At 62.0% G+C, this 111,917-nt stretch carries 103 protein-coding genes and 4 pseudogenes (1 of these 107 running past the window's edge); 48 read left to right on the top strand and 59 right to left on the bottom strand.

Features of this window, described 5'->3' with window-relative positions:
• The 4 genes from repA (at position 1) to RlegSU303_RS28995 (ending at position 4,872) form a co-directional block, all read left to right on the top strand.
• Complete coding sequence (repA, locus tag RlegSU303_RS28980) at positions 1-1,197, top strand: plasmid partitioning protein RepA (RefSeq protein WP_026158356.1); 1,197 nt, start codon at positions 1-3, stop codon at positions 1,195-1,197.
• Positions 1,194-2,189: a plasmid partitioning protein RepB gene (repB, locus tag RlegSU303_RS28985; protein ID WP_131621334.1), complete on the top strand. Its 996-nt coding sequence runs from the start codon at positions 1,194-1,196 to the stop codon at positions 2,187-2,189. Before repA ends, repB begins: the two co-directional genes overlap by 4 nt.
• A 154-nt stretch (positions 2,190-2,343) precedes the next feature.
• Positions 2,344-3,558, top strand: a complete 1,215-nt coding sequence (gene repC / locus RlegSU303_RS28990) for a plasmid replication protein RepC (protein ID WP_017957775.1) — start codon at positions 2,344-2,346, stop codon at positions 3,556-3,558.
• A 180-nt stretch (positions 3,559-3,738) separates the two neighbouring features.
• The gene (locus RlegSU303_RS28995; RefSeq protein ID WP_017957776.1) at positions 3,739-4,872 is read left to right on the top strand and encodes an RHE_PE00001 family protein; all 1,134 of its coding nucleotides are present in this window, start codon (positions 3,739-3,741) and stop codon (positions 4,870-4,872) included.
• A gap of 120 nt (positions 4,873-4,992) precedes the next feature.
• Here the strand turns inward: RlegSU303_RS28995 and RlegSU303_RS29000 are convergent, their stop codons facing one another.
• Genes RlegSU303_RS29000 through RlegSU303_RS29010 form a run of 3 tightly spaced genes read right to left on the bottom strand, consistent with a single transcriptional unit; the run spans position 4,993 to position 7,017 of the window.
• The gene (locus RlegSU303_RS29000; protein ID WP_017957777.1) at positions 4,993-5,703 is read right to left on the bottom strand and encodes a Bax inhibitor-1/YccA family protein; all 711 of its coding nucleotides are present in this window, start codon (positions 5,701-5,703) and stop codon (positions 4,993-4,995) included.
• A gap of 20 nt (positions 5,704-5,723) precedes the next feature.
• Positions 5,724-6,491, bottom strand: coding sequence for an anti-sigma factor family protein (locus tag RlegSU303_RS29005; RefSeq protein WP_017957778.1), 768 nt, complete (start codon positions 6,489-6,491; stop codon positions 5,724-5,726).
• Positions 6,478-7,017 (bottom strand): sigma-70 family RNA polymerase sigma factor, encoded by a 540-nt coding sequence (locus RlegSU303_RS29010; RefSeq protein ID WP_017957779.1) that lies wholly within the window; start codon positions 7,015-7,017, stop codon positions 6,478-6,480. Before RlegSU303_RS29010 ends, RlegSU303_RS29005 begins: the two co-directional genes overlap by 14 nt.
• Positions 7,018-7,203: 186 nt before the next feature.
• Between RlegSU303_RS29010 and RlegSU303_RS29015 the strand changes: the two genes are divergently transcribed.
• The gene (locus RlegSU303_RS29015; RefSeq protein ID WP_017957780.1) at positions 7,204-7,512 is read left to right on the top strand and encodes a hypothetical protein; all 309 of its coding nucleotides are present in this window, start codon (positions 7,204-7,206) and stop codon (positions 7,510-7,512) included.
• 35 nt (positions 7,513-7,547) lie between these two features.
• Here RlegSU303_RS29015 and cueR read toward each other — a convergent pair whose 3' ends face one another.
• From cueR to RlegSU303_RS29040, 5 genes are all read right to left on the bottom strand, one after another.
• On the bottom strand, positions 7,548-7,937 hold the full coding sequence (cueR, locus tag RlegSU303_RS29020) for a Cu(I)-responsive transcriptional regulator (RefSeq protein ID WP_026158357.1): 390 nt from the start codon (positions 7,935-7,937) through the stop codon (positions 7,548-7,550).
• A gap of 9 nt (positions 7,938-7,946) precedes the next feature.
• Positions 7,947-10,472 (bottom strand): heavy metal translocating P-type ATPase, encoded by a 2,526-nt coding sequence (locus RlegSU303_RS29025; RefSeq protein WP_231283943.1) that lies wholly within the window; start codon positions 10,470-10,472, stop codon positions 7,947-7,949.
• Positions 10,473-10,578: 106 nt separating this feature from the next.
• Complete coding sequence (gene treY / locus RlegSU303_RS29030) at positions 10,579-13,188, bottom strand: malto-oligosyltrehalose synthase (protein WP_131621344.1); 2,610 nt, start codon at positions 13,186-13,188, stop codon at positions 10,579-10,581.
• Positions 13,189-13,290: 102 nt separating this feature from the next.
• A complete protein-coding gene (gene pbpC, locus RlegSU303_RS29035) occupies positions 13,291-15,369 on the bottom strand; it encodes a penicillin-binding protein 1C (RefSeq protein WP_131621346.1) in 2,079 nt (692 codons plus the stop codon).
• Positions 15,366-20,834, bottom strand: coding sequence for an alpha-2-macroglobulin family protein (locus RlegSU303_RS29040; RefSeq protein ID WP_131621348.1), 5,469 nt, complete (start codon positions 20,832-20,834; stop codon positions 15,366-15,368). Before RlegSU303_RS29040 ends, pbpC begins: the two co-directional genes overlap by 4 nt.
• Before the next feature lie 199 nt (positions 20,835-21,033).
• Between RlegSU303_RS29040 and msrA the strand changes: the two genes are divergently transcribed.
• Together msrA and RlegSU303_RS29050 are read left to right on the top strand one after the other, a co-directional pair.
• Positions 21,034-21,738, top strand: coding sequence for a peptide-methionine (S)-S-oxide reductase MsrA (msrA, locus tag RlegSU303_RS29045; protein WP_017957786.1), 705 nt, complete (start codon positions 21,034-21,036; stop codon positions 21,736-21,738).
• Positions 21,739-21,968: 230 nt separating this feature from the next.
• Entirely contained in the window at positions 21,969-22,409 is a 441-nt protein-coding gene (locus RlegSU303_RS29050) for a response regulator (protein WP_026158358.1), read from the top strand.
• A 28-nt stretch (positions 22,410-22,437) separates the two neighbouring features.
• Here RlegSU303_RS29050 and RlegSU303_RS29055 read toward each other — a convergent pair whose 3' ends face one another.
• Positions 22,438-23,178 (bottom strand): TetR/AcrR family transcriptional regulator, encoded by a 741-nt coding sequence (locus RlegSU303_RS29055; RefSeq protein ID WP_017957788.1) that lies wholly within the window; start codon positions 23,176-23,178, stop codon positions 22,438-22,440.
• Between the two features lie 271 nt (positions 23,179-23,449).
• Here RlegSU303_RS29055 and RlegSU303_RS29060 point away from each other — a divergent pair, with 271 nt between their 5' ends.
• Positions 23,450-24,649, top strand: a complete 1,200-nt coding sequence (locus tag RlegSU303_RS29060) for a multidrug effflux MFS transporter (RefSeq protein WP_017957789.1) — start codon at positions 23,450-23,452, stop codon at positions 24,647-24,649.
• 134 nt (positions 24,650-24,783) lie between these two features.
• Positions 24,784-26,076 (top strand): MFS transporter, encoded by a 1,293-nt coding sequence (locus RlegSU303_RS29065; RefSeq protein WP_017957790.1) that lies wholly within the window; start codon positions 24,784-24,786, stop codon positions 26,074-26,076.
• A 29-nt stretch (positions 26,077-26,105) separates the two neighbouring features.
• On the opposite strand, the gene RlegSU303_RS29070 is transcribed toward RlegSU303_RS29065, so the two are convergent.
• From RlegSU303_RS29070 to RlegSU303_RS29090, 5 genes are all read right to left on the bottom strand, one after another.
• The gene (locus RlegSU303_RS29070) at positions 26,106-27,143 is read right to left on the bottom strand and encodes a LacI family DNA-binding transcriptional regulator (protein WP_017957791.1); all 1,038 of its coding nucleotides are present in this window, start codon (positions 27,141-27,143) and stop codon (positions 26,106-26,108) included.
• A 130-nt stretch (positions 27,144-27,273) separates the two neighbouring features.
• Positions 27,274-28,314, bottom strand: a complete 1,041-nt coding sequence (locus RlegSU303_RS29075) for a LacI family DNA-binding transcriptional regulator (protein ID WP_017957792.1) — start codon at positions 28,312-28,314, stop codon at positions 27,274-27,276.
• A 206-nt stretch (positions 28,315-28,520) separates the two neighbouring features.
• A complete protein-coding gene (locus tag RlegSU303_RS29080; protein ID WP_017957793.1) occupies positions 28,521-28,817 on the bottom strand; it encodes a hypothetical protein in 297 nt (98 codons plus the stop codon).
• Positions 28,818-28,922: 105 nt separating this feature from the next.
• A complete protein-coding gene (locus tag RlegSU303_RS29085; RefSeq protein ID WP_020485927.1) occupies positions 28,923-30,821 on the bottom strand; it encodes an ABC transporter ATP-binding protein in 1,899 nt (632 codons plus the stop codon).
• A gap of 227 nt (positions 30,822-31,048) precedes the next feature.
• Positions 31,049-33,010 (bottom strand): ABC transporter ATP-binding protein, encoded by a 1,962-nt coding sequence (locus RlegSU303_RS29090; protein WP_222402069.1) that lies wholly within the window; start codon positions 33,008-33,010, stop codon positions 31,049-31,051.
• A 122-nt stretch (positions 33,011-33,132) separates the two neighbouring features.
• Here RlegSU303_RS29090 and RlegSU303_RS29095 point away from each other — a divergent pair, with 122 nt between their 5' ends.
• The 3 genes from RlegSU303_RS29095 to RlegSU303_RS29105 all read left to right on the top strand — a co-directional run bounded on the left by RlegSU303_RS29095 (position 33,133) and on the right by RlegSU303_RS29105 (position 37,508).
• The gene (locus RlegSU303_RS29095; protein WP_017957796.1) at positions 33,133-33,750 is read left to right on the top strand and encodes a flavodoxin family protein; all 618 of its coding nucleotides are present in this window, start codon (positions 33,133-33,135) and stop codon (positions 33,748-33,750) included.
• A gap of 350 nt (positions 33,751-34,100) precedes the next feature.
• A complete protein-coding gene (locus RlegSU303_RS29100) occupies positions 34,101-35,507 on the top strand; it encodes an FAD/NAD(P)-binding protein (protein WP_017957797.1) in 1,407 nt (468 codons plus the stop codon).
• A gap of 72 nt (positions 35,508-35,579) precedes the next feature.
• Positions 35,580-37,508 (top strand): hybrid sensor histidine kinase/response regulator, encoded by a 1,929-nt coding sequence (locus RlegSU303_RS29105; RefSeq protein WP_017957798.1) that lies wholly within the window; start codon positions 35,580-35,582, stop codon positions 37,506-37,508.
• Positions 37,509-37,524: 16 nt separating this feature from the next.
• On the opposite strand, the gene RlegSU303_RS29110 is transcribed toward RlegSU303_RS29105, so the two are convergent.
• Genes RlegSU303_RS29110 through cyoA form a run of 5 tightly spaced genes read right to left on the bottom strand, consistent with a single transcriptional unit; the run spans position 37,525 to position 42,537 of the window.
• Positions 37,525-38,304: an SURF1 family protein gene (locus RlegSU303_RS29110; RefSeq protein WP_017957799.1), complete on the bottom strand. Its 780-nt coding sequence runs from the start codon at positions 38,302-38,304 to the stop codon at positions 37,525-37,527.
• Positions 38,301-38,702: a cytochrome o ubiquinol oxidase subunit IV gene (cyoD, locus tag RlegSU303_RS29115; protein WP_017957800.1), complete on the bottom strand. Its 402-nt coding sequence runs from the start codon at positions 38,700-38,702 to the stop codon at positions 38,301-38,303. Before cyoD ends, RlegSU303_RS29110 begins: the two co-directional genes overlap by 4 nt.
• Positions 38,699-39,319 carry a cytochrome o ubiquinol oxidase subunit III gene (gene cyoC / locus RlegSU303_RS29120; protein ID WP_026158359.1) on the bottom strand — a complete coding sequence of 207 codons (621 nt, stop codon included), beginning with the start codon at positions 39,317-39,319 and terminating at the stop codon, positions 38,699-38,701. The genes cyoD and cyoC overlap by 4 nt, the downstream gene beginning before the upstream one ends.
• A 5-nt stretch (positions 39,320-39,324) precedes the next feature.
• On the bottom strand, positions 39,325-41,328 hold the full coding sequence (gene cyoB, locus RlegSU303_RS29125; protein WP_017957802.1) for a cytochrome o ubiquinol oxidase subunit I: 2,004 nt from the start codon (positions 41,326-41,328) through the stop codon (positions 39,325-39,327).
• A gap of 42 nt (positions 41,329-41,370) precedes the next feature.
• On the bottom strand, positions 41,371-42,537 hold the full coding sequence (gene cyoA, locus RlegSU303_RS29130; protein ID WP_017957803.1) for a ubiquinol oxidase subunit II: 1,167 nt from the start codon (positions 42,535-42,537) through the stop codon (positions 41,371-41,373).
• Between the two features lie 380 nt (positions 42,538-42,917).
• Between cyoA and RlegSU303_RS29135 the strand changes: the two genes are divergently transcribed.
• Both RlegSU303_RS29135 and RlegSU303_RS29140 read left to right on the top strand, forming a co-directional pair.
• On the top strand, positions 42,918-44,249 hold the full coding sequence (locus tag RlegSU303_RS29135) for an MFS transporter (protein ID WP_017957805.1): 1,332 nt from the start codon (positions 42,918-42,920) through the stop codon (positions 44,247-44,249).
• Between the two features lie 38 nt (positions 44,250-44,287).
• Positions 44,288-44,482 (top strand): annotated as a pseudogene (locus tag RlegSU303_RS29140) (hypothetical protein); the annotation flags it as partial.
• Between the two features lie 35 nt (positions 44,483-44,517).
• Here RlegSU303_RS29140 and RlegSU303_RS29145 read toward each other — a convergent pair.
• From RlegSU303_RS29145 to RlegSU303_RS29190, 10 genes are all read right to left on the bottom strand, one after another.
• On the bottom strand, positions 44,518-44,985 hold the full coding sequence (locus RlegSU303_RS29145; RefSeq protein ID WP_017957806.1) for a cyclic nucleotide-binding domain-containing protein: 468 nt from the start codon (positions 44,983-44,985) through the stop codon (positions 44,518-44,520).
• A 101-nt stretch (positions 44,986-45,086) separates the two neighbouring features.
• The gene (locus RlegSU303_RS29150) at positions 45,087-47,801 is read right to left on the bottom strand and encodes an ABC transporter transmembrane domain-containing protein (protein WP_017957807.1); all 2,715 of its coding nucleotides are present in this window, start codon (positions 47,799-47,801) and stop codon (positions 45,087-45,089) included.
• Between the two features lie 182 nt (positions 47,802-47,983).
• Positions 47,984-49,129, bottom strand: a complete 1,146-nt coding sequence (locus RlegSU303_RS29155) for a glycosyltransferase family protein (protein WP_017957808.1) — start codon at positions 49,127-49,129, stop codon at positions 47,984-47,986.
• A complete protein-coding gene (locus RlegSU303_RS29160; RefSeq protein ID WP_131719806.1) occupies positions 49,126-50,373 on the bottom strand; it encodes a glycosyltransferase in 1,248 nt (415 codons plus the stop codon). Before RlegSU303_RS29160 ends, RlegSU303_RS29155 begins: the two co-directional genes overlap by 4 nt.
• Positions 50,374-50,382: 9 nt before the next feature.
• Complete coding sequence (locus RlegSU303_RS29165; RefSeq protein WP_017957810.1) at positions 50,383-51,591, bottom strand: glycosyltransferase family protein; 1,209 nt, start codon at positions 51,589-51,591, stop codon at positions 50,383-50,385.
• A 96-nt stretch (positions 51,592-51,687) separates the two neighbouring features.
• Entirely contained in the window at positions 51,688-52,860 is a 1,173-nt protein-coding gene (locus tag RlegSU303_RS29170; protein ID WP_017957811.1) for an ABC transporter permease, read from the bottom strand.
• Positions 52,860-53,858 carry an ABC transporter permease gene (locus RlegSU303_RS29175; RefSeq protein WP_017957812.1) on the bottom strand — a complete coding sequence of 333 codons (999 nt, stop codon included), beginning with the start codon at positions 53,856-53,858 and terminating at the stop codon, positions 52,860-52,862. Before RlegSU303_RS29175 ends, RlegSU303_RS29170 begins: the two co-directional genes overlap by 1 nt.
• Before the next feature lie 3 nt (positions 53,859-53,861).
• Positions 53,862-55,769 carry an ABC transporter substrate-binding protein gene (locus tag RlegSU303_RS29180; protein ID WP_017957813.1) on the bottom strand — a complete coding sequence of 636 codons (1,908 nt, stop codon included), beginning with the start codon at positions 55,767-55,769 and terminating at the stop codon, positions 53,862-53,864.
• Positions 55,769-57,658: an ABC transporter ATP-binding protein gene (locus tag RlegSU303_RS29185; RefSeq protein WP_017957814.1), complete on the bottom strand. Its 1,890-nt coding sequence runs from the start codon at positions 57,656-57,658 to the stop codon at positions 55,769-55,771. Before RlegSU303_RS29185 ends, RlegSU303_RS29180 begins: the two co-directional genes overlap by 1 nt.
• Positions 57,659-57,812: 154 nt before the next feature.
• On the bottom strand, positions 57,813-59,156 hold the full coding sequence (locus RlegSU303_RS29190) for an adenylate/guanylate cyclase domain-containing protein (RefSeq protein WP_026158362.1): 1,344 nt from the start codon (positions 59,154-59,156) through the stop codon (positions 57,813-57,815).
• A gap of 442 nt (positions 59,157-59,598) precedes the next feature.
• Here RlegSU303_RS29190 and RlegSU303_RS29195 point away from each other — a divergent pair, with 442 nt between their 5' ends.
• The 3 genes from RlegSU303_RS29195 (at position 59,599) to RlegSU303_RS29205 (ending at position 61,597) form a co-directional block, all read left to right on the top strand.
• Positions 59,599-60,936 (top strand): nucleotide sugar dehydrogenase, encoded by a 1,338-nt coding sequence (locus RlegSU303_RS29195; protein WP_017957816.1) that lies wholly within the window; start codon positions 59,599-59,601, stop codon positions 60,934-60,936.
• A gap of 135 nt (positions 60,937-61,071) precedes the next feature.
• Positions 61,072-61,323, top strand: a complete 252-nt coding sequence (locus RlegSU303_RS29200; protein WP_017957817.1) for a type II toxin-antitoxin system Phd/YefM family antitoxin — start codon at positions 61,072-61,074, stop codon at positions 61,321-61,323.
• 1 nt (position 61,324) lies between these two features.
• Positions 61,325-61,597, top strand: coding sequence for a Txe/YoeB family addiction module toxin (locus RlegSU303_RS29205; RefSeq protein ID WP_231283944.1), 273 nt, complete (start codon positions 61,325-61,327; stop codon positions 61,595-61,597).
• Positions 61,598-61,651: 54 nt separating this feature from the next.
• On the opposite strand, the gene RlegSU303_RS29210 is transcribed toward RlegSU303_RS29205, so the two are convergent.
• Positions 61,652-62,878, bottom strand: a complete 1,227-nt coding sequence (locus RlegSU303_RS29210; protein WP_026158363.1) for a DUF3095 domain-containing protein — start codon at positions 62,876-62,878, stop codon at positions 61,652-61,654.
• Between the two features lie 73 nt (positions 62,879-62,951).
• On the opposite strand from RlegSU303_RS29210, the gene RlegSU303_RS29215 reads away from it, so the two are divergent.
• Entirely contained in the window at positions 62,952-63,431 is a 480-nt protein-coding gene (locus RlegSU303_RS29215) for a class I SAM-dependent methyltransferase (protein ID WP_017957820.1), read from the top strand.
• A 75-nt stretch (positions 63,432-63,506) separates the two neighbouring features.
• On the opposite strand, the gene RlegSU303_RS29220 is transcribed toward RlegSU303_RS29215, so the two are convergent.
• Both RlegSU303_RS29220 and RlegSU303_RS29225 read right to left on the bottom strand, forming a co-directional pair.
• Positions 63,507-65,297 carry an ABC transporter ATP-binding protein gene (locus tag RlegSU303_RS29220; RefSeq protein WP_017957821.1) on the bottom strand — a complete coding sequence of 597 codons (1,791 nt, stop codon included), beginning with the start codon at positions 65,295-65,297 and terminating at the stop codon, positions 63,507-63,509.
• 344 nt (positions 65,298-65,641) lie between these two features.
• Positions 65,642-66,097: an Rrf2 family transcriptional regulator gene (locus RlegSU303_RS29225; RefSeq protein ID WP_017957822.1), complete on the bottom strand. Its 456-nt coding sequence runs from the start codon at positions 66,095-66,097 to the stop codon at positions 65,642-65,644.
• Between the two features lie 131 nt (positions 66,098-66,228).
• On the opposite strand from RlegSU303_RS29225, the gene RlegSU303_RS29230 reads away from it, so the two are divergent.
• Entirely contained in the window at positions 66,229-67,134 is a 906-nt protein-coding gene (locus tag RlegSU303_RS29230; protein ID WP_231283945.1) for an NAD(P)/FAD-dependent oxidoreductase, read from the top strand.
• A 304-nt stretch (positions 67,135-67,438) separates the two neighbouring features.
• Here RlegSU303_RS29230 and RlegSU303_RS29235 read toward each other — a convergent pair whose 3' ends face one another.
• Entirely contained in the window at positions 67,439-68,371 is a 933-nt protein-coding gene (locus tag RlegSU303_RS29235; protein WP_231283946.1) for a LysR family transcriptional regulator, read from the bottom strand.
• 83 nt (positions 68,372-68,454) lie between these two features.
• Here RlegSU303_RS29235 and RlegSU303_RS29240 point away from each other — a divergent pair, with 83 nt between their 5' ends.
• Complete coding sequence (locus RlegSU303_RS29240) at positions 68,455-69,342, top strand: NmrA family NAD(P)-binding protein (RefSeq protein WP_179039553.1); 888 nt, start codon at positions 68,455-68,457, stop codon at positions 69,340-69,342.
• A gap of 19 nt (positions 69,343-69,361) precedes the next feature.
• Here RlegSU303_RS29240 and RlegSU303_RS29245 read toward each other — a convergent pair whose 3' ends face one another.
• Positions 69,362-70,240 carry an FkbM family methyltransferase gene (locus tag RlegSU303_RS29245; RefSeq protein WP_231283947.1) on the bottom strand — a complete coding sequence of 293 codons (879 nt, stop codon included), beginning with the start codon at positions 70,238-70,240 and terminating at the stop codon, positions 69,362-69,364.
• On the bottom strand, positions 70,240-71,958 hold the full coding sequence (locus RlegSU303_RS29250) for an adenylate/guanylate cyclase domain-containing protein (protein WP_131719813.1): 1,719 nt from the start codon (positions 71,956-71,958) through the stop codon (positions 70,240-70,242). Before RlegSU303_RS29250 ends, RlegSU303_RS29245 begins: the two co-directional genes overlap by 1 nt.
• A gap of 179 nt (positions 71,959-72,137) precedes the next feature.
• Here RlegSU303_RS29250 and RlegSU303_RS29255 point away from each other — a divergent pair, with 179 nt between their 5' ends.
• Together RlegSU303_RS29255 and RlegSU303_RS29260 are read left to right on the top strand one after the other, a co-directional pair.
• On the top strand, positions 72,138-73,229 hold the full coding sequence (locus tag RlegSU303_RS29255) for a glycosyltransferase family 4 protein (RefSeq protein ID WP_131719814.1): 1,092 nt from the start codon (positions 72,138-72,140) through the stop codon (positions 73,227-73,229).
• Entirely contained in the window at positions 73,226-74,011 is a 786-nt protein-coding gene (locus RlegSU303_RS29260) for a polysaccharide deacetylase family protein (protein WP_131719815.1), read from the top strand. Before RlegSU303_RS29255 ends, RlegSU303_RS29260 begins: the two co-directional genes overlap by 4 nt.
• Here RlegSU303_RS29260 and RlegSU303_RS29265 read toward each other — a convergent pair.
• The 3 genes from RlegSU303_RS29265 to RlegSU303_RS29275 form a co-directional block, all read right to left on the bottom strand.
• Positions 73,968-74,843, bottom strand: a complete 876-nt coding sequence (locus tag RlegSU303_RS29265) for an alpha/beta fold hydrolase (RefSeq protein ID WP_131719816.1) — start codon at positions 74,841-74,843, stop codon at positions 73,968-73,970. The genes RlegSU303_RS29260 and RlegSU303_RS29265 overlap by 44 nt on opposite strands.
• 23 nt (positions 74,844-74,866) lie before the next feature.
• Entirely contained in the window at positions 74,867-75,241 is a 375-nt protein-coding gene (locus RlegSU303_RS29270) for a GFA family protein (RefSeq protein ID WP_131621368.1), read from the bottom strand.
• A gap of 155 nt (positions 75,242-75,396) precedes the next feature.
• Positions 75,397-76,227, bottom strand: a complete 831-nt coding sequence (locus RlegSU303_RS29275; RefSeq protein ID WP_131621370.1) for an MBL fold metallo-hydrolase — start codon at positions 76,225-76,227, stop codon at positions 75,397-75,399.
• 506 nt (positions 76,228-76,733) lie between these two features.
• On the opposite strand from RlegSU303_RS29275, the gene RlegSU303_RS29280 reads away from it, so the two are divergent.
• Both RlegSU303_RS29280 and RlegSU303_RS29285 read left to right on the top strand, forming a co-directional pair.
• Positions 76,734-77,402: a GntR family transcriptional regulator gene (locus RlegSU303_RS29280; RefSeq protein ID WP_003548443.1), complete on the top strand. Its 669-nt coding sequence runs from the start codon at positions 76,734-76,736 to the stop codon at positions 77,400-77,402.
• Between the two features lie 75 nt (positions 77,403-77,477).
• Positions 77,478-78,152 (top strand): GntR family transcriptional regulator, encoded by a 675-nt coding sequence (locus RlegSU303_RS29285; RefSeq protein WP_131719817.1) that lies wholly within the window; start codon positions 77,478-77,480, stop codon positions 78,150-78,152.
• An 8-nt stretch (positions 78,153-78,160) separates the two neighbouring features.
• Here RlegSU303_RS29285 and RlegSU303_RS29290 read toward each other — a convergent pair whose 3' ends face one another.
• The gene (locus tag RlegSU303_RS29290; protein WP_131719818.1) at positions 78,161-80,056 is read right to left on the bottom strand and encodes a bifunctional sugar phosphate isomerase/epimerase/4-hydroxyphenylpyruvate dioxygenase family protein; all 1,896 of its coding nucleotides are present in this window, start codon (positions 80,054-80,056) and stop codon (positions 78,161-78,163) included.
• A 247-nt stretch (positions 80,057-80,303) separates the two neighbouring features.
• On the opposite strand from RlegSU303_RS29290, the gene RlegSU303_RS29295 reads away from it, so the two are divergent.
• The 7 genes from RlegSU303_RS29295 (at position 80,304) to RlegSU303_RS29325 (ending at position 85,923) form a co-directional block, all read left to right on the top strand.
• Positions 80,304-81,134, top strand: a complete 831-nt coding sequence (locus RlegSU303_RS29295; protein WP_062940503.1) for a transporter substrate-binding domain-containing protein — start codon at positions 80,304-80,306, stop codon at positions 81,132-81,134.
• Positions 81,135-81,363: 229 nt separating this feature from the next.
• Positions 81,364-81,807 (top strand): type II 3-dehydroquinate dehydratase, encoded by a 444-nt coding sequence (locus tag RlegSU303_RS29300; protein ID WP_131719819.1) that lies wholly within the window; start codon positions 81,364-81,366, stop codon positions 81,805-81,807.
• Between the two features lie 31 nt (positions 81,808-81,838).
• Entirely contained in the window at positions 81,839-82,507 is a 669-nt protein-coding gene (locus tag RlegSU303_RS29305) for an amino acid ABC transporter permease (RefSeq protein ID WP_017957839.1), read from the top strand.
• A 10-nt stretch (positions 82,508-82,517) separates the two neighbouring features.
• Complete coding sequence (locus RlegSU303_RS29310; protein ID WP_017957840.1) at positions 82,518-83,159, top strand: amino acid ABC transporter permease; 642 nt, start codon at positions 82,518-82,520, stop codon at positions 83,157-83,159.
• A 53-nt stretch (positions 83,160-83,212) separates the two neighbouring features.
• A complete protein-coding gene (locus tag RlegSU303_RS29315) occupies positions 83,213-83,977 on the top strand; it encodes an amino acid ABC transporter ATP-binding protein (RefSeq protein WP_017957841.1) in 765 nt (254 codons plus the stop codon).
• 43 nt (positions 83,978-84,020) lie between these two features.
• Positions 84,021-85,088, top strand: coding sequence for a Gfo/Idh/MocA family protein (locus RlegSU303_RS29320; RefSeq protein WP_131719820.1), 1,068 nt, complete (start codon positions 84,021-84,023; stop codon positions 85,086-85,088).
• A gap of 4 nt (positions 85,089-85,092) precedes the next feature.
• Positions 85,093-85,923 (top strand): shikimate dehydrogenase family protein, encoded by an 831-nt coding sequence (locus RlegSU303_RS29325; RefSeq protein ID WP_017957843.1) that lies wholly within the window; start codon positions 85,093-85,095, stop codon positions 85,921-85,923.
• A gap of 58 nt (positions 85,924-85,981) precedes the next feature.
• On the opposite strand, the gene RlegSU303_RS29330 is transcribed toward RlegSU303_RS29325, so the two are convergent.
• On the bottom strand, positions 85,982-86,749 hold the full coding sequence (locus RlegSU303_RS29330; RefSeq protein WP_033183766.1) for an SDR family oxidoreductase: 768 nt from the start codon (positions 86,747-86,749) through the stop codon (positions 85,982-85,984).
• A gap of 87 nt (positions 86,750-86,836) precedes the next feature.
• Between RlegSU303_RS29330 and RlegSU303_RS29335 the strand changes: the two genes are divergently transcribed.
• Positions 86,837-87,202 (top strand): type II toxin-antitoxin system RelE/ParE family toxin, encoded by a 366-nt coding sequence (locus RlegSU303_RS29335; protein WP_017991871.1) that lies wholly within the window; start codon positions 86,837-86,839, stop codon positions 87,200-87,202.
• Positions 87,186-87,509 (top strand): helix-turn-helix domain-containing protein, encoded by a 324-nt coding sequence (locus RlegSU303_RS29340; protein ID WP_017957845.1) that lies wholly within the window; start codon positions 87,186-87,188, stop codon positions 87,507-87,509. Before RlegSU303_RS29335 ends, RlegSU303_RS29340 begins: the two co-directional genes overlap by 17 nt.
• Before the next feature lie 28 nt (positions 87,510-87,537).
• Here RlegSU303_RS29340 and RlegSU303_RS29345 read toward each other — a convergent pair whose 3' ends face one another.
• The 5 genes from RlegSU303_RS29345 to pcaD all read right to left on the bottom strand — a co-directional run bounded on the left by RlegSU303_RS29345 (position 87,538) and on the right by pcaD (position 91,342).
• Positions 87,538-88,584 carry a 3-carboxy-cis,cis-muconate cycloisomerase gene (locus tag RlegSU303_RS29345; RefSeq protein WP_017957846.1) on the bottom strand — a complete coding sequence of 349 codons (1,047 nt, stop codon included), beginning with the start codon at positions 88,582-88,584 and terminating at the stop codon, positions 87,538-87,540.
• Between the two features lie 173 nt (positions 88,585-88,757).
• On the bottom strand, positions 88,758-89,369 hold the full coding sequence (gene pcaG, locus RlegSU303_RS29350) for a protocatechuate 3,4-dioxygenase subunit alpha (RefSeq protein ID WP_231283948.1): 612 nt from the start codon (positions 89,367-89,369) through the stop codon (positions 88,758-88,760).
• A 2-nt stretch (positions 89,370-89,371) separates the two neighbouring features.
• Positions 89,372-90,121: a protocatechuate 3,4-dioxygenase subunit beta gene (pcaH, locus tag RlegSU303_RS29355; RefSeq protein WP_094088482.1), complete on the bottom strand. Its 750-nt coding sequence runs from the start codon at positions 90,119-90,121 to the stop codon at positions 89,372-89,374.
• Between the two features lie 10 nt (positions 90,122-90,131).
• Positions 90,132-90,536: a 4-carboxymuconolactone decarboxylase gene (pcaC, locus tag RlegSU303_RS29360; RefSeq protein ID WP_017957849.1), complete on the bottom strand. Its 405-nt coding sequence runs from the start codon at positions 90,534-90,536 to the stop codon at positions 90,132-90,134.
• Complete coding sequence (gene pcaD / locus RlegSU303_RS29365; protein WP_017957850.1) at positions 90,533-91,342, bottom strand: 3-oxoadipate enol-lactonase; 810 nt, start codon at positions 91,340-91,342, stop codon at positions 90,533-90,535. The genes pcaC and pcaD overlap by 4 nt, the downstream gene beginning before the upstream one ends.
• Positions 91,343-91,433: 91 nt before the next feature.
• Here pcaD and pcaQ point away from each other — a divergent pair, with 91 nt between their 5' ends.
• From pcaQ to RlegSU303_RS29380, 3 genes are read left to right on the top strand one after another with little or no spacing between them, the layout of a single operon-like run.
• Positions 91,434-92,354 (top strand): pca operon transcription factor PcaQ, encoded by a 921-nt coding sequence (gene pcaQ / locus RlegSU303_RS29370; RefSeq protein ID WP_131719825.1) that lies wholly within the window; start codon positions 91,434-91,436, stop codon positions 92,352-92,354.
• Between the two features lie 57 nt (positions 92,355-92,411).
• Positions 92,412-92,933 carry an MbcA/ParS/Xre antitoxin family protein gene (locus tag RlegSU303_RS29375; protein WP_168276379.1) on the top strand — a complete coding sequence of 174 codons (522 nt, stop codon included), beginning with the start codon at positions 92,412-92,414 and terminating at the stop codon, positions 92,931-92,933.
• Positions 92,930-93,601: an RES family NAD+ phosphorylase gene (locus tag RlegSU303_RS29380; protein ID WP_168276378.1), complete on the top strand. Its 672-nt coding sequence runs from the start codon at positions 92,930-92,932 to the stop codon at positions 93,599-93,601. The genes RlegSU303_RS29375 and RlegSU303_RS29380 overlap by 4 nt, the downstream gene beginning before the upstream one ends.
• 27 nt (positions 93,602-93,628) lie before the next feature.
• On the opposite strand, the gene RlegSU303_RS29385 is transcribed toward RlegSU303_RS29380, so the two are convergent.
• Positions 93,629-94,270 carry an alpha/beta hydrolase family protein gene (locus RlegSU303_RS29385; protein ID WP_231283949.1) on the bottom strand — a complete coding sequence of 214 codons (642 nt, stop codon included), beginning with the start codon at positions 94,268-94,270 and terminating at the stop codon, positions 93,629-93,631.
• A gap of 70 nt (positions 94,271-94,340) precedes the next feature.
• On the opposite strand from RlegSU303_RS29385, the gene RlegSU303_RS29390 reads away from it, so the two are divergent.
• The 7 genes and pseudogenes from RlegSU303_RS29390 to RlegSU303_RS29420 all read left to right on the top strand — a co-directional run bounded on the left by RlegSU303_RS29390 (position 94,341) and on the right by RlegSU303_RS29420 (position 99,283).
• Positions 94,341-94,523: a hypothetical protein gene (locus RlegSU303_RS29390; protein ID WP_018071481.1), complete on the top strand. Its 183-nt coding sequence runs from the start codon at positions 94,341-94,343 to the stop codon at positions 94,521-94,523.
• A gap of 419 nt (positions 94,524-94,942) precedes the next feature.
• A pseudogene (locus RlegSU303_RS29395) lies at positions 94,943-95,223 on the top strand (invasion associated locus B family protein); the annotation flags it as partial.
• Positions 95,224-95,261: 38 nt separating this feature from the next.
• Positions 95,262-95,675 (top strand): hypothetical protein, encoded by a 414-nt coding sequence (locus RlegSU303_RS29400; RefSeq protein WP_231283950.1) that lies wholly within the window; start codon positions 95,262-95,264, stop codon positions 95,673-95,675.
• 602 nt (positions 95,676-96,277) lie between these two features.
• Entirely contained in the window at positions 96,278-96,562 is a 285-nt protein-coding gene (locus tag RlegSU303_RS29405) for a helix-turn-helix transcriptional regulator (RefSeq protein ID WP_165504573.1), read from the top strand.
• Entirely contained in the window at positions 96,552-97,874 is a 1,323-nt protein-coding gene (locus RlegSU303_RS29410) for a type II toxin-antitoxin system HipA family toxin (RefSeq protein WP_231283951.1), read from the top strand. Before RlegSU303_RS29405 ends, RlegSU303_RS29410 begins: the two co-directional genes overlap by 11 nt.
• A 196-nt stretch (positions 97,875-98,070) precedes the next feature.
• On the top strand, positions 98,071-98,385 hold the full coding sequence (locus RlegSU303_RS29415) for an EamA family transporter (protein ID WP_131621405.1): 315 nt from the start codon (positions 98,071-98,073) through the stop codon (positions 98,383-98,385).
• Between the two features lie 148 nt (positions 98,386-98,533).
• On the top strand, positions 98,534-99,283 hold the full coding sequence (locus tag RlegSU303_RS29420; RefSeq protein ID WP_168276375.1) for a sulfite exporter TauE/SafE family protein: 750 nt from the start codon (positions 98,534-98,536) through the stop codon (positions 99,281-99,283).
• A 30-nt stretch (positions 99,284-99,313) separates the two neighbouring features.
• Here RlegSU303_RS29420 and RlegSU303_RS29425 read toward each other — a convergent pair whose 3' ends face one another.
• The gene (locus tag RlegSU303_RS29425; RefSeq protein WP_168276255.1) at positions 99,314-99,790 is read right to left on the bottom strand and encodes a hypothetical protein; all 477 of its coding nucleotides are present in this window, start codon (positions 99,788-99,790) and stop codon (positions 99,314-99,316) included.
• Positions 99,791-99,843: 53 nt separating this feature from the next.
• Here RlegSU303_RS29425 and RlegSU303_RS29430 point away from each other — a divergent pair, with 53 nt between their 5' ends.
• Positions 99,844-100,107 (top strand): DUF982 domain-containing protein, encoded by a 264-nt coding sequence (locus tag RlegSU303_RS29430; RefSeq protein ID WP_168276374.1) that lies wholly within the window; start codon positions 99,844-99,846, stop codon positions 100,105-100,107.
• Here the strand turns inward: RlegSU303_RS29430 and RlegSU303_RS29435 are convergent.
• From RlegSU303_RS29435 to RlegSU303_RS29445, 3 genes are all read right to left on the bottom strand, one after another.
• Positions 100,101-100,268, bottom strand: coding sequence for a hypothetical protein (locus RlegSU303_RS29435; protein ID WP_205930758.1), 168 nt, complete (start codon positions 100,266-100,268; stop codon positions 100,101-100,103). The genes RlegSU303_RS29430 and RlegSU303_RS29435 overlap by 7 nt on opposite strands.
• Before the next feature lie 200 nt (positions 100,269-100,468).
• On the bottom strand, positions 100,469-100,783 hold the full coding sequence (locus tag RlegSU303_RS29440) for a hypothetical protein (protein WP_168276408.1): 315 nt from the start codon (positions 100,781-100,783) through the stop codon (positions 100,469-100,471).
• Positions 100,784-100,863: 80 nt separating this feature from the next.
• Complete coding sequence (locus RlegSU303_RS29445; protein WP_003548617.1) at positions 100,864-101,064, bottom strand: hypothetical protein; 201 nt, start codon at positions 101,062-101,064, stop codon at positions 100,864-100,866.
• A gap of 134 nt (positions 101,065-101,198) precedes the next feature.
• On the opposite strand from RlegSU303_RS29445, the pseudogene RlegSU303_RS29450 reads away from it, so the two are divergent.
• Positions 101,199-101,362: pseudogene (locus tag RlegSU303_RS29450) on the top strand (non-homologous end-joining DNA ligase); the annotation flags it as partial.
• Between the two features lie 51 nt (positions 101,363-101,413).
• Here RlegSU303_RS29450 and RlegSU303_RS29455 read toward each other — a convergent pair.
• The 3 genes from RlegSU303_RS29455 to RlegSU303_RS29465 all read right to left on the bottom strand — a co-directional run bounded on the left by RlegSU303_RS29455 (position 101,414) and on the right by RlegSU303_RS29465 (position 102,553).
• A complete protein-coding gene (locus tag RlegSU303_RS29455) occupies positions 101,414-101,704 on the bottom strand; it encodes a CopG family transcriptional regulator (RefSeq protein ID WP_168276373.1) in 291 nt (96 codons plus the stop codon).
• A gap of 145 nt (positions 101,705-101,849) precedes the next feature.
• A complete protein-coding gene (locus RlegSU303_RS29460; protein WP_131640727.1) occupies positions 101,850-102,122 on the bottom strand; it encodes a hypothetical protein in 273 nt (90 codons plus the stop codon).
• On the bottom strand, positions 102,122-102,553 hold the full coding sequence (locus RlegSU303_RS29465; RefSeq protein WP_231283952.1) for a hypothetical protein: 432 nt from the start codon (positions 102,551-102,553) through the stop codon (positions 102,122-102,124). The genes RlegSU303_RS29460 and RlegSU303_RS29465 overlap by 1 nt, the downstream gene beginning before the upstream one ends.
• A 224-nt stretch (positions 102,554-102,777) precedes the next feature.
• Between RlegSU303_RS29465 and RlegSU303_RS34605 the strand changes: the two are divergent.
• Both RlegSU303_RS34605 and RlegSU303_RS29470 read left to right on the top strand, forming a co-directional pair.
• A pseudogene (locus RlegSU303_RS34605) lies at positions 102,778-102,873 on the top strand (nucleotidyl transferase AbiEii/AbiGii toxin family protein); the annotation flags it as partial.
• Between the two features lie 131 nt (positions 102,874-103,004).
• Positions 103,005-103,706, top strand: a complete 702-nt coding sequence (locus RlegSU303_RS29470; protein ID WP_231283953.1) for a DUF899 family protein — start codon at positions 103,005-103,007, stop codon at positions 103,704-103,706.
• Between the two features lie 21 nt (positions 103,707-103,727).
• Here RlegSU303_RS29470 and RlegSU303_RS29475 read toward each other — a convergent pair whose 3' ends face one another.
• The 6 genes from RlegSU303_RS29475 to hutI form a co-directional block, all read right to left on the bottom strand.
• A complete protein-coding gene (locus RlegSU303_RS29475) occupies positions 103,728-104,357 on the bottom strand; it encodes a J domain-containing protein (RefSeq protein ID WP_168276370.1) in 630 nt (209 codons plus the stop codon).
• Positions 104,358-104,532: 175 nt separating this feature from the next.
• The gene (locus tag RlegSU303_RS29480; protein WP_222410022.1) at positions 104,533-105,108 is read right to left on the bottom strand and encodes a HutD/Ves family protein; all 576 of its coding nucleotides are present in this window, start codon (positions 105,106-105,108) and stop codon (positions 104,533-104,535) included.
• Positions 105,109-105,113: 5 nt separating this feature from the next.
• Positions 105,114-106,787, bottom strand: a complete 1,674-nt coding sequence (gene hutU / locus RlegSU303_RS29485) for a urocanate hydratase (RefSeq protein WP_131719833.1) — start codon at positions 106,785-106,787, stop codon at positions 105,114-105,116.
• Between the two features lie 22 nt (positions 106,788-106,809).
• The gene (hutG, locus tag RlegSU303_RS29490) at positions 106,810-107,616 is read right to left on the bottom strand and encodes an N-formylglutamate deformylase (protein WP_222359620.1); all 807 of its coding nucleotides are present in this window, start codon (positions 107,614-107,616) and stop codon (positions 106,810-106,812) included.
• 121 nt (positions 107,617-107,737) lie between these two features.
• A complete protein-coding gene (hutH, locus tag RlegSU303_RS29495; RefSeq protein WP_222407055.1) occupies positions 107,738-109,273 on the bottom strand; it encodes a histidine ammonia-lyase in 1,536 nt (511 codons plus the stop codon).
• Positions 109,270-110,532 carry an imidazolonepropionase gene (gene hutI / locus RlegSU303_RS29500; protein WP_168276368.1) on the bottom strand — a complete coding sequence of 421 codons (1,263 nt, stop codon included), beginning with the start codon at positions 110,530-110,532 and terminating at the stop codon, positions 109,270-109,272. Before hutI ends, hutH begins: the two co-directional genes overlap by 4 nt.
• A gap of 122 nt (positions 110,533-110,654) precedes the next feature.
• Between hutI and RlegSU303_RS29505 the strand changes: the two genes are divergently transcribed.
• A protein-coding gene (locus RlegSU303_RS29505) for a formimidoylglutamate deiminase (protein ID WP_231283954.1) crosses the window boundary here: on the top strand, positions 110,655-111,917 show its 5' portion. It continues 84 nt past the right edge of the window; 1,263 of the gene's 1,347 nt are visible here — the first part of the coding sequence; its start codon is at positions 110,655-110,657; its stop codon lies beyond the right edge, outside the window.

Below are 111,917 nucleotides of genomic sequence, written 5' to 3' on the forward strand. Positions count from 1 at the left end.
TTGGACAACATTAGCGTATCGACGACAGATGTACGGATCGAGCGGCATGCGAACCAGCTTTCGCGGCAACTGAAGCTCCTCCGCGACAAGTTGTTTCCGCCGCTCTCGCAAAAGACGCTACGAACATTCTCCTCCGGCGAGGCGGCCCAGATGATCGGCGTCTCGGACGGCTATCTTCGCCAGCTTTCACTGGATGGCAAGGGACCGCAGCCGGATCTTGCCCAGAATGGTCGGCGTTCCTACACACTCGGCCAGATCAACGAATTGCGCCAGTATATGGCGAAGCTCAAGCCGAAGGACGCGCTTTCCTATCAGCCGTGGCGTCGCCCTGGCGAAAAGCTGCAGACGGTTGCCGTCACCAATTTCAAAGGCGGCTCGGCCAAAACAACGACGACGCTCTATCTGGCGCAGTATCTGGCGCTGGCGGGCTACCGGGTGCTTGCGATCGATCTCGATCCGCAGGCTTCGCTCTCCTCCATGCTCGGCGTTCAGCCCGAATTCGATCTTTCCGAGGGCGATACGCTCTATGGCGCAATTCGCTATGATGAGGGCCGCAAGCCGCTGAAAGAGATCGTCCGCAAGACCTATTTCGATGGGCTGGATCTGGTGCCAGGCAATCTCGAACTGATGGAGTTCGAGCATGAGACGCCACGAGCACTGAACGACCGGCAGCGACCCGGCGAGCTGTTCTTCCGTCGCGTTGGCGTCGCCATTGCCGAGGTCGAGGCCGATTACGACATCGTGGTGATCGACTGCCCGCCGCAGCTTGGCTATCTGACGCTTGGCGCCGTCTGCGCGGCAACATCGCTGCTCATCACCATCCATCCGCAAATGGTCGACGTCGCTTCCATGTCGCAGTTCCTGCTGATGACTTCGGATCTGCTTTCTGTCGTGCGCAAGGCCGGCGGCGATCTGCAGCATGACTTCATCAAATATGTCGTCACGCGTCACGAACCCTTCGATGCGCCGCAGTCGCAGATCGTCGCGCTGCTGCGCGGCCTCTTCAGTGATGATGTGTTGACGGCGACCATTCTCAAATCGACGGCGATCGCCGATGTCGGCCTGACCAAGCAGACGCTCTACGAGATCGAGAAGGGGCAGGTGCGCCGCTCGACCTATGACCGGGCGCTGGAATCGGTCAATGCCGCCAATAGCGAGGTTCTCGCCGGTATTCACAAAGCCTGGGGTCGAGCATGAGCAGACGGGATCGCCTGAAAGGTCTTTTCGACGATACGGCCCAGGAGTTGGCCGCGGCCAACTACGAGGAACCGTCTTCGCGCGGATCGGCCGGGCCGGTTCGGACGATGGCGCTGACGCTTGGCCGCATGGAGGAAGAGAGCAGGGCAATGCAGGAGGCTTTGCTCTCCGGTGAACGCATCGTCGAGCTTGATCCCGATCTGATTGATTCCTCCTTCGTCCGTGACCGCCTTGCCGACCAGCCCCTCGATATCGAAGACGAGCTGGTGCATTCGATCGCCGAGAACGGCCAGGAAGTGCCGATCCTCGTTCGCCGCCATCCCAATGATGAGGATCGCTACCAGATCGCCTATGGCCATCGCCGTCTGCAGGCTGTCAAGCTGCTCGGGCTCAAGGTGCAGGCGATCGTCCGCAAGCTCGACGATACCGATGTCGTCATCGCGCAGGGCATCGAGAATTCGGCGCGCCGGAACCTTTCTTATATCGAGCGCGCGGTCTTTGCCCTCAATCTCGAGCTCAAGGGTTTTGAGCGTCCCGTTATCATGAAAGCGCTGTCGACGGACAAGACGGAGCTATCGAAGCTGATATCCGTCGCAAAAGCCATCCCCGCCGAAATCGTCAGCTCGGTCGGAGCCGCGCCTGGCATCGGGCGACGCAGGTGGATGGCGCTTGCCCAGGACTGGAATGGGATGACGGCCGCCCGGCTTGCCAAGCTCATTGCCTCGGGAAGTTTCCTGGCGGAAGAGAGCGACCGCCGTTTCGAGCTTTTGGTTGCTGAGCTCGCCAGGAAAGAGGCGAAACCCGAAACCACGGAATATGACTGGAAGCCGAAGAGCGGCGGCAAGATTGCCGGCCGAATCAAAAGCGCCGGCAATTCCTTCACGATCGCGTTGAAGACCGGCGATGCGCCGGATTTCGGCGCTTACATTTCACGCCGTCTCGATGAGCTTTACGAAGCCTATCGGGCCGGCAAATTGCAAGCAGGAGAGTAGACCGCAAAAGAAAAAAGCCTCCGAACGTTGCCGCCGCGGAAGCCTTTCTCATATCTGGACAATCTGAGAATCGCACTTCCTCGAATCACTGTCAAGCGTCTTCGGCATCCTTTTGGGTGGTAGGTTTCTTTTGCCTTGAAAAAAGGTGAGGGACATGGAGCCTCAATATATATCGACGCCCTTTGGGCGGCGATCGATGACACGTGGCATGCTGGCAAGCCAGGAGAGCGCCAGCAAGGTCGATCCGGACGCATCGGTCGACAAGTGGAAGATATTTCGTGCGCTCTGCGAAGCAAAGGACATGGTCGGCGTATCCGACCGTGCCCTGGCTGTTCTCAACGCGCTATTGACCTTCTACCCGAAGAACGAGATTGCCGAGGCCAACGGCTTCGTCGTCTTTCCCTCAAACGAGCAGCTGTCGCTGCGCACGCATGGCATGGCCGGCACGACGTTGCGGCGGAACCTGGCGATGCTGGTGGAAGCCGGCCTGATCATCCGCCGGGATAGCCCGAACGGCAAACGTTTTGCCCGCCGCAACGGCGAGGGCGGGCTTGGTGAAGCCTTTGGCTTCAGCCTGGCGCCGCTTCTGGTGCGCGCCCACGAGATCGAGGCGCAGGCGGCTCAGGTGATGGCCGCCAAGCTCGAATGGAAGCGCCTGAGGGAGCGCCTGACACTTTGCCGGCGTGACATCACCAAGCTCATCGAGATCGCGCTGGAAGAGGAAATTGCCGGCGAATGGATCGAGATGCAAAAGCATTTCAATCTGCTTTCCGCAAGCCTGCCGCGCCGCCCGTCGGCTGCCGAGATGGAAAGCCTGCTGGCTGATCTCGAAGCTTTCCGGGAATTGATCGTCAAGACGCTGGAATCGAAGTCGAAAACAGAAAAATCAGACGCCAATGATAACCAAAACGGTCGGCACATACATAATTCAAACCCACACCCTATATCTGAACTTGAACCAAGCTTCGAAACGAAGCAGGACGCAAAGCCGGAGGAAGAACCGCAGCCGTGGCGGGAGCCGCCGAAATCCTTCCCCCTTGCCATGGTGCTGCAGGCCTGCCCGGAGATCATCGCTTACGGCCCGGGCGGCGGCATCGGCAGCTGGCGCGATCTGATGGCCGCGGCCGTCATCGTCCGTTCCACTCTTGGCGTCAGCCCCAGCGCCTATCAGCTGGCCTGCGATGTCATGGGGCCGGAAAACGCCGCCACGGTGATCGCCTGCATTCTGGAAAGGGGCGGACAAATCAACTCGGCCGGCGGCTACCTGCGTGACCTGACGCGGCGGGCGGAGCGCGGCGAGTTCTCGCTCGGACCGATGCTGATGGCGCTGATGCGGGCAAATGGTCCGGCGGCGAGGAAAACCGGATGAGCGGCTATGAAAAAGTTTCGCGCCAGCTGCGACGGCTGGAAGCATATGCGGCCGGTCGATCAACCATCTTAACGGCTTCCATTTCCGCAGTTTTGTTGAAATACGCTGTTAACCATGTCATACATGGCGGAAGGAAACACGTGTTTTGCTTCCATTTGTGAAAAACGGTAAAGCTTAACAATGCGCTACGATATCGACGGCACGATGCTTCAAACCCTGCTTCCAGCCCTTGCCGCGGCGGAGGATGCGGTGGCGCGGCTGGACGAGCGGGTGTTGCGCTCGCCGGTCGGCGAGGGATTTGCCGAACGCAGCCATTTCTTCGATGCCGCCGGCGCGCTGTGGGTGGCCGGCGAACTCGTGCATGTCGAGGATCTCGTTTTGCATGATGCGCATATGGATAGCCGCGCTCCCACCCACGAACTGACGATCGCCCATTCCGTGCTGCGGGCACGTCGGCGCATCTGGACAGGCGAACCCTCCTGGGCACTCGGCGTCTCGGGTCTTGCGACGCTGACTGCAACCGGCGGGGAAGGGGAGGGGAAGGTGCCGGACGCGAAGAGCCCCGCAGTTCCGGCCGAGACCGACGAGGAAGGCGAGGATGAGAGCGGCCCGCTCGCTGCCGAGATGGCGGAGATCGATGCGCTTCTTGCCCGCTCGCAGAAGCTGCTCGATATCCATACGGGGAAAACGCCGGCAAGCGAGACGGCTGCCCTTACCCCGGCAAGGCGCAACGAAGATCCTCTCGGCTTGCTCGGTGACGACGAGTGGGACGAGGAACAGCGGCTAGCGGAGTGGCGAAGCGTCCAGCCATTGGCCGATACCTTGCCGCCGGTTCTCGGCGCCATCATCCTCTTCGAAGCCTGGGAAAGGATCGAGCCGTTGCGGCGTCAGCACTGGCTCGGCGGCCTTCTGGTCGCAAGCCATCTACGCGCCCGCGGCAAGGTCGCCTCGCATCTGTTTTCTTTTTACGGCGGGCTGAAGCTGGTGCGCCATGAGCGTCGTCGAGCACGCGATCGCGTCACGCGGCTGCAAGCCTTTCTGGAGGCGATGCATCTGGGCGCTGTGGCCGGCCTCAAGGAAATCGACCGCTTGACCTTGGCGCGCACGCAGATGGAGCTGCGCTTTCGCGGCCGCCGTTCGAACAGCAGCCTGCCGGAGCTTGCCGATTTCATCCTGTCGCGGCCAATGGTCTCGGCGGCGATGATTGCCCGTCATCTGCGCATCACGCCGCGCGGTGCGCTAAACCTCGTCAACGACATCGGCATTCGTGAAATCACCGGCCGGGGGCGCTACCGCGCCTGGGGCATCATTTGAAACGAAAACGGCCGGGCGTTGGCCCGGCCGTTTCCTTTGGGTGAGCACCCAGTCCGCCATCCTGTCACAGACTGCAGACCAGGCGCTCTTGCGCTTCCTTTGCCCCCAGAAGCGCAGTCCCTATTCCCGCTCGCCGGTGAAGTTGAGCAGAAGCTGGAAGATGTTGACGAAGTTCAGATAGAGCGAGAGCGCACCGAAGACGGCAAGCTTCTGGTTCGATTCCTGATCGTAGTTTTCCGAATACTGTTCCTTGATGTTCTGCGTGTCATAGGCGGTGAGGCCGACGAAGACGACGATGCCGATCACCGAGATCGCAAATTGCAGTGCGCTCGAACCCAGGAAGATGTTGACGACTGAGGCGATGATGACGCCGAAGAGGCCCATTATCAGGAACGAGCCCATGCGCGACAGGTCACGCTTGGTCGCATAGCCGTAGAGGCTGGTGGCGCCGAACATCGTCGCGGTGATGAAGAAGGTCCGCGCGATGCTCATCCCGGTGAAGACCAGGAAGACGGAAGCGAGCGACAGGCCCATCACGGCGCAGAAGGCCCAGAAGGTGATCTGAGCGGTGCCGGCTGACATCGTCTGGATCTTGAACGAGAAGAAGAAGACGAAGGCGAGCGGCGCGAGCATCACCACCCACTTCAGCGGCGAGCCGAAGATCGGGACATAAAGTGCCGGCGTCGAGCCAACGACAAAGGCCACCAGGCCCGTGATGACGAGGCCGAGAGCCATATAGTTGTAGACGCGCAGCATGTGCTGGCGCAGGCCCTCGTCGAAGAGGGCTTGGGAGCCGGCGACGGCGCCGTAGCGGGAATTGATCGGGTTCATGCTGATCTCCTCGGTTTGAATTAATAGAGCGAGCGGGCGAGCCGTTCGGCCGCCTGGTCGAGATTGAGACCGCTATCGTCGGCGATCAGCGCATAAGCGACCTCGCCGATCTGCCAATAGGCGGCTTCCGCTTTTTCCAGCGTGAGATGACTGACCGGCTTGACCTCGAAAGCGCCCGGACGGACGGCGAAAAGCGACAGTTGCTTTCCATCCGCTTGTTCGATCGCCATCTCGACGCTGGGACCGAATTCGGACGGGAAGATCTGCACGTCGGCGACCTTCCAATCCCTGGGCAGTTCGGGCATCACAATCGCCGTGGCGGCGCGAATATCGTCGGCGCTATAGGTGGCCGGCGTCTGCGGAGGCATCGATTGGCGCAGCGCCGCGGTCTGATAGGCGCGGACGGCATCCTCGACATAGGCGGGTGCTGGAACCGATGCCACCACCTCGGTCGCCGAGAAGGCGCCGAAGGAATTGTGCGCCACCCAGCCGGCGGCGATCAGAATGCCGACGGCGGCAACGCGCTGCAAGGAATGGAAGATGCGGCCATAGGAAAGGCCACGTTCCAGCCGGCGGGCGGCATCGCGGGTCTCGGGCCGGCCGAAGGCACTTTCGCCGGCAAGCGCCAGGCGCAGTTCGCCCTTCATGCTGAGGTCGGCCATGACCTTAGCGGCAATCGCCGGATGGTCGGAAAGATAGGATTCCACCTGGATGCGACGGGCGACATCGAGCTCGCCATCCACATAGGCGTCGAGATCGGCATCGATGATCGGATCAACTGCTTTCATTGCCGTTCCCTCCGATTAATCTCAGATGCGAAACCCGCGGCGTCTTCTCCTCGAATTCGCGCAGTTGAGCGCGGGCGCGGGAGATGCGCGACATCAGCGTCCCCACTGGAATGCCAAGCGCCTCGGCGGCCTCCTGGTAGGAAAGGTCTTCGATCGCGACGAGCTGCAGCGCCTCGCGCTGTTCCTCCGGCAGGTCGAAGAAGGCGTCGCGCACCTGCTGCAGGCGTACGGCGTGTTCCTGGCCGGCCGGCAGCGACTGCTCGGCTTCGACAGCCGCCTCGTCGTGGCGGCGCGTCAACGACCGGTTCTGGCGAAGACGATCGATATGGGCATTGTGCAGGATGGAGAGCAGCCAGGTGCGCAGGTTGCCGCCGCTGCGGAAGCTTTTCCGCTTCTCGAAGGCGCGCACCAGCGCATCATGCACCAGATCCTCCGCCTCGTCCGAATTGCGCACCAGCGAGCGAGCGTAGCGCCGCAGCGCTGCAAGCTGTCCAATGACATCAAAGGGGCGATCTTTGCGTTCCATGATTGAGTATACGGAAATCCGGTGGATTTTATTCCCGGCGGGCGTAAAAAAATCATGCGGGGCCGAAACCGTCGTCGGATCATCTCAAATATCCCTCTCCAGCGGACGGGCGCCTTAAATCCGCGATTGTTTATGACAATTACATGACAGATCATGGCGCCGCTGATTTGGAGGGGAATAGAAAGAATGAAGGAAAAGAAGCGGGTCTACGAAGCTCTCGTGGACGGCGCCATGGAAGGGCTGACCGATCAGGCGCTCTACGATTTCGTCAAGGCGCGTTGTCCGAAGGCCACCAGCAGGAAGATCGTCCGGGCCTCGCTTCTCGCCCTGACCGATTCTCACCTGAAGGACCGCAATATTCTCGACGTGATCTATGCGCTCGCGATCAAGCATCGGTTGGATGACGGCGTACTGGACGACGGCGAAGACGAGGGCCCCGACGAGCAGCCTCAATCCTCGCAGGCGGCCAACCAGAACATTCCTCAGCTTTCCTGATGCAGATCATCTGAAACGCGACGCCTGCTCTCCGGTCAGCTGCCGTCCGAAAGCTCTTCGAGGATCGGACAGTCCGGCCTGTCGTTGCCGTGGCAGGCATGCACGAGATGCTCGAGCGTGCGGCGCAGTTCCGTCAGTTCGCGGATCTTGCGGTCGATCTCGGCAAGCTTGGTTTCAGCAATATCCTTGACGTCGGCGCTCGCCCGGTCCTTGTCCTCGTAGAGCGCCAGCAATTGACGGCATTCCTCGACGGAAAAGCCGAGGCCGCGCGAGCGCTGTAGGAATCGCAGCTTGTGGATGTCGGTCGCGGCATAGTCGCGATAGCCGTTTCCGCCCCTTTCGGGGCGGATGAGGCCGATGTCCTCGTAGTAGCGGATGGTCTTGGAAGGCAGGCCGGACCGTTCCGATGCTTCGCCGATATTCATCGTCATCACCTATAGTTTTGCAAAGCGCAGTCTCAGCGCATTTGATATCACCGAGACGGAGGACAGGCTCATCGCCGCCGCCGCGATCATCGGCGACAGCAGCAGCCCGAAGATCGGATAGAGCATGCCGGCCGCGACCGGTACGCCGAGCGCGTTGTAGCCGAAGGCGAAGCCGAGGTTCTGGCGGATGTTTCGCATCGTCGCCTCCGCCAGCCGCCGCGCCCTGACGATGCCGTTCAAATCGCCCTTTACCAATGTGATGCCGGCGCTTTCCATCGCGACGTCGGCGCCGGTACCCATGGCGATGCCGACATCGGCGGCGGCAAGCGCCGGCGCGTCGTTGACGCCGTCACCGGCCATGGCGATGATGGCGCCCTTGGTACGCAACTCGTCGATCAGCGCCTTCTTGCCTTCTGGAAGCACGTCGGCGCGCACCTCGTCGATGCCGAGGCTTTTTGCCACCGCACGCGCCGTCCGCTCGTTGTCGCCTGTCGCCATGATGATCTTCAACCCGCTGTCGTGCAGCGCCTTGATGGCGGCTGCTGTCGTCGGCTTGATTCGGTCGGCGACGGCGACAAGACCGGCAAGCGCACCGTCGAACACCACGAACATCACTGTCTTGCCGTCACCGCGCAGCGCTTCGGTCTGCTCGGCGAGTACCGCCGGATCAATGCCGAGATCGGTAAGCATCGCCGCATTGCCAAGCGCCACCGACGTGCCGTCGGCAAGGCCCTGAACGCCCTTACCGGTCTTTGCCTCGAAGCCGCTGACCTCGACGAAGGTGACGCCACGCTCCTCGGCACCGGAAACGATCGCTTCGGCCAGCGGATGTTCGGAGCCGCGCTCCAGGCTTGCCGCCAGCGACAGCAGCCTGTTTTCGCTAACCCCGCCGAAGGCGACGATATCGGTAAGCTTCGGCTTGCCTTCAGTCAGCGTGCCGGTCTTGTCGACGATCAGCGTGTCGACCTTTGAAAAACGCTCCAGCGCTTCGGCGTCCTTGATCAGCACGCCTTCCTGCGCGCCGCGCCCGGTCGCGATCATGATCGACATCGGCGTTGCAAGGCCGAGTGCACAGGGGCAGGCGATGATGAGAACGGCAACGGCGGCAAGCAGCCCATTGGCCATGCTCGGCTCCGGGCCGATCGCGGCCCAGACGATGAAGGCAAGGATGGCGACGGCAACCACCGCCGGCACGAAGACGGCCGAGACCCGGTCAACCGCACCCTGGATCGGCGCCCGCGAGCGTTGCGCCTTGGCGACCATGTCGACGATACGCGACAGCACCGTGTCTGCGCCGACCTTCTCGGCGGCCATGACGAATGTGCCGTTCTTGTTGATCGTGCCGCCGGTCAGCGGGTCGCCCTTCGACTTCTCCAGAGGCAGGGGCTCACCAGTGATCATCGATTCATCGACGGTCGACTGGCCTTCGAGGACGGAGCCGTCCACCGGCACCCGCTCGCCGGGGCGCACGCGGAGGCGATCACCAGGCTGGATCTGGTCCAACGGCACGTCGTTCTCGCTGCCCTCGGCATCGATGCGCCGCGCCGTCTTCGGCGCAAGGTCGAGCAAAGCACGGATTGCCGAGCCGGTACGTTCGCGCGCTTTCAGTTCCAGCACCTGGCCGACGAAAACGAGCGCGACGATGACGGCTGCCGCCTCGAAATAGACCGGTACGGCATCGCCATGGCCTCGGAAGCTCATCGGGAAGATGCCGGGCGCGAGCGTGGCGACGACGCTGTAGACATAGGCGGTGCCGACGCCGAGACCGATCAGTGTCCACATATTCGGGCTGCGGTTGGCAAGCGACGCCAATGCGCGGCGGAAGAAGGGCAGGGCCGCCCAGAGCACCACCGGCGTTGCCAGTAAGAGTTCGATGATGGTCGCCTGCGGCTCGCCGATCGCGTCCCGCAGCGGCAGGCCGAGCATCGGCCCCATGCCGAGCGCCAACAAAGGTATGGCAAGAATGGCGCTCACCCAGAGTCGCCTGATGAAATCGACGAGTTCCGGGTTCGGGCCTTCGTCCTCAGGCGGAATGCCCATCGGCTCCAGCGCCATGCCGCATTTCGGGCAGTCGCCGGGACGATCACTGACGACCTCCGGATGCATCGGGCAGGTATAAAGCGTACCCTTGGGTGCCGGCTGTGCCGCTGGGCGGTTGCCGTTGCGATAGGCTTCTGGGTCGGCTTCGAACTTCGCTTGGCAGGCGGCCGAGCAGAAATAGAATTTCTCGCCGTCGACTTTCAGAAAGTGTTTCGCCGTCGAGCGATCGACGGTCATGCCGCAGACGGGGTCCTTCGCGCTCAGGTAATCCTGCGGCGCAGCCGCAAACTTTGTCCGGCAGCCTTCGGAGCAGAAATGATAGGTGCGGCCGTCATAATCGAGCGAGGGCTTGCCGACCCGGGGGTCGACCGTCATGCCGCAGACAGGATCGCGGATCATGGCGCTTGCAGCCTGCTCCTGTTCATGGCCGCAATGGCAATGATCGTCGCCATCGGCATGACTGTGATGGTGATCGTGTTCGTGCTTGATATGCATGACTATCTCCTGTGCCCGGAGGGGCATTTGGATAGGCTTATGAACCTTCCAGCGACTGGAAGGTCAAGCACTATTTTCATGGACGAGATTTTACGGCGGCTGATCCTCAGATCGGGGTGATCAGCCCGACCGGCTGGCTCCCGAGCAGAGCGGCGACTGAAATGCTGCCCCCGGGCTCGATTGTCTTTCCGGTCACCAGATCGGCCTTCAGACCATGAAGCGGGGAGGGGACGGCAACCGCCGTATCCTCCCAGAATTCCGCACCGGCAAAGAGCACGCCTGGATCGAGCCAGCCGAACATCAGCCGCGGCACCGCGATGATGGCGCAATCATCCTTATGCACCCGGGCAAAGGCAAGCACATGGTCGCGCCGGTTGCCCGTCACCTTCAGCGGCAGATAGTCGCCTCCAGCAAAGAGGTCTGCCTGCCGCTGGCGCAGCTGCAGGCCGATCCCGACGAGGCGCTGCTTCAACGCCGCCGCCTGCAGTTTGGCGATCGGCCCGGATTCGGCCAACCAGGCCGTCAGCGGCTGATGGTCGACCGGCCGGCGGTTGTCGGGATCGACGAGGCTGAAATCAAAGCCCTCCGCACCCTGGTAAATATCGGGAATGCCGGGGGCAGTCAGCTTGAGCAGCGTCTGCGACAGGCTGTTGAGGTAACCCGCCGCGATGAAAGGCTGCAGTACCCTTTCGAAATCCTCGAGAAAGACGTCATTGTCAGGCGAAACCAGTGCCGCAGCATAGGTGGTGACCGCTTCCTCGTAAGCGGCATCCTGTTCTGTCCAGCCGCTGCGCAGTTTCGCCTCGCGCACGGCCTTGACCGCATAATCGGTGAAGCGTGCGCGGAGTTCTTCCGTCTGTCCTCGGTCGAAATCCTCCGGCCAGATGCCGGCCAGGGCCTGATAGAGCATCCATTCGACATTCGGCTCCGGCGCTGCGCCCTCCGGCAGATCCTTCAGCCACGGCCGGTTCATGTCGCGCCAACGCTCGACCGCCTGGGCAAAAACATCCGCGCCCTCGCTCAACGCATAAAGCCTTGCGCGCGCATCCTCGCCGCGTTTGGTGTCGTGGGTGGCGCTTGCCGAAAGCCCATGCGGCTGCAGCCGCGCCCGTTCGGCCATGCGGCGGTGGAATTCCTCCGGGCCGCCAGGCGCCTTGCCCGGTTCGCCGCCGACTTCGTTTGCGGCAAGCAGCCTGTTATAGCGGTAGAACAGCGTATCTTCCGTCGCCTTCGCCATCACCGGCCCGCTCAATTGCTGGAAGCGGATACGGAAGTCATGGGCCGCGTCACCTTCGACCTTGCCTTCGAGAAGCTTCAGCACATGGTCGCATGCACGCCGATCGTCGAGCTGCGCCATGGCTTGCGACGCGGTTGCCGCAAGCACCGCTGAATCCTGCCAGGAAAGCGGTCCGCCGTCGCCATAGGTGCGGTAGACGGGAAAGGCGATCAGCAACTCGCTGAGCGCGGTGGCGATCTCGCCTCTCTTCACCTCGGGAAAGATGCCTGCTGCGATCGACACCAGCCTGTCGGTCTCGCCGGCGAAATTGCGTTCGATCATCAGTCGCTTGGCAATTCGCCGACCCTCCTCGAGATCGCCCGTCTCACCGGCGACGCCGCGATAGGCATCGTCTAATATGCGCAGACCGGCGCCGTCGATGAACAACTCGCCCAGCGCGGCGATGAATTCATATCCCGTGGTGCCGGCGACCGGCCAGCTCTCCGGCAGGACCTCGCCGGTTCCCAGGATCTTTTCCACGACGATATAGGTGTCCGGTCCGGCAGCCTCCCGCAGCCTGTCGAGATAGGCCGTGGGTTCGGCGAGCCCGTCGACATGATCGATACGCAGGCCCTGCACCTTGCCATGGCGCACCAGTTCGATCACCAGCCGGTGCATGTCCTCGAACACGGGGGGATCTTCAACGCGGATGCCGACCAGTCCGGTCACCTCGAAAAAGCGGCGATAGCTCAGATGTCGTGCCGCCTCCTTCCAGTGAGTCAGCCGCCAATGCTGTGCCTCATGCAGGCTTCTGACGAAATCGCGATCGGCCGAGACCTCTTCGAGTTTTTGCCGGAGCACGGCCCGATCGCCGCCTTCGAAGAGAATGTCACGCATCGCGCGGTTGAAATTCTCGCCCGAGGTGACCGCTCCAGCCTCCGCCATTCGCGTTGCTACCGGATCGTCGAGCCGGTTTGCGATCGCTCCGTAACTCCCGGGGTTGAGTGGCAACAGCGTCTCGAAATAACCGAAGGCGAAGTTACCGTGCGTTTCGTCGAGCGTGATGCGCAGTTCGCCGTCGGCCAGTGCTCCCTCGAAGTCCTGGCCGAGCTGCGGCAGGGTCAGCGGCTCGCTCCAGTCGATGTCGAAGTGGTTGAAATAGGCGCTTTGCCGGCCAAATGTCAGCACGTCGCGCCACCAGCCGTTTTCCGGCGAGGCCGCCATGTGGTTCGGGACGATGTCGACGACCAGCCCCATGCCTGCCGAGGCCAGGCGTTCCGTCAACCGTTCGAATCCTGCCCGGCCGCCGAGCGCCGGGTCGATCTCGTTGGCGTCGGTGACGTCATAGCCATGGGTCGAGCCGCTGACGGCGGTGAAGATCGGCGAGGCGTAGAGGTGGCTGATGCCGAGCGTCTTGAGGTAGGGGACGAGGTCGCAGGCGCGATCGAAGGTCATGCCGTTGCGGAATTGTATCCGGTAGGTCGCTGTCGGAAGTGTCATGGGGCCGTCTGACGTTGGAAGGAGATTGTCCCCAACGGTTGCAGCGCGGCTTTTGTTCCTTACCGCGAGGGGTGTCTTTTCAGACGCGCAAAGAACGATGCTTCAGTCGATGAAAACGCCGACGCTTGCGGCGCGTCCGGCCGAGTCGATGACGGTGAGTTTCGAGTAGCCGCCGCCATCGGGCAGCCATTGCTGGGTGCGCCGGCGGGAGAGGTCGGGCAGCGGCTTGCCGTTGGCAAGCCAGCGGAACGGCGCGCGGCCGCCCTGAAGCTTCAGCATTAGGGGTGACGGGTTGCCTTGCCCAGCGCCAAGATCGACATGCGCGCCTTCGGGCGGATAGATGATCTGCGGTGCGGCCTCGCGGCCGGAGGCGAGCAGGCCGCTGGCATTGAGGGCGAAACGCCGCTGACTGATCGGCAGCTCGGACTGGGCGATGCGTACGGCGCCCGCAGGCGGGCGTGGCAGCGGCGTCGTCGCGATGCCTGATTTGGCGAAACCTTCAAACAGGATGGGTGCTGCGGTACCATAACCGGTCAAGCCCGGCACGGCGCTATTGTCGGGCCGTCCGACCCAGACGCCGAGCACATAGCGCCCATCATAGCCGACTGACCAGGCATCGCGGTAGCCGTAGCTCGTGCCGGTCTTGTAGGCGATGCCGCGCTGCGGCGCGCCGGCAGGCGGAATGACGCCGGAGAGAATATCGGCGACGTTCCAGACTGCGACCGGTTCCAGCAGCGGTTCACCGTCGAGCTTGGCCGGTTCGCCGGTGACGCCATCGCCTAGCCTAACCGGCTGACCGCGGTTGGCGAGCGCCGTATAGAGCTGCACCAGATCCTTCAGGGTTATGCCGACGCCGCCAAGCCCGATCGCAAGCCCCGGCGCCTCGTTCGGCGGCAGGACCGGGTGTACTTCGGCGCGGCGGAAGCGCACCATCAGCCGTGACGGCCCGACGGCATCGAGCAGCTTGACGGCCGGCACGTTCAGCGAAAGCTGCAGCGCCTCGCGCACGGTGACGTCGCCCTGATAGCTCATGTCGAAATTGCGCGGCCGGTAGCCGAAGAAATCGGCGGGCCGGTCTTCGATGATCGTCTCCTGGGACACCAGGCCCTGCTCGAAGGCCAGCCCATAGATGAAGGGCTTCAGGGTCGAGCCCGGCGAGCGATTGACGCGCGTCATGTCGATCCAGCCGGAGCGGCTGGCATCGAAATAATCGGCCGAGCCGACCTCGCCGACGATCGCGCCGGTTTGCGCATCGGCCATTATCATGGCGAGCGAAAGCTTCGGCCCGAGCTTCATGGCCGCTGCCCGCGCAACCGCCTCCAGCCCTTGCTGCACCTGTTTCCTCAGCGTCGTCTGATGCTTGAGAATCGTCGGCTCCTTGCGAAGTGCGGCTTCGGCGACATGGGCGGCAAGTGCCGGCAACTGCATGCGCCGGGCCGGGATCGCGACACCCTCGGCCCGTTCGGCTTCACCGTCGCCAACCGCCTCGGCGACCGCCACGCGGTCGAGCACACGCTTGCGTGCGGCCTCGGCCGCCTTGAGATTGCGGTCTGGCCGGCGCCGTTCCGGCAATTGCGGCAGGGCGACGAGCAGCGCCGCCTCGGCGACCGTCAGACGCCGCGGTTCCTTGCCGAAATAGGCAAGGCTTGCGGCGCGCACGCCTTCCAGATTGCCGCCATAGGGCGCATGCGTCAGATAAAGGTCGAGGATCTCTTCCTTCGACAGCCGCCGCTCGATCTGCACGGCGCGCACCAATTGCAAGAGCTTTGCCGAAAGCGAGCGCCCTTCGCGCGGCTCGATCAGCCGCGCCACCTGCATTGACAGCGTCGAGGCGCCGGAAACGATGCGGCCGTTGCCGACCAATTGCGCGGCAGCGCGCCCGAGCGCCCAGGGGTCGATGCCGCCGTGATCGTAGAAACGCTGGTCCTCATAGGCGATCAGCATGCGCAGGAATTGCGGATCGACCTCGGGGACCGTCGTCTTCAGCCGCCAGCGGCCTTCCGACGTCGCAAAGGCACGCAACAATTGCCCATCGGCATCCAGCACTTCGGCAGACACGGCATTTGCCCTGTCCAGTGGTGGCGGAAAGGCCTTGTCGGCGGCATCGAGCGCAAAGAGAGCCGCGCCGGCAAGAATGATGCCGGCAGCCAACCCGATCGCAAACTTGTGCCGCCGCCTCATGGTTGCGCCGTCACGACCTCCATCTTGCCTGTTGCCGTGCGGGCCGAAAGCTCCGGCCGGTACATATCCTCGACGTTTGCGGCCGGATGGTCGTAGGTGCCGGGGGTGACGGCGCGCACGACATAGGCGACGTTGAATTCGCGGTTGTCGCCTGCTGCACGGTTGAAGGCGGCAACGAAGCGGTCGTAGCGGAATTCGGTATGGGCAGCGGAGATCTCGCCGATCCAGTCGAAATTCGTCATCTGGGCGCTGTCGACGAGGTTAGGATTGTCGATCTCGAAGCCGGCGGGCAGAAGGTCGGTAATGACGATGCGCGACGGCCAGTCATTGGTTTCGCGCACATGGATGACGACGACGTAGCGTTCGTTCTGCTTCGCCTCGCTGACATTCGCCTGCTCGCCGTCGAGCGTGTAATAGGTCCGCTCGATGATGAAGCCGTCGCCGCCGGCCGGCAGCGGCACTGTCGGGGCGGCAACGGTGGTGACCACCGCCGAGACCGTGTCGTTGGTCTGGTTGGTCAGCGTCAGCGGATGGCCAGCCAGGGCATCGCCGGTCATGCGTGCCATGTAGGCACCGGTGTGCGCGGCGCCATTGACATCGACCTTCAGGCCATCGTCACCGCCCTGGATGGCGCGCGCGGCGAGCAGCATCCAGGCCTCTTCCTGCGTGCTCTTGTATTTGCTGCGCTGCCATTCCTTGCCGACCGCCTTGGCAAGTTCGGGGATGACGGGCGGCACCGGCCGGCTTTCGGCGGCAAGCGCCAGGATCGCCGCGCCGTCGCGCAGGATCGTGCCGTAATCGGTGCGCGACAGGTTCACGCGCGACACCATCGACTGCTCCGACATCTGCAGCGCGTCGAGGAAAATATTCTTCGAACGCTGCGCATCGCCGTAGAGCGCCAGCGCGGCGGCGATATGCGCCTTGGCGAGCGGCGTCGGGAAGTCGTTGATCATCGTATCGGCATAGTAACGCAGATCGCTGATCGCGGCCTTCTTGTTGCGGGCAAGGACGTAGATGGCATAGGCGATCTGGTCGCCCTGGCCCTTGATGTCGGTGGTGTAGGACAACGTGTTCTGCAGGTTTTCGAGCGCCTGCACGAAAGCCCTTTCCGGCACGTCGAATTTCATTTCGCGGGCCCGTGTCAGGAAATCGGTGACATAGGAATCGAGCCAGACATCGCCCGAATCCGGCCCCCAGAGGCCGAAGCTGCCGGCCGAGGCCTGATAGGAGAGCACGCGGTAGATCGCATCCTGCACGCGCTTCTTCACATCATCATCGTTTGCCATGCCGGCCTGCTTCGCCACCTCGGCGAGGTAGAGCAGCGGCAGCGCCCGGCTGGTGGTCTGCTCGGCGCAGCCGAGGGGATAGCGGTCGAGCGTCATCAGCAGGGCCGGGATATCGAAGGCGGCCGAACGGGTGACGTTGACGCTGATCGAGGCGCCGGGCAGCACACTGTCGGCGAGCAGGTTCTTGTCGACGGTGAGCTTTGCCCCCGGCTTCAGCGCCAGCACCCTACGTTCGGTGATCGGCAAGGAGGCCGGGCGCACCGGCACGTCGATCGTCTGGTCGAGCGAAAGGCCGGAAGCGTCGGAGAGGTTGATCGAGACGCTGCCGGCGCCCGGCTGTTTGCCGATGAGCGAAAGCGTCAGCTCGGATTTCGCGGCGGCCTCAAGGCGGATCGTCTGCGAGGCGGATGCCTGCTCAATGCCGACCGCGTCATTGCCGGTCAGCTGCAGCTTGTAATCGCCGGCCGGTGCATCGGTATTGGCGATGTCGAGGCGCAGATTGGCCTTGTCGCCGGGGGAGAGGAACTTCGGCAGGCTTGCGGTCACCACGACAGGATCGCGGATGATGACATCCTTGACGCCGTGGCCGACGCCTGATTTCGACCAGGCGACCGCCATGACGCGTGCCGTGCCGTTGAACTGCGGGATGTCGAAGGAGACATTGGCCTTGCCTTCGGCGTCGAGCCTCACCGGCCCGGAGAAGAATGCGACGAGCTTCTGCGTCGGCGGGCTTGCCTGCAGCGCGATGGCACCGCCATCACCGCCGGTCCGAAGCTTACCGGTCGCACCCAGCGAGCCATCGATCAGGCGGCCATAGAGGTCGCGGATTTCAAGGCCGAGCTGGCGCTGGCCGAAATACCAGTCCTCCGGGTTCGGCGGTTCGTAGCGCGTCAGGTTGAGAATGCCGACATCGACGGCGGCTACCGTCACATAGGCGTCCTCGTTGGCGCCGGCGCCTGCCACCTGCAGGCCAATGTTCAGTGGCCCGCGCGGCAGCATCTTTTCAGGCGTGTCGAGCGTTACCTGCAGCGCGCGCTGTTCGGGGTCGACTTTCAGCCATTTGATGCCGATCGAGCGCATCGGCATATGGCTGTCCTGGGCGTCGCCGGGACGGAAGAGCGTGGCGGTCACATAGGCGCCGGCACCCCAATCAGCCGTGACGGGGATATCGACCTCGCCGCCGGTCTCGCCGATCGTGGCGTTCTGCACGGCAACCAGCTTTTCGGTTCCTGATGTCACCATCAGTTCGCCGCCATGGCGCGAGGTGACTTTCAGCTTGGCGGTTTCACCGATCTTGTAACTGTCCTTGTCGAGGGCGATTTCCAGCCCATCGGGCGTTTCGGTCGAGGTCGAGCTCACGAACCAGCCGGCGTCGAGTTCGACGCTGGAGGTCGGACCGTCCGCATCGGGGCTTTCCACTTCGAGGCGATAGCGGCCCCAGCCCACCGGCACGGAGATCTTGCCGCCGTCCATCGTCGCGTCGACGCTGCCGTTGGAGACCTGCTCGGCGGTATAGACCGGCTCATATTTCCATGCCGTTCCCTCGCGATACCATTGGTACTCACGGTTGAGGCTGTAGAATTTCCAGCGCAGGCCCTTCGCCTCCTGCTTCTGTCCATCGGCATTGACGCCGATCACCGTGAAGTTGGCGATCGAGTTCTCCGGCAGGTCGTCGGAAAATTCCGGCTTGATGCCGATCGACGCGCGCTCGTTCTTCACCGGAATGGTCAGCGTGCGCTCGATGGCGCGCCCACCCGCCTCCTGCATGCGCATATAGACCGTGGCGTTGAGCAGTTGCGTCGTTGCCGGCAGTTCGCTGATGGTGAGATCCGTCGAGGCTTCGCCATTCTCGTCGAGTTCCGGCAGGCCGCCGATCGGCAGGCGCGAATCCTCGCTCGCCTCTTCGTCGGCAAGCCCGAAGAGGAAGCCTTTATAGGCCGCGCTCTCGCGCGTCGGCTTGACGACGACGTCGCCTTCGAGCGTCAGGCCGGAGGCCGGCGCGCCGTAGAGATATCGGCCCGATACCGTGATCGTCGCCGGTGTGTCCGGACCGACTTCCTTGGCCTCGGTCTTGATCTCCATCTCGGTGCGATCGGGCACGAAATCGTCGACCAGGAAACTCTTGGTGGCGATCGCGCTGCCCTTGGGATCGGTATAGATGTTCATCGTCCAGGTGCCGCGCATGGCGTTTTCCTGGGTCGGGAAATCGACGGTATAGCCGCCGAGATTGCTGGTCTGGCTGACGATCCGCCGGTCCTCGACACCGTCGGGGCGGCTGAAGATGAAGGTGAGCGGCAGGTTCTCGATGGCGTTGCCATCGGTGTCGCGGGCGAGCGCCTGCGCATGCACCGTCTCGCCGGCACGGTAGATGCCGCGTTCGGTAAACGTCAGCACGTCGATCGCGCCGGGTGCCGCGCGACCCGTCACGCCGCGGTCGGAAAGGTCGAAGCCGGCGCGCGTCATGTCGAGGAAGACGTAGTCCGAGGTGCCGTTCCTGGCGGCAATGACGGCGGGCGTCAACGCCGCCGTGCCGCGGATCAGGCCGGCGGTGAAGGTGGCGCGGCCGTTCGCGTCTGTTGTCGCGGTGCCGAGCACCTCATTGTTCTTGGCAAGCAGCTGCAGCTCGACGCCTGATATCGGCTTGGCCGAGGCGAGCGAGCGGGTAAAGACGTTGAGCCCGTCCGTGCCGGCATAGGTGGTGACGCCGATATCGGAGACCAGGAACCATTGCGTCGCCTGCGAATCCCACTCCTGCGCCGGGCCGTTTGCCGCCGTTGCGGTCATCACATAGATGCCGGGCTTACGTTCGGGCAGCGCCTCGTCGACCGGGAAGCTGGTGACGATGTCCTTGTTGAGCTCGTTGGCGATATCGATCGAGCCCTGCCAGACGAGTTCGCCGTTCTGATCCTGGATGTTCTGGGCGCTGTAGCCGTCGAGCTGGCTCAGGAACTGCGAATTGGTCAGCAGCGGCGCGATGGCACGATCGCCGATGCGGTAGAGTTTCAAGTTGGCCGAGGTCATGTTGACCGAGACGATCGGGATGCCGCGGCGCGCCGTCGAGGGCAGCACGAAGCTGTCGCCGGTGAAACGCACCATCTGGCTGCGGTCCTTGATATAGACGTCGATGCTGACAGGTGCTTCGAGCACCTCGTCGACTGATGACGGCAGGCCCGTACGGAAGGCGATCTTGTAGGTCTGGCCATGCGTCAGCCCCTCGACGCAGATCTGCTTGTTCTTGGTTTCCAGCGCCTTCGGCGCTTCGCCGTTCAGCATCACGAAGGGCGTGTAGTCGGTGGTTTTGACCAGCGCCTCGGAGAAGGTGACGCAGGCACGCGGCGTGGCGCTGTCGGCATCGACCGTGTGTTCGGTGACGCGGAAGCCCTGCGTCGATTTCAGCTGCAGGTAGGCCGCCTGCACATCCTTGGCACCGACAAGCGCCAGGCTCGCCTTGTAGGCGTCGAGCGCCGGGCGGTAATTGGCATTCCGCTCCAGCGCAGTGGCGAGCACGGCGAGCGCCTCGGCGCGTTTGGAGGTGGTGCGCGTCAGCTCGTAACCGTTCAGCGCGTCGACCACCGCCTGTCCCGTCGTGCTACTCTCGGCGCTGCCGAGCGAGGCTGCTGCGCGGGCGGTTTCGAGCCAGAGATCGGCGTCGTCAGGTGTGATCGACAGCGCACCATGGAAGGACTTCAGCGCGTCGGCCAGATTGTTGGCGGTGAGGTCGAGGCGGGCGTTGGCCGTCAGGCTCTCGACGCCCTGGCCCTGCTGGTCGTCGGCGAGGGCGAGATTGTCCTTGAAGTCGTGGGCCTGCTGGATGAGATCGTTCGTCAGGAAGGTCAGGCGCGGCGCAGCACCTATATCCCGCTCCTGCTGGCCGGCCGTTTCGACGATCTTGCCGGCGATGGCGCCGGGGAAGGCGTTCATCGTCTTGAAATCGGATTTCAGGAAGCACCATTTCACCTTGGGATTGTAGGTGAAGGCCTTGCAGCTCTTGTCGCCGATGCAGGAGGTCTTGCACTGATCGAGCGAGACGTTCTGCTCGGTGCGAAGATCGAAGCCGAAGAAATCGGCGTCCTTGATCGTCTGGATGTCGCGCTTGGTGTCCGCAGCGACGGAGGGAAAGCTGATGGCGATCATGGAAAATGCGATTGTCGCGAAAGCAAAGAACGAGCGCACGGACATAGGTTCCCCCCGGAAATGCTGGCTCTGACCGGCGGGCACTGTCCTCACTCCTCGCGAGATTGTCAACTCAAGTCGAGCGGTGTTTCATGTTCGCACAGGCGCTTTCGTCTGGCTGTCACATCGGCGTGAGTGACCGGCTTGTGATTTGCAGCATCTACAAGGATGAGCAAGGATTTTGGCCGTCGCAGGAGGTAGCGCCATGTCCACGTCTTCCCACCGCAGGAGCCTTGTCGCGCTCCTTGCTGCCACTCTATTCTCGCTCGGCGTGTGTGCCGCGGACGCGGCCGAGGATGCCGTCGTCATCCCGCCGCCGGCCGTTGACGAGGTGGCCAGCGCAGGCACCGAGACCGCCATTTTCGCTGGCGGCTGTTTCTGGGGTGTCCAGGGCGTCTTCCAGCACGTGAAGGGTGTCGAGAGCGCCGTCTCCGGTTATGCCGGCGGCGACGCCAAAACGGCGCAGTATGAAACCGTCAGCACCGGCTCGACGGGTCACGCCGAAGCCGTCCAGGTGACGTTCGATCCGAAACAGGTGAGCTACGGCAAGTTGCTGCAGATCTTCTTCTCGGTGGCGCACAACCCGACGCAGCTGAATTTCCAGGGTCCGGACCGGGGAACGCAGTACCGTTCGGCGGTGTTCGTCTCAGATCCGCAACAGCGCAAGGTCGCCGAGAGTTATATCAGCCAGCTCGACAAGGCGCATGCCTTCCCGCAGCCGATCGTCACCAAAGTATCCGAAACGACAGGTTTCTATCCGGCCGAAGCCTATCATCAGGATTTCCTGACGCTCAATCCGACCTATCCCTATATCGTCTACAACGATCTGCCGAAAATCGAGAACCTGAAGTCGCTGTTTCCCGCCGACTACCGCGGCAAACCGGTGCTCGTGATGAAGGTCAAGGGCTGATTAACCCATCGGTGCTGGCATTATCGGGGGCGGCCATGGTGCCGCCTTTTTTGCGCCAACTCTGTGCACTTAAGAATTTATCAACGTTAACAATATCTTAAATATAAAAAACGGCGTTCCACCGCGGAACATATCGTCGAGTTGCCCGTTACCACCTTGAGTTTCGCGTGGGATAGGCTGCCGGAGCGGATCCCTCTTTAGAAGTACAGGCGTAACCAAGGGGACGTATCATGGCCACCAATGTCGTGCGGCGCTGGCAACGAGATGATCTCATGAAACAGAGAGTATTGATCGTCGAAGATGAATTCCTGATCGCCCTGGATCTCGAGGCGACGGTGGAAGGCATGGGCATGCAGGTCGCGGGCCTTGCGAATGATCGCGAACAGGCGCTGCGGCTGGCGCCGCTGGCCGATATCGCCTTCGTCGACATCAATCTTGCCGACGGCCCGACGGGGCCTGAGATCGGCCGACAGCTGGCGCAAGAGCATGGCATTGCCGTCGTCTTCATGACCGGCAATCCCGAAGTGGTCGCCGATGGCGTCAAGGGCGCGGTCGGCGTGGTCCAGAAGCCGGTCATGCCTTCGGTTGTCGAACAGCTGGTGAAATACCTTGCCGCGCGCCGTGTCGGCATGTTCGCGGTCGTACCCTCACAAATGACGGTCTTTGCCTGATCGGACGGGCTCGATCGTAAGGGCCTGATCAGCCAGATATGGCTGCGAGCTGCGCCGGATGGCCGGCCTTTTCCGCCTCCAGCCTGCCATAGGCCTTGAGAAAGGTATGGACGGCGTTGCGCGCCGCCTTTTCCAGTTCTTCATCGGTGGGCGTGCCGCCGAGAAGGATCATCATCTGCAGATCGGCATTGCCGAGCGCCACGAACTGCCTCGCGGCGACGTCGAAATCGTCGATGGCGAGCGCCCCCTTATGGGCAAGCCGTCCGAAAAGTGCGGAAAGTGCGGTGGTCAGCTTGCCCGGCCCCTGCTGGCGCCAGCTTTCGAAGAGGTGCGGATATCGCTCGCCTTCGGTCTGCACCAGCTTGCGCAGGAATTTTCCGTCATGGTTGCAGATGCAGTTCTTGTTGAGGCGCACGGCAAACGCCGTCAGCTCGTCCTCCAGATTGTCGGCACGGTCCGGGAAGGTCGACAGCACGGAGAACAGCATGGCGTTGGCGCGGTTCATGACGTCTTCGACGACGGCGACGAACAGCGTTTCCTTCTCGCGATAGTGATTGTAGATCGTCTGGCGCGAGACACAGGCGACGGCGGCGATCTCGTCGATGCTGGCGCCGGCAAAACCCTGGCGGCAGAATACGTCGGCCGCGGCATCGAGGATCGACATGCGCTTGGCGCATTGTCCGCGCTGCGTATGCCCCGTCATCCGGACTGCCGGTGTCATGCGATCTTTCATGACAGCGAAGATAAGACGTCTTGACGTTTTAGACAATGGCGTCTAATTTTACATCTGTGTCCAAATTTATTGACACTCCTGGTTCCGCCGCTGAGACATGAGCTCCCAACTTCGTCTTCGCGCGAACGATCATCATTGAACCCGCGCATCGGCCCGAAAATCGGAACCGATTTTCGGAAAGCACGATGCGTAGATTTAAAGTGTTGGAGCGTCCTTGTGCGTCCGAGAGGACGCACGGCGCTCTCAGAGCAATGCCGCGGAGCGACGATCCGGTATTTCCGCTGCGCTTTTATGAAAGATCACCATTATGACGGCTCCCTTCTTTCGCATTGCCCTCATTCTCGGCCTTCTGTCGGCCATCGGGCCTTTCGCCATCGACATGTATCTGCCTGCGCTGCCATCCATCGGCCAGGACCTGCATGCTGATAACAACGTCACCCAGCTCACCCTTCTCGCCTTCTTCATCTCCTTTGCGCTCGCCCAGCTGGTCTATGGCCCGCTGTCGGATATGTGGGGCCGCAAGCTGCCGCTCTATCTTGGTATCGGCCTCTTTGCCGTCGCCTCGATCGGCTGTGCGCTGGCGACCGATATCGAAACGCTGATCGCCTTCCGTTTCGTTCAGGGTATCGGTGGTGCCGCCGGCATGGTCATTCCGCGCGCCATCGTCCGCGACATGCACACCGGGGTACAGGCCGCCCGCCTGATGTCGCTCTTGATGCTGGTCTTTTCGATCTCGCCGATCCTGGCGCCGCTGACGGGCAGCGCCGTCATCGAATTCTACGGCTGGCGCGGCGTATTCTGGGCCGTGACGATCGCAGCCTTCATCGGCCTCGTCCTGCTCGCCACCCAGCTTGACGAAACCCGTTCGGCAACCGAACGCAGCGGCAGCGGTCTGAAGAGCGCCATGGCCGCCTATCGCCTGCTGCTTGCCGACCGCAACTTCCTGACGCTGACCTTCATCGGCGGCCTCGGCATTTCCAGCTTCCTCGTCTATCTCGCCAACTCGCCCTTCGTGCTGATCCAGCATTACGGGCTGACGCCGACGCAATACAGTTTCGCCTTCTCGATCAATGCCGTGTCCTTCTTCGCGGTATCGCAGGCGACGGGTTGGCTTGGCGCGCGTTTCGGCCTCGTGCGCGTCATGCGGATTGCGGTCAGCGCTTTTGCCCTTGCCATGGTCGTCATGGCGGTAGTGATGGCCGCCGGCTTCAACCAGCTGCCTGTCCTGGCGACTTTCCTGTTCATCGGCTACGGCTTCCTCGGCCTCGTCATCCCGACGAGCGCGGTGCTCGCCCTCGAGGATCACGGCGAGATTGCCGGCACCGCCTCGTCGCTGATGGGCACGCTGCATTTCGTGATCGCCGCCGTCGCCATGGTCATATCGAGCGTCTTCTTCGACGGCACGGCCGTTCCGATGGCCGCCGGCATCGCACTTTGCGCCTTCTTGGCCTTCGTGCTGACCCAGGCAACGATCGGCCGCCGCGCCGCCGTCGCCGCCGCTGAATGATTAAAGACCGTACTCGGCTTCGGGTACGGTCACATCATCAGGGTTGCGGATGCGAGAAAATGCCGCGCCCGATTGAATATCGGCTGGCCGCGCTATCTACCCGATCCCAAGCATGGTCATACCGGAGAATACTTATGGTCGACGAGAAGCGGCTGATCTCGAAAATCACCTGGAAGCTGATGCCGTTTCTCGGCATCCTTTATCTGATCGCCTATATCGATCGGCAGAACGTCAGTTTCGCCAAGCTGCAGATGGTCGATGCCCTTGGAATAAGCGAATATGCCTATGGTCTCGGCGCATCGCTCTTCTTCATCGGCTATTTTCTCTTCGAGGTGCCGAGCAACCTCTTCCTCGACAGGCTCGGCGCCCGTGTCTGGTTCGCGCGCATCCTCGTCTCCTGGGGTATCGTCACCATCGCGCTCGCCTTCACGCAGAACGCGACGATGTTCTATATCCTGCGCTTTCTGCTCGGTGTCTGCGAAGCCGGCTTCTTTCCCGGCGTCCTCTATCTGCTGACGCTATGGTTTCCGTCGACCTATCGCGGCAGGATGGTCGGGCTGTTCATGATCTTCAGCGCCATCGCTAATGCCGTCGGTGCGCCGCTCGGCGGTGTGCTTCTCGATCTCGACGGTCTCTACGGCTTTGCCGGCTGGGAGTGGGTCTTCCTGGCGACGGGCGTTCCGGCTGTGATCGCCGGCATCGTCACCTTCTTCTATCTCCCCGGCCGGCCTGAAAATGCAAGCTTCCTGAGCGGCGAGGAGAAGCAGTGGCTTGAACGAAGACTCACTTCCGAAAATGCCGGCATGGGCGAGCATGCCGGAAACGGCTTCAAGGCGCTCATCGACCCGCGTGTCCTGCTGATGGCGCTCTGCTATATCGCCTTTCCGCTTTCGGCCTATGGCCTCAGCTATTGGCTGCCGACCATCGTAAAGGCCTTCGGCGTCAGCAACACGGTGAACGGTTTCCTCAACATCATTCCCTGGGTGCTGGTCGCGATCGCACTTTATGTCGTTCCCGCCATGGCCGACAAGGCGCAATCGAAGACGCCCTATATCGTCATTCCGGCTTTCATCGGCGCCGCCTGCCTGCTGCTCTCGGCGCTGATCCCGAACCACACTTTGCAATTCGCCTTCCTCTGCGTCGCCGCTGCCGGGATCTTCGCGCCCCAGCCGGTGTTCTGGAGCCTGCCCTCTCGTTTCCTCAAGGGCGCGGGGGCTGCGGCGGGCCTTGCCGCCATCAATTCGGTCGGAAATCTCGGCGGTTTCGTCGCCCAGAACGTCGTGCCCTGGATCAAGGAAGCGAGCGGCAGCACCATCGCGCCGATGTTCTTCCTGGCTGCCTGCCTTGCTGCCGGAGCCCTGCTGGTCTTCGTCGTCACGCGTCAGCTGTCGCACAGGGAGCATTCAGCGGCTCCGAGCCGGGTCTGATCAAAGCCGCCAAGACTATCTACGCGGCTTCAGGCCGTCAGCGTGAAGGCGTCGCTTTCGCCGGGAACGAGTTCCAGCGGCCATATCCTGTTGCGGGCGCCCTGCGGATAATGATCGGCATAGGCCGGCATGGTGGCGAGCAGGGTTTCGCCGAGCTGCGCGCCGAGATCGCGCAGCGACATGCGGAAGGAGGTCAGCGTCGGCTGCAGGAAATGCGTGCGCGGCTCCTCGCGGAAACCGACAACGGCGAGGTCGCGGCCTGGCACGATGCCGGCCTCGGCAAGCCGGCGGTAAAGCCCGATCGCCATCAGCTCGTGGATCAGGATGATCGCCGTCGGCCGCTCTTCTATCATCAGCAATTCGTGGCCGGCCTGATAACCGCCCTGTTCGCTTGACTTGACCCGGATGACGAGGGCCGGGTCAAAGGGAATACCGTGCCGTTTAAGCGCCTGGCGGTAGGCGTCGAGGAAGAGATAGCCGAGATTGATGTCGGAGGAGGGGGCGGCCACCGCGATCCGCCGGTGACCTTTGGCGACCAGCCGGTCGACGCCGCGCGCCGCCACGCCCTCGAAATCGAGGTCCATCCAGGTGTAGCTGCCGCCCGACGCGCTGCGGCCAAGCGCCACGAAGGGGATGCGGGCCTTTTCCAGAAGCTCGATGCGCCTATCGGTGCGCCGTGTCGCCGAGATGATCAGCGCGTCGACAAGCCGGCGCGCCACCATGCGCTTCAGATATTCATGCGGGTCCTCGTCATCGGGACAGGGCAGCATGACGAGATCGAGCTTGTGGCGGGAAAAGACGCTCTGCAGCCCGTCTGTGACGCCAAGGAAGAAGTCGTCGCTGTTTTCGACCGTCTCGCGGCTCACTTCGAGCATCAGCCCGATGACGTTGGTCATGCCCTGGCGAAGGCTGCGGCCCGATTGATTGGCGACGTAACCGAGCTCTTCGGCGGCGGCGAGCACGCGCCGGCGCGTTTCGTCGTTGACGTCGGGCTTGCCGTTCAGTGCACGGGACACCGTTCCGATCGAAATGTCGAGATGCTCGGCGAGCTGGCGGATTCCCTTCATCTCAGGCGATGTTCCTCCCCATGCATGTCGCCCAAAAGTGTGCAGCGGTTTTGGGATAACGACATGCGTCAAATAAATAGTCAGCCCTTCTTGCCACAGGATGGCGCCTGCGAAAAGCCGTGGGAGAGGGTCAGGGTCTGAAGCTCTGGCGGATGACGAGCTCCGGAATGACGCGTTCGTAACCTGGAGGCAAGCCCGGGTTTTCAAGCCGCCGCTCCATCAGCTCGACGGCGCGCTGCGCCATGGTCAACGGATCCTGGCGGAAGGTGGTCAGCCGGTAGCTCAGCCAGGAGGATTCCGGCACGTCGTCGAAGCCGATGACGGCGACGTCTTCGGGGATGCGCAGCCGCGCTTCCAGGCGCACGACATCCATCAGTCCGAAGGCAATCTGGTCGTTGGCGCAGAAAACGGCGTCTGGCTTTATTGTCTGCGAGAAGAGCGCGCGTGCGGCAGTGACGCCGCCGTCATAGTCGGAATCGCCGCCTCGTCCCACGACGACGGATGTGCCGAGCGATTCGGCTGTCGACAGGAAGGCGCTTTCGCGCTCGAAGATGGAAGGCGTTCCGGTGTTGGAGCCGATGACCGCCAGCCGCCGTCTGCCGCTTTCGTAAAAGGCCGTCGCCGCCTTGCGGGAGGCCTCGGAGTTGCCGGCGCGCACATGGTCGGCATCGGGTTCCGAACGGCCGATCACCACGAGCGGCTGGCCATTTCGCTGTGCGAGTTCGAAGAAACTCGCCGGCGGCGAGCCGGACAGGATGATGATCGCCTCGGCACGATGACCGATCAGCATCTTCTGGGCGGCAAGCAGCTCGTCTTCCGTCTGGCCGGTATTGATGAGAATCGGGATGCTGCCGCGTTTGATCAGGCATGTGGCAAGCGCTGCGGCCAGATGCGCGCGAAAACCCACTTCCGGCCGGGTCGCGACAATGCCGACCAGGCGGCTCTGATTGGCAAGCACGCCGCGCGCCAGGTCGTTGACATGGTAGCCGAGCTCTTGCGCCGCCTGCAGCACCTTTTCGCGCGTTGCAGGCGCTACGCTGGTGCCCGGCGTGAAGGTACGCGAGACGGCGGAGCGCGAAACGCCCGCCAGTTGCGCCACCTGCTCGGCGCTGACGAAGCGCATGCGTTCTTTTTTTTGCGACTTGCCGTCGTTCACTGGACCATCATTCATCGGCTTTCAGCTATTGGTCGTCTCTAACAGCCGCATGACAGGCGGCCGAGGCAGCCAGAAATTTTTGCTATGGGAGTGACCGCAGGCTAACTGCATTGGCCGAGCAAAGAAAAACCGAGGCTTGCGGATGCAGCCTCGGTGATGGCGAAAATCAACGGCGACGACGAATGATCAGATCCGCGCCGATGGAAGGCGAGGTCCGCCCGCTACTCGCAGACCCGCACGGTTTCGATATGATAGCCGCCGTCATAGCGGTTGCGGACATCGCGGTCCTCATACCAGCATCTCGGCGCGGGTTCGACATAACGCGGACCATCGACGTAGCGAGGGCCGCTATTGGCGATCGCGCCACCGATCAGACCGCCGACGACGCCTGCGGCAACGCCACCAGCGATAGCCCGGCCCGTATCATCGTGGTGATGGCGATCACGCGCGGCAGCGGGCTGAATGGCCGATCCAACAAGGGCCGTTGCGATCAACAGGCTGCTAATAATTCTCTTCATAACATTCTCCTCAGTGGCACTCGTCCCCCGATAGGAAATAAATGCGGCAGCAAGGCGTTTGTTCGTTCAAACTTTGCGACAGGCATTAATGCATGTCGCCTGAGATCACGTCGCCGACTCCGCTGCCGTCGTCCCTTCCAGCACATCTTCGGGAATGTCGTCGAAGGAGGAGTAGTTCAGATTGTAGAGCTTGGAATAGAGCTTGCCGTTCTTCATAAGCTGGCTGTGGTCGCCGCTTTCGATGATTTCGCCGTTCTGCAGCACGATGATGCGGTCCGCCTCGCGGATCGTCGCGAGGCGATGGGCGATGACGAGGCCGGTGCGGTTTTCGAGCAGCTTCACCAGCGCCTTCTGGATCAGCATCTCGGTATAGCTGTCGATATTGGCCGTCGCCTCGTCGAGCACGAGGATCTTCGCGTCCGCCACCAATGCGCGGGCAAAGCTCAAAAGCTGGCGCTGGCCGAGCGAAAGGTTGCCGCCGCGCTCGCCGAGAACGCTGTCGTAACCATTGGGCAGGCGCATCACGAAGTCATGCGCGCCGACGGCCTTTGCCGCCTCCATCACCTGTTCGCGCGTCGCCTCCAGCTTGTGGTAGCGGATGTTTTCGAAGACGGTGCCGGTAAAGAGGAAGGGTTCCTGCAGCACCATGGCGATCTGCGCTCCGAGCGAATCCTGCGTCAGATCACGCACATCGTCGCCGCCGACCAGCACCTGGCCCTGCTGCACGTCGTAGAAGCGATGGATCAGCGACATGCAGCTCGATTTGCCGGACCCCGTCGGCCCGACCAGCGCCACCGTCTCGCCGGGATTGACCTTGAAGCTGACGTGCTTCAGCACCGGATGTTTCGGATTGTAGCCGAAGACGACGTCCTTGAATTCCACCGATCCGTCCATGTCGCGCGACAAGGCCTTGGCATCGGGCGCGTCCTTGATGTCGACTGGCACATCGAGCACTTCGGTCAGCCGCTGGCCCGACGCCATGGCGCGCTGCATCACCGAATATTGCAGGGTCAGCGAACGGATCGGGTCGAAGAAGCGCTGGATGTAGAACAGGAAGGCGACGAGCACGCCGACATCGAGCGCCTGATTGAGAACGCGGGCGCCGCCGACGACGATGACGAGCGCCATCGCCACGCCGGTCAGGCTGTCGACGATCGGCACCATCACCTGCGCGTAGCGCGCCGCCGTCAGATGCGTCTTGAGGTTGGCATGCGCCTTGTCGTCATAAAGCGTGAAGTTGACCCCCTGCCTATCCATGCTCTGGACGGCACGCACCCCGTGGATCGCTTCGGCAAGCGCACCATTCGCAACCGAATTGGTCTCGTGCGCGGCCATGAAGGATTTGCGCGCCAGCGGCAGCCAGAACAGTCGGACGATGAACAGCACCGGCAGCACCGAGAGCGTCAGCAGTCCCAATTTGAAATCGAGATAGAGCATCACGAAGACGATGCCGAAGAGCAGCACGATGTCGCCGACTGACAGCACCGAGGTTTCGAGGAATTCCTGCATCGAGTTGACGTCGCCCTGCAAGCGCGACATCAGCCGGCCGACTTCGGTCTTGTCCATGAAGGACAGCGAGACGCGCTGGAGATGCGAAAACATCGCCTTGCGGATATCGAAGAGCACGTCTTCCGCGACGCCGCCGACCAACGTCTCCTGCGCGTAGCTTGCCGCATAATTGATTGATATGGCGATGGTAAAGGCGACGATCGACCACACCAGGGCCGAATGGTTACCGCCCGGCGACATGCCATGGTCGATGGCATAGCGGATGATCAGCGGGATGGTGAGCTGCATCATCGTGAAAGTCAAAACCGCGACGACCGACCACAGGACCTGGCGGCGATAGGGGTGAACGAAAACCCAGATGCGCTTGACAATGTTGCCGTCGAAGGCCTTGCCGAACATCTCCTCCTCGACGCGATGCGAGCCGACCACCGCCCGCGGCGGGCGGCGTCCATCCTCGCGAACGTCGGGACGCTCGGTTTCCAGTTCCTCGGCCATGCCATTCCTCCCGCGGCCATCACGTCCGGTGGCCTGCACATTCAGTACTTGTCTTCTCTTCTCCCCAGCGGGGAGAAGGTGCCCGAAGGGCGGATGAGGGGGCCACACGACACACCCTTATTTGCCCATCGCTTCCGCTCGGGGCACTCGTCGCTGCCGCTCCTCGCCCCTTCATCGCCTCGCTTTGCTCGGCACTTCTCCCGCTGGGGAAAAGAGGGAGTAGGTCGCTAAGCGCTCAAGACCTCGTCGCCCGGCCGCACCTGCAGGTCGTATAGCGCCTTGTAGCGCCCGCCGAGCGAAAGCAGCGCTTCGTGCGTTCCGCGCTCGACGATCCGGCCGTCTTCGACGAACAGGATCTGGTCGGCATGCATCAGCGAACTCAGGCGGTGTGCGACAATGATCGTCACTCGGTCGGCGGCGTAGCGGCGCATGGCGCCGCGGATGCGCTGTTCGGTGGCGGCGTCGATTGCCGCCGTCGAATCGTCGAACACCATCACAGCCGGTTTCAGCATCAGCGCACGGGCGATCGAAAGACGCTGCCGCTGGCCGCCGGACAGCGAAACGCCGCGCTCGCCGACGACGGTGCCATAACCTATGGGAAGACCGAGCACGTAATTGTGCAACTGGGCGCTCTCACTGGCGCGTTCGATGCGGCCTTCCTTCGCCCACGGGTCGCCATAGGCGATGTTGTTTTCGATCGTCGTGGTGAACAGGAAGGAATCCTGCTGCACGACGGCAACCGCCCGGCGCAGCGATCGCAGCGTCGCCTTGCGGATGTCCTGGCCGTCGATCGTGATCTTGCCGCTGCTGACGTCGTAGAAGCGGGGAATGAGATGCGCGATCGTCGACTTGCCGCTGCCGGGGGGGCCGACGATGCCGATCGTCTGGCCGCGCCTGGCTTCGAAGGAGACATCGTCGAGCACGGTGCGCTTTTCGGAACCCGGATAGGCGAAACTGACATTCTCGAAACGCAGCACGCCGTCCGTGAGGTTCAGCTCTTTCGCATCCGGCGCATCCTTGATCGCGATGTCGAGGTCGAGAAGGGCAAAGAGGCGTGAGCCGCAGGTGGAGGCGCGGGCAAAGGCATTGACCATCAGGCCGAGCTGGCGCACTGGCATCTGCAGGATGGTCATGAAGGTCAGGAACGAGGCGAGCGTGCCGACGGTGATCTCGCCCGACATCACCTTGCCGCCGCCGACCCAGAGCACCAGGCCCATCGCCGCGAAGAAGGAGAAGGTCATGGCGCTGGTGTTGGTAACGCGGATGCCGACGCGCTGATGGGCGAGCGCCAGCGCGCTCTTCGACGCCGCCTCGAATTTCGAAATCTCGTGTTCATGGGCGGCAAAGGCGCGCACGACGCGGATGCCGCCGAGATTTTCCTCCATGATGCGGGTCAGCACCGAAAGCCGCTCCTGCAGGTCGAGCCAGGTGGCGCGCAGCTTGAGTTGCGTCACCGACGAGCGCCAACCGACGAAGGGCACGAAGGAGAGCGCCAGCAGGCCGAGCACGATATCGGTCGACAGCAGCATATAGGCGCCGATGCCGATCAGGATCGACAGCAGGATCATCCGGACGAGTGCCGTGGAGAAATACATGCGCACGCCTTCGAGATCGAGCAGGCCGACGGTGATCAGGTCGCCGGAATGCACGGTGTCATGAAAGCTGAAGGAGAGCCGCTGGATCTTCTCGTAGCAGGCCAGCCGCAACTCGTAGCCGATGTGATGGCCGACGGCTTCGCTGTAATAGTTCTGAACCATGGTGAAGAGGCCGCGCAGCACGCTGGCGCCGAGCAGCAGCAGCGCCGTGGTTAGAAGCGCGTCCTGTGCCGCCTGGCCCGCCGCACCGCCGCTCATCGCCAGCTGCGTGTGGTCGACGGCCTGGCCGAGAAGGTGCGGGATCATCAGCTGGAAGGTGGAGGCCACAAGCGTGGCGCCGATCGCAAAGCCGGATTGCCAGGGGTGGCGGAAGGCCATCATGGTGATACGCACCAAGGTGAAGAGACCTCGGCCCCAGCCTGCCGCAGTTGCAAGCGCCATCGAAGCCGAAGGCTTCGTCGCGCGTATTAACGCATCGCTGCTCACGGTATTTTTTCCAATAGATGTGTGGTCGGACGCTGGCCCGAAAAGACGGCAAATCCATGAAGGGATTGATAGCACCTTCACTTTTGCCGATTCCATTTGGGGGTTCAAGTAAAGAATTCACCAGTTGGTTATTTTTACGTGAGGTCTCCTCGCATCCGGGCGGGAACAATCTGCGCGCGAACGGGTTGCAGCAGGCGAACGCCAACCGCCGACCGCTACCGGAGTGACCGATGCCGCTCAAAGCCCTCGCCCTCAACGCCACGCTGAAGACGAGCGACGCCAAGGACGCGTCCTCGACCGACCGGATGATCGGTCTCATCGACAAGGCGATGTCCGCACACGGGGTGGTGACCGAAGTGCTTCGGCTCGCCGATTTCAACGTCAAGCCGGGCGTCACCTCCGACGAAGGCGCCGGCGATGACTGGCCCGATATTCGCGCCAAGGTGCTGGACGCCGATATCCTGCTGATGGCGACGCCGATCTGGCTCGGTCAGCCATCCAGTGTCTGCAAGCGGGCGCTGGAGCGCATGGACGCCTTCCTCGAGGAGACCGACGATGAGGGCCGCATGGTCTCCTATGGCAGGGTCGCTGCCGTTGCCGTCGTCGGCAATGAGGACGGCGCCCACCATGTGTCTGCCGAGCTCTTCCAGGCGCTGAACGACGTCGGCTTCACCATTCCGGCCAATGCGGTCGCCTATTGGGTCGGCGAGGCAATGGGTTCCACCAATTTCGTCGATCTCGACAACGTGCCGAAGGTTGTGACGAAAGCCGTCGACATGCTGGCACGCAACACGGTGCATCTGGCAGGCCTGCTGAAGGCAAAACAATATCCGGGCGAGGGCAGCTGAGGTCGCTGCCGACCTGACTTTTTGAGATCAATTCGCAGTTCGGGATGCAAAACCCGGCCACACTTCCACGGAACACTTCTAATTGTATTATTTTTCAATAACTTGAAAAGATGTGGCAACAAACCTCTTGCCACCTGCGCCATTTAGCGCTTTCATACACTACCAGTTTGATAGACTATGGACGGGCGTGATTGCTCCCCTAGTTCTCTTGCGGGGCCGCTGGTTCGGACCCCGATGCCGCGGCAGGTGTTTTGAATGGCCGCATGACCCTCATCAACGCGTGAACCGCTGTTTTATGCGTTGAAGCCTCGATCGACCCACGGTGCGGATGAAGCCGCAAAGGAGTTGCGATGACGGTTCAGGGACTTTTTTCCGCGAGAGCCAATGCCGCGGCGCAGATATCAGCTGTGCCGCGCATTGCCATCGTCGGGCGCGGTTTTTCCGGCATGATGACGGCCATCGCGCTGATGAAGACGGTGCGCGCGCCCTTCCACCTGCAGCTGTTCGATCCGAATTCGTCCGTCAGCGGCGGGCAGGCGCTGGCCTCGGCCCACTCCTCGACGATCCTCAACACCCGCGTCCGCGATCTCTCGGTCTCGGTCGGCGACAACGACGATTTCAACGATTGGCTCTGCAGCAACGCCGCCTTCCGCGCCGCCGTACCGGCCGCCATTCCCGGATTCCGGCAGATCTTCGTGCCGAAGGAGATCTTCAGCGATTATGTCTACCAGCGCTTTTCGGAAGCACTCGCCGCGCGCAGGGATATCACGGTCCAGGTCTGCAACGATCCGGTCGTGGCGATCCGCAGGAGCCACGGCAACCGCTTCCTGCTCGAAAGCGCCAATCCCGCCAATCCGCTGTTCGACACCGTGATCCTCGCCACCGGCTACGGCCTGACGGCGCCGGATGCCGGCGGTGAGGAGGCTTCGCCGGTCAGGGCCCAGCGCCTCGTCGCGCGGCCGCATGCGGTGCTGCTCGGCAGCGGCATCCGCGTCGTCGACCAGCTGCTGCAGCTGCGCGATTCCGGTTACACGGGCCAGGTGACGATCATTTCAAGGCGCGGTTTCCTGCCCCAGAGTCATACGCCGAATTCCGCCGATCCGGTGTTCCCGGCCGAGACGCTGCCGCAGAGCCTGCCGGAGATCGTGCGCTTTATCCGTGAAGCCTGCCGCGAGGCAGAAGAATCAGGGCGAAGCTGGCAATCGGTGATGAACGGCCTCAGAAAACATGCCCGCTCGCTCTGGCGCTCGCTGCCGGCCCGCGACAAGCATCAGTTCAACCGCCATCTCAGGGCGATCTACGACAGCCATCGCAACCGCCTGCCGGAGGCCATGCACCTGCGCCTGAAACGCGAGCTCGCCGAAGGCCGCACGGTGCTGCGCCGTGGCCGGGCCGGCCGCCGGGGCTTGAGCGGCCTGTTCTTCACGCCGGCCGGTTCCGCTGCCGAGGAGGTCATCCATGCCGAGCGCATCATCGATTGCCGCTGTCAGGCGCCTGATCTTTCAGCGCCGCTGATGCAGAGCCTGCTTTCCGCCGGGCTTGCCATGCCGGACGAGCTCTCGCTTGGCCTGGCGGTCAGTGCGCGCGGCGAGCCCTTTCTAGAGGACGGTTCGACGGTCGCCGGCCTCTTTGCCGTCGGCCCGCTCGGCCTCGGCAGCCTGCCCGATATCGATCTCGTCCCGGAGATCGTCTCGCAGGCCTATGCCGCTGCTGAGCGTGTCGGCGAGAGGTTCTACCCGCAGGTCAAGGCCGTCTGAAAATTTGAGGCTGTTTCTCGGAACCATCCATCCGCCGCGGCGTTATAAAGCGCTGGTGACTCAGAGGGGCCGATGGAAGCGTTGAATCGACATGATACGTCTCTTGACGAAGAGGGACGCTTTCGCCTTCTGGTCGATGCCATCACCGACTACGCCATCTATATGCTGAGCCCCGAAGGCATCGTCACCAGCTGGAATACCGGCGCCCAGCGCTTCAAAGGTTACAAGCCTTCCGAAATTCTTGGCGAGCATTTTTCCCGTTTCTATCTGGAAGAGGATCGCGCCGCGGGAGTGCCGGCGCGCGCGCTGGCCACGGCGGAGAAGCATGGCCGGTTTGAGGGAGAAGGCTGGCGCCGCCGCAAGGATGGCAGCCGCTTCTGGGCGCATGTGATCATCGATCCGATCCGCCGACCCTCCGGCGAGCTTATCGGCTATGCCAAGATCACCCGCGACCTGACCGAACGCAGGGCGGCCGAAAAGGCGATCCGCCAGAGCGAAGAACAGTTCCGCCGGCTCGTCCAGGGCGTCTCGGACTATGCGATCTACATGCTCGATCCCGAAGGCAATGTCAGCAGTTGGAATTTTGGCGCCGAGCGTATCAAGGGCTATCGGCCGCAAGAAATCATCGGCAGGCATTTCTCGACCTTCTATACCCCCGAGGACCGCGAAGCTGGCGTGCCGCAGACGGCGCTAGGCATTGCGCGCGCCGAGGGCCGGTTCGAGAGGGAAGGCTGGCGCGTCCGCAAAGACGGCACCCGTTTTTGGGCCAGCGTCGTCATCGACTCCATCCGCGACGACGAAGGCGATGTGCTCGGTTTCGCGAAGATCACCCGTGATATCACCGAGAAGATGGAGACCCAGCGGGCACTGGAGCAGGCTCGCGAAGAACTCTTCCAGTCGCAGAAAATGGAGGCGATCGGTCAATTGACCGGTGGCATCGCCCATGATTTCAACAATCTGCTGATGGCTGTGCTCGGCAGTCTCGAAATTCTCAAGAAACGCATGCCGCAAGATCTCTCGCTGACATCGCTGGTCGACAATGCCATGCAGGGCGCCCAGCGTGGCGCCGCCTTGACGCAGCGCATGCTTGCGTTTTCCCGCCGGCAGGAACTGCATATGGAGCCGATCGACGTCTCCGGCCTGGTCCGCGGCATGATGGATATGCTGAGCCGTTCGCTCGGCCCGCTCACCGTGATCGAGACCTCTTTCCCCGTCAGGCTGCCGACGATCCTGACCGATCCGAACCAGCTGGAGATGGCGATCCTGAACCTCGTCGTCAACGCCCGCGACGCCATGCCATCCGGCGGCCGGATCATGCTTCGCGCTTCCGAGGAATCGCTGCCATCAGGCAAGGGCCCGCTGTCGCCCGGCCGCTATGTCCGTATCGCGGTGATCGATGAAGGCGAGGGCATGGATGCCAAGACGCTGGAGCAGGCCATCACGCCGTTCTTCACCACCAAGGGTGTCGGCAAGGGCACCGGTCTTGGCCTTTCCATGGTGCAGGGCCTTGCGTCCCAGTCCGGCGGTCGCCTGATGATGAAGAGCAGCCTCGGCGAAGGCACGACGGCCGAATTGTGGTTTCCGGTCGCAATTGTCGAACAGGCGACCGAGGCCGCTGCCGACCGGCAGCAACAGGAGGACAATGCAGCGCGCCGGCTGCGCATCGTCGCCGTCGATGACGATGGTCTGGTCCTGATGAATACGACACTGATGCTGGAGGATCTCGGCCATACCGTGTTCGAGGCGATGGCGGGTCCAGAGGCGCTCGACATCCTGCGCAAGCAGCAGGTCGACCTGGTGATCTGCGACCATGCCATGCCGCGCATGACGGGCGCGCAGCTCGCGGAAGCGATCCGCAGCGAATGGCCTGAGATGCCGATCATCCTCGCAACCGGTTACGCCGAGATCCCCGAAGGCGCCGGGATCGCCAATCTGCCCCGTCTCGGCAAGCCGTTCTCGCAGGCGCAGCTCGCCGATGCAATAAGCCGGGTCGCTTCATAAGGGGATCACTGCTGCATTATGCAGCAGCCCTCTCGCCGCGAAGGACGAAGACCAGCAATGCCAGCACCATCGCCGCCAGCCCGTACCAGGTGATCGCGTAGAGGAGATGGTTGTTGGGGAAAGCGATGATCGTCAGGCCGCCGACAGGCAGGCCTCCAGGATTGGCCGTGGCATCGGCATCGATGAAATAGGGCGCTGGCGCACTGACGCCGCGCTTTTCAGCGATCGCCGCGACATCGCGCGAATACCAGCGGTCGGCCGCGACGTCGTTGGATTGCAGCAGCGATCCCTTCGGCTCCGTCATCCGCATCAGCCCGGCGATCTCGACCGGGCCTGATGGTTGCCCCTCGCGCCGCGTGGCCGGGTCGCGCCTGTCGGTCGGCACGAAGCCGCGATTGACGAGGATTGATGTCCCGTCGGCAAGCGTCAGCGGCGCCATCACCCAATAACCCGGACCGAGCGCGGTCGAGGCATAGACCAGCGTTTCCTTGTCGTTCGCCAGCGTTCCGACCACGGTCACCCGCCGATATTCGTCATCGGTGGCATTGACCTTGTCCCAGTCGGCGCGTGTCGGTGCCGGCATGGGTGCGGCATGCACACGCTGATCGACGCGGGCGACGAGATCGCGCTTCCAGGCAAGGCGCTCGACCTGCCAGGTGCCGAGTGCGGCGAGCGCCGCGGCAAGCAGCACCAGACAGACGGTGAAGGTCGCGCGTTTTACCCGATAATGCCGTCCAGCCGATTTTTCCGAGGGAGCCTGGGGGTGACGCTGCCGCCGCCCCTTCGTGACCGTCACGGCATGTTCTTCATCATCTCGGGGCTCATCGGCATCATGTTGGTGTTGAGATGATGCATGACCCAGAGCGAACCGGAGAGCGCGATGGCGACGATGATGAGGGTGAAGATCAGCGCCATGATCGTCCAGCCACCCTCGCTCCTGGTATTCATGTGCAGGAAAAACACCATATGGACGACGATCTGGATCGCGCCTAGGCCCATCACCAGCACCGCTGTCAATGCCGGGCTGTCGAAGGCGCCTGACATGACCAGCCAGAAGGGAATGGCGGTCAGGATGACGGAAAGCACAAAGCCCGTCATGTAGCTGCGGAACGTGCCATGACCGGCCTGATGGCCGTGGCTGTGGCCGTGATGAGCCTCGTGGGCATCCTCATGGGCAGGTGCTTGCGGACTCATCCGAGAACTCCCAGCAGATAGACGAAGGAAAAAACGCCGATCCAGACGACGTCGAGGAAGTGCCAGAACATCGAAAGGCACATCAGGCGGCGGCGGTTGGCCTCGATCAGCCCATGCATCGACACCTGCACCATCAACGTCACCAGCCAGATGATGCCGAAGGTGACGTGCAGTCCGTGGGTGCCGACGAGCGTGAAGAAGGAGGAGAGGAAGGCGCTGCGCGTCGGCCCGGCGCCTTCGCGGATCAGGTGGATGAACTCGTAGAGTTCAAGCCCGATGAAGGCCGCGCCGAACAAACCGGTCACACCGAGCCAGAACAGCGTTTCCGCCTTTGCGTTGCGCTCCATCTGCAGCATCGCGAAGCCGTAGGTGATCGAGGAGAAGAGCAGCATTGAGGTGTTGAGGGCAACGATCGGCAGATCGAAGAGATCGGCAGGCGAGGGGCCGGCGGCATAGTTGCGGCCGAGCACGCCATGCGTCGCGAACAGCACAGCGAAGATCAGGCAGTCGCTCATCAGATAGAGCCAGAAGCCGAGATTGGTGCTGTTCTCAGGATGATGGTCTTCCGTCAGGTAGAATTCAGGCTTTTCGGCCGTGTCGATAGTCTGATCGCTCATTGTCATCACACCTGCTCGGCAAGCAACGCGGTGCGCTTGCCTTCCGTTTCGGTCACCTCTTCGGCGGGGATGTGGAAATCACGTCTGTAGTTGAAGGTATGGCCGATCGTGACCACCAGCATGGCGACGAAGGAGACGACCACCAGCCACCACATATACCAGATCAGGCCGAAAGCGAGGGCGACGCTGATGGCCGACAGGATCGCGCCGGTGCCGGTATTCTTCGGCATATGGATCGGCCGGAAGCCTTCCAGCGGACGCGCATAACCGCGGTTCTTCATGTCGTACCAGCTGTCATGATCGTGCACCACGGGCGTGAAGGCGAAGTTGTAATCCGGCGGCGGCGAGGAGGTCGACCATTCCAGCGTGCGGCCGTCCCAGGGATCGCCGCTGTCGTCGCGCAATTCCTCGCGTTTCATGAAGCTGACGACGATCTGGATCAGGAAGGCGGCGATGCCAAGCGCGATCAGGCCGACGCCGAAGGCGGCGATGATGAACCAGATCTGCAGCGACGGATCCTCGAACTGGCTCACACGGCGGGTGACGCCCATCAGGCCGAGCACATAGAGCGGCATGAAGGCGAACCAGAAGCCGATCTGCCAGAACCAGAAGCTCATCTTGCCCCAGAACGGATCGAGCTTGAAGCCGAATGCTTTCGGGAACCAGTAGTTCACGCCGGCGAACATGCCGAAGAGAACGCCGCCGATGATGACGTTGTGGAAGTGGGCGATGAGGAACAGCGAATTGTGCAGCACGAAGTCGGCCGGCGGCACGGCAAGCATGACGCCGGTCATGCCGCCGATGACGAAGGTTACCATGAAGCCGACCGTCCACAGCATCGGCACCTCAAAGCGGATGCGACCGCGATACATGGTGAAGAGCCAGTTGAAAATCTTCGCCCCCGTCGGGATCGAGATGATCATCGTGGTGATGCCGAAGAAGGAATTGACGCTGGCGCCCGAGCCCATCGTGAAGAAGTGGTGCAGCCAGACGATGTAGGAGAGAATCATGATCACGCAGGTGGCGTAGACCATGGAGGCGTAGCCGAAGAGGCGCTTGCCGGAGAAGGTGGCGACGACTTCCGAGAAGATGCCGAAGGCCGGCAGCACGAGGATGTAGACCTCCGGATGACCCCAGATCCAGATGAGGTTGATGTACATCATCGGATTGCCGCCGAGGTCGTTGGTAAAGAAGTTCGTGCCGGCGTAGCGGTCGAGCGACAGCAGGGCGAGCGTTGCCGTCAGGATCGGGAAGGAGGCGACGATCAGCACGTTGGTGCAGAGCGCCGTCCAGGTGAAGACCGGCATCTTCATGAAGGTCATGCCCGGCGCACGCATCTTGACGATGGTGGCGATCAGGTTGATGCCCGAAAGCGTCGTTCCGACACCGGCCACCTGCAGGCCCCAGATATAATAATCGACGCCGACGCCCGGACTGTAGGCCGCGCCCGACAGCGGCGGGTAGGCGAGCCAGCCAGTCTGGGCGAATTCGCCGATGAACAGCGACAGCATGATGATGATCGCGCCGGCGGTGGTCATCCAGAAAGAGAAATTGTTGAGGAAGGGGAAGGAGACGTCACGCGCGCCGATCTGCAGCGGCACCACGAAGTTCATCAGACCGGTGACGAAGGGCATCGCCACGAAGAAGATCATGATGACGCCGTGGGCGGTGAAGACCTGGTCGTAATGGTGCGGCGGCAGATAGCCCTCCGAGCCGTTGAAGGCGATCGCCTGCTGGACGCGCATCATGATCGCGTCGGAGAAGCCGCGCAGCAGCATGATGACGGCGAGGATCACATACATGATGCCGATCTTCTTGTGATCGACGCTGCAGATCCAGTCGCGCCAGAGCGGACCCCAGAACTTGAAATAGGTGATGATGCCGAGCACAGCGAGACCGCCGATGACGACGCCGATGAAGGTCACGACCAGGATCGGCTCGTGATAGGGGATGGCATCGAGGGTCAACCGGCCGAAGACGAACTTCAGGAGGTCAGGATTGGAAAACATGGAACAACCCGTTCATTATGTCTTGCGACGCAAAGCGCCAGGTTAATTGTTGTTGTTGAGCTGCGCCGGCGCCGGATCGGCGCCATTGCTCGTGCCGGGCATGGAATGACCCTCATGCTGCATGTCCATGCCGGGCATGTCGTGCTGCATGCTGTTGCCGTCGGTCCGCTCGGCAGGCTCACTGCGTGCCGGTGCCCCGGTCGCCGGCACGGTGGCGGCGGGCGCCACGATGCCTTCGTCGGCATGACGGTTGTCGTATTGCAGCTTCTCGCGGTTCTCGGCACTTTCCTTGCCGCCGCCGCCCATCATGTCGATATGCATCATCTCGTTCATGCACATCTTGCCCGGAGCGGCGCACATGTTGAGGATGGCGTTGTAAAGGTCGGCATCGGCGCCGGCATAATAACGCACTGGTTCCTTCTCGCTCGGCTTCTCGAGCTTGAGATAGGCGTCGCGGTTGAGCATCGTGCCCTGCTGCTTGACCTGCGCCACCCAGGCGTCAAAGCCCGCCTGGTCGAGGCCGTGGAACTTGAAGCGCATGTGCGAGAAGCCGCTTCCGCTGTAATTGGCGGAGAAGCCCTCATATTCGCCTTGCTTGTTGATGACGGCGTGCAGCTTCGTCTCCATGCCGGGCATCGCATAGATCTGGCCGGCCAGGGCAGGGATGTAGAAGGAGTTCATCACCGAGGAGGCAGTGATCTTGAAATTGATCGGCATGTCGACCGGGGCAGCGAGTTCGTTGACGGTGGCAATGCCGAGTTCGGGATAGAAGAACAGCCACTTCCAGTCGAGCGCCACGACCTCGACGATCAGCGGCTTGGTATTGGCCGGAATGGCGCGCTCCGCATCGAGGCGGTCGAGCGGGCGATAGGGATCGAGCTTATGCGTGGAAATCCAGGTCACGGCGCCGAGCGCGATGATGATCGCAAGCGGCGCTGCCCAGATCACGATTTCGAGGCGGGTCGAATGGTGCCATTCCGGCGCGTAGGTTGCGGCCGTATTGGAGCGGCGGTAGCGCCAGGCGAAGAACAGCGTCAGGAAGATCACCGGGATGATGATCAAAAGCATCAGCACCGTCGAGATCACGATCAGATCGCGCTGTTGCGCGGCGATGTCGCCGGAGGGCGCCATGACCACCATGTTGCATCCTGCCAGGAAAAGCAGCGGCAAGACGGATAGAAGGCGGGAAAACTTCACCAGTTTTAGCACGTCTCTAAGCTCTTGTTGTTTCGTTCGTTCCGCGACTAACGCACTGAACCTGACAGCGACATGAGGTGTTTGGTCGCAGTGCAGCAATCATGCCGCACTGCGACACAAATCAGGGTGCACTACAGCTTTGGAATCCTGATGAAATCCAAGAAGGATTCTTTCGCCAGCGCATGTTTCAAATCAATATATCCGCAAGAGCCGGCCAAGCCAGCGTCCCCGGGAAAAATCGCGGTCCGGATCACGCTGTTTTTTCCGCCTAAGCCTCATTTTGAGCCGTGATGATGAACTATTTACGTCTTACGGACTTGATAAGCCTGCAGGTTTGATCAAGATCAGGCTGAGGCGCCTTGCCGAAAGCGCTTCAACGAGGGAGGCGTTTTATGGTTACAACATCGCATTACGGTCCGTCATCGTCGTCGCTGGAACGCGACGCGCGGCGCATTCACGACGACAAGCCGGTTTCGCCTGGTAGTATCGCCATCGGCGTGGTGATCGGCCGCATGTCGGAATTCTTCGATTTCTTCGTCTATGGCCTTGCCTCGGTTCTGGTCTTTCCACAGTTGATTTTTCCCTTCGCGCCGGACAGGCTGACGGGCACGCTCTATTCCTTCGCCATCTTCTCGCTTGCCTTCCTGGCTCGCCCCGTCGGCTCCGTCGTCTTCATGACGATCGACCGGCTGTACGGCCGGGGCACGAAGCTGACGATCGCGCTTTTCCTGCTTGGCGGTTCCACCGCCTCGATCGCCTTCCTGCCGGGTTACAACGAGATCGGCGTCTGGTCGATCGCCTTGCTGGCGCTCTTCCGCCTCGGCCAGGGCTTCGCGCTTGGCGGCGCCTGGGACGGCCTTGCCTCGCTGCTGGCGCTCAACGCGCCGGCCAAGCACCGCGGCTGGTATGCGATGATCCCACAGCTCGGCGCGCCGATCGGCTTTGCGCTGGCCAGCACCCTGTTCGGTTATTTCGTCGCCAATCTTTCCAGTGAAGATTTCCTCTCCTGGGGCTGGCGTTATCCCTTCTTCGTCGCCTTCGCGATCAACGTCGTAGCGCTGTTTGCGCGTTTGCGGCTCGTCATGACCAAGGAATTCGGCACGCTGCTGGAGCAGCATGAGCTGGAAGCAGCCCCCATTCTCGACGTGCTGCGCGTTCACGGCCGCGACATTCTGATCGGCGCCTTCGTTCCGCTCGCAAGCTTCGCGATGTTCCACCTCGTCACCATTTTCCCACTCGGCTGGATGAGCCTTTACGGCAACCAGCCGATCGGCACCTTCATGGTGGTGCAGGTGATCGGCGCCGCGGTCGGCATCCTCACGATCATCGCCTCGGGCCTGATCGCCGACCGTATCGGGCGGCGCGCCCAGCTTGCCATCTGCGCCGTCATCATCGCCGTCTTCAGCTTCGTCGGGCCGAGCCTGATCGCATCCGGCAACAGCGGCCATGACGCTTTCGTCATCATCGGCTTCGGCGTGCTCGGCCTTTCCTTCGGCCAGGCGACGGGCTCGATCTCGTCCCGCTTCGGCCGCGGCTACCGCTATACCGGTGCCGCCTTCACGTCGGATCTGGCCTGGTTGATCGGCGCGGGTTTTGCGCCCCTGGTGGCGCTCAGCCTCTCCAGCCGCTTCGGCCTGACCTTCGTCGGTTACTACCTGCTGTCCGGCGCCATCTGCACGCTTGCAGCGCTTGCCTTCAGCAGGGCGCTGGAGCAGCGCGAATAGGACTTTGCGAGGAAGCCATGCCTGGGAGAGAAGTGGGACCGGATCGTGCCGAGGCTTTGCGGCGAACTCACGAGGCGGCGGCATACGAGGGATGGTTTCTCGAACGGGTCGAGGAAGCAATCCGGGAAGCCGATGATCCGAACGCTGTCTGGATCCCGCATGAAGTCATTAAGGGAGAGATGGCGCGCGAGAGTGCCGAGTTGCTTGCCTTGCTCAAGGATGAGGGCAAGTGAGGATCGTTTGGCCACCCAAATCCTATAGCTGAATCCTACTGCGCCATTTGCGGCTGCTTTGCCGCCCGGGCCGCGGTCAGCTCCGCCGTGGTGTGGTTCAGGCGGTCGGCCAGCACCCGCATGATTTCCACGGCCATCTCGGGGAAATCGCTGAGCAGCTTCAGGAAGTGCTCCTTGCTGATGCGCAGCACCTCTAGCGACGAGGTGGCGCGGACCGTTGCCGTGCGCGAGACATCGCAGAGGATGGCGATTTCGCCGACGATGGAATTGGGTTCGACGTCGGCGACCTTGATCTCGCCGGCCGGCGAAGCGACGACGATATCGGCGGTGCCAGAGAGGATGACATAGGCAGCATCACCGACGTCGCCCTGATGGAAGAGGTCCTGTCCGGCCTTGTAGGTCATGCGATCGGAGGTAAAGGCCAAAAGCTTGAGCTTTGCTGGCGCGATCCTTGAAAAGATCGGCACCCTTCGCAGCATTTCAACTTCGTCTCTCAACAGCATGAGCGTTTCAATCCCCTGACGCAGGGTCCGCGGGACCAAGCGTCTTCAAAACTCTGAGGCGCCCCACCGGGAACGCCCATTATCGCCGCCCCTATAGAATATTACGATAACAGTTCCTTGAACATCCCGTTTTTCTCGGAAAGTTCCGGATAGTTTCCGGCTTCCGCCAATCCGCCGCGATCAAAGAGCAGTATCCGGTCGAACATCTCGGCCTGCCGGGCGTTGGAGAGCACCCAGATGATCGCCGGGCGATGGCCCTCTTCGTGCAGGCCCTCGATGATGTTGCGGGTGATTTGATCTTGAACGCGCTGGTCGAGCGCCGACAGCGGCCGGTTGAAGATGAAATAGTCCGAGCGCTTCAACAGCGCGCGGGCCAGGTTCAGCTTCTGGCGCTGCACCATGGTCAACCGCTTGCCGCCGGAGCCGACGTCGAATTCGAGGCCGATCGACAACACGTCGTCATAAAGGTCGAGCGCGTCGAAGAGTTCGCCCATGATGCCGCGGATGCGGTCGGAAGCGTCGGCCTGCTGATAGGCGATACGGCCGAAGAGCACATTGTCCATCAGGCTTGCCGAAGGCGTGAAACGCTCGGCGTCATAGCGCTCGATCAGCTCGGCGAGATCGGCCGGAATATGCTCGTGGAACTGCTTGCGGGCGCTGACGATCTTGTCCATGAGTTCGTTCGACAGCAAGCCGAAGCGGTGGCGCGGCTCGATATAGGCAAAACTCAGCCGGATGATGGCCGAACGTTCTTCCGGCGTGGCGTCCTCGAAGCGGCGGCTTTGCAGCTTCTGCAGCAGCGCCTGGTAGGTCGGAATGTCGTCCGCCGTCATGAAGGTCAGCTGCTGGAAGAATGGATGGTCCGGCGGCAAGTCGTGGAAGAGTTCCACTGCGTTCTCGGCGATCTCGAGGCCCATGGCGTAGAGATCGGTGCTAAGGCCGGTCTCACGGAAGAGCTGCTGGAAATAGGGATGCGCGGCAAGCCTGCGGTTGGTCATCAGCGGCCGCTTCATCGTGCCGAAGAGCAGGTTCTCGCCGACCGTCGCCTGGGCGTTATAGGCATCGAAATCGAAAGGCACGACGATCGTGTCGAGCCCCTCGTCGCGCAGCCGGTCCCTGAGCGAGGCGCGTAGCGCCACGACGTGGTCGCCGAGCGCCACATGAACATCGGTATTGACAGTCGAGCGCAGCGCCAGATCGAGGATGTCCTGCGAGATCAGGACGGCGTCGAGCACCGGGCGAATCGCTTTCAGAATGTCCTCGGGCCCGCTGGCGCCGGCGGCCTTGTAGTCCACCCAGTCGCTGTTGAGGTCGAGCGTCGGATTGCCGGCCTTCTCCGCCTCGGCGGAATGCCATTTATACTCCAGCGCTTCCCGCTCGTCGTAAACCGGATCGGTCATCGGCGCATGTTTCAGGCCGTAGAGCAGATTGCTAGCGAGCGTGCCGTGGAAGAAGAAGGTGTCGGACGAGGCATAGGAGATCCGCCGGCCGGTGATCGATTCCGGCATGTCGAGAAGATCGCGGCCGTCGATGGTGATGCGGCCGGAGTCCGGCCAGACCATGCGGCCGAGCGCTTCGGCGAAGGCTTCCGCGCCGCTGCCGTTCGGCCCGACGATCGCCACCGTCTCGTTCGGCTTGATCTCGACCGAGACGTGGTCGACGAGGCGGGCGCCGCTATCGTCGGAGAGCGACAGGTTGGTGACGACGAACGCGCCCGTCAGCGCGCCGACCGGGGCGGTTGCGAGTTCCTGGATGCGGCTGTCGATCAGCGGCTCGACATTGAACTGCTCATAGACCTGCTGGTACTTCACCTGCACGTCCTGGCGCATCTGGTCCCAGTCGATCAGTTCCTTCAGCGGACCGGGCAGGTCCTTGTAGGCTGATATGACGGCGACGAGCTGGCCGATGTCGAGCCGGCCCTGCAGCGCCAGGTAGCCGCCGATCGCGTAAAACAGGAACGGCGTGACCTGAGCGAGGAAGTTGTTGATGAACTTCACCAGGAATTTCCACTGGTAAAGGTCGTAGCGGATCGAGAAAATCCGGCCGAGCCGCGAGGCGATGTCGGCGCGTTCGAGGTTCGACGTGTCGTTGCCGTGGATCGTGCCGATGCCCTCGACGATTTCGCCGACGCGGCCGGAGAGTTCGCGCGCCGTCAGCTGCCGCTGGCGGCCGAGTTCCAGCAGGCGCTTGCGCATGCGGGGAATGACGACCGCCTGAACGCCGACGATGCCGGCGGCAATCATGCCAAGCCAGAAATTCTGGACGATGATGAAGACGAGCGCGGTGATCGCCTGGCCGCCGAGAAGGGCAGGGGAGACGAAGGCGTCGCCGGTGAAGCCGCCCATCGGCTCCACCTCGTCCTTGATCATGGTGGCGATCTCGGCCGATTTCACCCGCTTGAAGTGAATGGGCGGAAAGCGCAGCACCCGGTCGATCAGCTCGAAGCGGATACGGCGCAGCATGCGTTCGCCGAGCCGGCCCTTATAGGTGTTGATGTAAAACTTGAAGAGGCCGTTCAGCACCACCAGCGCCAGAAACACCAGGCTGAGGGCCATCAGCATCTGGAAGCGGTTGAGCTGCAACCCTTGAAAGAATTCGACATGGCCGATCAGCGGCAGGTCGTAGGCAATATGCATGAAGGTCTGCGTCGCGCCCGGACCTTCGAAGCCGTCACCCTGGATCGGTCCGTTGACGATCTGCTTCGGCAGGTCGAAGGACAGGAAGTAGGGCACCATCGATGCGGCGACGACAGCCAGAATCCACAGCTGCTGCAGCCGCGTGTTCTTCCAGATGTAGCGGGCGAGGCTTTTTTCCATGGCTAACCGTCAGCTTGCTGGGAAATTCCGGGGGCGCGATCCGGGCGCCGGGACGGGAAGGAATTTTGAGAACAGGATCATGCAGCCGGACCGCCGATATCGCAATGAAAACAAGGCGAAGCGACCGGCTGCAGAAATGCCGATTCTCGCCGGAACATTGCTTATATCACAGGAATTTTGGATTAGGCGAGGGATTCGGCAATCATGGAGCGAATGATGAGGGCGGTTTTCTCCGCCCCGTCGAGGTCGAGCAAGATCGGCCCCCGTGGCTGTGCGGCGAGCGCCTTTTCCACCGCCTCCTTCACAAGGCCCGACGTCAGCCCGTTTTCCGGCAGGATATCGGCGAGGCCGAGCGCCTGCAGCCGTTCGGCGCGCACCGTCTGCTCGGTCTCGCCGCCGGCGACGAAGGGGATGAGGATCGCCCGGCATTCGGTACGCAGCAGGTCGCCGACGGTGTTGTAGCCTGCCTGCGAGATCGAGACCTTGGCACCGCGCAGCAGCGAGGGAAAATCCTTGCGGAAGCGCACCAGCGTCACATTCGCCGCCGCGTCCTCAGCCAGCGCGGCGAAATCGGCCTCCGGCAGGTTCGGGCCTGATACCAGCAGCCAACGAAGATTGTCCGGCAGCAGCGCTGCCGCCTCTTTGGCCGCGCCGATCAGCGCGGCGCCGACCGCACCGCCGCCCGCCGATGCGATGATGTCGAATGTCTCGGCAGGTTCCGGCGCCGGCGGGGCTGCGACGAGGCCGGTATAACGCAGCCTGTCGGCGATCTCGGGTGTCAGCGGGAACGTGTCCTCAAGCCTGATGAAACCGGGATCGCCGTGGACGAGCACGGCATCGAAATGATCCTTGACCAGCGTGACGGTCTCCGCGTCGCGGCCGGCCTTGCGGTTTTCCTGCAGGATGTCGCGCACCGAGCTCAAGAGTTTCGGCCGCGGTTCGGCCTTTTCGATCGCCTCGAGCAGCGGCAGCAGTTCGAAACGCATCTGTCGCCGGCCGAAGGGGAAGGCTTCGATGATGACGACATCCGGTCTTGCGGCATGGAAGGCATCGAGCAGCAGCTGGCGGCGGGCATGGAGGAAATCCTCGCCGGCCGGCCGGCCATCGGCATCGGCGAGGCCGGAGAAACCGGCATTGCTGGCGACGACCGCCGGCAGGGCCACGGTCTTCACGCCTTCGCCCGGAAAGCCCGGCACCGGCAGGCCGCCGGTCACGACAGTGACGTCAAAACCGTCCGTCACCAAGGCATTGGCGATGCGGCTGGCGCGGGCTATGTGGCCGATGCCGAGCAGATGCTGGACATAGAAGAAAATACGCGGTGCCGTCATGACGCCTTCTGCCATTCGGCCTCGAACAGGCCAGTGAGCTGTCTGATGCTGGAGTGATAGTCGAAATATTCGCGCACCTGGCTTTCGGCGGCGTCGCCGAGGCGCTTGCGCAGCGCCGGGTCGCGGATCGCCACTTCCAGCGCTCCGGCCAGCAACGCCGGATCCTCCGGCGGCACGACGAGGCCGTTTTCACCGTTCTTCAAGAGTTCCGGCACGCCGGATACGTCGGTCGAGAGGCAGACGAGCCGCTGGCTGGAGGCTTCGACGAGGACGTTCGGCAAGCCGTCGCGGTCGCCGTTGGCAGCGATGCGGCAGGCAAGCGCAAAGAGGTCGGCGCGGCGGTAATGATCGAGCACGTCTTCCTGCGCCATGGCGCCCTTCCAGACGATGCGGCCGGAAATGCCGAGTTCGGTCGCCAGCGCCTTCAGTTTCGCAAGCTCCTCGCCGCCGCCGATATGGTCCATGCGCCAGTGAAGGTCGGCGGGCAACAGCGCCAGCGCGCGCAGCAGCACGTCGTAGCCCTTCTTCTCGACGGCGCGGCCGACGCTGAGGATGAAGGCCGGATCGTCGGGATCGCTGCCGGTCCGGTTCGAACGCTCGCCGGCAAAGTGGCCGAAACGGGCGAGATCGAGACCGTGGTAACTCAGGTGCACGGCCTCCCTGCGTGATGTCAGCGTCCGCATATGGTCGTAGCCCGTCCTGGTGCAGGTGACGGTCCAGCGGGCGCTGCCGAGCTTTTTTTTCAGCTCCCAGTCTGGCGACGTCCATATGTCCTTGGCATGCGCCGAACAGGTCCAGGGCGTGCCCGTGAGGATGCTCGCATATTCCGTCACCGAGGCCGGTGTGTGGATGAAATGGGCATGCAACCATTCGCCCTCGTCCGGCCATTCGCGCCCCAGCACCAGTGCCTGGCCGAGACGGCGGAAGCGATTGCGGGAGATGTCGCGCTTGAGATCGGCGAGGAAGCGCTTCATCAGCGCCTTGAAGCCGGGTTTGGAGAAACCGGCGATGAGGCCCTTCAGCACGCGGATCGGCTCCTCGTGCAGATATTCCGGCAGATAGACGACGCGCGCCCGGATCTCGTCATGCACGGGATGGCGCTTCCTGTCGGTCGGCCGGCGCATCGAAATCAGCGTCAGGTCGAAGCCGGCCTTTTCGAGGCCGAGCAACTCCTGGGCGATGAAGGTTTCCGAGAGGCGGGGATAGCCTTTCAGCACGACGAGGATCTTGCGGCGTGGCGGCAAGGCTTTGCCCTATTCCGCGCCGACGAGGGAAAGGTGGCTGCCGCGGCCGTCGATCCACCGGCCGACGGTCTGCGAGATATGGTCCAGTCCTTCGAGACGCATATTGCCGCCGCTCTTCGACGGTGGCTGGCGGGAGGGCAGGCGCTTTAGCGCCTCGGCCATGATTGTGGGGTCGACCGACTGGTCCGGCAGCAGCATGTCGACGAGGCCGAGCTCGCTTGCCCGCTGGGCGCGCAGCAGCTGCTCCTCGCGCGGCTTGACACGCGGCACGATGAGGGCCGGTTTGTCGAAGGAGAGGATCTCGCAATAGGTGTTGTAGCCACCCATGGCGACGACGCCGGTGGCGCTGTCGATCAGCTCTTCCATGTGATTGTCGAACTCGATCACCTCGATATAGGGAATGGCTTCCCCCTTCTGCACCAGCTTGGAGCGCTCGGCGGCCGGCATATAGGGCCCGAGCACCACGAGCGCCTTCTGCGTCAGCGTCGGATCGGCCTCGTAGGCATTCATGACGTCGTGGACGAGATCGGAGCCGTCGCCGCCGCCGCCCGTGGTGACGAGGATGTAATTGTCCTTGCGGGCGTTGATCGAGGTCTTGCCCCTGGAGACGCTGCGCTGCAGGAAGCCGACGAAATCCATCTTCCGGCGCAGGCTGGCCGGCACGTCGAGGCCGATCAGCGGATCGTAGAAATCCGGCGGACCATAGACCCAGACACTGTCGTAATATTGGTCGATCTTCTGCATGATGCTGTTCTTCTTCCACTCGGCCTCGAGCAGATGCGGCGCGTCCATGATCTCGCGCAGGCCGAGAACCAGGACGGTGCCGCGGGCCTTGAGATAGGCGAGCGTATCCTCGACCTCGCCCTTCAGTCCCATCGGTTCCTTGTCGACGATGAAGATATCGGGCTGGAAGGTCTCGGCCGTGTGGCGAATGCTCGATTCGCGCATCTTCAGCGTCTCGTGCAGGTCGATATGGCTGGCGAGCGAGGTATATTCACCGTTGCGGAGCTTGATGACGCTCGGGATCTTCACGAAGTCGACACGGGCGCGATAGTCGAAGGCGCCGGCGATCGTGGCACCCGAAATGATCAGAATATTGAGGCCGCGATAATCCTCGACCAGCGCATGGGCGATGGCGCGGCAGCGGCGCAGATGGCCGAGACCGAAGGTATCGTGGCTGTACATGAGGATGCGCGCATCTTCGAGACGTCTGGACATGGGCATCCCTTCTGGGCTCAGCAACATAGTTAGTACCCCCACCGTCCGGAGGCCAAGAGGTGGGGGCGGTGCCGTGATGCGCCGCCGCGTTTCCTGCTATTTGTAGGGATCTGCCGCATCACGCAAGCCGTCTCCCAGAAAGTTGAACGCCAAAATGACGAGAACAACAGGAATGATCGGATAGAGCAGCCATGGATAGAAGGCGATGACGCTGACGCTTTTTGCCTCGGTCAGCAGAATGCCCCAGCTGGTGATCGGCGGACGAAGCCCAAGGCCGAGGAAGGAGAGCGCAGTCTCTCCAAGGATCATGCCGGGGATTGAAATCGTCGCCGACGCAATGAGATGTGACATGAAGCCCGGCACCAGATGGCGGCCGATGATGCGAGGCGTGCTGGCGCCCATCAGCTGTGCGGCCTGGACATAATCTTCCTCGCGCAGCGCCAGGAGTTTGGAGCGCACGGCACGCGCCAGACCCGTCCAGTCGATGATGCCGAGGATGACGGTGATGCCGAAATAGATGACGATCGGGCTCCACGTCACCGGCATGATGGCGGCCAGCGCCATCCACAGCGGCAGACTCGGCAGCGATTGCAGCACTTCGATCAGGCGCTGGACGATGAGATCGAAAATGCCGCCGCGATAACCGGCAAGGCCACCGATGACGATGCCGAGCACGAAGCTGATCGAAATGCCGATCAGACCGATGGTCAGCGATATCCGCGCGCCGTAGAGGATGCGCGAGAGTACGTCGCGGCCGAGCCGGTCGGTGCCGAGCAGGAACATCTGGCCGCCGATCGCCGGGCAGACGAGATGATAGTTCGAGGCGACGAGGCCCCAGAATTTGTAGGCATCGCCGCGGCAGAAGAAACGGATCGGCTGCACGTCGTTCGGCCTGTCGGTATAGACGCGGTGCAGCGTGTCGAGATCGAGCGCCATGCTGCGGCCGTAGACGAAGGGACCGACGAAGCTGCCCTTGTCGAAGAGGTGGATCTGCTGCGGCGGCGCGTGGATGAAATCGACATTGCGCGTGTGCAGGCCATAAGGCGCCAGGAACTCGACGATCAGGATCATCAGGTAGACGACGGCGAGAAAGATGCCGGAGATCAAGGCGAGCCTGTGCTGCTTGAACTTCCACCACATCAGCTGCTTCTGCGAGGCGAGATGGATGCGCGATTGCGCCGCCGTCAAGTTTTCGGTCGCCTGGGGATCGAAGGGAGCGGTCGAGACGTAGTGCGGCAGCGGCGCGCCGGGTGCGGGAAGGGGCGACATTATTTGGTGCTCCTGCCTTGCAGACGGATACGGGGATCGAGGAAGCCGAGGGCGATGTCGGAGATCAGTACGCCGATGACGTTGAGGAAGGCCAGGAACATCAGGAAGGAGCCGGCGAGATACATGTCCTGGCTCTGCAGCGCCTTGATCAGCATCGGCCCGGTCGTTTCCAGCGACAGGACGATCGCCACGATTTCGGCGCCGGAAATGATCGACGGCAGGATCGAGCCGATATCGGCGACGAAGAAATTGAGCGCCATGCGCAGCGGATATTTGACCAAGGCCCGCATCGGATGCAGGCCCTTGGCCCGCGCGGTCGTCACATATTGCTTCTGCATCTCGTCGAGAAGATTGGCGCGCAGCCGCCGGATCATGCCGGCCGTCCCGGCAGTGCCGACGATGATAACGGGGATCCAAAGATGGCCGAGGATCGACTTCGCCTTTTCCCAGCTCATCGGCGCGTTGAGATATTGCTGGTCCATCAGATGGCCGATCGACAGACCGAACCAGACATTGGCGAAATACATCAGGATCAGCGCCAGCATGAAGTTCGGAATGGCGATGCCGAGCAGGCCGAGGAAGGTCAGCCCGTAATCACTCCAGCTGTACTGATGCGTCGCCGAATAAATGCCGATGGGAAAGGCGATCAGCCAGGTGAGCAGGATCGTCGTGAAGGAGACGAGCATCGTCAGCCACAGCCGTTCGCCGACCACGTCCGAGACCGGGAGCTGGTATTCGAAGGAATAGCCGAAATCGCCGTGCAGCATGCCGCCGACCCAATAGAAATAGCGCACGATTTCCGGCTTGTCGAAGCCGTATTGCTGGCGCATCTCTTCGATTTCCTGGAGATTGGCGGTCTCGCCAGAGGCCCGCAGCTCGGCGATCTGGCTCTCGAAGAAGTCGCCCGGCGGCAGCTCGATGATGGTGAAGACCAGCGCCGAAATGACGAAGAGCGTCGGCACCATGGCGGCGATGCGCCAGAGAATGTATCTGAGCACGCCTCAGGCCTCCTTGTACCAGAATGCATCCGGCATGTAGACGCCGAGATAGGAGGTGGGGTCGAAGCCGTAGAGCGCTCTGTCCGGCAGGTTCTGCAGCTTGGCGGCGCGAAGGATCGGCTGCGGCGTGCTGTTGATGAGGCCGATCGAGAAGACCTGCTGCGTATAGATCGACAGCATCCTGTGCCAGATCACCTGGCGTTCCTCGAACTTCGCCGTCGAGCCCCATTGGCTGAGCAGGTTGACCAGCTCGGCTGCCTCCGGCAGGTCGGGTGCGACCCCCTCCTGGCCGGCGGAGAGGTAATGCATGCCCCAGAGCGGCCATTGCAACTGATCGTCGAGTGTGGGCGCAAGGCCGGCCGGCGACATGTCGGCCGTCGGCACGCCATTGTCGAGGCCGTACCAGATCGACATCATGATCGAACCGCTCATAGCGCGATTGCGGAAGACATCGCGCTGCGAGGTCCGGGTATAGAGCGCCAGGCCGATATTGGCCCAGTGATCTCGCACCAGTTCCAGCACGTCGGTGTCCAGATTGCTCTCGCCGGCGGTCTCGACGGTGATCTCGGCGCGACGCCCGTCCGGCAGCAGCCGAATGCCGTCGTCGCCGCGTTTGGTCAAGCCGAGTTCGTCGAGCAGGCGGTTGGCCTCGTCGGGATCGAACTTCACGAAGGCATCGGCATATTCCTGCTTGAAGAGCGGGCTATCGGGCAGGACGGTATCGGCGCTCGGCGTTCCCAGACCGTAAAAAGCGACCATGTTGATCTCGTGCCGGTTTATCGCCAACGACAGCGCCCGGCGCAGGCGCACGTCGCGGAACAGGCCGCGCCACACCTCGTCGGCACAGTTGAGGTTCGGCAAGAGCGTGATGCGCGAGCCGCGCGCCAGCTTCCAGAGATTGACCTTCACCGGGAAGCGCTTCTCGGCCTCCTTCAGGAAAGTGTAGTCGTTGAAATCGATGCCGGTCGCCTGCAGGTCGGCTTCGCCGGCCCCGGCCTTGGCGGCGATGATCGACGAGGAGGAGACGTTGAGGACGAAACGGTCGAGATAGGGAAGCTGCCTGCCGGTCTCGTCGACGCGGTGGAAGAACGGATTGCGCTCGAAGACGAATTGCTCGGCCGGCAGTGGCGTCGTGTTGCGCCAGGGATCGAGCGTCGGCAGGTTCGGATTCTCAGGACGGTACGAGCGCGCCATCTTGATGTGCAGGTCCTGCCACTTCTTGACGCGGCTGGCCTTCATCATCTGTTCCATCTTCGCGTCGTCGGGCTGAAATTTCTTGTGGAACTGCTTCAGGTAATGCGCCGGCCCGACGATGACGAGCGGCAAGGGCCCCGCCAGGGTCGGCAGGAACATCGGGTTGGGCTTTTCCCAGGTGTAGCGCACCGTCAGCGGATCGAGCATCTCGAAGCGCGGCAGGCTGCCATGCGGACGAAGCTCCAGCGCGCCGCCGCCCGGCGTCAGCTTCTCGTTCAGGATGACGTCTTCCCACCAATAGCGGAAATCGTCGGCTGTGAACGGCTGGCCGTCTGACCATTTATGACCTTCGCGCAGCGTGAAAGTGAAGACCCTCTCGTCCTCGGCGTGGAAATCGGCCAGAATATCCGGCTGGAACTGCAGGTGCTTGTCATAGCCGACCAGGCGGGCATAGCCGTAAATCGTCATGAACCGGATGTCGCGCTGGCCGCCGATGATGGTGCGCACCGTGCCGCCATAGGTGCCGGGCTGCAGCCCCATCTCCTTCAGGTTGACGATGCGTGGGCGAGCGGGAATGCGCTCGGCCATCGGCGGCAGGCTGCCTGATGCCAACCGCTCCTTCAGGAATTCCGGCTCGCTGTCTTGTCCGGCGCGAAGCACCGCGGGTGCGATCGCAGCACCGACAAGGCCGCCGAGAAAGATGCGACGCGTCACCATCAGCGCAACTCCTTGGCATCGGCGCCTTTGCGGGCGCGCACCAGATGGCCGTCGCCGAGGTCGGCATAGGCAAGTTCGGAAGCGTCGTCATGCTCGGCGGTGAAGGTCGCGCCCCAGTTCTGCTTGTCGGCGGCGCCGTTTTCCCTGAGCGCCTTGAAATCGAGCGGCCGGTCGAGATCGGGAAAGGGGACGGCGGCGAGCAGCGATTTCGTATAGGGGTGCACCGGATCGCGCAGGATGATCTCGCGCGGCGCAATCTCGACGATGCGGCCCTTGCACATCACCGCGATGCGGTCGGCCATGTAATCGACGACGGCGAGATTGTGCGAAATGAATAGATAGGTAAGCCCCAGTTCCTTCTGCAAGTCCTTCAACAGGTTGAGGATCTGCGCTTGCACGGAGACGTCGAGCGCCGAGACCGGCTCATCGAGGATGACGAGCTTCGGGCCGAGCGCGAGTGCGCGCGCGATGCCGATGCGCTGACGCTGGCCGCCTGAAAAACTGTGCGGGTAACGGCTGAGATAACGCTTGTCGAGGCCGATTGCCGCCATCAACCCTTCGACCTTGCGCTTGCGCTCGTCACTGTCGCCGCGGTCATGGATCTCGAGTGGTTCACTCAGGATGTTGCGCACCGTCATGCGTGGCGAGAGCGAGGAGACCGGGTCCTGGAACACCATCTGGATCTTGGTCCGCATGTCCTGCAGTTCTGAGCCTTTGACGGAGAGGACGTCGACGACCTCCTTGCCGTCATTGAACACCACCGCGCCGCTGTCCGGCGTGATGGCGCGCATCAGGATCTTGCTGAGCGTCGTCTTGCCGCAGCCGGACTCGCCCACCAGGCCGAGACATTCGCCGCGGCGGATGTCGAAGCTGACGTCGTCGACGGCGCGCAGGACGGTGGCTTCGTGCTTGCCGAAGAAACTGCGCTTGCGCGTCTTGTAGGTCTTCGAGAGATTGGCGACGGAAAGCAGGATGCCCGGCGCCTCTGCCTGGAGAGGCTTTTTCTTGCCAACCAGGGACTCGAGATTGACCGTTACATCGCGCAGCGCTTTCAGCCGCTCGCCCGGTTTCATGTCAAAATGCGGAACGGCGGCCATCAGGCCCTTGAGATAGGGATGCTGCGGATTGCGGAAGATATCCTCGACGGGTCCTGCTTCCATGATCTCGCCGTGGTAGATGACGACAACCTCGTCGGCCATGTTGGCGACGATGCCGAGATCGTGGGTAATCAGCAGCATCGCCATGCCGAGCTTCGCCTGCAGCTCGCGGAGCAGTTCCAGGATCTGCGCCTGGATCGTCACGTCGAGCGCGGTCGTCGGCTCGTCGGCAATCAATAGCGCCGGTTTGCAGATCAGCGCCATGGCGATCATCGCGCGCTGCCGCATGCCGCCGGACAGTTCGAACGGATACATGTCGTAGGTGCGATGTGGGTTAGAGAAGCCGACCAGGCCGAGCATCTCCTCGGTCTTCTCACGGGCTTCCTGCTTGTCGGCTTCGGTATGGATCAGCAGCACTTCGCTGATCTGATTGCCGATCGTATGCAGCGGCGAGAGCGAGGTCATCGGCTCCTGGAAGATCGTCGCCATGCGCCGGCCGCGCAGATCGCGCATTTCCTCGCTGTCGCGCGGAAAGGACAGGATATCAGTTGTGCTGCCGTCGAGCGGATCGGTGAAAAGGATGCTGCCCGAGGCCTTGGCCGGATTGGGCAGGATGCCCATGATCGACTGGCTGATTACCGATTTTCCCGAGCCGGATTCACCGACGAGAGCGGTGACCTTGCCCGGAAGAATGCGAAGATTTGCTTGTTTTACGACGCGTAGCCGGTCACCGAAAACCGAGAAGGAGACGTCGAGATTTTCAATACGCAACAGATCCGCTGCAGACGCCATACCAATGAAATTCCCCAGTCTTCTATGTTCCCGTTAAGGCACACTATCGTACCGTAAACAGGGTGTCTAGCTGATGACAATCATAGATAAACCAGCATGCCCCGCCGAAGTTCCCCGGGCGAGACGCGCAGATTATGACAGGGGTTGCACGCGCTTACTGGATGAACTTCTCCATGCTGGTGCGCTCGACATGTTTCTTTGCATCGCGATGCAGGAGAATGACCTGCTCGGCTTCTGAAAGTCCGTTCTGCACGGCCTCGCGGAAGCCCTCGTCGACGTTGATTGCCGGCGCCGGCGCGCGCGGCTGCAGCACGGTCACCTTCTGGCGGATGCCGCGCAGCTTCTCTTCGCCGAGCGTCGTCCATTCGCCGCCGCAATAGCCGGCGAAGGCCTGGCTGGCGACGACCTCGCGGCCGTATTTCTTGGTCAGGATCTGCAGACGTTGCACCTCGTTGACCGCCGAGCCGAAGGCGGAGAAGGTCAGGCGGTCCTTGAGGCCGACATTGCCGAACATGACGTTGCCGACATGCAGGCCGATGCCGTAGCCGATCCTGGTCAAGCCCTTCTGCTCGCGGTCCCTGTTGAGTTCGGCAACCCGCGCCTGCGCCTGATGGACGGCCGAAAGAGCTGCCTCGCAGGCAATTTTCGATGGGTCCTTGTGACGTCCGCAAGGATAGACGGCGAGGAAGCCGTCGCCGAGGAAACTCAGGATCTCGCCGCCGTTACGATTGAACGGGGCGGCGATCGCGTCGAAGAACTGGTTCAGCGTGTCGATATAGGCCTGCCGGCCTTCCTTTTCGGCATACATGGTGGATTCGCGCATGTCGCCCATGACCAGCGCCGCGCGGATCGTCTCACCGTCGCCGCGGCGGATTTGGCCATTCAGCACCCGCTTGCCGGCGTCGCCGCCGAGATAGGTGGTCAGCATGTTGTTGGCGAGCTTGCCGAGTACCGCCATCTTGGCGGCGACCGCCAGATGGTTCTGCATCCTGAGCAGCGCATCGATCATGTCGTCGGAAAAGCCGGTGTTATGGTCCGTCGACCAGGAACCCATCATGCCCTGCACGGAACCGTCGCCGAAGGGCTGCACGAAGGCGAGATAGTCGGTGATGCTGTCCTTGCGCAGGTCCTCGAAAATCGGAAATTCGTTCGGCCCATCCTGCATCAGCCGGCGGCGGATGTGCTGCAGATTGTTGTCGAGCAGGTAATAATAAGGACTCTGCAGGAAGCGGTCCGGCTTCTGCCCGGCGGGCATGCGAAAGCCCTCGATGGTGACGCCGCTGGCGCGCCGCCAGGTGAAGCTCAGCGCATCGTAGAGCGGATGCAACATCGAGAAAGAAAGATGCACGCGCGCAAGCGGCAGGCCTGCAGCCGTTAGCCTTTCGCAGAAACCGCGGACGATGTTTTCAAGCTCGTCTCCGGCCAGCGAAGAGTTCGTCAGCCATTCAGCGACCCGGTCCAACAGGATGGAGGACACGCTGGATTCGATCGTGCTCATTCTTGGTATGATCCTCATAAGGCACGCCATCCCCAAGAGTCAAAAGTCCCTCGGCCGGCACATTTTCATGCGCAGGTCACAAGGAAATCAGGATGTACGAGCGGTATTATTGTGTCAACGGATCTGCCGAAAGCCCGGCAGCGGCGCCCCTCAGGTCCCCATATCGGGAGATCGGACGGGTTGTCCTTTCCAGGTGGTTCATTATCAAAAGTCAAAATAGGGATGCTGCAAATGCGAAACAATGGGATGCGCATTTTTTTGTGCGCTCAAGTTGCAGCAAAGCCCGTCGCCGAGTCATTTCGGCCACACCCGGATAAGCATCGCAAAGGGGTTGCGGCCCTATTTTCTGCTCCTGTCGTCAGCGGAGAAAAGCAGCCCGGGTTTAATTTGCCTGGAGCATGCATTAGATCAGCCTCCTCTTCCCCGTTTGAAAGATCCCGCCTTGGCCATCTCCACCTTCGATACGCTTTTGCAGAAGATCGAAACCCGCGCGGCGCGTGCCGGCATCATCGGCCTCGGCTATGTCGGCCTGCCGCTGGCGATGGCGGTGGCGCGCAGCGGCTTTGCGGTCACCGGCTTCGACATCGATCCCTCCAAGATGGTGGCTCTCGATGCCTGCCGCTCCTATATCGACGCGGTGAGCGACGAGGCGCTTTCGGCCGAGATCGATGCGGGCCGCTTCAAGGCGACGACCGATTTCGCCGGCCTTGCCGAGTGCGACGTCGTCATCATCTGCGTGCCGACGCCGCTCACCAAGCATCGCGATCCCGATCTTTCCTTCGTCGAGGCGACGTCGCGCTCGATCGCCGCGCATTTGCGCCCCGGTCAGCTCGTCGTGCTGGAATCGACCACTTATCCCGGCACGACCGATGACGTGGTGAAGGTCATTCTCGAAGACACGGGGCTGAAGTCCGGCTCGGACTTTTTCGTCGGCTTCTCGCCGGAGCGCGAGGATCCCGGCAATCAGCATTATCATACCGCCACGATTCCCAAGGTCGTCGCCGGCGACGGGGCCGAGGCGCTGGCGCTAATGAAGGCCTTCTATGGTGCGGCGGTATCGTCCGTCGTTCCGGTCTCTTCGAATGCGACGGCCGAGGCGGTGAAGCTCACCGAAAACATCTTCCGCTCGGTCAACATCGCCCTCGTCAACGAGCTGAAGACCGTCTATGCGGCGATGGGCATCGACGTCTGGGAAGTGATCGACGCGGCTAAGACCAAGCCCTTCGGCTACATGCCCTTCTATCCCGGCCCCGGCCTCGGCGGCCATTGTATCCCGATCGATCCCTTCTATCTCACCTGGAAATCGCGCGAGTACGAGCTGCCAACCCGCTTCATCGAGCTTGCCGGCGAGATCAATTCGGCAATGCCGCGTTATGTCGTCGGCAAGCTCGCCGAAGCCCTCGACATCCGTGCCGGCAAGGCATTGAGCCGCAGCAGGGTGCTGGTGCTCGGGCTCGCCTACAAGAAGAACGTCGCGGATATCCGCGAGAGCCCGTCGCTGCGGCTGATCGAGATCATCGAGGAGCGTGGCGGACACGCAGATTACCATGATCCCTTCGTCGCCGAGATTCCGCCGACGCGCGAATACCAGGCGCTGAAAGGCCGCAAGTCGGTGACGCTGACGCCTGATACCATTGCCGGCTACGATGCGGTGCTGGTCGCGACCGACCACGATCGGGTCGATTATGCGGCGCTCGCAAAAAGCGCCTCGCTCATTGTCGACACCCGCAACGTCTTCAACCGGCTCGGCCTCTCGGCCGATCACGTCATAAAGGCGTGACGGAAACGTCACTGCATAAGTCTGCTATTCGGCAGCGACCCTCACCGAGATGGCGGGCGGGCTGATGGCCCGTACTTGACATTCCAGCAATCTGTACATATATCCGTACGCTTGGTAACTAGGAGAGGATGTCGAATGGCCCATGTTCGTTTGACGGAGTTCCGGCAAAACATTGCAACCTATTTTGATCAAGTCCTCTCTTCTCGGGCTCCTCTGCTTGTGACCCGTCAAGGCTCGGAAGCAATGGTCCTGGTTGCCGAAGGCGAGTACGAGAGTATGCAAGAGACGCTACACCTGCTCTCGACGCCTGCTAATTCTGCCCGGCTACGCGAAAGTATAGGACAGCTTCGAAAGGGGCAGGTGATAGAGAGCGATCCAACTCTCTGACATGAAATTGCTATGGACCCCTAATTCCTTGGAAGAGTACGAATACTGGCAGAAAAACGACCAGAAGATGGTCGAGAAAATCAACGAACTCCTGAAGGATACAAAAAGGTCACCCTTTAAAGGTCTGGGCAAGCCAGAGCCACTGAAGGGCGATCTATCCGGATTTTGGTCAAGGCGCATACACGGAGAGCATCGGCTCGTCTACTGCGTCACTGGCAAGGGTGCCAACCAACAGCTGGAAATCATCCAGTGCCGATTTCACTACGAAAAATAGGTTCTTGCGCAGTGCAGTTGATCGCGACGTGCGAAAGCTTGCGCGATCATAGTGTTAAATCATGCTCGGCGCTGTAGAAAGCGATTTGCCGGTCATCCGGCTCGCGGCCACCGCATAACCGCCGGCCGCACCGTCGATGAAATGCATATGGTCGCGCGAAATTGGCGTCGGCACGAAGCAGGTCATCAGCGCCGAGGCCTGCCGATGCAGGCCGTAGCGGACAATTCCCTTGGCCCGCGCCGCTTCCAGTAGCGTCTCGATCCGTTTCAGATGTTCGGCGTCGACGTCGATCGTCATCTTCAGCCCGTCATCGAACTTGCGAAAATCGGAATTGCCGGCGACGTCGCGCTTGTAGCGGCGGGCGTCGAAGCGACCGAGTGGAATGCCGAGCTTGTAGCACACGACGGTGATGGCAAGCTGCAGGAAGATGATGAGCTTCTGCCGCAATCGCCGGCCAGCCGGCGCGGTGGCCTTGGCTTCGCGGTTGATGCCGTGCAGGGAGAAGGCAAGGTTTGGACCATCCGCCGGTACCGGATGGCTATCCCGGTTCTGCTCGGTGGTGATGGCGACGATGCCGTTGACGAGGTCCCGGAATTCCTGCCCCGGCCGGCCTTCGCCGGGAACCGCGATGATCGAGACGATCTCGCCGTGCCTGGCGTCGATCGGGCTCCAGCGGCAGGAAAGGCCGGTGAGATCGGGGCGCGTTCCCGGGGCCGCGCGGGTAACGCCGTACCGGCCGAGCTTCATCTGTTTTTCAGCCCAGCTGGTGCCGCCGCCCCAGAACATCGCATAGGTGACATAAGGGCTTGCGGAGTAACGCGCGACGCGGACGTCGAGGCCCTCGGCGCGGGTGTCGGCGACCGGCACGATGGCGATGCGCAGCGTCAGGCCCAAATCCTCCTCGACCCAGACCTGCACGGCGGCAAGGGCGTCGCGCGCCTGCTTTTCCAGCGAGCCCGGAAGCGCAATCAGCGCGCCGTCGCCGCCGAATACGAAGGGGTAGTCGCCCTTGCCGACGGAATTCAACACCGCTGATATGACGCTGGCGCCTGCCATGTTGACGTCCTTGTAACGGCCGGCAGCGATCGCCGGCGTCGAGCCGACGATGTCGGCCAGCGCCAGCACCCAACCGTCCGGCAGGGGCCGGTAGTTGGCGGCGTCGGTCACGCCCTCGAATTCGCTGAAGAGCGGCACTTCGGCAAAGAAATCTTCGTCGGTCACGGTTTTCATATCGTCCAGCTTAGCACAGACCCATGTTGCCACTGCAACGCCAATTCCCATTTACGGCAATCGACTTGGCAAGGTTTCATGTGTTAGCACGCGCTCACGATTTTTCATCACGGATACGGATTAGATGAGCCGCCTCGACAGCTTCATTCGCCGATTGACGGCTCAACGCGACATTTTGAACTCGATCATCGATCTGGTGGGACAAATTGAAGGCCCCGTTCTGGAGTTCGGCCTCGGCAATGGCCGCACCTATGATCATCTGCGCGAGAACTTTCCCGGCCGCCGCATCGTCGCCTTCGACTGGGAAGTCCGTTCCTATTCGGCCTCGACACCGGGGGCAGGAGACATGGTGACCGGCAATATCCGCGAGTCCGGCCAGGCCTTCGTCGGCATCGGTGCAGCCCTTGCCCACGCCGATATCGGCACCGGCCATGACGAGGTCGACGCGGTGACGCTGACCTGGCTGCCGAAGCTGATGGCCGGCGTGCTGGCCATTAACGGCATCGCCGTCAGCGGGCTGCCGCTGGAGCATCCCGAGCTGGTGGCGCTGCCGCTGCCGGACGGCATCAAGGAAGGCCGTTATTTCCTCTACCGAAGGACGTAAAGGATAGCATCGGCAGCAGTACAAAGTGCTACAGCGCCGCGCGTCTGAAAGACGCGCGGCGCTATCGTGTTTCGGTTACGCCACCAGACCCTTGGTCAGTTCCAGCGCCTGCCGTTCGAACAGCCGGCGATAGATACCGTTATTGAGCCGGATCAGCGCCTGGTGGTCGCCTTCTTCGACAATATTTCCCTTGTCGAAGACCAGCAGCCGGTCCAGTGCTCGCACCGTGGACAGCCGGTGGGCGATGACCAGCGTCGTGCGGCCGTTCATCAGGCGCTCCATCGCCTGCTGGATCTGCACTTCGCTCTCGCTGTCGAGGCTCGACGTCGCCTCGTCCAGGATCAGCACCGGCGCATCAGCCAGGAAGGCACGGGCAATGGCGACACGCTGCCGCTCGCCGCCCGACAGCTTGACGCCGCGTTCCCCGACCATCGTCTCATAGCCCTTGGGAAGCTCCATGATGAAGTCGTGGGCACTGGCCTGTTTTGCCGCCTGCTCGATCTCGCGTCGCGAGGCGTTCGGCCGGGAATAGGCGATGTTTTCCGCCAGCGTGCGGTGGAACAGGATGGGCTCCTGCTGCACGATGGCGATCTGGCCGCGAAGGCTTGATTGCTTGACCGCCGCGATATCCTGTCCGTCGATGCGGATTTCGCCCGAGTTCACGTCATAGAGCCGCTGGATGAGCTTGACGAAGGTCGTCTTGCCGGAGCCCGAATGCCCGACCAGGCCCACGCGCTCACCCGGCTTGATGGTGACCGAAAAGTCCTCATAAAGCGGGGTGGGATGCGCCCCATACTGGAAAGTGACACGATCGAAGACGATCTCGCCCTCGCCAATTTTGATCGGCTTGGCGTTGGGCTTGTCTTCGATACCGAGCGGCATCTTGTCGAGCAGCACCAGTTCTTCCATGTCGTTGACGGCACGCTGCAGATTGCGGATGTCCTGGCCGACATTGCGCAGATAGCCTTGCAGAACGAAGAACATGGCCAGCACGAAGGTGATGTCGCCAGGCGTCGCCAACCCCTGCTGCCACATGACAAGGCCCGTTCCCAGAATACCTGCCTGCATGGAAACCATCATGAAGCCCTGGATCGTGCCGCTCAAGGTGCCGCGCTTCCATGTCCGTCGCGTCCGGCTGTCCCATTTGGTCAGCACGTGGCGCAAGCGTCCCTCTTCGCGGTTTTCAGCGCCGAAGGCCTTGACCACCGAATTGCAGCTGATGGCATCTGCCAGCGCACCACCAAGCTTGCTGTCCCAGGCATTGGCAAGCCGTGCCGCCGGCGACACGAAGCCCATGGAAAGCGCCACGGTCACGCCGATATAAATCAGCGACCCCGCAGCCACGATCAGGCCCATGATTGGCCAGTAGCTGCCGAGCACGATGCTGGCGCCCACCAGCATGACGATGGACGGCAGCAGGGCGACCAGCAGCAAGTCGTTGAGCTGGTCGAGCGCCCACATGCCGCGGGTGATCTTGCGCACCGTCGAGCCGGCAAAGCTGTTGGCGTGCCAGTCGGTCGAGAACCGCTGCACCTTGTGGAAACCGTTATTGACCACATCCGCCATGGTGCGCAGCGTCAGCCGGATGATGCCGTTGAAGATGAACCAGCGCAGCACCACGCTGGTGAGGCCGAGTGTCACGACGATGGCGAAGGCGCGCAGAGCACCATCAGCCGCATTGCTGCCGGCAATGGCATCGACGATCCGGCCGGAAAACACCGGCACCATGACTTCAGCCAGGGTGCTGACGACCACCAGCACAATAATAATGGCCACCAATAGAGGCCGATGGGTCCAATGATGGAAAACAAAGCCGAGCACATGGCGATAGGCATCGGCGCGGAAATCGAGCTTCTTGCGAGTCATTTTAATCGCTCGGCGCCGTGTTCGGCAACCGGTCCTCAAAAATAGAGAGTTGGATGGCACAGCCCAAGCGGGAGACGAAATAATCCCGTTGGATCAATCGGGCTGTGAATTAAGGGAAAACCGCATGTCGGGCGCGCGAGGCGGGCCGCGAATGGAAATGACCTAGCGTCGGAACATTCCGTGCGGGAAGGTTTCGATGATTGCTGGTGTCATGCAACGCCTCCCTTATGTTCGAACTAAAGCGGTGAGCGTTTTGTACCGAAGCAATTCGCCATTGCCAAGCGGATATTTGCAACCTTACGGAAAGTGATGCGGAAACGACACACCCTGTGAGCCGCGACCGCTCAGGAGGCGCAGGAATAGGATGTGGCCGGGCGGGTGGCCAGTTTCGCCTCGAAGTCGGCCGCGATTTTGTCCAGCGTCACGCCGCCCAGCCGCTGGAGGAGCAGGGCCTGGGCCTCCTTCATAGCGTCGCCGAGAGCGACATTCACCGCCTGTTCCACCAGGCATTGCGGCTGGTCGTCGGCCGGGCCGATGGCGAAGAGATGCGGTTCCCCGATGGCGTTATAGACGTCGAGCAGGGTGATGTCAGACAAGGGACGCACCAGCGTCCAACCGCCGCCATGGCCTTTTTCGGAGCGGACGTAGCCCTGTTCGCGAAGGCCGGCCATGGTGCGGCGGACGACGACGGGATTGGTGTTCAGCATTTTCGCGATCATTCCGGAGGTCGCCGAATGCTGGTGCTTATCCATGTGGATCAGCACGTGCAGCATGCGTGAAAGGCGGCTGTCATTGCGCATGGGTCTCTTCCTGTCGATCGGACGGGTCATTATCGCAAAGGGATCGTAACAAGACAAGTAACATGATGCTTGACGACGTTGGTTCATGTAACTTATGTTGAGTCATGAATTCGATATCAAGGGAGAGTTCCATGTCGTTCGAAGCCATCGTCATCGGCGGAAATTTTGCGGGCCTTTCGGCCGCCATGCAGCTGGCCAGGGCGCGGCGGCGGGTTCTGCTCGTCGATGCCGGTGCGCCGCGCAATCGGTTTTCCGAAGCCTCGCACGGGTTCCTCGGCCAGGACGGCCAGACGCCGGCGGCGATCATGCAGGAGGGAAAACGGCAGCTTTCGCTGTATCCGACCATCACCATCCGCGAGGGGAAAGTCGTCCGGGCGCAGAGCGATGGGGACGCGTTCATTATCGGCACCGAAGACGGCGGCGAAGAACGAGCCGCGCGCATCGTGCTCGCAACCGGCGTCAGCGACACGCTGCCCGAAATCCCCGGTCTGCAGGAGCGATGGGGCCGCTCGGCGCTGCACTGCCCCTATTGCCACGGTTTTGAGGTCAGCGGCGGCAAGCTCGGCGTTCTCGCAAACCATCCGCATTCGGCGCATTCCGCCATGATGATTCCGGACTGGGGACAGACGACCTATTTCGCCCAGGCGTTGTTCGAGCCCGACGAAGAGCAATTGGTAAAGCTGACGGCCCGTGGCGTCCGGATCGAACGGAGCCCTATCGTCGAATTGTTGGGCGACAATCCGAAGCTTGAGGCGGTTCGCCTCGCCGATGGCCGCGTTGTACCACTCGATGCCGTCTTCGTCGCACCGAAAACGGCGATGGCGAGCCCGGTTGCCGAACAGCTCGGCTGCGCCTTCGACGACGGCCCGTTCGGGCCGGTCATCCGCACCGGTGATAACAAGGAAACCACCATCAAGGGCGTCTTTGCTGCCGGGGATGCGGCAAGCGCCATGCATAATGCCACACTCGCCTCCGCCGCCGGCGTGCTCGCCGGCGTGCATTGCCATCAATCGCTTGTCATGCAGTCGGCCGCTTAGGGCAGAAACGGCAAGTTAAACGGGTTGATTCTTCCCCAGCAGGTCGGGGGGCCTTCGTGCCCCACCTCGCAGTCCTCGAAAACAGATATCATGAGCATGCGCGAACAAGCGCGAAGAAACTGGTTTGAGGCGACCCACACCTCCCACATTACCCGCCTCCTCGCCCTGAGTGTTCTGCTCCCTGCGATATATGCGGCGCACGCATATTTCCCTTGGGCGTGCGCTCAAGGAGACATCTAATGCGTCTTCGATAAACGCGGAGTCGGTTTGAGGAGTTATGCGAGAGACAGCGCGCTTTACGGACTCAGCTTCCAACGTCAATCGCCGACGACATATCCATCACCGCCGCGACAATGGCACGTCTCAACCATATATGCCTGGGCGCGTCTTGCTGGCGCGCGTGCCAGGCGAGGCTCATCGTGAAGCTCCCAAGATCGAGGGGCGGCGGCAACGATACGAAGCGCCTCATGTTGGCGGCCGCTCGTGCCAGGCTCGATGGCAGGGTCATGATGAGGTCCGAGCGAGCGGCGATCTCGACCGCTGCGAAGAAGTTCGGCACGCGCAGCTTCACTCGTCGCGTTCGCCCCATACGCGCAAGCACCTCATCGACAGGTGCAAGCCCGACGCCGGTAACACTCACCACGATATGCTCAAGCGCCAGAAAGCGGTCGAGCGTGAGTTTTTCGGTGAGCGCAGGATGATGCGCCCGCATGAGCGTCACGAGTTCTTCGTCATAGAGGCTGCGCCGACGAATGCCGGCTGGCGCGTCGTCGATCAGCGCCACCATCGCATCCGCCACGCCGTGCTCCAGCGCTTCGATCCCGTTCGTGCCCGGCGCGACGATATCGAGATCGAGGGACGGTGCCTCGCGGGCAAGGCGGGCGAGCAAATGCGGCGTGAGCGCGGCGGCCTGGAGATCGGGCATAAGCAGCCGGATTCGACCCGTCGCCGTCGCGGGATCGAACGAGTTCGCTTCCAACAGTTCTCCTACGCCTGCCAGTATCCTGCGCAGCGCCGGATGCACCTCTTCAGCACGAGAGCTGAGGACGTAGCCACCCGGCCCATCGACCAGCAGCACATCCGAAAACAGCGTGCGCAATCGGCCTAAAGCACGGCTCGCGGCCGGCTGACTCATGCCGAGCCGGTCGGCGGCCCGTGTGACGTTTTTCTCATCCAGCAGCGCCTCAAGCGCCACCAACAGGTTCAGATCAATCCGGCGTAAATTCACATCGCGCATGCTTAGTATATACATCATGCATTGGACGCATGACAACTCCGCGCCTATTGGTTCCTCTATCGAGAACTGATGGAGTGGCAATCATGTATGTTGTACTTGGAGCAAACGGGCGGGCCGGCGGCGAGGTAGCGCGCGCCCTTATCGAAGTCGGCGAGGCCGTGCGTGTCGTCCTGCGTTGCAAGGAGCAGGGTGAAAAATGGACAGCCCTCGGCGCTGAGGTGGCCGTCGCGAGCATCGAGGATGCCGAGGCGATGGCCGAGGCGCTGAAGGGCGCGTCGGGAGCATTCCTACTCAATCCGCCGCCGGTGAGCGATGATCCCTATGCACGCACTGAAGAACTTGGCGCGGCGCTGACGGATGCAGCACGGCGGGCGCGTCTGCCGAAGGCCGTTGTCCTGTCGTCCATCGGAGCGCAGCATGTCTCCGGCACTGGCGTCATCGCCACCCTCAACCGGTTCGAGGAGCTACTTGACGGGGTGGCGCCGGCGACCGCCTTCCTGCGGTCGGGCTATTTTGTCGAGGCCTGGGGCGAGGTGGCGGAAGCTGTCATGTCGCAAAGCGTGCTGCCGACCTTTCTCGAACCCTCCCAGAGAATTCCGATGGTGAGCACAATCGATGTCGGGCGCGCCGCGGCAATCGTGTTGCGCGAGGAATGGACCGGGAAACGGATCGTTGAGTTGAGCGGACCGGAAGACTGGAGCGCTGGGGATGTGGCGTCGGCCTTCGCGGAGGTTCTCGGCCGCCCGGTGGTGCCGGTGCTTGTTCCGCCGGGGCGCCGCGCCGCGCTGCTCGTCGAGGAAGGCCTTCCCCCCGAGGTGGCCAGCGCGCTTCTCGGCATGTATGAGGGAATCGCCAACGGCCTGTTCATGCACCAGAACGACAGCGAACGCAGGCGCGGCACGACTTCTCTGGCGACAGCGATAGAGCGCATTGCCGCGACGGTTGAACCAGCCGGCGGCGGCCGGATATGATCGGAATAAGTCGAATCTGCTATGGCAGGAACAGCACGTTGTACTGATCGAACTCCCCCGGCAGGTCGCGGACCTTCATCTCCACCTCGCGGTCCTCGAAGAGGGCGAGGCAATCCTCGTAGAAGCCGGACAGCGTGGATATGAAGGCTTTCGTTCCTTCCGGGCCGTAGAAGAGCGGTGTGAACTCCATGTAGAGCGGCACGCGGCGGGCAAGCAGCGGCTGCATCGACCGGCAAGCGACCGGCTCGTAGCCTTCGATATCCATCCAGACGAGGCCGATTGAGGCCGGGTCGACCGAAAGACCGGCAAGGATCTCGGAAACCGGCTTCACCGGCACGCTGATCTTCCTGTCGCTCGGGGCTTGGCGGATGGCGCTGCTCTTGCCGTGATTGTTGAGGTTGAGGAAAAAGTCGATCTCGCCTTCGTGCTCGCCGGCGGCGCAGTTGACGAGGCGGACCTTCTCCTCCAGCCGATTCTGGCGAATATTGAGGGCAAGGAGCGGGAAATTGCGCGGATCGGGCTCGATGCTGATGATCTTGATGTAGGTGTCGCTGAGGGCGAAATAGACGGTCTGGGTGCCGATATTGCCGCCGATCTCGAGCAGCGTCGCGTCCTTTCGCAAGAGGCCGCGCTCGCGCAGGATGACGATCAGCCGGTCGACGGCCTCGCGCTCGAAATGGCCCTTCCGGAACACCTTGCGGCCGATATAGTCGGCGGGAGAGAAGGTCATCAGGTGGTCGCCTGCATCGACCGTCATCGAGACAACGCGCGGGCCGATATTCTCGATCAGTAAGCGGCGGCCGAAGCGGGTGTCGAAGAAGCGCGAAGCGGCGGCATTGCGCGCCTTACGCAGCCGGCGGATCCAGTATTTGGCGGTCAACCAGGGCTTGCCGGGCATCAGGTTTTTCCTTCGAGCGGTTCTGCCGCTTTCTCTCTCGGAATGACGTAGACTTTCAAGGGCAGGGCCCGGCCGCGCACGCTGATTTCACGGCTTTCGATGCCGGAAAGATCAGCACCGGAAAGGTTCGCCACCGGTTCGGAGATGACGATCGCCGCCTCGAATTCCTTGGCAGCGCTTTCCAACCGGCTCGCAACATTCACGGTGTCGCCGATCGCCGTCATGCTGCGCACCCGGCCGTATCCCATCGTGCCGACGACGGCCGGGCCGGTGTGAATGCCGATCGCGATGCGCAGCGGCAGCGCCAGTTCGTCGGCCAGCTCGGCGGCGAGTTTCTCGATCTCGGCGACGATCACTGCTGCCGCGTTGAGCGCCTGGCGGCAGGCTTCCTCCGGCGCCGTGTTGAGCCCGAAGAGCGCCATGGCGCCGTCGCCGATGAACTTGTCGAGCCGACCGCCGGACTGCTCCACCGCCTTGCCGATGATGGCGAAATAGCGGTTCAGCAGGAAGACGACGTCGAAGGGCAGGCGAGTTTCCGTCAGCGTGGTGAAATGGCGGATATCGACGAAGAGCACTGCGATCTCGCGCTCGCGCCCGGGGCTGGTCTCCTGGCTGTTGGCGGGAAGCGCCGCCTCGATCGCCGGCACGAGAAGCGGCGCGACGGCAACGTCACGGTTCGGACGAAGCTGGCAGGCGAGCCGGACATCGGGGCCGGCATTGATGCGCTTCAGTGTCGTCTGTTCCATCTTGTCGGGGATCGGCAGGCTCTCGTAATCGCCAAGGATCTGCACCCGGCAGGTGGAGCACTGGCCCTTGCCGCCGCAGACGGCATAATGCGGCAGGCCGCCGAGCCGGCTCGCTTCCAGCACCGAGAAGCCGCGCGGCACACGGATCACCTCGCCGCCCGGATAATGCACGGCGACCTGGTCGAGCCGCTCTTTCAGCTTGCGCCGGGCGCGGGCGACGACGACGATGAGTAGCGAAGCCGAGAAAGCGCCGTAGAGCCCGGCGCGGATCATGGCGACCTGCCGGCGAACTTCCGGGTTCGAGGCGTAACGGGTGTTGACGCCCTCCTTGTAAGCGCTGACCGTCATTGACCGCTGGTAGAAAGGGTCGGCGAGCGTCCGGCCCATTTCGACGAAGCCGAGCAGCGCGAGAACCGGCACGAGGATGGCGAGCGCCAGCATGAGCGGTGCGAAGTCCGGATACCAGGAGCGGTAGCGCAGCCAGAAATGAATGCCGATGCAGCCGTGGATCCAGACGGCGACGACGGCGAGCGCCTGCCGCGCGCCGTTCGCCGGATTCCGGATCCAGAGCATGCTGACGACCGTCTCGTAGTCGTCTATGTAGCCGTAGAACTCGTGGGCGATGCGCGTGCCGATGACATGATCAAGGAGAAGCAGCGGGATCATCAGGCCGAGCACGATCTGCGCCATTTCCCCCTTCGGCATGACGAGGCTGCGACGCATGTAGATGGCGCGCAGCACCAGCGCGATATGGATGAGAACCGACGAATAGAAGACGGCGGTCCCCAGGGGATTGCGCCAGATCGCCAGGAAGAAATGGGCGGCTTTATCGGCGGCGGCGACGGAAATCAGGCCGATCGCGTGGTTCGACAAATGCAGCAGGACGAAGATAAAAATGACGAGGCCGGAACCAAGCCTCGCCTTTCTGATCGTACGCTCCGAAAAAATCTCTGTGGCCGAGACTGTCGTCATTCATTCCCGTTCTTGTCGATGTAACCGCACGCCCATAGAGATTGGGAAAGAGGCGGAATTGCTTCTATCGCGATCACATTCCATATGCTTATGCGCAAGTTTTCGGCAAAGGGACAATAGCGGGATTATCCCGACAGGCGCGAAAGTTGTAAACAGTGTGTCTTACCTGAGGTGTCCCAATGCGGGTGGCTTTCTACGCGCCGATGAAATCGCCGAACCATCCGGTGCCCTCAGGCGACCGGCTGATGGCGCGGCTGTTGATCCGGGCGCTGGAGCTTGGTGGGCATCAGGTCGACGTCGCCTCCGAATTCCGCACTTATGTGTCTACACCGGAAGCGGCAGCGGCGCTCGAACCAGCCATCGGCGCTGAGCTGGAGCGGCTGCGGCTGACATGGAAATCTGGGCCGCGGCCGGAGCTCTGGTTCTGCTATCACCCCTATTACAAATCGCCCGATCCGTTCGGGCCTGTTATCTCTGCCGAATTCGCCATTCCCTATATCACCGCAGAAGCCTCCTATGCGGCAAAACGCGACCGGACCGGCTGGGCCACTGCCCAGAAGCTCGTGGGCGAGGCGATCATGCGGGCGGCGGTCAATATCAGCTTCACCGAACGCGATCAGGCTGGGCTTGCAGCCGCCTTTCCGCAAGCGCGGCTTGCCGGGCTGAAACCCTTCATCGACACGGCGCTCTTCGAAAAGGCGTCGTCGGTACCCGATCCGTGCCGGCTGATGACGGTCGCGATGATGCGGGCCGGCGACAAGATGGACAGTTATGCGATGCTTGCGAAAGCATTGCGGCTGATCGAAGACCGGCCCTGGACCCTTGCCGTCATCGGCGATGGGCCGATGCGCCAAGAGGTGCAGGCGCTGTTTGCCGACTTTCCCGGTCGCGTCGAATGGCTGGGCGAGCGCAATGCCGGCGAGATCGCCGCATTGCTCGGACGCGGCGACCTCTATGTCTGGCCCGGATGCGGCGAGGCCTATGGTCTTGCCTATCTGGAGGCCCAGGCCGCCGGCCTCCCTGTCGTCGCGCAGGAAACGGCAGGCGTGCCTGATGTGGTCGAGGCTGGTGTGACCGGCCTGCTGACGCCGGATGGCGATGTCGCCGCCTATGCCGTGGCCGTGGCTGCCCTGCTTGACGACAGGCAGAGGCGCGACGCCATGGGGCAGGCGGCGCGGCGCTTGGTGCTTGGGCAACGCTCACTTGCGATGGCGGCGCAGGTATTGAACGGAATTTTGCGCGACAGCGCAGCAACAGGAGTGACGCGATGACCGACCGGATAGCCTGGGCCCCCCTGCACCGCGAGCTTGACCGCTGGCAGGCCGCCGGCCGCGTGGCGCGCTTGTGGCTGCGGGACGACGACGCCGTCGAGCCGACGCCTGATCTGGAGACGCTGCTGGCGCTGACTGGCGAATGCGGGGTGCCGCTAGCGCTTGCCGTCATTCCCGGCCTGACCGGCGAGGCCTTGGCCGCGCGGTTGGCGGAGGAGGCTGGCGTCGCTGTCGCCGTGCATGGCTGGTGTCATACGAACCACGCGGGGACGGAGCGGAAGAAGCAGGAACTCGGCGGCGAGCGGCCGGCGGATGTCGTGCTCGGCGAGTTGGGTGAAGGGTTCCGGCTGCTGCAGCGGCTGCATCCGGCCCGCTTCCTGCCGGTGCTGGTGCCGCCGTGGAACCGGATCGATACGGCCCTTATCCCGGCGCTGCCCGGCCTCGGATTTGCTGCCCTTTCAGTCTATGGGCGGGCAAAGCAGGATCGGCCGATGCCGCTGCTCAACGCCCATGTCGACATCATCGACTGGCACGGCACGCGCGGCGGACGGCGCGCGGCGGAACTGGTGACCGAGTTGGTGGCGGAGCTTGACGACCGGTTTGCCGGCAGCGACGAGCCTATCGGCGTGCTCACGCACCATCTGGTGCATGACGCGGCCGCATGGGATTTTTTGTCAGCCTTGTTTGCGACGACCGGGCGGCATCCCGCCGTCCGCTGGTCCCCGGCGTCGACACTTCTCAAGGCTCAGGCGCGTGAACCCGTTCAAGGAACTCGCGCATGAGCGCGACGACGCCATCGAGATGCGTCTCGAGCAGCCAGTGCCCGCCGCCGAGCAGATGGAGTTCGGCATCCGGCAGATCGCGCAGATAGGCCCGCGCCGATTTTTCCGGCATGTAGTGGTCGTTGGGACCCCAGACGATCAAGGTGGGCGGCCGGTATTCGCGCAAGTATTTGCGGTGTTCCGGAAACCAGGCCCGGTTCTCCTTCAGTCCGGCGATCAGGTCTATGGCAATTTCCTTGCGCCGCGGCGTGATCAGCGACCAATGCAGCTTCCAGAGATCGGGAGGGATCGTATCGGCCAGGGGAGGCGGCAGATCGTTGAGGAATTCCTCCTTGAAATTCTCCTCGCTGATCGCCTCCGCCAGCACTCTCCTCATCTCCGATCTCGGAAGCGTCCATGTCGCCTCGATATCCGCATATTTCGGTCCGAGGGCATCTTCATAAGGGATGTCGCCATTCTGGATGATCAGCCCCGCGATGCGCTGTGGGGTCCTGATCGCCAACCGGGCACCGATCGGCGAGCCGAAGTCGTGGAGGTAGAGGACAAACCGGTCGACATGCATCGCATCGACGAAGGCCTCCAGCCAGGCGGCATATCCATCGAAGCTGTAGTCGAAATCGTCAGGCGTGCCGCTGTAGCCCGCACCCGGGAAATCCGGCGCAATCAGGCGCCAACGGTCGGCAAGGCGCGGCATGAGATTGCGAAATTCATAGGATGAGCAGGGATATCCGTGCGGCAGCAACAAGACCGGCGCATCTTCCCGGCCGGCCTCACGGTAAAAGGTTTCGACGCCGGCAACAGTAATCCATCGATGTCGGACAAGAATGGCCAAGGCAACCTCCTCAGAACTGTTCTTCACTTTCGGTCTTCGTCATACTGCTTGGCGCCTTCCACCGGTCGCAGCCACGGTTCGCGGCGTTTGATCCAGAGTTCGTAGCTCGGTACCAGAGGCGTCGGCGCCTCGGAGAGGATGCCAAGCTTGATTTCCGCCTCCCGGTCATCGGCGGAAAACAGGCGCGAACCGCAACTTCTGCAGAAATGCCGACCTTGGAACGCGGCGGTTTCCCCTGAATGTTCGAATTGGCCAGCGGGCCAGATGCCATAGAAGGTAAAGGCCGAACCGCTTTCCTGCCGACAGTCCGTGCAATGACAGATCCCAACGCGTAAGGGTTCGCCTCGGACGGAAATACGCACCTGCCCGCAGAGACACTTTCCGGAAAGCACGGTCATGACTTATCCTGATTTCGTTGATTTTGCGCTGCGGGGAAAACGGTCCGGCCCAGCATCTGTTCCGTCGAGACGTCGCAAACCTGCTCAGGTCGATAGCTAGGCTCTCTGCCGAAGAGCTTCGGACTGCACAAGACGGACCGGCCTTCAGCAGCCTGCTAGATCACTACAGTCTGATTGTCGCGCGCGGCGAAGGATTCGGGGAAGGCGGCCTGCGCCTCCGCTTCCATCTGCGCCAGCTGTTCGTCCGTCCGGGATGGGGCGTGGTGGAAGAGCGCGAAGCGCTTGGCGCCTGCCATCTTCGCAAGCTCGGTGCCATGCTGCCAGGTCGAATGGCCGAAGCCCTTGAAACGCTGCATCTCGTCTTCGTTGTAGGTGCAATCGTAGACGACGAGATCAGCGTCCTGCATCATCTCGAGCGCGACCGGATCGTAGGAGCCGGGAGTGTGTTCGATATCGTAGATAAGAGCGATCGAACGGCCCTGCCATTCGATGCGGTAACCAATCGCCCCACCTGGATGGTTCAGCATGAAAGTCTTGATCTCAATGCCCGGGCGCGGGTTCAGCACCTGACCGGCATGGAAATCGCTGAAATTCATCGTCGCCTGACAGATATCGGTCTTGACGGGAAACCAGGGCGGGCTAATGAACTGCTCGACCATTTCCCGGGTGCTCATCTTGCCATCTAGATGGCCGGACCAGATGTTGACGTTGATCGACGGATAATAGATTGCCTTGAAGAAAGGCAGGCCGATGATGTGATCATAATGGCAGTGGCTGAAAAACAGGTCGACGTCGCTGACGCTGTCGGCGAGCATCGAAAGCCCGGCCTCGCGCAGGCCGGAGCCTGCGTCGAAGATCATCCGATGTCCTCCGCAGCGAATCTCGATGCAGGAAGTGTTACCGCCGTAGCGATCGAACTCGGGGCCTGACACGGGAATACTGCCGCGGACGCCCCAAAATTTTACCTGAAACAGTTCTGTCGTCATCGTTCTTCAAACCGGCCTTCCCGCGTCGCCATCGTAGTCATAGTTCGTCTCGATGCGAAGCAGCAGAATTCCACGGGTTTGTCTGTTCCCCTTTGTATTCTCCTAACCGCTAGCGGAAGAAGAAGTAGATTTTCCTAAGCAATCGGCTTTCGGCTCGGAAAGCAAGCCAGTATGGTTGGTTTTCGGTAAACACGTTGCTGAGGGTGGGGACATTTTCCCGTGAGTCATGCCTATTAGATGGTTGCGCGCGATTGAAAAAACAATTGCCGCCAAGTCTAGCCGAAAGTCCAATTTTAAGAGCAGCACGAAAGCCGGCGCCAAAGGGCCAGGCCCACAGCATGGGGCACGTTTATTGTGGTCAGTCCTGCCGACCCGACTTCTCCGCGTTCTCCGGGAAAATCCGCATCATATGAGAAAATTGGGGTTCCTATTCCGTGAATGTTTCCTTGATTGAAAATGCCAAAAGGCGATATATCCGACGATACAAGAAATATAAGAGAGTCGCTATGCTGCAGCCGGTTATCAACGAGACCATTGCCGAGAGCAGCTACAGGCGCATTCGGGCCGACATCATTTTTGGCAGGCTGGCTCCCGGACAAAAATTGAAGCTGGAAAGCTTGAAGGAGTCTTACGAGACCAGCATCAGCACACTTCGCGAAGTGCTGAACCGACTGTCCTCCGAGGGACTTGTCCTCGCCGAGGGGCAGAAAGGTTTCGAAGTGTCCCCGGTGTCCGTTTCAGACCTCAAGGAGACGGCGGCGCTGAGGCTTCTGCTGGAAACACATGCCCTGGAGCAGTCCTTCGTGCATGGCGACGTGGAGTGGGAAGCTCCCCTGGTATCGGCGCATTACAAATTGGCTCGGATGGAACAGGTGATGGCATCCGGCGACACCAGCAGGGCCGAGGACTGGAAGCGCTACGACTGGGAGTTTCACCAAGCGCTGATATCCGCCTGTGGATCGAAACTGCTGATGGAGACGCACTCGGTGATCTTCGACAGATATCTCAGGTATCAGATGGTTGCCTTGTCCTATCGAGGCGATGTCGCGGCCAATGAACACCAGCAGCTTTTGGATGCAGCATTACGACGTGACGCAGAGACTGCCAAGCGGGTGCTCGTGCTGCATATCCAGGGCGGGGTCGAACATGCGCTGGCAAGAGGGACGCTGAAATAGAAATGATCCGGACGTTTCCCTTCGAGCTTAAGTTTACCCAACACAGAATATGTTTCGGCAGAACCAGGAAAAGCCATGCTCAAGCAAGTCCACGACCCGGCTGAAACCGTAAGCGATGTCGTCTTCCGACAGATCCGCGAGGATATCATATCGGGGACATTGCCGCCGGGGGCCAAGATCAAGCTGGAGCAGGCAAAGGAACGCTACTCCATCGGCATTTCATCGCTGCGCGAAATCCTGAGCCGCCTGACCACGGAAAACCTTGTTGTCGCCGAGGGGCAGCGTGGTTTCGAAGTCAGCCCTGCTTCGCGCCGCGAACTCCTGGAACTCGCCGACCTCCGGATCGTTCTTGAGACGCATGCGATCGGCCTTGCCTTCGCTGCCGGAAATCTTGAATGGGAGGGGCGCATCGTCGCCGCCCATCACAGGCTGGCTGCCGCTGAACGCAAGCTCCTTGCGGGCGACGTCTCGCGTACCGTCGATTGGGTCCGATACGACTGGGAGTTCCATCAGGCGATCGTCTCGGCCTGCAATTCAGCGACGCTGATGGCAACATTGTCGTCCGTCTTCGACCGCTTTCTTCGCTACCATATGCTGGCCGAGAGTTTTCGCGGAAAGCCTGTGGTGGATGACCATAGGCTTCTGTTTGAGCTTTCCATTCAGCGCGACGTCGCTGCTGCGACCGACGTCGTCAGACGGCACGTTCAAAGCGGCGTCGAACATGTGCTGAAGAGCGGCCGTATTCTCTGAGCAGGGTCTCAAAAGGCGTCTTTCGGAATTCCCTCCGGTCGCATCTGTTTCTTCAGGGCGGCGATGCGGAAAATTGCGTTCGGGGCGCCGTAGCCGCGGTAGCCGCGGCGCTCGACGATCTCGAAAAAGAAACCCTCTCCATAGGTTCCGCTATAGAGCTGGAAATATTCACCATGCTCGTCGCGGTCATAGAGGATGTTCTCCGCCTTCAGCCGCTCGGTCAATGCGGGATCGAGGCCGAAGCGTGCTTCGACGTCGTCGTAGTAGTTCGGCGAAATGTGCAGTGATCTGAAACCGCAAACACGAAGGTTTTCGGCGGTTGCAAAGATGTCGTCGGTCAAAAACGCCAGATGCTGTATGCCGGCCCCGAATTTCTCGGCAATGAAATGTCCCGCCAGAGTGCGGCGATTCTCGGCGCCGTTCATGGTAATGCGCAGCGCCCCGGTGTCGTTCTCGACGACTTGACTGCGCACCACCCCGGCCGGATCGATGATATCGACCATCGGGGTCTTCCGCGTCTCGAAAATGGACGTGTAGAACAGAAGCCAGGTGAGCATTTCATCGTAGCCGACCGTCTGGGCGACGTGATCAATGCGCAAAAGGCCCGCGGACGGCGCGTCGCTGTCGTCGGTGACCGGCTGAAAGTCGATTTCGGAGAAGCGACCCGATGCGCTCTTGCCGTCGATGAGGTAGACGATCCCGCCTCCGACACCCCGAATGGCGGGCAGCTCCAGCTCACCGTCTGCGACAGGCTGGGTGAATGGCTCGGCATCCAAGGCGAGCGCGCGCTCATAGGCCTTGGCCGCATCGTCGACGATCAGGGCCATGGCATAGGCAAAAGTACCGTGAACGGCGTAGGCCGCGTTCGCGAATCCTGCCTGATCGACATTGACGAGGATGCGGATCTCGCCTTGCTCGAAAAGCGAGACCTTCTTCGTGCGGTGGATTGCCGTCCTTTTGAATCCGAGGGTGCGCAGCAATGCAACCAGCTCGACTTCATCCTGTTCGTCCGTGGCGAACTCGACGAAGCCGACGCCCTTTACAGAGGGCCTTTCCGGCATCGCCGCTCCGGTCATGCTTCCGATGCCGAGATGGCGTCGTACCTGGTCGCCGAGATAGAGCAGCGAGCGGTGGCCGTCGGCAGCGATCGCACGCGACAAACCGCCTCGGAACTGGTCGTTGAAGATCTCCAGGGAGAAATAGCCGTCATAACCTGTCGCCGCGACGGCTTCGGTGAACGCCGTGACGGGAAGATCGCCTTCACCCGGCATATTTCGGAAGTGGCGGCTCCAGTAGAGCAGGTCCATGTCGATATCAGGGGCATCGGCAAGCTGGACGATGAAGATTTTCTCCTTGGGAATCGAGCGGATGGAATTGACATCGATCTTGCGCGACAAAGTGTGAAAGCTGTCGAGGATAAGACCGACACTTGGATGATCGGCGCGACGGACGATCTCCCAGGCGTCGCGGTGGTCGCTGATATGGCGGCCCCAGGCAAGCGCCTCATAGCCCACCCTCAGTCCACGCTTGGCGGCACGCTCGCCAAGTTCATGAAAGTCCGCCGCCGCCCGGTCGATGCCGCCGATGGCGGCCGGCGAGACGTTTGAGCAGACGAGCACCAGATCCGTTCCAAGCTGCTGCATGACGTCGAACTTCCGTTCCGCGCGGTCAAACGTGCGGCTTCGCAGCGGCTCCGGCATGCCTTCGAAATCGCGAAATGGCTGAAACAAGGTGATCTCCAGGCCATGGTCGCGGACGAGTTTTCCGACATCAGCCGGGCTTCCGTCAAAGGCGAGGAAGTCATTTTCGAAGATCTCGACGCCCTCGAAGCCCGCCCGGGCGATCGCCTCGAGCTTCTCCGGAAGTTCGCCGCTGATCGTTACAGTCGCAATCGAGGTCCTCATGTCAAAGCCCTTCCGATATCCGTGCGGGATTAAAACGAGCGCCGAACGCCACGATGCGTCCGGGAAATCGCTCGCTACTATTATGGCAAATGTCGTGAGGAATTCAAATAGCGTGTCTTATTATAAATTCTCATATGATTTTGAAAAACTCTGTTGATTTGAGCGCTCGTCTCTGGCAATCATTGCTCCACAGTCAAAAGGTGAGGTGGCTGTCCGGTCGAGTGACCGCCAAAGGAGGAGGAATCACATGTTCAAGTCTATGCTGACGCGCCGAAACGCGATGCTCGGAGCCGCGGCCCTGGTGGCTGCCGTCACCCTGGCGCAACCGGCCGCCGCCATCACCCCTGATGAAATCAAGGCTCGCGGCAAGATCATCGTCGGAATTCAGGGTGACAACCCGCCTTGGGGCTTTGTGACCAGCGGCGGCAAACAGGACGGCCTCGACGCCGACATCGCAACGCTGTTTGCCAAGGAACTGGGTGTTTCCGTCGAGTTCGTGCCACTTGAAGTCAACAACCGCATTCCCGCACTGACGGCCGGCCGCGTCGATGTCCTGTTCGCGACGATGGCGATGCTGCCGGATCGCGCAAAGGCCGTGCAGTTCAGCAAGCCCTATGTTGCCAATGCCATCGTTCTGATTGGTCCGAAGTCGGCTGAGATCAAGAAGAATGACGACATGGCCAAGTTCACGGTCGGCGTCGCCAAGGGTGCCGCCCAGGACACGCAGGTCACCAAGAACGCACCGCCGAGCACGACCATCCGGCGCTATGATGGAGACGCCGCGAGCGTCCAGGCCCTGGTGTCTGGCCAGGTCGAGACGCTTGGCGGCAACATCTTCTACATGGACCGGGTGGAGAAGGCCCGTCCGGGTGAATTCGAAAACAAGCTTGAATTCCAGAAGCTCTACAACGGTGCCTGCACGCGTCTCGGCGAAAAAGAAATCAATGCGGCGCTCAACACCTTCATCGATAAGATCAAGGCCAACGGCGAACTCAAGGCGGTCTACGACAAGTGGATGAAGGTTCCGGTCCCGGAATTCCCGGAAACGCTGGAAGGCATTCCGTTCGCGGCGAACTGAGCGAACGTCGAAGGCGGACGAGGCCCGGCTTACCGGCTGATATAGGGCCGGCCAATCGCTCTTCCGTCATGCGCGGGCTCGTCCCGAGCATCCACGGCGGCGGATCCCCGGCAGAAAGCCGAGGATGATGTCCTCATAGAGGCAAACCTCACGAGACAAGGCCGGGCATGCGATGCCCGGCAATGCAACCGCCATGCTTAAGGCTCTGCCCGCATCCAGGAGCGCGATCATGAACAAACCAATCTTCGTGCTCAACGGGCCGAACCTCAATCTTCTCGGTCAGCGCGAGCCGGCGATCTATGGAACCACGACGCTGGCCGACATCAGGAAACGGTGCCTCACCAAGGCAAAGTCTTTGGGATTCGACGTCGAGTTTCGGCAAACCAATTTCGAGGGCGAACTGGTCGAGAGCGTGCACCGGGCCCGGACCGACGCCTGTGGCATCATCATCAATCCTGCCGGCTATACGTTCACATCGATCGCTCTTCTCGATGCGTTGAAAATGTTCGACCCGCCGAAGATCGAGCTGCATATTTCGAATGTTCATGCGCGCGAAAGCATCTACCACAATTCGCTGATCTCGCGCGTTGCGACAGCCATTATGATCGGCTTTGGAGCGGATGGCTACGAACTCGCTATCCAGGCGATGGCTGGAATGGTCAAGCGCGACTGAACTTTCAGGAAGACGGACCAGAAGGATCGCCATGAATTATAAGTTGGATTTCACCCCGGTCATAGATGGCCTGCCGAGCCTTCTGCTCGGCTGCCTCGGGACGTTCTTGCTTGCCATTTGTGGGATGCTGCTGGCAATCATCATCGGAATTGGCGGGGTTGCGCTCCGCGACTCCGCGCTGAAGCCGGCGCGATGGCTGGTCATCGCCTTCGTCGAATTGATCCGCAACACGCCGTTTCTGGTGCAGATCTTCTTCATCTATTTTGCGCTTCCGCTCACGGGCGTCAGGCTGGATCCGACGCCGACGGCGATTATCGCGCTCGGCATCAACGGTGGTGCCTACGCAATCGAGATCATTCGCGGCGGCGTCCAGTCGATTCCGAAAGGGCAGATGGAAGCGGGTCTGGCCCTTGGTCTGCACAAGGCTCAGGTTTTCCGGCTGATCATCCTCAAGCCGGCATTGCGGGCGATCTATCCGTCTTTGACCAGCCAGTTCGTCCTGCTGACGCTGACCACCAGCATTGCGTCGGCGATTTCGGCCTACGAGCTGACGTCCGTTTCGCAGCGCATCGAGTCTGAGAGCTTCCGGAGCTTCGAGGTCTACTTCACCGTCACGGTTTTCTATTTCGTGATCTCCTGGCTGATGATGCGCATCTTCGCGCTGTTTTCGGCGCGCTACTTCAAATATCCGGTCAAGTAGGAGGAATTCCATGGGTCACGAAGAATTCGTCTTCCTCCTGATCGGCCTGAAATGGACCGTGCTCCTGTCCGCCGTTGGCTTTGTCTGCGGCGGCATTGCAGGGCTCGGTGTCGCCCTTGCCCGTGCCTCGGGCATACCGCTGCTGGAACGCGTCACGGCCGGCTACATCGCCGTCTTCCAGGGAACCCCGCTGCTGATGCAGCTTTTCGTCGTCTATTACGGATTGGCGCTGGTGGGGCTGATGCTCGATGCCTGGGTGGCCGTTGCCATCGGCCTGACCCTGCACGCCAGTGCATATCTCGGCGAGATCTGGCGCGGGTCGATCGAAGCGGTCCCGCGCGGCCAGACGGAAGCGGCAAAGGCTCTCAGCCTCAGATACGTGTCACGGATGAAGGATGTCATCCTGCCGCAGGCGCTGCGCATCTCGCTGCCTGCCACGATCGGCTTCCTCGTGCAGTTGATCAAAGGCACCTCGCTTGCATCGATCGTCGGCTTCACCGAGCTGACGCGGGCCGGCAACATCATCTCCAACCAGATCTTCCAACCGCTGACGGTCTTCGGCATCGTGGGCATTCTCTATTTCCTGATGTGCTGCCCACTGACGATTCTTGGCGCTCGCCTCGAACGAAAGTTTGCCGCCTCCGCGCGCTGATCCGCATCCCTCGTCTTCGATGCGGTCCAGCCCGCCAATGTGGAGTTCTACCGATGACCAGCCCCAGTCCTGCTCAAGGCGCGGAAACCATGATCACCATGGAACGGGTGGAGAAGTGGTATGGCGCTTTTCAAGCCCTGCACGACATCAACATATCGGTTCGCAGTGGCGAGAGGATCGTCTTGTGCGGGCCTTCCGGCAGCGGCAAGTCGACGCTCATTCGCTGCATCAACCACCTCGAGACCTACGAGAAAGGGGAAATCCGCGTCGGCGGAATTCTTCTCGGCAATCAGGCCAAGACCATCGATGCGATCCGTCGCGAGGTCGGCATGGTCTTCCAGCAGTTCAATCTGTTTCCGCATCTGACCGTGCTGCAGAACTGCATGCTGGCGCCGATGAAGGCAGTCGGTGTCAGTAGGGCGGAGGCCGAGGAACGGGCACGCGGGCTGCTCGAGCGGGTCAAGATCCTGGAGCAGGCCGACAAATATCCGGTGCAGCTATCGGGTGGCCAGCAGCAGCGCGTGGCCATTGCCCGCGCGCTTTGCATGCGGCCGAAAGTGATGCTGTTCGATGAGCCGACGTCGGCGCTTGATCCGGAGATGGTCAAGGAGGTGCTGGATACGATGATCGCGCTGGCCGATGAGGGCATGACGATGATCTGCGTCACGCACGAGATGGGCTTTGCCCGCCAGGTCGCCGATCGCGTGATCTTCATGGCCAGCGGCGCGATCGTCGAGGAAGCCCCGCCCGCCGAGTTCTTCACAAACCCACAGCATGAGCGAACCAGGAAATTCCTCGGAGAAATCCTGCGGAAGTAAGGGTCTCAAGGTCGATGCGTCTGGCAAATTATGGGAGCCGGCAATGAAGCCGCTGGAGATTGCAGTCATGGGAGCCGGCCTCATCGGCAGGCGCCACGCCGAGCGCATCATGTCCGAGCCGGGAACCGTTCTCTCGGCGGTGATCGATCCTTCCGCCGCCGGTCGCGACTTTGCCGAGAATGTCGGCGCTCGATGGTACCGGAACTTCTTAGACATCCGCGTCGAGGACAGGCCTGACGGCGTCATCGTGGCAACACCGAACCAGCTTCACGTTGAGAACGGAATGGAGATCATCGCTGCCGGCATCCCTGTCCTGATCGAGAAACCGATCGCTGACGATGTCGATGCTGCCGTAGCACTGGTTGCCGCCGGCGAGAAGGCAGGCATACCGCTGCTGGTCGGCCATCACAGGCGCCACAATCCGATGATCCAGGCGGTCAAACAGATCGTCGACGGCGGAAGGCTTGGCCGCATCGTCACGGTGCACGGCACGTTCTGGGTGGCCAAGCCCGACGACTATTTCGATATCCCCTGGCGGCGTGAAGCGGGCGCCGGCCCGGTTCTCGTCAACCTGATCCACGATGTCGATCTCTTCCGATATTTCTTCGGTGAGGTCAAAGCCGTCCATGCGATTGAATCGCACGCCGTACGGAACCATGCCGTCGAGGATACGGCCGTCGTCACGCTGCGTTTCGCAAGCGGGGTGCTTGCCACCCTCAACGGCAGTGATGCCGTGGCCGCGCCCTGGAGCTGGGAGACGACAACCGGGGAGGACCCCGCTTTTCCCCGTTACGATCAATTCTGCTACCAGATCGGCGGCACCAAGGGGTCGCTCGGAATTCCCGATTTGACGCTTTGGACAAGTGCTTCGAGGCCCGACTGGCTTGAGCAGCTTGCCCAAGAGCGCGTGCCTTACGCAGCAGCCGATCCCCTTTGCGTTCAGCTCAGACATTTTTGCGAGGTCATTCGTGGCGATGCCACGCCTCTGGTGAGTGGCCGGGAGGGCCTCGCCACGCTCAGGGTCGTCGAGGCGATCAAGAGATCGGCGCGCTCGGGACAGATGATCCACCTCGTTGACGCCAGCGCCTCCTCCGATCCCGAGAAAGTCTGACCACATGATCACCGGGACGACCAAACTCATCGCGCACCTCGGCTATCCGACGGAGTCCTTCAAGGCGCCGCTGATCTACAATCCTTACTTTCAGAAGAACGGAATTGATGCCGTCGTCGTGCCGATGGGCTGCAGGCCGGAGGACTATCCGGCGTTTCTGAAGCTTCTGTTCCGGTTGTCCAATATCCACGGTGCTCTGATCACCATGCCGCACAAGATTTCGACGATGGCGCTGCTCGACGAAACGTCGACCAGTGCGAAAGTCGCCGGCTCGTGCAATGCAGTGCGTCTCGGTTCGGACGGCAGGCTGATCGGTGACATGTTCGATGGCGAGGGCTTCGTTCGCGGCGTGTTGCGCAAGGGTAAAAAGGTTGAAGGAGCCCATGCGCTCATAGCGGGCGCCGGCGGCGTCGGCTCGGCGATCGCGGCATCCTTGGCACAGGCGGGCGTGGAGCATCTCGCCATCTTCGACGCCAATGAGACGACCGCGACCGCGCTGCTGGACAGGCTGAAGAAATATTATCCGCAGCTTCAAGTCACGGTCGGCTCCGCCGATCCTGAAGGATTCGACATCGTCGTCAATGCGACACCTCTCGGCATGCGACGGGGTGATCCGCTGCCGATCGATATCGACCGCATCTCGCCATCGACCTTCGTCGGTGAAGTCGTGATGACGAAGGAGATAACCCCTTTTCTCGAAGCCGTGCGGGCGCGCGGCTGTGCATTTCAGGTTGGGACGGACATGTTGTTCGAACAAATCCCCGCCTATCTCGAATTCTTCGAATTCCCGACGACGACGGCCGACAATCTGCGGGCAATCGCCAAACTCGGATGATGCGTATTCAGAGCATGATGCCGAAAGGTGTGAGCGGTTTTCGGACGACATCCTGTTTCTAGAGCGAGGCGGTGATGCCGCCGTCGACCGTCAGCATATGGCCGTTGACGAAGGAGGAGGCATCCGAGGCGAGGAAGACGGCGGCGCCGACGAGCTCCTTGACCTCGCCCCAGCGGCCGGCCGGCGTGCGGGTCTCCAGCCAGCCGGAAAACTTGGGATCGTCGACCAGCGCCTGGTTGAGCGGCGTGCGGAAATAGCCAGGCGCGATCGCATTGACCTGCAGGCCGTATTTCGCCCAGTCGGTCGCCATGCCGCGCGTCAGGTTCTTCACCGCGCCCTTGGTCGCGGTATAGGGCGCGATGCCGGGACGGGCGAGTTCGGCCTGGACGGAGGCGATGTTGATGATCTTGCCGCGGCCGCGCGATATCATCGCCTGGGCGACCGGCTGGCTGACATAGAACAGGCTGGAGACGTTGGTCTTGAAGATCTCGTCCCATTTGTCGACCGGGAAGTTCTCCAGCGGTGCGCGGAACTGCATGCCGGCATTGTTGACGAGGATGTCGATCGGGCCGATCTCCGCTTCGATATAGGCGATGGCGGTGCGGCTGGCCTCCGCGTCGGTGACGTCGAAGGCGGCACTGACGGCATGGCGATGGCTGCGACGGATATCTTCGGCGGCGGCCTCCGCCTTCTGCGCGTTGCGGCCGTTGATGATAATCGAAGCGCCATGTTCGGCAAGCCCGACCGCCAATGCGCGGCCGATGCCCTGGCTGGAGCCGGTGACGAGGGCGCGGCGGCCGGAGAGATCGAAGAGGGGGAAGGTCACGAGGCTGCTCCGTTGAGGGGAAGAAAAGCTTGCGAGCCGAGGTCACGCCCGTCTTGATAAGTATAGCACCTGGTGCTACATAAACCTATGGTCGGGCGCATATACAAGACGGGTTGGTTTACCAAGGCGGCGCGTAAGGCGCATATATCGGATTCGGAATTGCGTGAAGCTATCAGGCAGGTAGCGGAAGGCAAGGCCGACGATCTGGGCGGCGGTGTCTTCAAGAAGCGTCTGAAAGACAACCGTCATCGTTCGATCGTCCTGGCGAACGCCGGACGGTTTTGGGTGTTCGCCTATCTTTTCGCCAAGAAGGATCGCGCGAATATCGACGACGCGGAGCTAGTGGCTTTCAAGGCGCTTGCTGCTTTGTACCGCAAGAAAACAGCATCCGATATCGAAACCGAACTTCGAGCCGGCGCGCTCGTGGAGGTAGATGATGAAGACGAAGCGTAAATTCAAAAGCGATGCTTTCGAAGCGATCCACACTTCAGTCGAGGCCATGTACAACGCCGGCACAATCGACAAGGAAACGATGCGCTCCTTCGACGAAAGTTGCCTCGTTTCGCCCGGCGTTCTCGATCCTGAAGAGATCAAGGCACTGCGGGAAAGCAATCACGTCAGCCAGCCGGTTTTCGCCCGATATCTGAATACCAGCGAATCCACCGTGCAGAAGTGGGAAAGCGGTGCCAAGCGGCCGAGCGGAATCGCGCTGAAGCTGCTCTCGATCGTGCAGAAGCACGGGCTTCAGGTTCTGAGCTAGAGCATGATGCCGAAAAGTGTGAGCGGTGTTAAGGCGATCCAAGCCGCCTGATATTCCCCGTCAGCTCCTTCGCCAGTCGCAGGCTGGCGGCGGTTGCCATCGTCATTTGCGGCAGCAGCAGCCATTCGAGCGTCCAGGCAGCGCCCGAGCGTTCCTGTTCGTGGACGAGGGACTGGTGGATGCCCGATAAAACAGTGGCGTTGAAGCGGGCAAGCGAGACCAAGACCTCGGCGGAAACGGGGTTCTGCTTGTGCGCCATGGCCGACGAGGTGCCGCCGCCTGAGATTTCGATCTCGTCGCCGGCCTGGGCAAGCAGCGCGATATCCTGCCCCATCTTGCCGAGACTGCCTGAAATCGACGCGAACAGGCCGGCGATATCGGCGATCGGCAGACGCCCGCTTTGCCATTGCGGTGCATCGGTGAGGCCGAGTTCCTGGGCGAGCGAGGCCCGGATGGCCGCGGCCTGCGAACCGAGCTTGTCGAGCGTGCCGGCCGCGCCCCCGAACTGAACGGGAAAACCCTGCTCGGTCAGGCGGTCGCGATAGGTCGCCAGCGGCTCCCGCCACGCACGGAGGCGGTCGGAGACGGTGATCGGGATCGCCGCCTGCATGCGGGTGTGGCCCATCAGCTGGTTCCGGCCGAACTGGCCGTTGAGCGCATCGAGCCCAGCGGCGATGGTGGAAAGCCGGCCGGCAAACAGGAAGACGACGGCCTTCAGGCGGATCATCAGGCTGGTATCGATGACATCCTGGCTGGTCGCGCCGAGATGAAGGCTTTTTGCCGCTTCCTCGCCGACACTAGCGCGCAGCTGCTTGATGAGATCGGGAACGACGACGCCGTCCCTTGCCGTTGCCGATCGAAGACTGGAGACCTCGGGTGAGAAGGCGGCGCAGGTGTCGGTGATGCGCCTTGCCGCTTCGGCAGGAATGAGGCCGTGAGCGGCTTCAGCCTTGGCGAGCGCGGCCTCGAAGGAAAGCATGGCCCGGATATCCGCCTCGGCGCAGAAATAGGGCGCGATTTCGTCGTCGCCGAGCAGGCCGGAGAGGAAAGGATGGTCGAAGGGAGATGCGGTCATGATCGTCTCGGTTCATGGTTGTGGCCCTCATCCGGCTGCCGCCGCCCTCTCCCCGCTGAAGGGGCTCGAGGCGGCGTCCGCGCTTCATGGGCGGGTGATCTCGTACGGCACATCCCCTGGCGGACGCTACCCCGCACATCACCGCCCCAGCAAGCCGATCGCGACGCCGGCCTTTAAATATCGAGAAACACCGTTTCCTTAGGACCCTGCAGATGGATGTCGAAATGACAGGTCGCGCCGTCGCGGGTGGCGACCATCGTTGCGACGCGCTCGCGATGTTCGATGCGGGAAAGCAGCGGGTCGGCGGCGTTGGCTTCCGTCTCCTCGGGGAAATACATGCGCGTGTGCAGGCCGATATTGATGCCGCGGGCGACGATCCAGAAGGTGATGTGTGGGGCTTGTCTGCGGCCGTCCTTGAAGGGGACACGGCCGGGCTTGACCGTCTCGAAGCTGTAGACGCCGTCCTCGGCGCGGGTCGAGCAGCGGCCCCAGCCAGTGAAATTGGGATCGGCAGCACCGCGCATTTCCGACGGGCTGTTGTAGAGCCCGGCGCTGTCTGCCTGCCAGATCTCGATGACCGCATCGCGCACCAATGCGCCGGCGCCGTCGAAGATCCGGCCGGTGACGGTGATGCGTTCGCCGAGCGTCTTGTCGTTGACCATCGCGATGCCGAGATCGGTGTCGTAGACACCCGAGATGTCGCAGAAATTCGGCGTCAGGCCGATATGGACATAGGGGCCCGCCGTCTGCGACGGGGTTTCCTTGAGGTAGCCGAGCTGCTGCATGGTCAGTTGCCCTCCAATTTGTTTTCGAACATCGTCGAGCGGCGACCGCGCAGCACGATATCGAATTTATAGGCGCGTGAATCCATCGGAATGGTATTGCCCCAGTCGAGCGGCGCGATCAGCTGCTCGATCGCCGCCTTGTCGGGGATGGTGCCGACGATCGGACATTTCCAGATCATCGGATCGCCTTCGAAGTACATCTGGGTGATCAGGCGCTGGGCAAAGCCATGGCCGAAGATCGAGAAATGGATATGGGCGGGACGCCAATCGTTGATGCCGTTCGGCCAGGGATAGGCGCCGGGACGGACGGTGCGGAAATGGTAGCGGCCTTCGTCGTCAGTGATGGCGCGGCCGCAGCCGCCGAAATTCGGGTCGATCGCGGCGAGATAGGTTTCCTTTTTGTGGCGATAGCGGCCGCCGGCATTGGCCTGCCAGAACTCGACCAAGGCGCCGGCAACCGGCCTGGCGCGCTCGTCGAGCACGCGGCCATGGACGATGATGCGCTCGCCAATCGCGCTTTCGCCGGGCTGCGCGTAGTTCAGGATCAGGTCGTTGTCGAGTTCGCCGATCATCGAATGACCGAAGACCGGGCCGGTGGTCTCGGAAATCGTGCCGTCGAGCGAGAGCAGCGCGCGCTGCGGCGCGCGCAGGACGGAGGTCTTGTAGCCAGGCGTCAGCGCCGGCGCATGCCAGGCGCGGTCGCGGGCGAAGAAGCCGCTGGTCTCGGGCTTGCGGTTCGGTCGTTCGGACATGTTCCTCCTCTCAGGCCGCCTTTTCGGCGTCCATCTGTTCAAAGGCCTGCTTTGCGATCTTGATCGCGTGATTGGCCGCGGGAACGCCGGCATAGATCGCCACATGCAGCAGCGCCTCGCAGATATCCTCGCGGGTCGCCCCCGTATTGGCGGTGGCGCGCACATGCATGGCAACCTCGTCGTCCTGGCCAAGCGCGGCAAGCAGAGCGATCGTGATGATCGAGCGCTCGCGCTTCGTCAGTGCAGGGCGCGACCAGACATGGCCCCAGGCGGCCTCGGTGATCAGTTCCTGGAAGGGCCGGTCGAACTCCGTCGCAGCAGTGGCGGCGCGGTCGACATGGGCGTCGCCGAGCACGGCGCGGCGGGTCGCCATGCCCTGGCGATAGCGCTCGGAAGGGGACGCGGTTTCATTCATGGGCTGACTTCTCCAGGCGGAATGGATGTGAGGAAGGCGCGGATGATCGCCGTCAGCGCCTCCGGCTGTTCGACGCAGGGAATGTGCGCGCAATCAGGGATGATCTCGTAACGGGCGCCTGAGATCAGCCGCGCGGTCGAAAGCACGAGATCGGGCGGCGTCGAGCCATCCTGATCGCCGACGATGCAGATCGTCGGGACAGCGATCGTCTTTGCAACCTCGGTGAAATCGGCGTCGCGGATAGCGGCGCAGGCGGCGACATAACCCTCGACAGGCTGGCGCGTCAGCATGTTGCAATAGCCGGCATAGGCGGTGCTCTCGGGCCGGCGGAAGGCGGGCGTGAACCAGCGCTCCATGATGGCGTCGACGATGCTGGCGATGCCGTTTTTCTCGACGGCGGCGATGCGGGCGTTCCAGCTCTCCGCCGTGCCGATCTTGTGGGCGGTGTCGCAGAGGATGAGCGCGCGGACCAGATCCGGCCGGCGGTGATAGAGCGACTGGGCGATCAGGCCGCCGACGGAGAGGCCGCAGATGACGGCATCCTTGACCGACAGCAGATCGAGAAGGCCGGCGAGATCCGTCGCATGGTCCTCGATCGATGAGGGGAGCTGACCGACATCGGAAAGGCCGTGGCCGCGCTTGTCGTAAAGCACGATGGCAAATTCACCGGCAAGCCGCACCACGACGTCGCGCCAGATGCGGAAATCCGTGCCTAGCGAGTTGGCGAAGACGATGACCGGCCTGTCGGCGGGGGCACCAATGATCTGATAATGGATCGTCACGTCGTTTATGCGGGCGAATTGCACGTCACTCTCCTCCTGAATGGTGAAATTGACTGGTTGATCCGGTTAAGTAAAATGATATTTATTGGCGTTTCGATAACCCAGGAGTTATGCGATGATCGACAGTCGGGTCAAGTTCCGCCATCTGCAAACCTTTGTCGAGGTGGCGCGGCAGAAGAGCGTCATGAAGGCCGCCGAATTGCTGCATGTCAGCCAGCCGGCAGTCACCAAGACGATCCGCGAACTTGAACAAGTCCTGGGTGTCGATGTTTTCGAGCGCGACGGCCGCGGCATCAAGATCACCCGCTACGGCGAGGTCTTCCTGCGCCACGCCGGGGCTGCGCTGACGGCGCTGCGCCAGGGCCTCGATTCCGTCTCGCAGGAGCAGTTCGCCGATGCGCCGCCGATCCGGATCGGCGCGCTGCCGACGGTGTCATCGCGCATCATGCCGCGCGCGATGGAACTTTTCCTCAAGGAAAAGACCTGGAGCCGGGTGAAGATCGTCACCGGCGAGAACGCCGTGCTCTTGGAGCAGCTTCACGTCGGTGATCTCGATCTCGTCGTCGGACGTCTGGCCGGTGCCGAGAAGATGGCGGGCTTTTCCTTCGAGCATCTTTATTCCGAGCAGGTGGTGTTTGCCGTGCGCGCCGGCCATCCGCTGCTCGACGGCCGGCAATCGCTGTTTGCCGGCTTCGGCAACTACACGGTCCTGATGCCGACACGGGGTTCGATCATCCGGCCGGTGGTTGAAAATTTCCTCATCGCCAACGGTGTCTCCAGCCTGCCGAACCAGATCGAGACGGTGTCGGATTCCTTCGGCCGCGCATTCCTCAGGGCAAGCGATGCGATCTGGATCATTTCCAACGGCGTGGTGGCCGGCGATGTCGCCGACGGGCGGCTGGCGCTTCTGCCGGTTGATACCGGCGAGACCAAGGGGCCGGTCGGATTGACGATGCGCGCCGATGCCGTGCCGTCTCTGCCGCAATCGATCCTGATGCAGACGATCCGGGAGGCGGCAGGCGAGGCGGTCCTTTAAATTCGCTTGATCAATGCCCAGATTTGGACTATGTCTAATTCAAGACAGGAGGCTTTCATGCAGCATGCGCGACGGGAGCAACGGGAAGACCAGGGGCCACAGCGGCTGGACATGGAGCGGTTTGCTCCGGCCAACCGCAAGAGGCTGAGCGCCCCGGCCCTGCGAACCTTTCTGGCGATCGCCGATCTCTGGGGGCTGACGGAAGAGCAACGTCTGCTCGTGCTCGGCTATCCCTCTCGGTCGACCTACCACAATTGGGCCAAACAGGCGCGCGAGCACGGCGCTTTCACGCTCGATGTCGATACGCTGACCCGCATCTCGGCCGTGCTCGGCATCCATCAGGCGCTCGGCGTGCTGTTTTCCGATGAACGCGCCGGCGTCGCCTGGCTGCGCTCGCCGCATCAGGCGCCTGTTTTCGGCGGCCATCCGCCGCTTGATATCGTGACGAACGGGACCCAGGACGGGTTGATGACCGTACGCCGGTTTCTCGACGGCGCCCGCGGCGGTCTGTACATGCAGCCGAATATGCTCGACGAAGCGTTCACACCTTACGAAGATGCGGACATCGTCTTCCGGTGAGCGACCGTTTTGCTCAGGCGCCGCGTCCGTCGTACCGACTGATCCCATCGCAATTTCCGCCGATCGGGCTTTTTGAGACGGTGACGCGGGCGGCCGATCTCCAAGCCGTGATGGATCTCGTCGGCTGGACCAATGATCGTCTCGTCGCCGACCGCATCCAACGGCTTCCCGAGGACCAATGGGTTTACGGCGTTGCCAATGCCAGCATTGTCATGGCGGCCTTCCTGCATGTCGCGCCGGGAGGAATGCGCTTCAACGGCCCCGATCTCGGCGCCTGGTATGCAGCCGACGATCTCAAGACGGCCGCCGCCGAAGTTGGTCATCATCTCAGGCGCGAGGCTGTCGCGTGCGGGGTGGTGACGATGGCGCGCACCTATCGAAGCTATTCGGCCACCCTGTTTGGGGACTATCTCGACATTCGCGGAGAGCAGACGCTACGGCCCGATGTCTATGACGGCACCAGCTATGCGGCGTCGCAGGTGCTGGGGGAAGAGGTGCGTTCGAGCGGCGGCGCCGGTATCCTCTATGACAGTGTCCGGCTGAGAAGCGGAGTGGCCATCGTCGCCCACCGGCCGCGCAATATTCAGGGCGTGGTGCAGGCCGACCACTTCGAAATCACCGTTTCAGCCACCGACCGGCGCATCGATGTCAGGAAGCTTGCTGCCTGACGGCGCCGCCGGGGATGTGGGTGATGCTCAAACCGGCAACCGTTCGGCCCATGCCTTTGCCGCTTTCGCCATCGTGGCGAGGTGATCGGCACTGGAGAAACCGGAGATCGTCTTGCGCGGTTTGAGGTCGTGGTCGCCGTCCTGGAGCCAGAGGATCTCGATCCTGTCGGAGAGATCATAGCCCGGCACCTCGTCCCGCGTGCCGAATTCATCGCGTGTTCCCTGGCAGATCAGCGCCGGCGTCGTCAGCCCTGTGAGATGGCCGGTGCGCAGCTTCCCAGGCTGGCCGGGCGGATGGAAGGGATAGCCGAGGCAGAGCAGGCCGGCGATCTTCCCCTGACGATGGAGATCGTCGGCGACCATGCTGGCGACCCGGCCGCCCATCGACTTGCCGCCGATAATCAGAGGGCCGCTGGCGCCGAGATCTTCAACGGCCGCCTCGTATTCGGGATTGAGCGTTTCGGCGCGCGGCGGCGGCTTGCGGCCTTCCGAGGTACGGCGGGCTGCCATGTAGGCGAATTCGAAACGAGCGACGCGGAAGCCGACGCCGGCGAGCGCATTTGCCGCTGATGTCATCGATGCCGAATCCATCGGCGCGCCGGCGCCATGCGCAAGAAGGATCGTGAAGCGCGCATCCTGAGGCCCCTGCAGCAAAAACCTGTCAAGCATCGGTAGTCCTCCATCCCATCGCCGGAACCATGTCGACGGCCGTGACTTCTTCCTGGAAAGGAGACTGACAATGTCGACGAATGATCAAAACGTAAAGCCCGAGCAGCGGCGCCCCAAAGATGTCGGCGCCGTTCCTGAGAAGCCGGAGCCCGCAGACGCAGAATCGATGGCGCCGCCGGCGGTGCAGCCGGCTGGGGTCAGGGACAAAAGCGAAAGACCTGTGGTCAATCCGATCACCGGGGTCGCCTCCTGATCGACTACGGCCGATTATCGTGCAGAACCGCTGAACCGCCTCTTGAAACCCCGGCGGAAAGGGTCCATATACCCGTCCTGCCTGAAAAATGGATGCGCGCGGTATCGACGTCGTCGAACTGTTCGTTGTCCGACAGGATAAGGGCGCTCCCCGCAAGGGTCGAGCGCCCTTTTTGCTTTCCATTCCCTAATTCCGTAGTCAGCCCAAGTGGAGTGCTCCCTGGTTTCGGCCTCGATCAGCATTCGGGCCTTAACGTTCAGTTCGAGGTGGAAGAATGGCATGTGAAAGATCCCCATGCGAAACCCTGATGCTTCGGAGCAAGGAGGGTAGCAATTGCTAGCGCATGTGTTGCAATAACCGCACAACTCTCCGAAAACGAGCATAATCGAGTTAAGGGCCGGACTGTCGCCGCCGCTCTGATGGTTGCTGCTTGTGCCAATCCGTCTTTTTCGCAATCGCCTATCCCGGCCGAAAAGGCGCCGGCTCAAGCGGCACCGGCCCTAAAATCTCAGAAGTTTGACGACTGTTACTATCGCTGCACCGGAGCTTCGGCATGCGAAGTCGCGCAGTTTGCCCAAGTCGCCAAGAACGTTAATGTGCTCACGTTGGCAATATCAAATGCGCCAGCCGATTCCCAGCACAAGGCAAGTCACGGCTGGTGCTGACCGGCCTTCTGCCCCTCAACGTATTCCTGCCTTCGACGGATCTTCTCCCTGTGATCAAGCATGCTTTGTACAAATGACTGATATAACTTTTGACACGGAAAACGTTTCCTTGGAGCTGGGCTTTCTGGAGCTGGATCCAAACGATCAACGCTCAACGCGTTGGAGCGTCCGAGTGGGTATTAACCATTCCACAGGATGTTTTTCCTACCTCGCGACAGATGTTTGGTTCGATACAGAGATATGGGATCAATTTAGGATCGATCTGTCATCTAAAGAGCCTAAAACCCTCAAGCTTTTGGACATGAGCGAATACTTCCGCTTTGTCATCGAACGAACTTCAACATGCTTTGAAATTACAATTCAAGTGCATGAGCCGATCATTTCACAAGGAACGATATGCCTTGAAGCTCACTTGAAGAGCGACCTGGATGGGCCATTTCTTGGCAACTTGGGGGATGCTTTCGCAGCTTGTCCGAAGTTTTGGTAAGTTGAGCGCCTAAGAAGAATGCGTAGTCGCTCTGCGGGAGGCAGGAGTTCGAGGCTCAGAGCAGGAAGCCCGGCCTCCCTAATTCTCGTCTGACGTCCAGGCCTCGCATAGCCATTCGCCGTCTTTGTCGGCTGATTTGTACGCGTGGATCGCACGTACCCGTCTTACAGAAGCGACCCGATGCGCGGTCCAGGTTTTTCACCATGTCCGGACAACGCGCGGTCTTCTGCTTTGATGAGCTGCTGCAAGCAGGCGAATGTCAAAAGGGGTCAATGTGGGGATTGTGTGCGTGGAGAGCGCCTCTAGTCGACCACCGAACGCGCCATTAAAATTGAGGAAGGAGTACGGCGGGGCCTGCCCCTGACTCTATCGCGCCAACTGCCGCGCCAGCATTCATATACCCGCACTATGTACAAAATTCCGGTCACAAACTGGCGTTATGACCAATCAAATGAACAAAACTTGACTTCGCCCCAAGCGCCATGGCATGGTGTCCAAAATTCTGGACGGGAGAAACTCTCATGTCCACTCAAATGAACAAATAGGTCATAACAGTGCCCCGTCAGAGAAGCTACTCCAGAGTCACGCACCAGGCGCTCGCCATGCTCGGCAAACTGATCCGCGTCGGGCGCGCCGAGCGCGGCCTGACCGCGCAGGAACTGGCCGAGCGTGCTGGTATCAGCCGCACGACATTGTCCAGCATCGAAAAGGGTGCGCCCGGTCCTGAGATCGGCATCGTCTTTGAAGTCGCGTCCCTCGTGGGCATGCGCCTGTTCGACTATGACGAGCGCACTCTCCAGATGCACAATACCCGTCTCGATGAAAAACTGACCCTGCTGCCCAAGAGTGTCCGCCACACGGTAAAGGAGGTCGATGATGACTTCTAAGGCGAATGCCACGGAAGCCTTTGTCTGGATGTGGCTGCCGGGGGCGACGGAGCCGGTGGTAGCGGGCCGCCTCGACCAGAATGGCGAGCGCCTGTTCTTCACCTATGGCGCCAGTTACCGCCGCCGCAAGAACGCCATTTCCGTCTATGAGCCGGAGTTACCGCTTCAGGAAGGCATTATCGCGCCCATCAACGGCCTGTCGATGGCGAGCTGCATTCGCGACGGCTCGCCCGATGCCTGGGGCCGCCGGGTCATCATCAACAGGCTGACGGGCAAGAAGCCCGACGCTGCCGGCGTACCCGAGATCAGCGAACTTACCTATCTGCTCCAGTCCGGCTCCGACCGGATTGGCGCTCTCGATTTTCAGGCCTCGGCAACAGAGTATATCCCCCGCCATGCCGCGCAGGCATCGCTCGACGAACTCATGGAAGCGGCCGCTCTCATCGAAAAAGGCATCCCCCTGACACCGGCGCTCGAACTGGCCCTCAACCATGGCACCTCGATCGGCGGCGCGCGCCCCAAGGCGCTGATTAATGACGGGACGAAGAAATTCATCGCTAAATTCTCGGCAACCAACGACACCTACAGCGTCGTGAAGGCCGAATTCATCGCGATGAAGCTGGCAACCGCCTGCGGGCTTAACGCTGCGTCCGTGGCGATGACCCGCGTCGCGCAAAAGGACGTGTTGATGATCGAGCGCTTTGACCGCACGCTCATAAAGGATGGCTGGATCAGACACGCCATGGTCTCGGCGCTGACCATGCTGGGCCTTGATGAGATGATGGCGCGCTATGCCTCTTACGAGGACCTGGCCGAGCTGATCCGTCGCCGTTTCACGGCACCCAAGGATACGCTCAAGGAGCTCTACGGGCGGATTTGCTTCAACGTGCTGTGCGGCAACACCGACGACCATGCCCGCAATCATGCCGCCTTCTGGGATGGCCGGATGCTCACTCTGACGCCGGCCTATGATATCTGCCCGCAGGGACGCACGGGCAACGAAGCCACGCAGGCCATGCTGATCAAGGGCGATGGCCGCGCCAGCACGCTCGCCACCCTGCTCGCCGCTGCGCCGGACTATCACCTGAAAGAGGCGGAAGCCGCCGCGCTGATTGAAAACCAGGTCACGATGATTGCCGCAAACTGGCCAGCGGTCTGCGCGGAAGCCGAACTGAGCCCCGTCGACCGCAAGCTGTTCGCCGGACGTCAGTTTCTCAATAGCTATGCCTTTGAGGGGCTCGAAGGTCAAAAGGCGCTGCAGGATTCCTTCCGTGCCGCACGGGATGCGCTGATCGCGAGCGGAGACGCTTGACGATGACAGCGCGACAGCGGCTCAAGAGACGCGATTGGCCGGGTGCCTTTCTCCGCTCTCTTGGCCATGCGCGTCGAGCTGGGTGTGAAGTCGACTGATCATATGTCCTACGTCGAGATCGAGGACGCGGGATTAGTCTCTGATGGATTGACGGACCACCCAGCGTTAGACAAAACGCGTCAGCAGGAGTTTATCGATGCGTGTTGCCGCCATCCTCTTCATAGCCGTCTGCCTATTTCTGGCCGGGGCGACCGCTTCCCGCGCATATGTGAGCAACTCGAACCTTTGGCTGCTCGCTACCGCGCTTGTCCTCTACACATTAGGCAATCTCTCGATGATCGCTCTCATGCGGACGAGCGGGCTTTCCCTTGCTATTTCGTTGTCTTCGGTCGCGCAGCTCGTTGCCATCAACGCGATCGCCGTTTTGGTTTTCGATGAGCGGCTCGGCTGGCAGCAGGCGGTTGGCGTCCTCCTCGGGATCGCATCGGTTACGCTCATGGTGATCGGATGAATGGTTCTCAGCCACGTTTGCTTGACTACGGCGGATGGCAGTCGTGGAGCGGACTCTCATGGACGCACAAGGTCATGCGGCCATGTGACCGCGGTATCGGACAAGAGGCTCGGCCGAAATCAGGCTTGGGTTCTGAGGCGACCTGAACATGTACGATATCATGCTTCTTTTCCTTGCTGGCTTGTTGGCAGGCAGCATGAACGCGTTGGCGGGCGGCGGGTCGTTCGTATCCTTACCTGCGCTGATATCGGTCGGAGTGCCATCGGTAGCCGCAAACGCGACGAGCACCTTAGCCTTGTTTCCCGGCGGTATGGCGAGCTCGTGGGTCTATCGTGACGGGGTTAGGAGTGTGTGCGGCGTCAATGTCGTGCCCATCGCCATCGTGACGGTGATGGGTGGTGTGGCCGGAAGCATTCTATTGCTGCTGACCCCATCGAGGATTTTCGATGGTATCCTGCCATGGCTTTTGCTGGTGGCGACATTGATGCTCGCTGCAGGTCCGAGGTTCAGCGCCCAGCTGCAGACGCAGGCACGTCCGAGTGTTCTGGTGTTCGCAACGGTTCAGTTCTTTCTCGGTCTTTATGGCGGCTATTTTGGCGGCGCGGTGGGTCTCATGATGCTTGCGGCATGGAGCGCGCTCGGGGGCGGGGACATCAAGAGCCTCAATCCGACAAGAATGGTGATGGTTACTGCCGCAAACGCGGTCGCCGTCCTCGTCTTCGTACTTGCCGGCGCAATCGTATGGCAGCAGTGCATTGCCATGACGATTGGAGCCGTTATCGGCGGATGGACCGGAGCGCATATCGGACGAAGGCTGCCATCATCGGTCGTGCGGGTGCTAACCCTCGCGGTCGCCTTGTTGACGACAGCAGTATTCTTTTCGCGAGCTTACCTTTGAGCGGGGGTCCGGCCCCGTTGAGGCTCTCAGTCAATATCCAATTGAAGGAGCCGCGATCCCGGCTGCTCGATCAACTAGCGCCCGCAACGCGGCGCGCGCGCCCTCGAAGGCGTAGGGATTGAGGAACTGGCGTCGCCAGAACAGTTCTTTGTCTACCGGTGAAAGCCGGGTTTCCGTTTCGAAAGCGATCAGCGTCCATGTCGTGGCTCGCCGATGGAAATATCGGCTTTGATGATGGTGAAACATGGGCGACGCGGCAGCGCTGGAGCCGGTCCGCAGGGCAATCGCGGTCATGCTCGGATGAAGCGGTATCGACGATGTGCGCGTTCCAGAAAGATTCGGGGCGTTCGACTTCCCCGCGAGCATGTCGGCGGCCTTGATGGCTTCAGCATGGCGGGACCGAGCTAACGCTGGCAATGCTGAGGCGACCGAAGCGCCTTTAAGAAATGTTCTCCTTTTCCATGATGCGGCCTGCGAAACGGGCTTCGGCATGTCAGCGGAGGTCACGGAACGGTTCTTGCACGGTTACCAATATGTTTACCGTGGGGAGACCTAATGTCATGAAATGGCACAGATCCGGAGAGTTTTCTCCCTTGATGCTCGTTGTGAGTGGGCCGGAAAAGTACAAACTTGTCGCAACTCTTTGGGAGGCGGCCAATATGCTGACGGCTTGCTGGCCCATCGACGATGGAGAAGAGTATCTCACAGCGATTAGGGCGTGCCGGGATGCACTTCATGGGGACGTCTCGGCCGAGGACGCGCGAGAAGCGCTGATCCGTGCCGCCGACGAAGCTGGCATTCCGGTGATCACCGTCGTTCACTGAGCTTCACTGCCGACCATGAAAAGTTCAAGGGACGCCTTCGTGATCCTCTCATTCCGCTGCAGGCGCCGGTCCATGCCGCTGAACGTCACTTTCAGGCCGCGCTCGGCCAGCAGTTCTTTCAGCCTCTCTGTGGCGACAAGTGCCGGCTTCCGTTCCTTCATGTACTTCGCGTGCGTCTCCGGCGCATCGACGTCGGACTAGGAACACCTTCCCCCTGCAACCGCATGTTCCGCCCGTCGCATTTTACCGTGTCGCCGTCGCCGACCGTCAAAGATCCGCAGATGAGCCGCCCAGCTATCGTTGAACGATATCTCCACGCTCGGCCGCGGCGCTTCCATCAGCGGCCGCCTGTCGGTGTCGCTCATCTTTCCTCCTGGAGTTGCCAGCCCGCTTTCGGGACCGGCCACCCCTTCCTGGCCGCGCGGATATCAGCCTCAGCTTCGGCTTTCTTCTTGGCTTCCGTGACGCCTATTGCCCAAACGGTGATGCGCATCCGTCCGGCTTTGAATACGAACCGCCGTTCAAGGGTATTTTTGCCTGCCGAGTATCCGCCGCGAAAACATGCACGGGCGACCGACAGGCTGATGCTCTCGCGGAAAGACTGCGGTTGCGACGACCACCAGTCCTTCAGAGCAGTTTCAAACGACACGGACTTTGGTTGGGAACGGTCAAGCATAGGCTTCAGACCTGGTCTCTCGTTCAACGTCGCTGACCGGTGCTCCGAGCCGTTTTCTCTCATGATTCATCTTGGGCATATCAGTCTCGATGGTAGCTCGGCCGCCAGCCGCGGGCCATGCCTCGGCTCATGGCGCCTTCCGTCAATGCTAACTGCCGGCGAAGGTGACGGATATCTTCCAGCAGGGTGTCTATAGCCGCGTGCGTATCGCCTCTGTGGTAGGCAATCACCTTTGCACGCTCGTCGTCTTCCACGGCTTCGCCGATCGGCTGCTCTCGCATATCCGTGCTCCGTATTTCGATTTTCAGAATGGCGGCTGCCGCGCCGATGTTCCTATTATGTTCGCGGCGCGGGCGGAGTCAATATCAATCTGGCTCAATTGCTCTTTTAGGCGCTGCTGATGTCATCGCGCGCGATGACAAAGCCGCCTTTCAAGCCTTCCAAGCCGCTGCTCGGTGAGCCGGCGCGCCGATCCGCAGCCGGTCGCGCCGTCGCCGAGATCCTGCGCTGCCCAATCTCCCCTTGGACCCTATGCCCGCGCGCATCGAGCCGTGCCTTGCGCTGCTGAAGGCCAGGCCCAATACAACTTCTCCCTAACGACCGAAGCCTAGTAGCGTTTGCACCAAGAGATCAAGCGGTGCCATCAACATCGCCGTCTTCGTCCAGTTCATGCACCGGCAGATACGTGTTCTTCTCCATCCACTCCCGGACGATGAACCTGATCGTGTCGTTGCGCGTCATGCCGAACTCGCCGGCCAGGTCGCGCAAGGCGTCCTCGACATCATCCTCCATCGAGACGGTGCCGGCATTGCGCAGCCGCAGTGCCGCGCGGCGCAGCATGATCTGAAGATCCGCTCGTGAGATATCGGCTATCCGATCGGCGGCTTCTTCGAGAAGGGTGGCGGTGTCGGGGGATGTCATGGGTTCACCTGCGCTCGGTCATGGGGGATGGCGCAGCGAAATTGATGCCCCGAACGGACAGTCCATCCAAGCTGCCGGCCGTCCATAGGCGCAGCGCCGAGGAGAAAAGCCGCCGGAAAATGCAAGTGAAGCGGGTCATCAGGTGCTACTCGTCAATCTCGTTGCCATCATCGTCGTACTCCGCCCCGCGATCAGAGTCCTCGACATAAGTCCGGCATCCCTCTTCAAAAGACGACGAATTGCCCGAACAATCGTCCTCACTTTGAATGCTGTTCTCCTCCGCCCATTCATAGCCGGCCCTGTGACCCTCGCAGTTATCGACGCATGAATTCCCACCGAAGCTCTGCGCGAAGACCGGGGCTGCCAGCGTTGCCATCAGCAGAGCGCTCGCAAACAACGTCGCCATCACTCTGCGCACTACCAACCTCCCGGACGAGACATTGCGCTTCGGCCGCCGCACCTATTGCCCGCGGCGTCGTACTGCCAATCGTACTGGCAGTTTCCTGGATAGCGCCGCGGTGGAGTGTACGCACCGCCGCCGCAATTGCCATTCGCGCATACCGCAGCAGCGGTTCCGACCAATGCAAGTCCCACGAGAACCGCGGCGGCCTGCCGTTGCTGGGCAACCATCTGCTCACATTCCAACATGCTCACCCCGCGTCGGTTCACTTCCGCCACGAGCTGGAATTGAAACGCTGGATCCTGCGTTTCCAGTGCTGTCTTGCAAAGCGCGGCTTTGCTGACGGCCGATGGCTTGTTGTTGAATTCAACCGGCGTCGTTGTGCAGCTCGCCAAGGCGAGCGACATCGACACGACGCCGAAACGTCGAGCTAACATATATATTTTCACGGATAACCCCTCAGTTGCCCGCTGCCAACATCGCAGAATTCGCCTCGACGTCAAATTGCATATTAATCTATCGTTAACGCAGCTTTAGGATGTACGCTGAAAGCCGCCATTGGTGTACTGCCCATCCTGTCTTACTGTTTGCGCAAGCGCGGCGCCGCCCGACGAAGCAAATCTGGAGATCCGCTCGCGAGATATCTACGATCAGGTCGGCGGCGTCCTCTTGGAAGAGCGCGATGCTGATCATGAGCTGGTTCGATGATCCGCATTTTGGAACGCACGATCTTGATCTGCTGGGCTTTGGTGATCCGGGCGCCGAGCCGGCCAAAGCGCGTGGCGAATATTTTCCGTCGGCTCTGTCGATTTTGGTATCAGCCGATCGTCCTTGTAATGATGTGCTGGCGCCGCGGTCCCGGCTTCAGCACGTTCTCAGGCAACAGAAGGAGCTATTGTCATGGATAATCAGCATTTGGTACCCGCCGCCGTGCTTGCGGCCAAGAACGGCGTCCGGTTTCCCAATGAGAGTGAGGAATATCGCATTGCCCGCGACGCGCTGCTGGCCGAAGAGATCGAATTGCGCCGGCACATCGAGCGCGTGGCGGTACAGCGCCGGGCGTTGCCGCCAGGCGGCGAGGTCACGAAAGACTACCGCTTCGAAGGCAGCGATGGGCCGATATTCTTCAGCGAACTCTTCGCCGACAAGGAGACGCTGATCGTCTACAGCTACATGTTCGGCCCGGAACGCGAGCGCCCTTGCCCGATGTGCACCTCGCTGCTGTCGGCTTGGGACGGCGAGGTGCCCGACATCCAGCAGCGCGCAGCCTTGGCGGTGGTCGCACTTTCGCCGATCGGCAGGCTGCTCGCCTTCAAGAAGGAACGCGGCTGGCACCACCTGCCGCTCTATTCCGACACGACGGGCGACTATAGCCGCGACTATCACGCGATCGGCAGGGGTGGTGGCGATGACGCGGCCTTCAACGTCTTCACGCGCCGCGACGGCAGCATCCGCCATTTCTGGAGCCAGGAGATGGGCGAGGTGACGGCCGACCCCGGCGAGGATCCGCGCGGCGCACCAGATCTGATGCCGCTCTGGACCGTCATCGATTCGACGCCTGAAGGCCGGGCACCGGACTGGTATCCGAAGCTGTCCTATTAAGATCGGTCGCGGCGTCCGCCGTCAGCCGGTGGAGCGGTTTCTGGCGGTCTCGGGCCATTCGATGCTGGTGACCGCGGCATCCGGCAGCGGCGGCGGATCGATGTCGTAGACATAACCGCTGAGCATGTCGGCGGCGCGTTCCGTCGCCTTGATCTTCGCCTCGGTTTCCGCGACCGCCTTGGAGATCGCTTCGATGCGGGCGCGGAACATGTGGGCGAGCACATCGCGGCCGGACTGTTTTTCGAGCCGCTCCAGATGCAGGCCGATGCGCGAGGCGTGGCGCTCCAGCTCGCTCTTGCTGAAACGCGCCTTTCGCAGTTCTTCGGAAAGGCTATCCTGCATGACGGCGACGGGATCGAAACTTCCGGGTGCGCGCTCGTCGAGCACCGCGTCGGTGACCAGCTTCTCGATCATCACGAGCGCCTGCAATTCGGCCGCATCGGCGAATTCGACGTCATAGCCGGTATCGTCGTAGACCTTGCGCCGGACCGGATCGAGAAGCAGCCCATAGGCTTTCTGCAGATTGGCAAAGGCCTCCGAATCACCGCCCGAATCGGGGTGGGCGACCTTCGCCAGGCGCCGATAGGCGGCCTTCAGCTGCGCCTCGTCCGCATCGCGTTCAACGCCGAGAATATCGTATGGATCCGTCACGCCTGCTCCCTTGCTCCCCGGCACGTTGCGGGCAGTCTAGGTCTTCTTCTGCATCAGAAGGGCGAAGTTTAGACCGAAACGAGGAATGACGTCCATGGCCCGAGATGGCGATGGTTTAAGCGGATGCTTCGCCAAATCCTAGATTGCTTAATGTTTTCAATTGGTTGTTCGAAGATCAGCCTGTGGCGATCGAAGCGAGATAACATCTGGCTTCGCCATCGATTTCCAGCACGCTTGCGGCCGCGTCCTCGATCAGCAGCGCATCGCCGGCCGCAAGCGCGCCGGTCTCGCTGTCCCGCCGGAATGACAATGCGCCGCGATGGCAGAGGAACAGGCATGTCGAGGACGAAAGCCGCACGGTCTTGCTGCCATCGACGTCGACGCGGATCAACGTATGGGCGAGCCCGTCACGGCGGGTCATGACGTTGAGATCGGTGATCGCTCCGTCCTCGAGCCTGGTCGCGACGGGGACATCCGCCGGGAAGGCCAGCGGATCGCTTGCCGTTGTCAGCAGCGCGGGTGTGCTGCCTGCGACGTGGAGCACCATGCCGTTGCCATCAAGGATCGCCAGCGTGCGGTCGATGCCGGGAAAGATCGAAAACGGGCCGTCCTCTGCGACCGTCGCCATGCTGATGCGCCAGTCGAAATCGTTGATCGAAGCGCCGGGTGGAAAGACGGCGATCTCCACCGTCTCTCCCTTGCCGTTTTTCCAGGGCATGCGTTTGTGATCGCCGGCGCGCAGGATCCTCACCGGGCTCAGTTCCCGAGAATGCCGGGCAGGCGCAGACCCTTTTCCTTGGCGCAGTCGATGGCGATCTCGTAACCGGCATCGGCGTGGCGCATGACGCCGGTCGCCGGGTCGTTCCAGAGCACGCGCTCGAGGCGTCTTGCGGCATCGTCCGTGCCATCGGCGCAGATGACCATGCCCGAATGCTGCGAGAAGCCCATGCCGACGCCGCCGCCGTGATGCAGCGACACCCAGGTGGCGCCCGACGCTGTGTTGAGCAGGGCGTTGAGCAGCGGCCAGTCGGAGACGGCGTCGGAGCCGTCCTTCATCGCTTCGGTCTCGCGGTTCGGCGAGGCGACGGAGCCCGAATCGAGGTGATCGCGGCCGATGACGATCGGGGCGGAGAGTTCGCCTGTTCTCACCATTTCGTTGAAGGCGAGGCCGAGCTTGTGGCGGTCGCCCAAGCCCACCCAGCAGATGCGCGCCGGCAGGCCCTGAAAGGCGATGCGCTCCCTGGCCATGTCGAGCCAGTTGTGCAAGTGCTTGTTGTCCGGCAGCAATTCCTTCACCTTGGCATCGGTCTTGTAGATATCCTCCGGGTTGCCGGAAAGGGCGGCCCAGCGGAAGGGGCCGATGCCGCGGCAAAACAGCGGGCGGATATAGGCCGGCACGAAGCCCGGGAAGGCGAAGGCGTTTTCGAGGCCCTCGTCCTTGGCGACCTGGCGGATATTGTTGCCATAATCGAGTGTCGGCACGCCGACATTCCAGAATGCGATCATCGCTTCGACATGCTCGCGCATCGAGGCGCGCGCCGCTTTTTCCACAGCCTTCGGATCGCTTTCGCGCTTCGCCTTCCACTCGCCCATCGTCCAGCCCTTCGGCAGGTAGCCGTTGATCGGGTCGTGGGCCGAGGTCTGGTCGGTGACGATATCGGGGCGGATGCCGCGGCGGACCATCTCCGGCAGGATTTCGGCAGCATTGCCGAGCAGGCCGACGGATTTCGCCTCGCCGGCCTTGGTCCAGCGGTCGATCATCTCAAGCGCTTCATCGAGCGTCTCGGCCTTGGCGTCGACATAGCGGGTGCGCAGGCGGAAATCGATCGAGTCGGGATTGCATTCGACGGCGAGGCAGCAGGCGCCGGCCATGACGGCGGCGAGCGGCTGGGCGCCGCCCATGCCGCCGAGGCCGCCGGTCAGTATCCATTTGCCCTTGAGATTGCCGCCGTAATGCTGGCGGCCGGCCTCGACGAAGGTCTCGTAGGTGCCCTGCACGATGCCCTGGGTGCCGATATAGATCCAGGAACCGGCCGTCATCTGGCCGTACATGGCAAGGCCCTTCTTATCCAGCTCGTTGAAATGGTCCCAAGTCGCCCAATGCGGCACGAGATTGGAATTGGCGATCAGCACCCGCGGCGCATCCTTGTGGGTGCGGAACACGCCGACCGGCTTGCCGGATTGCACGACCAGCGTTTCTTCTTCCGTCAGCGTCTTCAGCGTCGCGACGATGCGGTCGAAATCCTCCCATGTGCGGGCGGCGCGGCCGATGCCGCCATAAACGACGAGCTCGTTCGGGTTTTCGGCGACGTCGGGGTCGAGATTGTTCATCAGCATGCGCAGCGGCGCTTCGGTCATCCAGCTCTTGGCATTGAGGTCATTGCCGCGGGGTGCGCGGATTTCACGGATATTGTGGCGTGGATTGTTCATGGCGGTTCCCCTGTCGAGATCGTTATCGTTTCAGGCCTGGCGCAATCTGTTCGATGCGCACCAGAATGTTTTTGAGATGAACGCGAAGTCTGTCTGCCTTGGCGGCGTCGTAGGCAAAGGGTGGCGCCTCGGTCTCAAGATGCGTCGATTGCGCGAGCTCCATCTGGATCGCGTGCACGCCAGTGTCGGGCCGACCATAGTGGCGTGTCGTCCAGCCGCCCTTGAAGCGACCGTTGAGCACGCTGTCGTAACCTTCGGCGGCTTCGACGACGGTGAGCGTCGCCTGCTCGATCGCGCTGTCGCACGTTTTGCCCATATCGGTGCCGATATTGAAATCCGACAGCTTGCCTTCGAACAGGAAAGGAATGTGGGAGCGGATAGAGTGGCAGTCGTAGAGGATTGCGACGCCATGGATTGCTCTCACGCGCTCGATCTCGGCGGCAAGGGCAGCATGATAGGGGGCATGAAAGTCCCGCAGCCGCGCCGCGATGTCGGCCTCATCAGGCGCCAGCCCATCCTTCCAGATCGCCTTGCCGTCGAAATCCGTCTGGGGAATGAGGCCGGTGGTGTTCTGGCCGGGATAGAGGCTGACGCCGGCCGGATCGCGGTTGGCGTCGATCACGTAGCGGTGGAAGGTGGCGCGCACTGTCGTGACGTTGTCCAGCAGGCCGTCATAGAGGTGGTGGATGTGCCAGTCGGTGTCGGCGAGCATCCTGCCATTGTCGTTGAGACGGTCGGCGATCTCAGCCGTTACGTCGGTGCCGGTATGGGGGAAGCCGAGGATGACGGGGGAGGTGCCTTGGCGAATTTCGAAGGCGGGTGCGCTCATTGGCAGAATACTCCGGCGTTGCGGGGGTTACCCCCCTCTGTCCTCCCGGACATCTCCCCCACAAGGGGGGAGATCAGCTCCGGCAGGGCAGAGGGGGGTACCAAGTGCAGATACATCACGATCAGCCCTCCAAAATCGGCAGAATTCCATTCGAAACCGAGGCGTTCAGTGCGCCCGTCGCCACCAGTTCGGCGGCGGCGGAAAGGTCGTTTGCCATATAGCGGTCGACGTCGAGGCTAGGAACTTTGGTGCGGATCGTGGCGATCGCCTTGGCGAGCTCCGGGCTGGTCGATAGCGGCGCGCGCAGTTCGACGCCTTGGGCGGCGGTCAGCGCCTCGATGCCGATGATGCCGAATAGGTTTTCGGTCATGGCGAGCAGACGGCGGGCACCATGGCAGGCCATGGAGACATGGTCTTCCTGGTTGGCCGACGTCGGCGTCGAGTCGACCGAGGCCGGGTGCGACATCTGCTTGTTCTCCGACATCAGCGCCGCAGACGTCACCTCGGCAATCATCAGGCCGGAATTCAAGCCCGGCTTCTTGGCGAGGAAGGCCGGCAGGCCGTAGGAGAGGGTCGGATCGACGAGCAGCGCGATGCGGCGCTGCGAAATCGCGCCGATCTCGCAGACAGCAAGCGCAATCTGGTCGGCGGCGAAGGCGACGGGTTCGGCGTGGAAATTGCCGCCGGAGACGACGGAATTGTCGGAGAGCACCAGCGGATTGTCGGTGACCGCATTGGCTTCGATTTCGAGGGTGCGGGCGACCGAGCGCAGCAGATCGAGACAGGCGCCATCGACCTGCGGCTGGCAGCGAATGCAATAGGGATCCTGCACGCGCTCGTCGCCCTCCATATGGCTCTGGCGAATGATGGAGTTTTCGAGCAGGGCGCGAAGAGCGGCCGCCGTGTCGATCTGGCCCTTATGGCCACGCAATGTGTGAATATCCGGATGAAAGGGCGCCGAAGAGCCCATAGCTGCATCGGTGGACATAGCGCCGGTGATGAGCGCCGCCTGCGCAGCACGATGGGCGCGGAAGAGGCCGGCAAGTGCCAGCGCCGTCGAGGTCTGGGTGCCGTTGATCAGCGCCAGGCCCTCTTTGGCGGCGAGCACGATCGGTCTGAGGCCAGCCCTCTCGAGGGCTTCAGCGCCCGAGAGGCGTTCGCCGGCGAAGAAGGCTTCGGCCTCGCCCATCATCACCGCCGCCATATGGGCAAGGGGCGCAAGATCGCCGGAGGCGCCGACCGAGCCCTTTTCCGGGATCAGTGGAGTGACGCCCTTTTCCAGCATGCCTTCGATCAGCCGCACCAGCTCCAGCCGCACACCCGAGGCGCCGCGCCCAAGCGAGACCAGCTTCAGCGCCATGATCAGCCGCACGATATTGTCGGGCAGCGGCGCGCCGACGCCGCAGCAATGCGACAGGATGAGATTGCGCTGCAAGGTGGTCACATCGGCGCTGTCGATCTTGATCGAGGCGAGTTTGCCGAAGCCGGTATTGATGCCATAGACCGGCGCATTGCCGGCGGCGATCTCGGCGATGCGGGCAGCGGCCTTGGCGATCCCCGCATCGAAGGCGGGATCGAGCCTTGCCGGAACACCGGTCCAGTAGATGATTTCCAGATCCTTGAGCGAGACGGAGCCCGGGTGGAGCGTGATGGTCATCGGCCGTTCCTTTCGCCCTTGAAGACGCGTGCGTGAATCGGGTTGAAGCCGATGCGGTAGACGAGCTCGGCGAGGCTTTCGATATTCCAGACGGCGAGATCGGCGGATTTGCCGGGTTCGAGCGTTCCCGTCTTGTCGAGCAGGCCGAGCGCGCGCGCGCCTTCGCGGGTGGCGCCGGCGATGCATTCCTCGACGGTGAGGCCGAAAAGTGTGGCCGACATGTTCATGGTGAGCAACATCGAGGTGAGCGGCGAGGTGCCGGGATTGCAATCGGTGGCGATCGCGATCGGCACGCCTGCCCGCCGCAGCGCCTCCACCGGCGGCTTCTGCTTTTCATGGATGGCGTAGAAGGCGCCGGGCAGAAGCACGGCGACGGTGCCGGCTGCGGCCATCGCCGCAACGCCATCTTCGTCGAGATATTCGAGGTGATCGGCTGACAGTGCGCCATAGGACGCGGCGAGCTTGGCGCCGCCAAGATTGGAGAGCTGCTCGGCATGCAGCTTGACCGGCAGGCCAAGCGCCTTGGCCTTGTCGAAGACGCGGGCGATCTCGGTCGTGGAAAAGGCGATGCCCTCGCAGAAGCCGTCGACGGCATCGGCAAGACCGAGGCCATGCATGTCGTCGAGACCGGGCAGGACAACATCATCGAGATAATCGCCGTTGCGACCCTTATATTCCACAGGAGTCGCATGGGCGCCGAGATAACTGGTGGCGACGCGGACCGGGCGCACATGGCCGAGCAGGCGGGCGCTCTGCAGCATCTTCACTTCACCGGTCCGGTTCAGCCCGTAGCCGGACTTGATCTCGATCGTGGTGACGCCTTCGGCAAGCAGCGTGTCGAGCCGCGGCAGCGCCTGGGCGACAAGCTCCTCGACCGACAGCGCATTGGTTGCCTTCACCGAGGAAACGATGCCGCCGCCGGCGCGGGCGACCTCCTCATAGGTCGCGCCTGCAAGGCGCATTTCGAACTCGCGGGCGCGGTTGCCGCCGTGAACGATATGGGTGTGGCAGTCGACGAGACCGGGGGTTACCCAGCGGCCTTCGAGATCGACGATGTCGGAATGTTCGATGGCCGATGCCGGCAGCTCGCTTTCGGCGCCGGCAAAGGCGATGCGGCCGTTTTCGATCAGCACGGCGCCCTTTTCGACGATGCCGAGCCCCGATTTTCTCGGCGCCAGCGTGGCCAGCCGCGCATTGCGCCACAGCACTGGGCGGGTGTCGGCAGAAGCGGCTTCGTCTGAAAAATTGTTCCCGGTCATCAGCTTTGCGCCTTTCCTTATGCCAAAACATGTATATACATAATCTACAGGTGACAAGAGAAATTTTGTGCGCTTTTCTGGAAAAGAAAGATCGGCGGCGCGGCAAGAAGAGAGGGAAGGTCATGATCACGCTTCACGCAGGCACGGCGCTGACGCCGCAGGGCTGGCAGAAAGACGTGCGGCTGACGCTTAAGGCCGGGCGCATCGCGCGGATCGAAATCGGCACCGCTCCCGAGCCCGGCGACGAACCCCACGCTCTTCTCGTTCCCGCCATGGCGAACCTGCACAGCCATGCCTTCCAGCGGGTGATGGCCGGCCTTGCGGAAGTGCGCGGCCCGGCCAATGACAGCTTCTGGAGCTGGCGCACTGTCATGTATAAATTTGCCCTGGCGATGACGCCGGAGCATGTCGAGGCGGTCGCAGCCAAGCTCTATACAGAGATGCTGGAGGCCGGTTTTTCCCGCGTCGGGGAGTTCCACTATCTCCACCATGATAGGGATGGCAGCGCCTACGCCAATATCGCCGAGCTTGCCGAACGCATCGGCGCGGCGAGCGAAGAGGCCGGTATCGGCCTGACACTGCTGCCGGTCTTCTATGCCCATTCCGGCTTCGGCGGCGATGCGCCCATCGACGGCCAGCGGCGCTTCATCAATTCGCTCGAAAGCTTCGAAAGGCTGATGGAGGGATGCCGGGCAGTGACCGGCCGGCTCGACGGCGCCGAGCTCGGGCTTGCACCGCACAGCCTGCGCGCCGTAACACCCAACGAGCTCGCAAGGCTGGCGCCGATGGCCGGCGACGGTCCCATCCATATCCATGTCGCCGAGCAGGTGAAGGAGGTCGAGGACTGCATCGCCTGGTCCGGCGCGCGGCCGGTAGAATGGCTGCTCGATCATGCGCCTGTGGATGAGCGCTGGTGCCTGATCCATGCGACGCACATGACCGAGGACGAAACGCGGCGGATGGCGAAAAGCGGCGCGATCGCCGGCCTCTGCCCGATCACCGAAGCCAATCTCGGCGACGGCGCCTTTGCCGCACCGCTCTTCCTCGAAGAGCGCGGGCGTTATGGCATCGGTTCTGATTCCAACGTGCTGATCTCCGTGCCGGAGGAATTGCGCCAGCTCGAATATTCGCAGCGCCTGGCGCTTCGCGCCCGCAACGTCGTCGCAGCACCCGGCGGTTCGACGGCGCTTTCGCTGTTCACACATGCGCTTGCCGGCGGCGGTGCCGCATTGAAAGCACCGGCGGGTCTCGTCGAGGGCCATCACGCCGATATCGTTTCGCTCGATACGACGGCCGTTCCTTATCTCGCAGGCGACCAGATCCTCGATCACTGGCTGTTTGCAGGCGGCATTTCCATCGACTGCGTCTGGGCGCGCGGCAGCAAA

Source organism: Rhizobium sp. SU303 (assembly GCF_021052345.1).
Taxonomy (GTDB): Bacteria; Pseudomonadota; Alphaproteobacteria; order Rhizobiales; family Rhizobiaceae; genus Rhizobium; species Rhizobium laguerreae.

What these genes read in the sequence shown, in the direction of transcription:
- repB (WP_131621334.1), top strand. Translation starts at nt 1,194, where the DNA reads ATGAGCAGACGGGATCGCCTGAAAGGTCTTTTCGACGATACGGCCCAG.
- repC (WP_017957775.1), top strand. Translation starts at nt 2,344, where the DNA reads ATGGAGCCTCAATATATATCGACGCCCTTTGGGCGGCGATCGATGACA.
- RlegSU303_RS28995 (WP_017957776.1), top strand. Translation starts at nt 3,739, where the DNA reads ATGCGCTACGATATCGACGGCACGATGCTTCAAACCCTGCTTCCAGCC.
- RlegSU303_RS29000 (WP_017957777.1), bottom strand. Translation starts at nt 5,703, where the DNA reads ATGAACCCGATCAATTCCCGCTACGGCGCCGTCGCCGGCTCCCAAGCC.
- RlegSU303_RS29005 (WP_017957778.1), bottom strand. Translation starts at nt 6,491, where the DNA reads ATGAAAGCAGTTGATCCGATCATCGATGCCGATCTCGACGCCTATGTG.
- RlegSU303_RS29010 (WP_017957779.1), bottom strand. Translation starts at nt 7,017, where the DNA reads ATGGAACGCAAAGATCGCCCCTTTGATGTCATTGGACAGCTTGCAGCG.
- RlegSU303_RS29015 (WP_017957780.1), top strand. Translation starts at nt 7,204, where the DNA reads ATGAAGGAAAAGAAGCGGGTCTACGAAGCTCTCGTGGACGGCGCCATG.
- cueR (WP_026158357.1), bottom strand. Translation starts at nt 7,937, where the DNA reads ATGAATATCGGCGAAGCATCGGAACGGTCCGGCCTGCCTTCCAAGACC.
- RlegSU303_RS29025 (WP_231283943.1), bottom strand. Translation starts at nt 10,472, where the DNA reads ATGCATATCAAGCACGAACACGATCACCATCACAGTCATGCCGATGGC.
- treY (WP_131621344.1), bottom strand. Translation starts at nt 13,188, where the DNA reads ATGACACTTCCGACAGCGACCTACCGGATACAATTCCGCAACGGCATG.
- pbpC (WP_131621346.1), bottom strand. Translation starts at nt 15,369, where the DNA reads ATGAGGCGGCGGCACAAGTTTGCGATCGGGTTGGCTGCCGGCATCATT.
- RlegSU303_RS29040 (WP_131621348.1), bottom strand. Translation starts at nt 20,834, where the DNA reads ATGTCCGTGCGCTCGTTCTTTGCTTTCGCGACAATCGCATTTTCCATG.
- msrA (WP_017957786.1), top strand. Translation starts at nt 21,034, where the DNA reads ATGTCCACGTCTTCCCACCGCAGGAGCCTTGTCGCGCTCCTTGCTGCC.
- RlegSU303_RS29050 (WP_026158358.1), top strand. Translation starts at nt 21,969, where the DNA reads ATGGCCACCAATGTCGTGCGGCGCTGGCAACGAGATGATCTCATGAAA.
- RlegSU303_RS29060 (WP_017957789.1), top strand. Translation starts at nt 23,450, where the DNA reads ATGACGGCTCCCTTCTTTCGCATTGCCCTCATTCTCGGCCTTCTGTCG.
- RlegSU303_RS29065 (WP_017957790.1), top strand. Translation starts at nt 24,784, where the DNA reads ATGGTCGACGAGAAGCGGCTGATCTCGAAAATCACCTGGAAGCTGATG.
- RlegSU303_RS29070 (WP_017957791.1), bottom strand. Translation starts at nt 27,143, where the DNA reads ATGAAGGGAATCCGCCAGCTCGCCGAGCATCTCGACATTTCGATCGGA.
- RlegSU303_RS29075 (WP_017957792.1), bottom strand. Translation starts at nt 28,314, where the DNA reads ATGAATGATGGTCCAGTGAACGACGGCAAGTCGCAAAAAAAAGAACGC.
- RlegSU303_RS29080 (WP_017957793.1), bottom strand. Translation starts at nt 28,817, where the DNA reads ATGAAGAGAATTATTAGCAGCCTGTTGATCGCAACGGCCCTTGTTGGA.
- RlegSU303_RS29085 (WP_020485927.1), bottom strand. Translation starts at nt 30,821, where the DNA reads ATGGCCGAGGAACTGGAAACCGAGCGTCCCGACGTTCGCGAGGATGGA.
- RlegSU303_RS29095 (WP_017957796.1), top strand. Translation starts at nt 33,133, where the DNA reads ATGCCGCTCAAAGCCCTCGCCCTCAACGCCACGCTGAAGACGAGCGAC.
- RlegSU303_RS29100 (WP_017957797.1), top strand. Translation starts at nt 34,101, where the DNA reads ATGACGGTTCAGGGACTTTTTTCCGCGAGAGCCAATGCCGCGGCGCAG.
- RlegSU303_RS29105 (WP_017957798.1), top strand. Translation starts at nt 35,580, where the DNA reads ATGGAAGCGTTGAATCGACATGATACGTCTCTTGACGAAGAGGGACGC.
- cyoD (WP_017957800.1), bottom strand. Translation starts at nt 38,702, where the DNA reads ATGAGTCCGCAAGCACCTGCCCATGAGGATGCCCACGAGGCTCATCAC.
- cyoC (WP_026158359.1), bottom strand. Translation starts at nt 39,319, where the DNA reads ATGAGCGATCAGACTATCGACACGGCCGAAAAGCCTGAATTCTACCTG.
- cyoB (WP_017957802.1), bottom strand. Translation starts at nt 41,328, where the DNA reads ATGTTTTCCAATCCTGACCTCCTGAAGTTCGTCTTCGGCCGGTTGACC.
- RlegSU303_RS29135 (WP_017957805.1), top strand. Translation starts at nt 42,918, where the DNA reads ATGGTTACAACATCGCATTACGGTCCGTCATCGTCGTCGCTGGAACGC.
- RlegSU303_RS29145 (WP_017957806.1), bottom strand. Translation starts at nt 44,985, where the DNA reads ATGCTGTTGAGAGACGAAGTTGAAATGCTGCGAAGGGTGCCGATCTTT.
- RlegSU303_RS29150 (WP_017957807.1), bottom strand. Translation starts at nt 47,801, where the DNA reads ATGGAAAAAAGCCTCGCCCGCTACATCTGGAAGAACACGCGGCTGCAG.
- RlegSU303_RS29155 (WP_017957808.1), bottom strand. Translation starts at nt 49,129, where the DNA reads ATGACGGCACCGCGTATTTTCTTCTATGTCCAGCATCTGCTCGGCATC.
- RlegSU303_RS29165 (WP_017957810.1), bottom strand. Translation starts at nt 51,591, where the DNA reads ATGTCCAGACGTCTCGAAGATGCGCGCATCCTCATGTACAGCCACGAT.
- RlegSU303_RS29170 (WP_017957811.1), bottom strand. Translation starts at nt 52,860, where the DNA reads ATGTCGCCCCTTCCCGCACCCGGCGCGCCGCTGCCGCACTACGTCTCG.
- RlegSU303_RS29180 (WP_017957813.1), bottom strand. Translation starts at nt 55,769, where the DNA reads ATGGTGACGCGTCGCATCTTTCTCGGCGGCCTTGTCGGTGCTGCGATC.
- RlegSU303_RS29185 (WP_017957814.1), bottom strand. Translation starts at nt 57,658, where the DNA reads ATGGCGTCTGCAGCGGATCTGTTGCGTATTGAAAATCTCGACGTCTCC.
- RlegSU303_RS29190 (WP_026158362.1), bottom strand. Translation starts at nt 59,156, where the DNA reads ATGAGCACGATCGAATCCAGCGTGTCCTCCATCCTGTTGGACCGGGTC.
- RlegSU303_RS29200 (WP_017957817.1), top strand. Translation starts at nt 61,072, where the DNA reads ATGGCCCATGTTCGTTTGACGGAGTTCCGGCAAAACATTGCAACCTAT.
- RlegSU303_RS29205 (WP_231283944.1), top strand. Translation starts at nt 61,325, where the DNA reads ATGAAATTGCTATGGACCCCTAATTCCTTGGAAGAGTACGAATACTGG.
- RlegSU303_RS29210 (WP_026158363.1), bottom strand. Translation starts at nt 62,878, where the DNA reads ATGGGAATTGGCGTTGCAGTGGCAACATGGGTCTGTGCTAAGCTGGAC.
- RlegSU303_RS29215 (WP_017957820.1), top strand. Translation starts at nt 62,952, where the DNA reads ATGAGCCGCCTCGACAGCTTCATTCGCCGATTGACGGCTCAACGCGAC.
- RlegSU303_RS29220 (WP_017957821.1), bottom strand. Translation starts at nt 65,297, where the DNA reads ATGACTCGCAAGAAGCTCGATTTCCGCGCCGATGCCTATCGCCATGTG.
- RlegSU303_RS29225 (WP_017957822.1), bottom strand. Translation starts at nt 66,097, where the DNA reads ATGCGCAATGACAGCCGCCTTTCACGCATGCTGCACGTGCTGATCCAC.
- RlegSU303_RS29230 (WP_231283945.1), top strand. Translation starts at nt 66,229, where the DNA reads ATGTCGTTCGAAGCCATCGTCATCGGCGGAAATTTTGCGGGCCTTTCG.
- RlegSU303_RS29235 (WP_231283946.1), bottom strand. Translation starts at nt 68,371, where the DNA reads ATGCGCGATGTGAATTTACGCCGGATTGATCTGAACCTGTTGGTGGCG.
- RlegSU303_RS29240 (WP_179039553.1), top strand. Translation starts at nt 68,455, where the DNA reads ATGTATGTTGTACTTGGAGCAAACGGGCGGGCCGGCGGCGAGGTAGCG.
- RlegSU303_RS29245 (WP_231283947.1), bottom strand. Translation starts at nt 70,240, where the DNA reads ATGCCCGGCAAGCCCTGGTTGACCGCCAAATACTGGATCCGCCGGCTG.
- RlegSU303_RS29250 (WP_131719813.1), bottom strand. Translation starts at nt 71,958, where the DNA reads ATGACGACAGTCTCGGCCACAGAGATTTTTTCGGAGCGTACGATCAGA.
- RlegSU303_RS29255 (WP_131719814.1), top strand. Translation starts at nt 72,138, where the DNA reads ATGCGGGTGGCTTTCTACGCGCCGATGAAATCGCCGAACCATCCGGTG.
- RlegSU303_RS29260 (WP_131719815.1), top strand. Translation starts at nt 73,226, where the DNA reads ATGACCGACCGGATAGCCTGGGCCCCCCTGCACCGCGAGCTTGACCGC.
- RlegSU303_RS29270 (WP_131621368.1), bottom strand. Translation starts at nt 75,241, where the DNA reads ATGACCGTGCTTTCCGGAAAGTGTCTCTGCGGGCAGGTGCGTATTTCC.
- RlegSU303_RS29275 (WP_131621370.1), bottom strand. Translation starts at nt 76,227, where the DNA reads ATGACGACAGAACTGTTTCAGGTAAAATTTTGGGGCGTCCGCGGCAGT.
- RlegSU303_RS29280 (WP_003548443.1), top strand. Translation starts at nt 76,734, where the DNA reads ATGCTGCAGCCGGTTATCAACGAGACCATTGCCGAGAGCAGCTACAGG.
- RlegSU303_RS29285 (WP_131719817.1), top strand. Translation starts at nt 77,478, where the DNA reads ATGCTCAAGCAAGTCCACGACCCGGCTGAAACCGTAAGCGATGTCGTC.
- RlegSU303_RS29290 (WP_131719818.1), bottom strand. Translation starts at nt 80,056, where the DNA reads ATGAGGACCTCGATTGCGACTGTAACGATCAGCGGCGAACTTCCGGAG.
- RlegSU303_RS29295 (WP_062940503.1), top strand. Translation starts at nt 80,304, where the DNA reads ATGTTCAAGTCTATGCTGACGCGCCGAAACGCGATGCTCGGAGCCGCG.
- RlegSU303_RS29300 (WP_131719819.1), top strand. Translation starts at nt 81,364, where the DNA reads ATGAACAAACCAATCTTCGTGCTCAACGGGCCGAACCTCAATCTTCTC.
- RlegSU303_RS29305 (WP_017957839.1), top strand. Translation starts at nt 81,839, where the DNA reads ATGAATTATAAGTTGGATTTCACCCCGGTCATAGATGGCCTGCCGAGC.
- RlegSU303_RS29310 (WP_017957840.1), top strand. Translation starts at nt 82,518, where the DNA reads ATGGGTCACGAAGAATTCGTCTTCCTCCTGATCGGCCTGAAATGGACC.
- RlegSU303_RS29315 (WP_017957841.1), top strand. Translation starts at nt 83,213, where the DNA reads ATGACCAGCCCCAGTCCTGCTCAAGGCGCGGAAACCATGATCACCATG.
- RlegSU303_RS29320 (WP_131719820.1), top strand. Translation starts at nt 84,021, where the DNA reads ATGAAGCCGCTGGAGATTGCAGTCATGGGAGCCGGCCTCATCGGCAGG.
- RlegSU303_RS29325 (WP_017957843.1), top strand. Translation starts at nt 85,093, where the DNA reads ATGATCACCGGGACGACCAAACTCATCGCGCACCTCGGCTATCCGACG.
- RlegSU303_RS29335 (WP_017991871.1), top strand. Translation starts at nt 86,837, where the DNA reads ATGGTCGGGCGCATATACAAGACGGGTTGGTTTACCAAGGCGGCGCGT.
- RlegSU303_RS29340 (WP_017957845.1), top strand. Translation starts at nt 87,186, where the DNA reads ATGAAGACGAAGCGTAAATTCAAAAGCGATGCTTTCGAAGCGATCCAC.
- RlegSU303_RS29345 (WP_017957846.1), bottom strand. Translation starts at nt 88,584, where the DNA reads ATGACCGCATCTCCCTTCGACCATCCTTTCCTCTCCGGCCTGCTCGGC.
- pcaG (WP_231283948.1), bottom strand. Translation starts at nt 89,369, where the DNA reads ATGCAGCAGCTCGGCTACCTCAAGGAAACCCCGTCGCAGACGGCGGGC.
- pcaH (WP_094088482.1), bottom strand. Translation starts at nt 90,121, where the DNA reads ATGTCCGAACGACCGAACCGCAAGCCCGAGACCAGCGGCTTCTTCGCC.
- pcaC (WP_017957849.1), bottom strand. Translation starts at nt 90,536, where the DNA reads ATGAATGAAACCGCGTCCCCTTCCGAGCGCTATCGCCAGGGCATGGCG.
- pcaQ (WP_131719825.1), top strand. Translation starts at nt 91,434, where the DNA reads ATGATCGACAGTCGGGTCAAGTTCCGCCATCTGCAAACCTTTGTCGAG.
- RlegSU303_RS29375 (WP_168276379.1), top strand. Translation starts at nt 92,412, where the DNA reads ATGCAGCATGCGCGACGGGAGCAACGGGAAGACCAGGGGCCACAGCGG.
- RlegSU303_RS29385 (WP_231283949.1), bottom strand. Translation starts at nt 94,270, where the DNA reads ATGCTTGACAGGTTTTTGCTGCAGGGGCCTCAGGATGCGCGCTTCACG.
- RlegSU303_RS29390 (WP_018071481.1), top strand. Translation starts at nt 94,341, where the DNA reads ATGTCGACGAATGATCAAAACGTAAAGCCCGAGCAGCGGCGCCCCAAA.
- RlegSU303_RS29400 (WP_231283950.1), top strand. Translation starts at nt 95,262, where the DNA reads ATGACTGATATAACTTTTGACACGGAAAACGTTTCCTTGGAGCTGGGC.
- RlegSU303_RS29405 (WP_165504573.1), top strand. Translation starts at nt 96,278, where the DNA reads ATGCTCGGCAAACTGATCCGCGTCGGGCGCGCCGAGCGCGGCCTGACC.
- RlegSU303_RS29410 (WP_231283951.1), top strand. Translation starts at nt 96,552, where the DNA reads ATGACTTCTAAGGCGAATGCCACGGAAGCCTTTGTCTGGATGTGGCTG.
- RlegSU303_RS29415 (WP_131621405.1), top strand. Translation starts at nt 98,071, where the DNA reads ATGCGTGTTGCCGCCATCCTCTTCATAGCCGTCTGCCTATTTCTGGCC.
- RlegSU303_RS29420 (WP_168276375.1), top strand. Translation starts at nt 98,534, where the DNA reads ATGTACGATATCATGCTTCTTTTCCTTGCTGGCTTGTTGGCAGGCAGC.
- RlegSU303_RS29430 (WP_168276374.1), top strand. Translation starts at nt 99,844, where the DNA reads ATGAAATGGCACAGATCCGGAGAGTTTTCTCCCTTGATGCTCGTTGTG.
- RlegSU303_RS29435 (WP_205930758.1), bottom strand. Translation starts at nt 100,268, where the DNA reads ATGAAGGAACGGAAGCCGGCACTTGTCGCCACAGAGAGGCTGAAAGAA.
- RlegSU303_RS29440 (WP_168276408.1), bottom strand. Translation starts at nt 100,783, where the DNA reads ATGCTTGACCGTTCCCAACCAAAGTCCGTGTCGTTTGAAACTGCTCTG.
- RlegSU303_RS29445 (WP_003548617.1), bottom strand. Translation starts at nt 101,064, where the DNA reads ATGCGAGAGCAGCCGATCGGCGAAGCCGTGGAAGACGACGAGCGTGCA.
- RlegSU303_RS29455 (WP_168276373.1), bottom strand. Translation starts at nt 101,704, where the DNA reads ATGACATCCCCCGACACCGCCACCCTTCTCGAAGAAGCCGCCGATCGG.
- RlegSU303_RS29470 (WP_231283953.1), top strand. Translation starts at nt 103,005, where the DNA reads ATGGATAATCAGCATTTGGTACCCGCCGCCGTGCTTGCGGCCAAGAAC.
- hutU (WP_131719833.1), bottom strand. Translation starts at nt 106,787, where the DNA reads ATGAACAATCCACGCCACAATATCCGTGAAATCCGCGCACCCCGCGGC.
- hutG (WP_222359620.1), bottom strand. Translation starts at nt 107,616, where the DNA reads ATGAGCGCACCCGCCTTCGAAATTCGCCAAGGCACCTCCCCCGTCATC.
- hutH (WP_222407055.1), bottom strand. Translation starts at nt 109,273, where the DNA reads ATGACCATCACGCTCCACCCGGGCTCCGTCTCGCTCAAGGATCTGGAA.
- hutI (WP_168276368.1), bottom strand. Translation starts at nt 110,532, where the DNA reads ATGACCGGGAACAATTTTTCAGACGAAGCCGCTTCTGCCGACACCCGC.